Genomic DNA, 114152 nt, shown 5'->3' on the forward strand with positions numbered 1-114152 from the left:
CCAGTGCACCGGACGAAATCAACGCGTCGCCTGCCGAACCGCCGGTCGACGCCCGCAAGGCCGCGGTAGAAGCCGCCATCGCCCGCGCTAAAGCGAAGAAAGCGGCGCAGACCAGCGCCAGCGCACCGGACGAAATCAACGCGTCGCCTGCCGAACCGCCGGTCGACGCGCGCAAAGCCGCAGTGGAAGCTGCCATCGCCCGCGCCAAAGCGAAGAAAGCGGCGCAGGCCAGCGCCAGTGCACCAGCCGAATCCGATACATCGCCTGCCGAACCGCCGGTCGACGCCCGCAAGGCCGCAGTGGAAGCTGCCATCGCCCGCGCTAAAGCGAAGAAAGCGGCGCAGGCCAGCGGCAGTGCACCCGACGAATCCGATACGTCGCCTGCCGAACCGCCGGTCGACGCCCGCAAGGCCGCAGTCGAAGCCGCCATCGCCCGCGCCAAAGCGAAGAAAGCCGCGCAGCGCCGGGAAACCGACGATGATAATGACGAAGCGCCCGCCGCTTCAGACGATGCACGTAAAGCAGCGGTGGCCGCGGCCATTGCGCGCGTAAAAGCGCGTCAATCGCAGCAGCCTTCAGCTCAAGAGGATTAAATGGCTTTTCGTATTGCAAGTTCACCCTACACGCACAACCGCCGCAGTACCGGCACCATTATGCTGCTGGTACTCCTCGCTGCCGTGCCCGGCATGGCTGCTCAGTGGTACTATTTCGGCTGGGGCAACCTGATTCAGGTGCTGATTGCCGCCGTGGCCGCCGTGGGTGCGGAGGCCGCTATCCTGCGGCTGCGTAAGCTACCGCTGGCTGAAACACTGAAGGACAACTCGGCGTTGCTGACCGCCCTGCTGCTGGGCATCAGCATTCCCTCCCTGGCCCCGTGGTGGTTGGTGGTGATCGGCACGCTGTTTGCGGTGATTATTTCAAAACACCTTTACGGCGGCCTGGGGCAGAATCCGTTTAACCCGGCGATGGTCGGGTATGTGGTCCTGCTGATCTCCTTCCCGGTGCAGATGACCAGCTGGCTGCCGCCAGACAGCTTGCAGGGCATCACGCCCGGCTTCGGCGACACTCTGAGCATGATCTTCCATTTCCATACGCTGGACGGTCACACCATGCAGCAGCTGCAGGTAGGCATTGACGGCATCAGCCAGGCGACGCCGCTGGATACCTTCAAAACCGGCCTGCGTGCCGGACACAGCGCAGAGCAACTGCTGGCCCAGCCTATTTACAGCGGCGTGCTGGCCGGGCTCGGCTGGCAGTGGGTCAACGTGGGTTTTCTGCTGGGCGGGGCCTTCCTGCTAATGACGCGCAGTATCCGCTGGCATATTCCGGTCAGCATGCTTGTTTCCCTGGCATTCTGCGCCACGCTGGGCTGGCTGATTTCGCCCCAGAGTTTAGTATCGCCGGTGATCCACCTGCTTTCCGGGGCAACGATGCTGGGCGCATTCTTTATTGCCACCGATCCGGTGACCGCATCCACCACTAATAAAGGTCGCCTGCTCTACGGTGCACTGATTGGCCTGCTGGTCTGGCTGATCCGCAGCTTTGGCGGCTACCCGGATGGCGTGGCGTTTGCCGTGCTGCTGGCTAACATCTGCGTGCCGTTGATTGACTACTACACGCAGCCGCGCGTCTACGGCCACCGGAAGGATAAATAATGCTGGATGCCATTCGTAAAAACGGTGTCACGCTGGCCGTTTTCGCCGCCATCACTACCGGCCTGACGGCCGTAGTGAATACCGTCACCAAACCGACGATTGCTCATCAGACCGCGCTTCAGCAAAAAGTCCTGCTGGACCAGGTGGTGCCGCCGGAGCTGTACGATAACGCCATTCAGCAGGAGTGCTACCTGGTCAGCAACCCCGCGCTGGGTAACGGCAGTCCTCACCGCCTCTACCTGGCACGTAAAGGGGATAAGCCGGTGGCTGTGGCGATGGAAACGACGGCCCCTGACGGCTATTCGGGAAATATCCAGATGATCGTGGGCGCCAGTTTTACCGGTACGGTATACGGCACCCGGGTGGTGGAACACCACGAGACACCCGGCCTGGGCGATAAAATTGATCTGCGTGTTTCTGACTGGATCAACAGCTTCAACGGCAAACGGGTCAAAGGCCCTGACGACAGTCAGTTTGCCGTGAAGAAAGACGGCGGCGAGTTTGATCAGTTTACCGGGGCCACCATTACTCCGCGAGCGGTGGTGAATGCGGTAAAGCGCACAACGCTGTATATTGAAACCTTACCGGGGCAGCTGTCCTCGCTGCCAACCTGTGGAGATGACAATGAGTGAAGCAAAAACCCTGCTGGTCGGCGGGCTGTGGAAGAATAACTCTGCGCTGGTGCAACTGCTGGGGCTCTGCCCGCTGCTGGCGGTGACGTCTACCGCCACCAATGCCCTGGGTCTGGGTCTGGCGACCACGCTGGTGCTGACCTGTACTAACAGCGCCATCTCTCTGTCGCGCCGCTGGGTACCGTCTGAAATCCGCATTCCTATTTATGTGATGATTATTGCCGCGGTGGTGAGCTGTGTGCAGATGCTGATCAATGCCTATGCCTACGGCCTGTATCAGTCACTCGGCATCTTTATTCCACTGATTGTGACCAACTGTATCGTGGTGGGCCGCGCAGAGGCGGTGGCATCGAAAAGCAGCGTACCGCTTTCGGCGCTGGACGGCATGGCCATCGGTCTGGGTGCCACCAGCGTGATGGTGGTGCTGGGGTCGATTCGCGAAATTATTGGCAACGGCACGATATTTAACGGCGCCGATCTGCTGCTTGGCCCCTGGGCGAAAGCCATGCGTATTGAAGTGGTTCACTTTGACTCGCCGATGCTGCTGGCCATGCTGCCGCCCGGGGCCTTTATCGGGCTGGGGATGCTGCTGGCGGCCAAATATCTGATTGATAATAAAATGAAACAACGTGCCGCCCTGAAAGCCGAAAGAGAGGCGCAGGCGCTACCGGATGGGAAAACAGGTGTACTGTGAATAAGGATAAGCGTCAGGAGATTTTAACCCGGTTGCGGGACAATAACCCGCATCCCACGACAGAGCTGATGTTCACCTCGCCGTTCGAGCTGTTAATTTCTGTTCTGCTCTCCGCACAGGCCACAGACGTCAGCGTCAATAAGGCCACGGCAAAGCTTTATCCCGTGGCCAATACCCCTGCGGCCCTTCTTGCGCTGGGTGTGGATGGGCTGAAAACCTATATCAAGACCATCGGCCTGTTTAACAGCAAGGCGGAGAACGTGATTAAGACCTGCCGGATTCTGCTGGAGCAGCACGGCGGCGAAGTGCCGGAAAACCGTGAGGCGCTGGAAGCCCTGCCCGGCGTGGGGCGGAAAACCGCTAACGTGGTGCTGAATACCGCCTTTGGCTGGCCGACTATCGCCGTTGACACGCATATTTTTCGCGTCTGCAACCGTACCCGTTTTGCCCCGGGTAAGAACGTGGAGCAGGTGGAGGAAAAACTGCTTAAAGTGGTGCCAAAAGAGTTCAAAGTTGACTGTCACCACTGGTTTATCCTGCACGGGCGCTACACCTGTATTGCACGTAAACCGCGCTGTGGCTCCTGCCTGATTGAAGATTTATGCGAATATGATGCTAAAGTAGAGGAGTAGGCGCTAAGACATACCTGCACAAGCCCTTAAAAAAATACTTTTATCCTCTTTATGACGGCACGTCGCGGTCATTATTCAGAATAGAGAGTTTGCTATGCAACATATTATTGAAGGTTTTCTTAACTTCCAGAAAGACATTTTCCCACACCAGAAAGAGTTATTCCGCAGCCTTGCGTCAAGTCAGAATCCTAAAGCGTTGTTCATCTCCTGCTCCGACAGCCGTCTGGTGCCAGAACTGGTGACCCAGCAGGATCCGGGACAGCTCTTCGTGATCCGTAATGCCGGTAACATCGTTCCTTCCTTTGGCCCTGAGCCTGGCGGCGTTTCCGCCACCATCGAATACGCCGTGGTAGCACTGGGTGTGACGGATATTGTGATTTGCGGCCACTCTAACTGTGGCGCGATGAAGGCGATTGCCACCTGCCAGTGCCTCGATCCCATGCCTGCCGTGGCTCACTGGCTGCACTATGCCGATGCCGCAAAAGCCGTGGTCGATAAAAAGACCTACAGCAGCGAAGAGGAAAAAGTGAATGCGATGGTGCAGGAGAATGTCATTGCGCAGTTGAACAACATCAAGACCCACCCTTCCGTCGCCGTGGGCCTGCGTAACAATGCGCTGCGGCTTCATGGCTGGGTGTACGACATTGAAAGCGGGGCTATCCGGGCGCTGGATAAAGACAGTAAAGAGTTTGTGCTGTTGTCAGAAAATCCAAACGTCTGCTTCGAATAATTCTGCCATTACGGGGCGACCAAAAAAACCGGTCGCCCCGACGTAACAGGAAATGGCACGGGCTGACCTGACGTTCCGGTCAGCCCGCCTGTCATTAACGAGGTAACTGATAATACGCTGCTTCTGACAGTGGCAGCGGGGCTTTGCCACGGATCGCGTCAGAAATTTTCTCGGCAATCATCACCGTCGGAGCATTCAGGTTACCGGTGGTGATCTGCGGCATAATGGACGCATCCACCACGCGAAGATGGTGCATCCCATGGACACGCCCTTCTGCATCAACAACGGCCATCTCATCCGTCCCCATGGCACAGCTGCCGCACGGGTGATAGGCAGTTTCCGCATGTTCACGGATAAACGCATCAATCTCTTCATCGCTCTGCACGTTAATACCCGGCTGTAGCTCCTCACCGCAGTATTCTGCCAGCGCAGGCTGACGCATAATTTCACGTGTCAGACGCACCGCATTACGGAACTCTACCCAGTCGCGCTCTTCAGACATATAGTTGAAGAAGATTGACGGCGCCGCGTACGGGTGTTTAGAGGTCAGCTTGATGCGGCCCCGGCTCATCGAGCGCATGGGCCCCACGTGTGCCTGGAAACCGTGCTGTTTCACCGGGCTGCTGCCGTTGTAGTTGATTGCTACAGGCAGGAAGTGATATTGCAAATCCGGCCAGTCGGGCTGGTCATCGCTACGGATAAATCCGCCCGCTTCAAACTGATTGCTGGCACCCACGCCGGTTCCGTTAAACAGCCACTCGGCACCGATCGCCGGCTGGTTCCACCACTGCAGGGCCGGATACAGACTGACCGGCTTCTTACAACCGTACTGCATATACACTTCCAGATGATCCTGCAGGTTACGGCCGACGCCCGGCAGCGCGTGAACGACATCAATATCCAGCTCGCGCAGCCACTCTTCCGGGCCCACGCCGGAGCGTTGCAGGATCTGCGGAGAGTTGATGGCACCGGCGCACAGCAGCACTTCCCGGCGCGCCTGAGCCTCTTCCTGCCGGCCGTTGCGCAGCCAGGTGACCCCGGTGGCGGTTTTACCCTCAAACAGGATGCGGTCGGTCTGTGCGTGGGTGACGATAGTCAGGTTCTGACGCTGCTTCGCCACATCCAGATAGCCGCGTGCGGTGCTGGAACGGCGGCCTTTCGCCGTCACCGTCCGATCCATCGGGCCAAAACCGTCCTGGCGGTAGCCGTTCAGGTCGTCGGTTTCATGGTGTCCGGCCTGCTTCGCCGCATCAATGAACGCCCGATACAGCGGATTATTTCCCGCTTTCGGGGTGGTCACGCTGAGATAGCCTTCTCCCCCGTGCCAGTCGTTTTCGCCAATGTCCCGTTTTTCCGCACGACGGAAATACGGCAGGCAGTTCAGATAGGACCAGTTTTCCAGACCCGGCTTACTGGCCCAGTTATCGTAGTCCATCGCATTACCGCGAATGTAGCACATGCCGTTGATCAGCGAAGAACCGCCCAGCCCTTTACCGCGACCACACTCCATGCGGCGGTTGTCCATGTGCGGTTCAGGATCGGTTTCAAATGCCCAGTTATAGCGTTTACCCTGGAGTGGATAAGCCAAAGCGGCTGGCATTTGGGTACGGAAGTCCCAGCGGTGATCTTTACCGCCTGCTTCCAGTAACAGTACCGATACGTCAGCATCCTCAGTCAGTCGGGTTGCCAGCACGTTGCCTGCGGAACCCGCCCCAATAATGATATAGTCAAATTTCTGCATTAAACCTCCGGAAAACGGCCGCGACGCAAACGCCGCGGCGAAAAATCAGAATGCGGATGGATAGTCGCCCATCTCAATCAGAACAGATTTTGTTCGGGTATAGTGATGCAGTGTTTCCAGGCCATTTTCCCGACCGACACCGGACTGCTTATAGCCACCAACCGGCATCGGTGCCGGTGATTCACCCCAGCTGTTGACCCAGCAGATCCCGGCTTCGAGTTGATGGATCACCCGATGTGCGCGGTTCAGTGAGGTCGTGAATACGCCGGCAGCCAGGCCATACTCGGTATCATTGGCGCGACGGATCACTTCCTCTTCATCGTCGAATGCCAGGATACTCATCACCGGACCAAAAATCTCTTCCCGCACGATACGCATGTCGTCGGTGCAGTCGGTGAACACCGTTGGCTCAACGTAGCAACCTTTCGCCAGTGGGCCTTCGGTGATGCGTGAACCGCCAGCCAGCAGGCGCGCGCCTTCCTGCTTACCCACTTCCAGGTAAGAGACGACTTTCTGGCAATGCTCTTCACTGACCAGCGGGCCAAAGTTCACCGCCGGGTCAGTCGGATCGCCACAGTGAATGCCCGCCATTTTTTCCTGCAGGCGCTGTTCAAAGGCCGGCAGTAGCGAACGCTGCACAAAAACGCGCGTACCGTTGGTACACACCTGGCCGCTGCTGTAGAAGTTCGCCATCATCGCACCATCGACCGCGCGTTCCAGCTCGGCATCGTCAAACACCACCAGCGGGGACTTACCCCCCAGTTCCATGGTCACAGACTTCAGGTTCGCCAGGGCCGCATCGGCCATCACGCGCTTACCGGTGTTCACTTCCCCGGTGAAGGAGACTTTAGCAATGCCGCTGTGCTGGCTCAGGCCCTGACCGACGGCCCCTGCGCCCTGCACCACGTTAAATACGCCATCCGGCAGGCCTGCCTCAGTAAAGATTTTAGCCAGTTCCAGCACGCTCAACGGCGTCACTTCACTCGGCTTAAAGATCATCGCGTTACCTGTCGCCAGCGCCGGAGCACTTTTCCACATCGCAATCTGGATCGGATAGTTCCAGGCGCCGATGCCCGCGCAGACGCCCAGCGGTTCGCGACGGGTGTAAACCAGCGCGGTATCACGCAGTGGAATTGACTCCCCTTCAACGGCGACGGCCAGACCGGCGTAATACTCCAGCACGTCGGCCCCGGTGACGATATCGACCACAGAGGTTTCACTGATGGGTTTACCCGTGTCCGCCGTTTCCAGCTCTGCCAGCGCCTGGTTGCGCTCACGCAGCAGGGCAACCGCTTTCAGTAATACGCGGCTGCGCTCTACCGGCGTATAGCTGCGCCAGATGCGCTGGCCGGCCTGGGCAGAGGCGACGGCGTCATCAATATCCTGTGGGCTGGCAGCGGTGATTTCAGCCAGCACGTCGCCGTTGGCAGGATTGACGGTGGTGAACAGTTCGCCATTACCCGGCACTTCGCGTCCGTTGATGTATAAACCGTGGCGTTTCATATCGGCCATGTCTCCTCCTTTCAGGGGGTGGGTGCGCTGTTCAGCCACAGCGCAAGATTTTGATAACAAAGCGTGCGGGCCTGCTCCAGGCCCTGTTCCATCGGCTGCGGGGCCAGCGTCATACGCAGCCACACGCCATCGATCACTGCCGCAAGGCTTGCGCCGGCGGCACGGGCCTGATGCTCAGGCAGAACACGACGGAAATGCACCGTCAGATTGGAATAAAGGCGGCGGTCATTCATCCGCTGCAGGCGGTGCAGATTAGGCTGATGCAGGCTGTTAGCCCAGAATACCAGCCAGGTTTTCAACACCGGTGCGGCTATCTGCGTGACATCAAAATTCGCATCGATGATAGCCCGGATTTGTGCAGCCGGATCAGGCGTCGCTTTATGCCGGTGATGCTCTAATGCTACATAGAGATCGGACATAATCTGGCGCATACAGGCATCAAGCAGACCGTGTTTATCACCAAAATAGTGACTGACGATCCCGGTGGAGACGCCGGCCTCTTTCGCTATCACGGCCAGACTGGCCTCTGCCAGCCCAACCCGGTCAATCACGGTCAGCGTTGCGTTAATCAGCTGCGCCTGACGAATTGCCTTCATTCCTATTTTTGGCATCGCTTCATTGGTTTTAACTATTGAATGAGACCTAGTGTAGTGTTTTTATATTGAACGTTCAATCAATAAAAAAAATAAGACGCTAAAATGGTTCATTTACAACGAGAATTATCATTCTTTATGTGATTTTAATCACATAAAGCGCTTTTATCTGCATTCACTGCGTCTGCGCCCGGGTAATAACCTGATAAATCACTCTATTTTTTTATAAAAGCAGCCCATGCAACTAACAATTCACCAAAAAGCAGAATTTATAATCGCACCGCAATGAGTCAGGACGATCCTCCTCATTCCGTGCAAATTCACCACAATGTTAAATATATTCATCTGCTAAAAAAGCAAAAAATAGCATCTATCACTATAAGTTTAGCAAAACCCTGCTATTAAGGCTGTTATTTTCACCGACAGCGATATTGAAAAAATGCTTGCCTCAGCGCCAACAATCAGCTAAATTATTCGGCGTTTTTCCCTTTCTTATAACTATAAGGTGAGCGCACGTCCCGCGTTACACCGACTTATTTCCTGTCTCGAAACAGGTCCTGAATTCAGAGGTACTAGTGTCAACTGCAAACAAAAAACCTGAGGCTGCAAGCCTCAACGCGTTTAAGCAACCGCGGTCGTTTTATCTGATCTTCTCCATTGAGTTATGGGAGCGTTTCGGTTACTACGGTCTGCAGGGAATTATGGCCGTCTACCTGGTGAAAATGCTGGGGATGTCCGAAGCGCAGTCGATCACCCTGTTCGCCTCGTTCAGCGCACTGGTCTATGGTCTGGTGGCCGTCGGGGGCTGGCTGGGTGATAAGGTGCTGGGCACGAAGCGCGTTATCGTACTGGGTACCCTGGTGCTGGCGCTGGGTTATGCCCTGGTGGCCTGGTCGGGTCATGATGTCAGTCTGGTCTACATCGGTATGGCCACGATTGCGGTCGGTAACGGCCTGTTCAAGGCGAACCCGTCTTCTCTGCTGTCGACCTGTTACGATAAAGATGACCCTCGCCTTGATGGTGCATTTACCATGTACTATATGGCGATCAATATCGGTTCCTTCTTCTCGATGCTGGCCACGCCATGGCTGGCGGCAGAGTTTGGCTGGAGCACCGCTTTTGCGCTGTCGTTCGTCGGGATGCTGATCACCCTGGTGAACTTTATGTTCTTCCGCAAATGGGTTAAAAATCACGGTTCTAAAGCGGACTTTGCCCCGCTGAATATTGGCAAGCTGCTGGCAACGCTGGCCGGGATTGTGGTGATGATTACCCTGGCGACCTGGCTGCTGCACAATCAGGACATTGCCCGTCTGGTGCTGGCGGTGATCGCTATCGGTATCGTGCTGGTGTTTGCCAAAGAAACGTTTGCCCTGCACGGCCACGCACGCCGTAAGATGATTGTGGCCTTTGTGCTGATGGTGCAGGCGATTGTATTCTTCGTGCTGTATATGCAAATGCCTACGTCGCTGAACTTCTTCGCCATCCGTAACGTTGAGCACACTATTCTGGGTATTACCTTCCAGCCCGAGCAGTTCCAGGCCCTTAACCCATTCTGGATTATGATTTTCAGCCCGCTGCTGGCGGCGCTGTATAACAAAATGGGTGACCGCATGCCAATGCCACATAAATTTGCGCTGGGCATGCTGCTGTGCTCTGGTGCCTTCCTCGTGTTGCCGTTGGGGGCGTCACTGGCTAATCAGATGGGTATCGTGTCGGTCAGCTGGCTGATCCTCAGCTACGCGCTGCAGAGCGTGGGAGAGCTGATGATTTCCGGGCTTGGCCTGGCCATGGTGGCCCAGCTGGTTCCTCAGCGTCTGATGGGCTTTATTATGGGCTCATGGTTCCTCACCACTGCAGGTGCTGCGATGGTGGCCGGTAAGGTGGCGAACCTGATGGCCGTTCCGGAAAACATTACCGATCCGCTGCAGTCCCTGCACGTTTATGGTGACGTCTTCCTGAAAATTGGTATTGTCACCGGCGTGATCGCCGTGCTGATGATGCTGACCGCACCGATGCTGAACCGGATGACGCAGGGCGAAGCCGCTGCGCCAGAGAAAGCCAGCGTCTGACCACTGCGGGCAGAATGAAAAAAGGGCGACAGTGATGTCGCCCTTTTTTTATCATGAGGAAACAGAACGCGCGTTATCGGCGTATTCTACGGCGGTCCCGGCGGCAGGAAGCAACTGCCGCAGTCGCAGGATACGCTGCGGTGTCACCGTCCAGTAACGCTCAGTCCGCCCTTGGCCGGCCGGCTGCCAGACGATTTCGGCCTGTCCCTGGATATGCAGTGCTGCCCCCTGATGAAAGTCCATAATCAGCAGTGCACAGCGGGGCTCCAGCAGCAGGTTCCCCAGGGTATTCATGTAGCGATTTCCTGCAAAATCCGGGATGAACAGTGTTCCCTCCCGGAGCGCAATAGACCCCGGCATACCTCCCCGGTGTGAGATGTCTGCCCCACCCGTCTCCTGCTGGCGGGGCGCATAGCTGGCTACAAAGAAGGTATCGGCTGCGGCGATCAGATAGCGGGCATCTGCATCCAGCACCGCCAACGGCTCCACCAGTACCTCCCGGCGGCATGACTCTGACGGCAGTAAGCGCCGCTGAATATACTGTGGGCAGTTGCCAAAACTCTCCTGCACGCGCAGCACCACCCGGTCGTCACTGAGGGTGTCCACCACCCCGTTGACCCGGTTACGGCGGCGGCTGGCCAGGTCGATTCCCAACCCCCCTACGGCCATGCCCGGCCGGAGTACAGGTAGCCAGGGCAGCGCCCCGACAGCCTCACGTTGCAGGCAGAGGTCATGTGCATTCGGGGTGGTTAACAGCCCCGGCCCGCCGTGGATCACGCCGGCAACCGGGTAGCCGCTGTCATCCAGCACGCTAAGATAAAAGGTCTCCAGTCCCTGAAAAAACAGGCGGTGCTGTGCCGGCATCTGCGGGTATACCGCGGCGCTGACTCCCGCGTAGCCAGCCTGCTGCTGCGCCAGCCTTTCCCCCGGATGAAACATATTATCCCTCCGCAGGCAGTGGCAGCGGCGGTAAGCCAACAAACCCCGGCAGAGCCTCAACCTGCCGCAGCCAGGCCCGGATCGCCGGCCAGTTCTGCAGGCTTATCCCCCCCTCCGGCGCACAGGCAACGTAGGCATAGCAGGCTACGTCGGCAAGCGTTGCCCGCTGCCCCACCAGCCACTGACGATCGCTGAGGTGCGACGCCAGCTGGGGCAAAAACTTCATTGCCACATCGTGGGCGCTGGCATAGTTTTCCGCTGTGCTGAACTGCCTGATCAGGCGCGCAGACGCCACGCCATAGCGGATTTCTCCCGCCGCTTTAGCCAGCCACTGATGAACCTGAACCTCTTCTGCCAGATCCTGCGGCAGCCAGCCGCTGTCCGGCGCATAGCGTTTCACCAGCCAGAGCAGAATCGCGTTGCTGTCGCTAATGACCGTACCGTTATCCACCAGCACCGGCACCTGTCCGAGCGGATTCAGCGCCAGAAAATCCGGGCTTTTTCTCACCCTGGCATCGGCCTCAACCCAGTCGGCTTTCAGCCCCAGCAGACTGAGCAACAGCCGCACCCGGTGGACGTGCCCGGACAGTCCGGTGCCATACAATGTTAATGAATGCATTATTACCTCCTGTTTTTAGTCAGCATACTCTTGCTGAAAACGAGGTAAACAGGCAAAAATAGCAATTCATAATTTCAATTCCTGGAAGAATCATGGACAGGCTGGATGAGATGGCGGTTTTTGTGGCGATTGTGCAACAGGGGAGCCTGGCCGCCGCCGCGCGAGTGCTGCGGCGCTCTCCCCCCGCCATCACTCGCGCGCTGACCGCGCTGGAACACCGCCTCGGCGTTATGCTGGTCGAACGAACGACCCGCCGGCTTTCGCCGACCGCCGCCGGGCTGGCACTCTTTGAGAGCGCAAAGAGCCTGCTGGAGGATTATCAGCAGGTCATGCTGACCACCACGCGCAATACGCTCAGTGGTAAAGTGTGCCTGACCGCGCCGGTACAGTTTGGCCGCCAGCATATCGCCCCGCTGGTCATGACGTTTCTCGAGCGGTACCCGGATATTGAGATTGAGCTGCTACTCAGCGACAGCTACCAGGATCTGATTGAACAGGGGCTGGATATGGCGGTACGTATCGGGCAACTGCGTGATTCATCGCTTGTCGCCACCGAGGTGGGACAGGTTTACCGCATGCTGGTCGCCAGCCCGGCCTACCTGATGCGGCACGGCCACCCGCAGCGCCCCGCCATGCTGACTCAGCATCACCTTATTGCCGGAAACACCCCCTCTGTGCAGAGAGAGTGGCGCTTCGGTTCTGATTCACAACAGGAAAGGGTACGCATTACACCAAGACTGAGCGTGAATGAAGTGGAAACACAGTTGATGACCGCCCGTGCGGGTCAGGGCATTGCGCGACTGCTCTCGTACCAGGTCTATGAAGACCTGCGGCGTGGAACGCTGTGCGAAGTGCTGACGGATTATCGCCCTCCTCCGGTACCGGTACAGCTGGTGGCGCAGAATGTGAAGTATATGCCGGCAAAAGTGCGGGCGTTCTGGGATCTCGCCCGTGCCACCCTACCTGAGCTGGAAAGCCTGCGGGAACAGACTTTGCGCCCGGTTAAATAATCAGCAAAAAACCTGTTCCGGATGGCGCAGTTGCGCTGACTTTTCGCGCCCGGGGCAGTAAGCTAAAGACACTGTCAGTCCATGTAAGGAGCAAGCCATGAAGCTGTTCTGTAAACCGGGTGCCTGTTCACTGTCACCCCATATTGTCCTGCGCGAATCCGGTTTTGATTTCACCCTGGTGACGGTTGATACCCAATCGAAGAAAACAGAACAGGATGAAGACTACCTGCTGATTAACCCCAAAGGACAGGTGCCTGCACTGCAGTTGGATGATGGCTCAGTGCTGACCGAAGGGGTGGCGATTGTTCAGTACCTTGCCGATCTGAAACCCGATCGCCAGCTGCTGGCCCCTTCCGGTAGCCTGACACGTTACCATACTCTGGAGTGGCTGAACTTTATTGCCACGGAACTGCACAAAGGGTTCAGCCCGCTGTTTCGCCCCACGACGCCGGAGGAATATAAGGCTATAGCCCGGGAGCAACTCGAGCAGAAATTCCACTACGTGAATACCGAATTAAAAGAGAAGCAGTGGCTGATGGGGTTGCGATTTACGGTGGCGGATGCCTATCTCTTTACCGTTACGCGCTGGGCACACACGCTCAGGCTGAACCTGAGTGAACTGGAGGCATTAAACGCATGGTTTGAGCGGGTTGCCGCGCGTCCCGCCGTTGCGGCTGCACTGAGTGCCGAAGGGCTGAACTGAGGGGTAACGGGCAGGCCTGAAACACACCTGCCCGTGGTCAGAGCGGCTGATTTACAGTTTTTCTGCGGCAAAAAACTGTTGCGGTTCGGCAATGGCCTGCTGTGCCGCCACCAGCTGCAGTTCGTATTCGCCCATCTGGTGAGTCTTCAACATCACTTCATACACGGCGGCGGTCACGTGCTCCAGTGCCTGCTGCAGAGACAGCCCGTGCAACAGATCCACCAGCAGCAGGCCGCTGGTCAGGTCACCCACGCCCACCGGTTGACGCACGCCAAAGTCAATCAGCGGACGGGCAATATGCCAGGCCTCATCCGCCGTCACCAGCAGCATCTCAAAGCGGTCGCTGCGATAGCCCGCACGTGCCAGATGTTTCACCAGCACCACTTTCGGCCCTCTGGCAATCAGCTCACGCGCGGCGGCTACCGCCTGCGCCACGTCGCCCACCTGGCGACCACTGAGCATTTCCAGCTCCAGCAGATTTGGCGCAATAATGTCACTGGCCGGTAAGGAAGCGTGGGCATGAAACTCTGCCACGCCGGGCGCCACGATACAGCCCTTTTCAGGGTGACCCATTACCGGGTCGCAGAAGTACCAGGCATCCGGGTTAGCGGCTTTAACCATACGCACGATCTCAAGGATCGCCTCTCCCTGTTCGGCCGACCCCAGATAACCACTTAATACCGCATCACAGGTCTTCAGGCGGTCAATATCACCAATGCCTCGCGCAATCTCTGTGAGATGGCTGGCCGGCATCACCGCACCTGCCCACTGGCCGTACTGCGTATGGTTGGAGAACTGTACAGTGTTCAGCGGCCAGACGTTTGCGCCCAGCCGACGCATCGGAAATTCTGCCGCGCTGTTTCCGGCATGGCCAAATACCGTATGCGACTGGATGGAGAGAATGTTTTTCATCGTGCTAACCGACCTTCCTTGCCATTAAAAAAGCCGGCGTTAACCGGCTCCGGGACGGGGCTTAACCTCGCCCACTCATTTTTATTTCCAGCTGATTAAGCTGTAGTTCTTTTTACCACGGCGCAGCAATGTGTATTTGCCGTAGAGGCGATCGCCGTCACTGAACGCATATTCTGCATTGGTTTGCAGACTACCGTTAATGCTGACCGATTTGGCGTCGATCAACTTACGTGCCTGGCCGCGGGAGGGTGCAAGTTCAGAGTCTACCAGCGCCTGCTGAAGATCCTGACCGCTTTCCAGCTCAACGCCTGGCATACCGTCCTGCGCCAGTTGTGCCAGGTCCTGTTCAGTCAGGTCACTCAGAGCCCCCGAGAACAGGCTCTGGGTGATGCGCTGTGCCGCCACCAGACCGTCATCGCCGTGGACCAGTCGCGTGACCATTTCGGCCAGTACATACTGTGCGCGTGGGGCTTTGCCACTGTTTTTGTCTTCCTCTTCCAGCGCATTGATCTCGTCCAGGCTCAGGAAGGTGAAAAACTTCAGGAAGCGGTAAACATCCGCATCGGCGGTATTGATCCAGAACTGGTAGAACTTGTAAGGACTGGTTTTTTTCGCGTCCAGCCAGACGGCGCCGCCTTCGGTTTTACCAAACTTGGTGCCGTCAGACTTGGTGATCAGCGGCACTGTCAGGCCAAATACCTGGTTCTGATGCATACGGCGCGTCAGGTCAATACCGGAGGTAATGTTACCCCACTGGTCAGAACCGCCAATCTGCAGAACGACGTCATGACGCTCATTCAGGCAGGCGAAATCATAACCCTGCAGCAGATTATAAGAAAACTCAGTGAAGGAGATCCCCTGATCGTCACGATTCAGACGCTGCTTCACCGCTTCTTTATTGATCATCTGGTTGACCGAGAAGTGCTTACCAATATCACGCAGGAAGGTGAGCACGTTCATGCTGCCAAACCAGTCGTAGTTATTGGCGGCAATGGCACTGTTGCTGCCACAGTCAAAATCGAGGAAGGGAGCCACCTGATGGCGAATTTTTTCCACCCATTCATTCACGGTGTCGCTGGTATTCAGCTTACGTTCGGCCGCTTTAAAGCTCGGGTCACCAATGAGTCCGGTCGCGCCACCCACCAAAGCCACTGGCTTGTGTCCGGCATCCTGAAAACGTTTCAGGCAGAGTAACGGCACCAGATGCCCCAAGTGCAAGCTGTCGGCAGTCGGATCGAAGCCACAATAGAGAGCGATTGGGCCCTGTGCCAGCCGTTCTGCTAACGCCTCTTCATCCGTTACCTGGGCGACAAGGCCCCGCTCTTGCAATTGTTTGATCAGGTTACTGCTGGCCATCTAAGACTCCATGTGAAAAGTCTGCACCTATGCTGGTACACAGCTTTCCGCTGAAACGCGGAGAAAAAATAAGGGGTATAGAATAAAGGGCCGGACGGCTCCGATCCAGCCATTCAGGGCATTATTTCCTTTATCAGGGTGCCAGACGATCAATTTTCCACGCGTCACCTTCGCGCTGGTAGAAAAAACGATCGTGCAGGCGGTGCGCCCCACCCTGCCAGAACTCCATGGAGTCCACTTTTATCCGGAAGCCGCCCCAGAAACTCGGCAGTGGGATTTCACCCTGCTGGAACTTCTGCTTAAGCTCGAGGAATTTGCCTTCAAGAATACCGCGTGCAGAGATGCGGCTGGACTGTTTTGACACCCAGGCACCCAGTTGACTGTCACGTGGGCGGCTGTGGAAGTATTTCAGTACCTCCAGCGTAGAGAGACGCTCAACACTGCCCAGCACCATGACCTGGCGCTCCAGCATATGCCACGGGAACAACAGGCTGATTCGGGGATTTTTTTCCAGCTGCTGTGCCTTACGGCTGCCGAGATTGGTGTAAAACACCAGGCCCTGGGAGTCGAAGTGTTTCAACAGCACAATACGCTGATACGGTTGCCCCTGCTCATCCACCGTTGCCACGCTCATGGCCGTCGGGTCAGGTAACTGTGCTTCAACCGCCTGGTTGAGCCAGTGTTCAAATAGTGTCAGCGGGTCAGCGGGAAGATCCTTACGGCGCAGGCCGCCCCGGGTATATTCACGCCGCAGGTGGGCAATTTGTTGCAGATGGTCGCTGTCTGTCATCGCTCTGGCTTCTGATGGGTGGGGATAAGGCATTGTGCGCCGTACCCCACAATTGTTCAATGGGTTAACTCGCTGGCTGCTGGAGCTGGCAGTCGTTGATAATGACCTTGTCATTGCGTTCAATAAAGGCGCTGTCACCTTTCGACCAGAACACGTAATGACCATCCCCATAACGCGCGCCGGACGCCGCTGGCAATTGCTTCAGCACCAGCGGCTGCCCATCGAGGATCAGTTTCACTTCACTTTTGCTGTTATCCAACTGAACCGTTAATGGCAGCGTGCCACAGGTATAGTGCAGCGTGCTGACCTGCTCCTCTGACCCTGTTTGAAAATGGCTGCACCCTGACAATGCCACCATCACTCCTGCGATATACCACTTTTTCATTGTTCATTCCTTGTAAGTTACGTCGGTCTGCCAAGGTTAAAACGTCACTTCAGGGGATGCAATCAGCGCAGGGGACGATTTGCCGGGAATATTGCCCCGATGACACTGGCTTCACGCGCGCCTGTCACCGACGGGAGATTGCCCGGCAGACCGCACAGTGTGCACCAGGCGAGCCAGGCAAAAGCCAGCGCTTCCATATCGTCTCCGCTGATACCCGCTTTGTCGGTGCTCATCACTTCTGTTCCTGCCAGCAACGCGGCCAGACGCGCCATCAGCTGAGGATGGTGAGCCCCTCCGCCACACACCATGAGCCGATCGCAGCCGCCACTGAGTTGTACCTGTTGTGCAATGGTAGTGGCCGTCAGCTCGACCAGCGTAGCCTGAACATCCTGCGCAGGCAGGCCAGGCCAGGCTGACAGCTGTTGTTCCAGCCAGCTCAGATTGAAATATTCCCGTCCGGTGCTTTTTGGTGCACTCAGTGCAAAGTAGGGATCGCTCAACATTTGCTGGAGCAGTGGCAGGATGACTCGCCCCCCGGCACCCCATGCGCCGTCTTTATCATAGGGTTTGCCCTGCTGACGCCAGACCCACGCATCCAGCAGCATATTGCCGGGCCCGGTGTCAAAACCGCGCAGGCTCTGTCCGGGTAACAGCAGGGACAGGTTAGCAATGCCACCGATATTTAACACCATGCGCCGTTCTGTTGGATGCATCAGCACCGCGTGATGAAAAGCAGGTACCAGTGGGGCACCCTGGCCACCCAGCGCCATATCGCGACGGCGAAAGTCACCCACGACGGTGATACCGGTAGCCGCCGCAATCTGGTTGTTATCCCCAATTTGCAGCGTATTCGGCGCCTCTCCCTGCGGTTCGTGCCAGACAGTCTGACCGTGACAACCTATCGCGGTGATGTCTTCACCGGTTAACCCCTGCTTTTTCAGCAGCCCCTGCACCGCTTCAGCAAACAGCCGTCCGAGACGGGTGTCCAGTTGCCCCAGCTCTGACAGCGTTAGTGACTGTCCCTGACAGATGGCCAGAATCTGCTGACGTAATCCCGGTGGGATCGGATGACTGTAACTGGCCTGCTGCGCCACAATCTGTTTATCAATCACTGCCAGCACCACGTCAATGCCATCGAGGCTGGTGCCGGACATTACGCCAATAAAACGCCCTGATTTCATGCCTGTGCCTTATCCCCGCTGCGGGGCGTCAATGTCATTTTGCCAGCCTGGCAAAATTACCCCGGCAATTCTATGATTTAGTGATCTTTTATTCATCCGAATAACGATCCGGCACTTTTTGTTTGTGATTGAATCGATGTTTAAGTGGCATGGACTATCTTTCTGCGGTGGTTTTTCAAACTAATAGTGAGAAACGCAGGTCTTGTACCTTATAATAGCGTTATCGACCGCTGCCCGATGCGCAGCAGCACCTGCTACACATAGGAGTTTTAATAATGATGATGCGTTTATTAGTCGTGGCGCTTGCCGGGATAACGCTGGCTGGTTGTGTGAATGACAATACACTGTCAGGTGATGTTTATAGCGCCTCTGAAGCCAAGCAAATTCAGACCGTGACTTACGGTACGCTGGTGTCTGTTCGTCCGGTGCAGATTCAGGGCGGTGATGACAGTAATGTCATTGGTGCGATTGGCGGTGCCGTACTGGGTGGCTTCCTCGGTAATACCGTCGGCGGTGGCGCCGGGCGCAGCCTGGCCACGGCGGCAGGTGCTGTAGCCGGTGGCGTGGCAGGCCAGGGTGTTCAGGGCTCGCTGAATAAAAGCCAGGGCGTAGAGCTGGAAATCCGTAAAGATGATGGCAACACCATCATGGTGGTACAGAAACAGGCCTCAAGCCGTTACGCCGTTGGCCAGCGCGTCGCTATGGCGTCAAACGGCAGTCAGATCACCGTTTCACCGCGTTAAAAAGCAAAACTACCTGTAAAAAACCGGCTTCTGATGCCGGTTTTTTTATTCATCTCTTCCCTGAAGCTCCAGAATATTTTTTTCCAGCCTGGCGATAAGCGTGACCATTTTGTCGATTTCGGGCTGGGAAATACCGGCCAGAATATCGTCACGCGTGGCATCAATCACGTGCTCGACCTGATTGATAATAGGTTCCGCCTGTGCAGTGAGGCCAATACGCTTGGCTCGGCGATCGTTAGCACAGGTGCTGCGCGTAATCAGCCCTTTCTCTTCCAACTGATCGAGGGTACGCACCAGTGACGGTTGTTCAATCCCAATCGCCTTCGCCAACTGGATCTGTGACTGCTCGGGAGGTAACTGGTGGATGTTATGCAGCGTCACCCAGTGGGTCTGCGTCAGTTCCAGCGGTTTTAATCTCTGATCAATTAATGCGCGCCAGATCCGCACAAGCCTTGCCAGGTCCGTTCCCAAAGGCGTATCCAATTTCCACTCCTTATAATTAGCTTGCTAGCTATCAAGCATGATTTTAGACTATTCTGCGAGTTTACAGGACAAAATACAAATTCATCATCTGTGATGGACGTATTCCGTTTGCCCTCGCTTGCGAAGCGCTGACCATAAGGATTGAGTGTGTAATAACGTCGATATTGCCTGCTACCAGCCCCATTACCGAACTGGTTTTCGGGGATTCTCTTTTTTTTCCACCGCTGTTCAAATCCGTTCTCCTTGGTTTTTTCTTCTGGCTGTTGATTCACCCGCTGCTGCGCGACTGGATGTATTCAGGTGAGATTTGGCATCCCACTTTATTAGACCTCTCCGTGTTCATTCTTTGCATCGCCGCCTCGCTTGGGCTGCTCATCATCGGGTAACTACATGAAACTTAGCTCATTAAAATATTTTTCTACGCTGATTTTCTTCACGGCAGCCCTCCTGGCAGGCTGGTGGCTGTGGAATTTCTACATGCAATCTCCGTGGACGCGTGACGGGAAGGTCCGCGCCGAACTGGTGAATATCACCCCTCAGGTTTCGGGGCGTATCACCCAACTGCTGGTGGAGGATAACCAGTTTGTCACGAAAGGAACGCGCCTTTTTACCCTGGACGATGAGCCCTATCGTATCGCCATACTGAATGCAGAAGCCCAGCTGGCAAAGGCACATTCAGACTTAATCAAAGCGCAGCATGAGGCGCAACGACGTCAGAATCTGCCTCGCAATGTGATTTCAGCCGAGGATCTGGATGTTGCCGTGCTAACGGTCAGGACGATGGAAGCCACAGAGAAGGCAGCAAAAGCAGAGCTGGATCGCGCGCGCTGGAACCTTTCTCAGACAGAAGTCTTTGCGCCTACGGACGGCTGGATAAACAATCTTGAAACTCGTGTCGGCAACTACGCCAGCACCGGCGCGCCCCTCTTTGCACTGGTGGACAGCCACTCCTTTTACATCATGGGCTATTTTGAAGAGACAAAGCTGCGCCACATCCAGGCAGGCGCCCGCGCAGACATTAAGCTTTACAGTACGGATGAACAGTTGACTGGCACAGTGCAAAGCATTGGCCGCGCCATTTATGATCAAAGCGTGGAATCCGACAGCGGTCTGGTGCCGGATATCAAACCCAACGTCCCCTGGGTCCGGCTGGCACAGCGTGTGCCGGTACGCATTCGTCTGGATCCCATTCCGGGAAATATGACCCTGGTCGCCGGAACAACCTGCACAATTTCTGTCCGCCAGTGAGGAATCAATGAATCTGAGCTGGCTGGAATGGCAGCATCTGCCGTGGGTGAAAGCAACCGGTGCACAGTGGCGCTATGCCCTGCGTAATACCATTGCCATGTGCCTTGCGCTTAGCATTGCTTATGGCCTGCAACTGGATGAACCCTACTGGGCAATGACCTCTGCCGCAGTGGTCAGTTTCCCCACGGTTGGGGGGGTGATCAGTAAAAGTCTGGGACGCATTGTCGGCAGTATGCTCGGGGCCACCGCCGCCTTAATTATCGCCGGCCATACGCTGGACGAACCCTGGCTGTTTGTCGTGTCAATCGCGGCCTGGCTGGCAATGTGTACATGGGTGTCAAACCACTATCAGAACAACGTTGCGTATGCCTTCTCGCTGGCCGGTTACACCGCCGCGATTATTGCCTTTACCAGCGTAAACCAGGTGGAAATTGACAGTATCTGGACCATTGCGCAGGCGCGCGTCTGTGAGGTGATATCCGGTATCCTGTGCGGTGCCCTGATGATGATGATCCTGCCCAGTACTTCCGATGGCGATGCATTAATTCATTCACTGAAAGAGATGCACACCAAACTCCTGCACCATGCCATGTTGCTGGTCAACCGTGAAGACACCACGACCATTCGCCACGCACATGAAAATGTGATTGGTGAGATCCTCACCATGAACCTGCTGCGTATACAGGCCTTCTGGAGTCACTACCGGTTCCGCCGTCAGAACAACGTGCTGAACTACATTCTGCATCAGCAACTACGCCTGACCAGTGTTATCTCCAGCCTGCGGCGTATGTTGCTCAACTGGGAGAATCCGCCCGATCATCTGTTCAGTGTGATGCAGGATCTGCTCACGGCCATCGAACGCGGCGAGACGGACAAGTATTATCTGGCGCGCATCCTTTACCGGGCGGTGCCTGACGATCGGGCCGATTACCGGCACCGCGCCTTCTGGGAACGGCTACGCTATTTTTGCTGGCTCTATCTGAATATTGCCCGCTGGATACGGCAATTTGAGCGTGCAGACAGCCAGACCTTTCTCGTGCCCCCCACGGTCCCGGCGCTGGCACGCCAGTCAGACGGTGCTGAATCAGGCTGGAATGCGCTGCGAACGTTTAGCGTGATCTTTATCGGGTCAGCCTTCTGGGTCTCCACCCAGTGGGATTCCGGAGACTCGGCGCTGACGCTGGCGGCGATCAGCTGCGTGCTGTATTCATCCGCCCCCTCTCCGGTTAGCAGTGTCTCATTGCTGCTGAAAACTCTGGGGCTGCTTTCTCTTTTCAGCTTTGTGATGAAATTTGCTTTGATGGTGCAGGTCACCGTGCTGTGGCAGTTTCTTATTGTGCTTTTCCCTCTTCTCATCACTATGCAGCTCTTTAAGTTACAACAAAAGAAACGCGCTGCATTGTGGGGGCAATTGATTGTTTTTATGGGTTCATTTTTGTCTGTCACCAATCCCCCTACCTACGACTATCAGGGATTTATCAATGATAATCTCGCCAAGGTGTGCGGGGTGATGTTTGTCTGGCTGGCATTTATGATTTTGCGTCCCAGCTCGGATAAGCGTCGCAGCCGACGGCATATTATCGCTTTGCGCCGCGAGTTTATCGATCAGTTAGGAAGACATCCCCGCCACAGTAAGAATGTCTTTGAGTCGATGGTCTATCATCGTATCAACCAGCTTAAAAACAGCCGTGACGAACAGGCCCAGCTGTGGTTAATGCGCTGGGGAGTGGTATTGCTCAACTGTTCACACATTGCCTGGACATTGCGCGACTGGAAAACCCACTCGGCCGCTCTGGCCGCGATGCGCGATGCAGTCTTACGTGATTTGCAGAGCATTATCAGCGATCGCGGCATTCATCATGTTTCTCTGAACGATACGCTGAAAACGCTGCAACAACGAATTGACTTACTCAGTGAAGCGAAAAAGGATCAGGAAATCGAACTGGCGGGCATTATCTGGCGGCTGTTCTGCTCTTTGTCGCAATTAAAAGTGGCATCGACTTAACTCAGCCATGACCTTCGCCACGGGCATTTCAGCCCTGCTGGCGAAGGTATTTCAGGCAATTTCACGCGCTTAAGGCACATCAAAACCCAGTGCGGCCTTGCGAATACGGAACCACTGCTGACGCGTAAGCGTCATATTGACGGCCTTTGCTGCCGCCCTGACCCGTCCGATTTTACCGCTACCGATAATGGGCAGCGGCTTTGAGGGCAGCTGCATTATCCAGGCATAGATCAGCTGTTCAATACTTTCAGCGCAGGTCTCCTGTTGGATCAACAGCAGTTCATCACGCAAAGGCTGATATTCCGGGGCGGTCATCATTACCCCGCCCGCCAGACAAGACCATGCCATCGGTCTGATGCGCATCTGCTGGCACTGATCCAGGGTACCGTCCAGTAGCAACGGCTGATGTACAGGCGAAATCTCCACCTGATTGGTGGACAGCGTGAAAGGTAAACGCGACTGCAGTAGCGAAAACTGTGAGGGTGTGAAGTTAGACACGCCAAAATGCCTCACTTTCCCACTCTGATGAAGCTGCAGAAAAGCGCTGGCAACTTCATCGGCATCCATTAAGGGATCGGGGCGGTGGATCAGGAGCAGGTCAAGATAGTCGGTGTGGAAATAGCGCAGCGAATTTTCAGCGCTGTGGATAATGTGCGCCGCATCCGTGTTGTAATGCCCCAGCACGTGGCGGGGATCGGCCGTTGTCGCAATACCGCATTTTGTCACCAGCTCAAGGCGCTGACGCAGAGAAGGTTGCAGACGCAACGCCTGACCAAAAGCCGCTTCACACTGATAGCTACCATAGATATCCGCATGATCCACCGTGCTGATACCGCACTCGAGGTGCTGCTCAATAAATTCAACCAGCTGCTGCGGGGTCATTCCCCACTCCATGAGCCGCCAGTATCCCATCACCAGAGGAGAGAATAAGGGTCCCTGAGGCGCAATCTGTGCACGTTGTAGCATCGTATAACTCCCGTTGGCGTAATCACTGACCGCATAATACGCCATCAGCCCAGCGCAATAACAGGACAGGGTCAAATTCCCGTTTAAAACAGCGTGGGCTGCTCGGGATCATCCGGCGCATCTGAAGGGTTGCCCCGCTGCTGACGCTGAATACGCTGTCGGCACAAACGCAACACCTCACGCTTCTGTGCATCGCTGTAGCTCATCCAGTTGAAACGTTCCTCACGGCTACGCAAACAGCCACGGCAATAGCCGCGCTCGTTGACCTGACAGATCCCCCGACAGGGGCTGGGTACCGGGAAAAACTCTAATTGTTCCGCCACTACGACTCCAGGTTAATTCGCCCTTTCTTCATTGAAGACGCCTCCCCCCATGTCTGCAAGCCTGACCCGGTGATTTTTACTAAAATAGTCACGTAAAGCACGCAATGCCTGCTGACTTTTCTCTGGCAGGACGCGTTCAAGAGTAAGCGCCGTCAGTTTGAGCGGACTGGCGCGCCATTCGGGCAGTAAGACCATCAACTGCCCGCTACGCAGCTCTTCCTGAATCTCCTGCAAGGGTTGCAGAGAGAGCCCCATGCCGGCGATGGTGAAGGCGCGCATCACGTTCATGCTGTCGCTGACGACCTGTCCTTCTGCCAGACGCAGGGTCAGCGCACCGTCTTGCGGATGATGAAAATCAATATGCCTGTGGGTACTGTGCCCATGTATCCAGCGGTGGCCAGAGAGCGCCTGCGGCGTTTCCGGTACGCCGTAACGGCTCAGATAAGCAGGCGCCGCACAGATCACCATCGGCCACTCCGCCAGCGGATGCGCGATCATTGCCGTGTCGCTTAGCTGGCGGCTGAAGCGCAGCGCGATATCAATACGGTGTTCAATCATATCAAGGACATTATCGGTGGCGATGATCCGCAGTTTCAGCCCCGGGTGCTGCTGTAACAGCGGCGACAATGCACTGCACAAAGGCTGCCCTCCGATGCCCACGGTCGCACTGATACGCAGTTCACCGCTGAGGGTATCGCGCATTTCAGCCAGACGCCTTTCCGCCTCCAGCGCATGGGTGAGCATCGCTTCACACCCCGGATAAAAGGCGGCCCCGGCTTCGGACAGTGTCAGCTTACGAGTGGAACGGTGGAGTAACGGGACACCCACCGCCTGTTCAAGGGCGCGCAGATGCTGACTGACCGCCGACGGTGACATCCCCAGCCGTCGGGCAGCTGCTGCCAGCGAGCCTTCGCTGACGACCGTGGCGAACACGGCCATGCGATTGAGTTTTTCCATCGTTCGTAAGCCTTACTTCATTATGAAAGCGAAAATATGCCACTTATCAGCGCAACTGTTAAGCAGTAAAGTTTAATCCACACTTTACAGAGGAATGAACGCATGAAAATCACCATCATTGGTGCAACCGGTTTTGTGGGTCCTGACGTGGTAAAAGAAGCACTGGCGCGGGGCCACGAAGTGACGGCTGTTTCCCGCTCAGGTAAAACACTGCCTGCCGACGCCCGTCTGAGCGTGGCAAAAGGCGACATACATGACAGTGTCTGGCTGGCAGGGGTGCTCAAAGGTCAGGATGCAGTGATCAGCGCCTATAATCCGGGCTGGGAAGAGCGCGATCTGTTCGAAAAATTCACCCGTGGCAGTCAGAAAATCCTTGAGGCGGTTAAAAACAGCGGCGTGAAGCGCCTGTTAGTGGTGGGCGGCGCGGGCAGTCTGGAAGTGGCACCCGGCGTGGAACTGGTTGATACCGAAGCCTTCCCTGCCAATATCAAACCGGGTGCGCTGGGCGCACGGGCGCTGCGTAACCAGCTCCAGGCTGAAGAACAGGCGCTGGACTGGACTTACCTTTCTCCTGCTGCCCTGCTGCAGCCAGGCCCACGCACCGCACAGTTCCGTCTGGGCACCACGTCGCTGCTGATGGAAGGTGATAAACCAGGCTCCATCAGCGTCGCTGATCTTGCCGTAGCCATTATGGATGAAATCGAGCAGCCTCAGCATATTCGTCAGCAGTTTACCGTTGCCTATTAAGTTGCGTGGCCCGTCCCTGACGGGCCGTCATTTCGTTAAACTAAGTTAAGGTTTATTTAATGTTTCAAGGCTACTATTGAATAAGATTATTCTGATGCCGGACAACCATGAAAGCCCTGAAAAAGTTACGTTGTAACGAAATTATCTTCAATATTTATGCTGCTCTGTTTTTTACCCTGATCCTTAATGGTCTTTTTATCGCACGGGCGTGGAAACTTATTCCTTATCAGGGTCTGCACGATTACCTGTATGCGGCCACCCTTCCCGTCGTCCTGTTCTGCGCCTTTCTACTGATTTTCAATGTTGTTGCACTTCCCTGGATACGTAAACCTCTGTTGCTGATCCTGATCATCGCCAGCGCCGCCGCTAATTACTTTATGTACAGCTTCGGCACGGTGATTGATACCAATATGATCCAGAACGTGTTCGAAACCGACCTGCAGGAAGCCACCGCCCTGTTCAGCATAAAGTACATGCTGTGGATGCTGTTGCTGGGCTTACTGCCGGCTGCGCTTATGGTACTGACGCGGATTGAAAATAACCGTCCCTGGTGGATGTCGATCACCTGGCGACTGGTGACGTCTCTGGCTGCCATTCTCCTGGTGCTGCTGATCGCGGCGCTGTTCTATAAAGACTATGCCTCAATGATCCGCAATAATAAGGGCCTGGTGAAGATGATAACCCCGCCTAACGTGGTCAGCAGCATCGGGCACTACGCGGACAACCGCTGGTTTGCCGGCAGCCAGGCGTTAGTCAGAATTGGTCTGGATGCACGCAAAGGTCCGGTGTTAGCCGGCGAGAAAAAGAAAACGCTGGTGATTTTTGTCCTGGGTGAGACGGCACGGGCAGAAAACTTCTCCCTGGGAGGCTATGCCCGCGAGACTAATCCGAAGCTGAAGCGTGACAATGTCATCTATTACCGCAACGCTACCTCCTGCGGCACCGAAACAGCGATCTCCGTTCCCTGCATGTTTTCCAATATGACGCGTCAGCAATATAACGCCAACCTGGCGCACCATCAGGAAGGGTTGCTGGATGTGATGGCCCACGCTGGCGTCAATGTGCTGTGGCGAGAAAATGACGGGGGCTGTAAAGGGGCCTGCGACCGCGTACCTCATACGGATATGACCCAATGGCGGGTGAGCGAATTATGTAAAACGGATTATTGTCTTGATGACGTTTTGCTGCACCGCCTGAACAATTATATTGGCAGCGTGAAAGATGACACGGTCATTGTTCTGCATCAGATGGGCAGTCATGGCCCGGCTTATTACCTGCGTTATCCTGCGGAAATGCGACAGTTTACGCCAACCTGTGACAGTAATCAGATTCAGGACTGCGACCCTCAGGCACTGGTTAACACTTACGACAACTCCATTCTCTATACGGATTCGATGCTGGACAGCACCATCAGTCTGCTGAAATCCTGGGGTGATAAGTACAACGTGGCGCTGATTTATCTGTCCGACCACGGTGAGTCACTGGGTGAGCACGGTATGTATCTACATGGTACGCCTTATCTCTTCGCCCCGAGTCAGCAGACTCATATTCCCTTTCTGCTCTGGATGTCAGCGGATTACGCGACTGCGTTTGGCATTGATCAACAGTGCCTGCAGAAGCAGGCGCAGGGGGATGAGGTGTCTCAGGACAATATTTTTCATACCCTGCTGGGCATGATGAATGTGCAAACCCGGGAATATCAACCGGGGCTGGATATGATCCGATCGTGTCGTCAAAACCATTAAGGGTTGAAACCGACCGTTCGGTCTAGTACTCTGCTGCGATGAATAAAACGACCCGCTTTGACACACGTGAACATCTGCTTGATACCGGTGAACGGCTCTGCCTTCGGTCCGGTTTTAACGGCATGGGGCTCATCGCTCTGCTGAAAGAAGCAGAGGTGCCAAAAGGGTCGTTCTACCATTACTTTCCGTCAAAAGAAGTGTTTGGCGTGGCAATGCTGGAACGCTACTTTGCGCGCTATCACCTGCGCCTGCAGGCGTATCTTGACGACCATCAGGGTAACTCCCGTCAGCGCGTGCTGGACTATTATTCCCAGTCGCTTTCTCACTGCCAGGAGAGTCAGTTTGCCGGCTGTCTGTCGGTCAAGTTATCTGCTGAAGTCTGCGATCTGTCTGAAGCGATGCGGAGTGCACTTCATGCCGGTTCTGCGCCGCTGATTGCCACACTGAAAAATGCTCTGGATAAGGCCCAACTGCAGGGAACCCTGTCACGCAAGATCGATTGTGCTGCCTGTGCACAGATACTGTATATGCTGTGGCTGGGAGCCAGTCTGCAAAGTAAAATCTGCCGTGACAATGCGCCGCTGCAGAATGCATGGCAGGAAATGACACGAATTCTTCGTGAAGATTAAAAAAAACACCTTAACTAGTCGACCGGTCTACCAGGAGTAAGTTATGAAACTGAACACGCTGTTTACCCCGCTGAAAACCGGTGCCATTACCGTGCCTAACCGCATCTTTATGGCACCACTGACGCGTTTGCGTAGCATTGAACCCGGCGATATCCCCACCCCGCTGATGGGTGAATATTATCGTCAGCGCGCGACCGCCGGGCTGATCATTACTGAAGCCACCCAGATCAGCTTCCAGGCAAAAGGGTATGCCGGAGCACCCGGTCTTCATTCTGCTGAACAAATCGGCGCCTGGAAAGCCATCAACGAGGGGATTCATCAGGAAGGCGGACACAGTGCTGTCCAGCTGTGGCACACCGGCCGTATTTCTCACAACAGCGTACAGCCTGACGGCAAAGCCCCGGTTTCCGCTTCGGCAATCAACGCGGAAACCCGCACTTCTCTGCGAGATGCAGAGGGCAAGGCCATTCGTGAAGCCACATCAACACCGCGTGCGCTGACCACAGAAGAAGTGGCAGGTATCGTTAATGACTTCCGTCAGGCCGTCATCAATGCCCGCGAAGCCGATTTCGATCTGGCGGAGCTTCATTCGGCTCACGGCTACCTGATCCATCAGTTCCTTTCCCCGGCATCCAATCAGCGTGATGACCAGTATGGCGGCAGCATCGAAAATCGCACCCGCTTTGCGCTGGAAGTGGTTGATGCCGCCATTGATGGCTGGAGCGCGGATCGTATTGGCATTCGCATCTCTCCGCTGGGGCCGTTCAACGGTCTGGATAATGGTGAAGATCAGGAAGAAGCGGCACTGTACTTTATTGCTGAACTGGCAAAACGTCAGCTGGCTTATCTGCATATTTCTGAGCCAGACTGGGCAGGCGGTAAACCTTATACTCACGAATTCCGTCAGGCGATCCGCGCTGTGTATCCGGGCGTGATTGTCGGTGCCGGCGGCTACACGGCTGAAAAAGCGGAAGACCTGATTGAGCAGGGTCTGATTGATGCGGTAGCGTTTGGCCGGAGCTATATTGCTAACCCGGATTTAGTCGCCCGCCTGAAAACAGACGCGCCGCTGAACGAACCGAAGCCAGAAAGCTTCTACGGCGGTGGGGCGGAAGGTTACACTGACTATCCTTTCCTCGGTTAATTGCCCCAAAGGTACGCAGCGGCAGGCATTGCCGCTATACTGCATTTTTCCGTCATCGTCTGATGACGCCGGTAAAAGAGGATGTTATGCGTTTACTTCACACCATGCTGCGCGTTGGCGATCTGCAACGCTCCGTTGATTTTTATACCAAAGTGCTGGGCATGCGCCTGCTTCGCACCAGTGAAAACACTGAATATAAATACACCCTCGCCTTTGTCGGCTATACCGAAGAGAGTGAAGGAGCAGTGATTGAACTGACCTACAACTGGGGCGTGGATAGCTACGACCTGGGTGACGCTTACGGACATATTGCACTGGGTGTCGATGATGTCGCCGCGACCTGCGATCGTATCCGTAACGACGGCGGTAACGTCACGCGTGAAGCCGGCCCGGTTAAAGGCGGCACCACGGTCATTGCGTTTGTTGAAGATCCCGATGGCTACAAAATTGAGCTTATCGAAAACAAACACGCCGGTAACGGTATCGGCCAGTAATTATTTCGGGTGCCTTTTGCGCACCCGACTTCCCTCCCTGCTGCATCCCCCGACAAAATTTGCCATAATGCGCGCTGCCTTTTTTCCCCAGTGAGAAGCTGATGTCTGAATCGAATGACCTGAATACCCTTAGCAGCCGTTTTCGCGGTTTTTATCCAGTCGTTATTGATGTTGAAACTGCCGGTTTCGATGCCAACACTAACGCGTTACTGGAAATCGCAGCGGTGACGCTAAAGATGGATGACAACGGCTGGCTGGAAAAGGATGAGACACTCCATTTTCACGTCGAGCCTTTTGTCGGTTCAGTTCTGCAACCTGAGGCGCTGGCATTTAACGGTATCGACCCTGACAACCCGCTTCGCGGGGCGGTCAGTGAATATGAAGCGCTGCACGCTATTTTCAAACTGGTGCGTAAAGGCATCAAAGAGAGCGGTTGTAGCCGGGCCATTATGGTGGCACACAACGCTACATTCGACCTGAACTTCGTCAATGCTGCTGCCGAACGCGCCAGCCTGAAACGTAACCCCTTCCATCCCTTCGTGACTTTTGACACGGCGGCCCTGAGCGGGCTGGTGCTGGGGCAAACGGTTCTGGCGAAAGCCTGCACCGCAGCGGGAATGCCGTTTGATAATGCTCAGGCACACTCTGCTCTGTACGACACCCTGCAGACCGCTGATCTGTTCTGTGAGCTGGTGAACCGCTGGAAACGGCTTGGCGGCTGGCCGCTGCCCGTCGAGCCGGCAGGCGACGACAGCGCGGGGTAACCCCCCTTAGCGATAAAAAAAACCGGGCCCTTTCAGGGCCCGGTTTTTTTATGCTGTCATGCTGTCTGACTTACTCAGCGGCATCGGACGGATATTTCTGCGCCGTCTCTTTGATGAGCTGCTGCAGTTCGCCGCGCTGATACATTTCAATGATGATATCGCAGCCACCGACCAGCTCACCATCGACCCACAGCTGTGGGAAGGTTGGCCAGTTAGCATATTTTGGCATCTCTGCGCGGATGTCAGGGTTCTGCAGAATATCAACGAACGCGAAGCGCTCACCGCAGGCAGACAGTGCCTGAACGGCCTGAGCAGAAAAACCGCAGCTTGGCAGTTTCGGAGAACCTTTCATGTACAACAGAATAGGGTTTTCAGCGATCTGGCGTTGAATTTTTTCAACAGTACTCATAAATGTCTTCCTCAATACGATACTTCATGTGTAGGCTAGGCGCAGCCTGCTTATTGTAGCGATTCTGTTCGGGTAGTGAAAACGACATTTTTACAGGGCGAAAGGGTAAAAATGTGACCTGAGAACAAAACAGGGATACAAAATAACATTTTCTTATCATCGTTGCTGTACGTGTTATGGCCTGATTTGTTTTCATTGCTGCGATAAGCAACTGATACCGTTTAATTTATCGCCATTTACTTGATCTGTATTATTGAAACAAAAAAGACCTTACCCTTTGTTAAGAAGTTAGATTAGAATTGCCCTAACCTTCTGCCTGACCGCAGAAATGCCTTTTCTGACTCCGTTGCGACCTTTTGCAGCGCACAAACTGTTAATGGGAACGATGCGTTTACTCATCACGCTCTTCATACTGGCTTTCACCCAGTTATTTTTCAATATGGCGCACGCATCGCCACATGCCCCTATAAATGCGAATCAGCAAAAAGCCGATCGCACCACCGCGCGTGAAGACGACCGCCGTAAGCGCCGCCCGGTCAAGTCCGCCTCCACGAAAAAAGTAAAAGAACCGGTCAGTAAAAAAACAAAAGAAACCGCTAAGAAAACCTCCGCTAAAACAGCTCGTCTGGCTCCGGCAAAAAAAATCAAAGAAAAAGCAAAGAGCAAGGTGGCGGCAAAACCGTTGCGCACGGCTAACGTGACGAAAAAACCTTTAAGCCGAAAAATCGCTGCCAGTAAAAAAGCCGATAAAAAGCATTATGGTCGCGATCGCGCCGGGCGCAAAGTGGCGAAACGCAACGAAGCGCAGCTTTCTGCCCCACTCAAACTGAGTAAAGCCCACCGCGCCCGCTATCAAAAAGCGCGCGAGACGGCGATGACAAAATTGATGGGCCAACTGGGTAAACCTTATCAGTGGGGGGGAACCTCACCGAAAACCGGATTCGACTGTAGCGGGCTGGTCTGGTACGCCTATAAAGATCTGGTGAAGTTTAAGATCCCCCGGACAGCAAATGAAATGTACCACCTGCGTGATGCGGCCTCCATTAAGCGTGACGAGCTGGAAAAAGGCGATCTGGTCTTCTTCCGCATCAATGGACGCGGTACGGCTGACCATGTCGGGGTCTATCTGGGTGGAGGCAAATTTATTCAGTCGCCACGTACCGGTAAAGATATCCAGGTGAGCGCATTAAGTGAAGATTACTGGCAGGAGCATTATATTGGTGCACGCCGCGTGATGACGCCTAAAACCATTCGCTAGCCGGACGGTATGGGAGGAGACGCCTCCTCCCGATAAACTCAGTGCATGACAGCAGTAAAGCTAAACGCAATAATCATCAGCAGTGACCCAACAACCGCCAGAGCCGTCATCTTCATATCAGTGTTCATTTGTTCTCCTTAATAACCCTGCTATTAGTAAGCCAACAGATTTTCCCATACTTGCCCGTAAAAATCTCGTTTTCTGCGCGCAGCCTTGTTAGAATTATTTCTTTCCGTTGCGCAACACGCCCGGAAACGTTTCAAGTCAGCGCTGCATGTCACTCTACGGATGATTTTACCCCTTCCTACCCCTTTTGAGACGGCACCCCAGTTCATTCTCGTCGGCAGGAATGGCGGCGCGCAGGCAAACGTTTAACCCATTTGTTATCAGTACGTTAGTGATAGCCCCAGGAGTACGATTTTAATGGCAACAATTAAGGATGTGGCAAAGCGCGCCGGTGTTTCCACCACCACAGTGTCCCATGTCATCAACAAAACGCGCTTTGTAGCCGAAGAGACGCGCGAAGCGGTATGGGCGGCAATTAAAGAATTACATTACTCGCCCAGTGCCGTTGCCCGCAGTCTTAAGGTAAACCACACCAAAACCATTGGGCTTCTGGCCACGTCCAGTGAGGCCCCCTATTTTGCCGAAATCATTGAAGCGATTGAAAATCGCTGCTTTGCCAAAGGCTATACGCTGATCCTGGGCAACGCGCACAACGATCTGCAAAAGCAACAGGCCTATCTGTCGATGATGGCACAGAAGCGTGTCGACGGCCTGCTGGTCATGTGCTCAGAATATCCTGACACCCTGATTGCTATGCTGGAAGACAACCGTAACATTCCCATGGTGGTCATGGACTGGGGCGAGTCGCGCGGAGACTTTACCGATACCGTGCTTGATAACGCCTTTGAAGGCGGCTATCTGGCGGGGCGTTACCTCATCGAACGCGGCCATCGTGATATCGGCGCAATCCCGGGACAGCTGGAACGCAATACCGGTGGCGGCCGCCATGCGGGCTTCCTGAAAGCGCTGGCTGAAGCCGGGATTACCCTGCGGGATGAATGGCTGGTGCAGGGGGACTTTGAACCGGAATCAGGCTATCGCGCCATGCAGCAGATCCTGTCACAGAAACAGCGTCCAACAGCGATTTTCTGTGGTGGGGATATTATGGCGATGGGGGCGATTTGCGCAGCAGATGAGATGGGTTTGCGCGTCCCGCAGGATATTTCGGTGATCGGTTATGACAATGTGCGCAACGCCCGTTACTTCACCCCGGCGCTGACGACCGTACACCAGCCAAAAGAGCGTCTGGGGGAAACAGCCTTTGATATGCTGCTTGACCGCATCACCAGCAAACGTGAAGAGCAGCAGACCATTGAAGTGCATCCTTCACTGATCGAACGCCGCTCCGTTGCCGACGGCCCCTTCCGGGACTATCGCCGTTAATGTCCGCGCATCAGCTCCCGGGCTGCTCACTCAGCCATTCTGCATTCAGCGTTTCGGTATTGCCAAGATAGGCAAGCAGCCAGTTCAGCGCCGGTGAGGCGCTGTGTTCAGACCAGCTGAGGTAGCAGGGACTGTCGGGAAACGGCGAGGCCAGCGTCAGCTCACCCAGCACCTGCTGTTGCAGCCAGGGCTGGGCGAAGTGCCCCGGCACCATCCCGACGCACAGTCCGGCACGCAGGCAGTCGAACGCACTTTCCCAGTCCGGCACCACCAGCCGCCGCTGATTGTCCAGCGTCCAGGTTGTCCGCTTCGGTAGTGCCCGCGAGGTATCCTCCAGCACCAGCGAGGGCCACTCGCGGATCAGGGCTTCACTCAGCGCGCCCTCGTAACGATGCAGCGGATGCCGGGACTGTACTACGCAGCGCCAGTTCAGACTGCCCATATCGCGAAAGGCAAAACGCCCCCGAACGGGAATGGCCTGAGTTGCGCCTATTGCCACGTCCACGCGACCGTCAGCCAGCGCATCCCAGACGCCGTTAAACACCTCCGGCATGATATGCAACTCCATGTCCGGAAAATGGCGGTAGAAATCCACCACCAGCTGCCGCGTGCGCGCCGGGCGTACAATGCGGTCCACCGCAATGTTAATCTGCCCGCGCCAGCCGTTTGCCACCTGCTGACAGCGGGTGCGAGTGGCAAGCATTTTTTTGATAACAGCCCGCCCCTCTTCACTGAATACGCGACCCGCTTCGGTCAATACCACATCGCGATGCCGGCGTTCGAACAGACTGACGGCCAGCCACTCTTCGAGTTGTCGAACGGTATAACTGACCGCAGATGGCACGCGATGAAGCTCTGCTGCAGCGGCGGTAAAGCTGCCCGTTCTGGCGACGGCGTCAACCACTTCAAGAGAATATTCAGACCACATAAGTTGCCTTCAAATTATTTCACTGCAAGAGACGAATAATAGCGTTTCACAGCTCATCAGGCACGGGATTACACTGCGCACGTAAAAAAATTGTCTAATAAGAGTTAAAAAATCATGCGTTCCAAAGGATTTATGTTTTATCTGGCCATACTGAGTATGTTGGGTTTTCTTGCCACGGATATGTACCTCCCCGCTTTTGGCGTGATGCAACAGGATCTGGGCACTGAAGCGGGCGCCATCAGCGCCAGCCTGAGTATCTTCCTTGCCGGTTTTGCCTGTGCGCAGCTGGTCTGGGGGCCGCTCTCTGACCGCATCGGTCGTAAGCCCGTGCTGGTCATGGGGCTCAGCCTGTTTGCCGTTGGTTGCGCCGCCATGCTCTGGGTGGAATCAGCGCCCTGGCTGCTGGCTATGCGTTTTGTGCAGGCTGTCGGCGTGTGTGCGGCGGCCGTCAGCTGGCAGGCGCTGGTCGTGGACCGCTACAGCGGTGCGCAGGCCAATCGCGTTTTTGCCACCATTATGCCGCTGGTGGCACTGTCTCCGGCGCTGGCCCCTTTGCTGGGCGCCTGGCTGTTACAGCACTTTTCCTGGCGCGCTATTTTCGTCGCGCTGCTGGTGATAAGCGTTATGCTGCTGATCCCGACGCTCCGCCTGCCATCCCCTTCACGCGTTGAAAAAGAGACGGTGAAAACGCCCGCTCCGGGTTTTTTAACCCTGCTGAAATCCCCCCTCTACAGTGGGAATGTGGCGATTTATGCCGCCTGCTCCGCCAGCTTCTTTGCCTGGCTCACCGGGTCGCCCTTTATTCTGGGTAAATTAGGCCTCTCCCCCGGTGATATCGGTCTGAGCTACGTGCCTCAAACGGTGGCGTTTTTGATTGGAGGTTTCAGCTGCCGCGCTCTGCTTAATCGCTTTGCCGGACGTCAGTTACTGCCCTGGCTGCTGGCGTTTTACAGCCTGAGCATTGCGGCTATTTATCTGGTGGCGTTACAGCCTGAGCCTTCGCTGTTTGCCCTGCTGCTGCCCTTCTGCGGAATGGCAATGGCGAATGGCGCTATCTATCCTATTGTGGTGTCCAGTGCCCTGCTGCCTTTCCCTCATGCAACAGGTAAAGCGGCAGCACTGCAAAACATGCTCCAGTTGGGTCTCTGCTTCCTGGCCAGCCTGATTGTATCGACGTGGATTGGGTCCGCTCTGTATACCACCACGCTGGTCATGGCAGGCACGATTTTCCTGGCCATCGCAGGTTATCTTGTCCAGCGAAGCGCAGAGCAAAAACAGGCCTGGCAGACGGCGGAAGAACCCCACTAAACCTCAGATAACATTTAGTTAGCACCCTAACAATAATGCGTTGAATATTCCCCGGCCTGCGCCTATAATTTACGGCGCATTATAAAACAACAAATACACAACATTTTCGAAGCAGGCGATGACCTCTGGTCATCGCCTGCTGTTGGATACTGACAGGGTCGTCAACGTGTTCTTCCGCGTGACATTTTTACGACCTCTGCTAATTTCAAATCAAGCCTCTTTTAACGTCGGATATCAGACTGTGGCATTAGCCACACGTGCTCTCACAAACCTGCAGGAAAGAGGATTCTTTTTTTCAGGTTTCAATCACACAGGGTGATGGGGAAGCTATGAGTTCATCGTGCATAGAAGAAGTGAACCTGGAAGATAATCAGTGGTATCGCATCGTCCAGGAAATGTTGAGTAAGGCAGATATCGAAATTAACGGAACCCGCTCATGGGATATCCGTATCGCTACCCCCGACTTTTTTAAACGTGTCTTGCAGGAAGGTTCGCTGGGGTTAGGTGAGAGCTACATGGACGGCTGGTGGGAATGTGACCGGCTGGATATTTTCTTCCAGCGCGTTTTGTCCGCAAAACTCGATCAACAACTCCCCCACCATTTTCGCGACACCCTTCGCGTCGCGGCTGCCCGCCTGACGAATCTGCAATCACGCAAACGCGCGTGGATTGTCGGTAAAGAGCATTACGATTTGGGTAACGATCTGTTTACCCGCATGCTCGACCCCTATATGCAGTACTCCTGCGGCTACTGGAAGCAGGCCAGCACGCTGGAAGAAGCCCAGCAGGCGAAGCTGCAGATGATTTGCGAAAAGCTTCAACTTGAACCGGGTATGTTGCTGCTGGATATCGGCTGCGGCTGGGGCGGGCTGGCGGAGTATGCTGCCCGTCACTTTAACGTCAGCGTGGTCGGGGTGACCATTTCAGCCGAACAGCAAAAACTGGCTCAGGCGCGCTGCGAAGGTCTGGATGTGACGATTCAACTGCAGGATTATCGCGATCTCAACCAGCAGTTTGATCGTATTGTCTCGGTCGGCATGTTTGAGCACGTCGGTCCAAAGAATTACGCCACCTATTTTGATGTCGTCAACCGCAATCTTAAACCTGACGGTATTTTCCTGCTGCATACCATCGGGGCGAATAAAACGGACAATAATGTTGACCCGTGGATTGATAAATATATTTTCCCTAACGGTTGTCTGCCTTCGGTTCGCCATATTGCGGATGCAAGTGAACCGTTTTTTGTGATGGAAGACTGGCACAATATTGGCGCTGATTATGATCTGACGCTGATGCAGTGGTATCAGCGTTTTCTGGATGCGTGGCCAGAACTGTCAGATAAATATGGCGAACGTTTTAAACGTATGTTTACTTACTATCTGAATGCCTGTGCCGGTGCGTTTCGCGCCCGTGATATTCAGCTCTGGCAGGTGGTCTTTACCCACGGTAAACAGGGCGGATTACGGGTAGCTCGTTAAACCGGCCTGTGAAGACAGGGCGACGTTTGTCGCCCTGTTACTTTGCTAATCCTGTTGATTCTCATCCCGCAGCTCGCTGGCGGCGGCCGCCAGTAATGAAGCCTCACGCTGTGCCAGCACCCGCTCAACGGTTTCCACAATCGCCTGGGTGTGGGGATCGATTTCAATATTGACACGATGTCCCAGTCGCTTGCTACCCAGGGTGGTACGCATCAGTGTTTCAGGGATCAGGTGCACACAGAATTTTGTCCGCGTCACTTCTCCGACCGTCAGGCTGATGCCATCAATGCCGATAAACCCTTTATGCAGAATGTATTTCATCTGGCTGGCATCCAGCGGCTTAAACCAGATCTCACGGTTGTTTTCAGACGTCAGTATTTTACTGATTTCGGCGGTCGTCATGATATGACCTGACATCAGGTGCCCACCGATCTCATCGCTGAATTTCGCTGCACGCTCGACATTCACCGTATCCCCCACCTGAAGATCGCCCAGATTGGTAATACGCAGCGTTTCTTTTACCAGGTCAAAACTGACGCGATCGCCCTCCACTTCTGTCACGGTCAGACAGCAGCCGTTATGTGAAACAGACGCGCCCAGTTCCAGCCCGGGCAATAACGCTTCCGGCATTTTAATCACATGGGTACGAAAATTAGGTTTCTCGTCAATTGCCAGCACCTCTGCGGTGCCCTGCACAATACCGGTAAACATAGCTGTTGCCTCAATCAATGTATTTTTCTGCCCTTAGTTTGCCCTGGCATCGTAGCAAAGCCAAATAAAGCACCGCATAATTGCGTGATACAAAGAGCTATTCTTTTGTCAGAACATTGGCTATTTACTCTGCTATCACTAAACTGGGGCGCCTGCCCTGCTGATATCATCGCTAAAAGCCATTTTTCTTAAGCAGAGTCATGAATAAAACCATTACCGTCCTGACGTTACGCCGTCACTCGCCTGCGTGAACAGGGACGGAAAAAATTAAAAAGGTGTATGTGTGCAGAAGTACCTCTCAGAGGCGCGTCAGTTATTAGCCCTGGCTATTCCGGTCATCCTTGCGCAGGTTGCGCAAACGTCCATGGGTTTTGTCGATACAGTAATGGCCGGTGCCGTTAGCGCCACGGATATGGCCGCTGTTGCAGTGGGAACCTCTATCTGGTTACCCTCCATTCTTTTTGGGCACGGTTTGATCCTTGCCCTGACGCCGGTCGTCGCCCAGCTTAACGGCTCTGGCCGTCGTGAACGGATTGCCCACCAGGTCCGTCAGGCTTACTGGCTGGCGGGTATGGTGTCCGTACTGATTATGGTGGTGCTGTATAACGCAGGATACCTGATTGGCGCCATGCATAATGTTGACCCGGCGCTGTCGGCGAAGGCTATTGGCTATCTTCACGCTCTGCTGTGGGGCGCGCCGGGCTATCTGTTCTTCCAGGTAGCACGTAACCAGTGTGAAGGTTTGTCCAAAACCAAGCCCGGGATGGTCATGGGGTTCCTTGGTCTGCTGGTCAACATTCCGGTCAACTATATCTTTATTTATGGTCATTTCGGCATGCCTGCTCTGGGTGGGGTTGGCTGCGGCGTGGCAACGGCATCAGTTTACTGGGTGATGTTTATTGCCATGAAGGCTTGGGTTAATCGCGCCAAATCCATGCGCGATATTCACCTGCCGGTGCGTTACAGCCCGCCGGACTGGAAAGCGCTGCGCCGCCTGGCCGGACTGGGTCTGCCAGTTGCCCTGGCGCTGTTCTTTGAAGTGACCCTGTTTGCTGTGGTGGCTCTGCTGGTGTCCCCGATGGGGATTGTGAAAGTGGCCGGGCATCAGATCGCCCTGAACTTCAGCTCCCTGATGTTTGTTCTGCCGCTGTCTCTCGGCGTGGCCACGACCATCCGCGTCGGTTTCCGTCTGGGTCAGGGGTCGGTTGAGGGTGCCCGGGTAGCGGCATGGACCGCTCAGGCGGTGGGTATTGGCATGGCCTGCCTAACCGCTCTGTTCACCGTCACCTTCCGCAAGGAGATCGCCCTGCTGTATACGGATAACCCGGAGGTGATCACGCTGGCCGCGCAACTGATGTTCCTGGCGGCGATTTATCAGTTCTCGGACTCGATTCAGGTGATTGGCAGCGGTATCTTGCGTGGCTATAAAGACACGCGGTCGATCTTCTTCATCACCTTTGTTGCCTACTGGGTGCTTGGCTTACCCAGTGGCTATGTGCTGGCAATGACGGACTGGGTGGTACCGGCTATGGGGCCCGCCGGATTCTGGACAGGCTTTATTATCGGTCTGACCTCTTCCGCCATCATGATGATATGGCGTATGCGCCGCCTGCAACGCCAGTCCGCAGACGTTATTATGGCCCGCGCAGCACGTTAATTTTTGGTGTTTTTATCGCTAAGCTGATTAAAATTGCTGCGCTTCGCACAGATGCGCAGCAATCAGAGGGAAAAATCATTTTTTCTCCTTGCCAGCCGCGCACGGTGTCGTTAATATTCGTCCCCGCTGTCACCCAGACAGCACAGTGCGTCTGTAGCTCAGTTGGTTAGAGCACCACCTTGACATGGTGGGGGTCGATGGTTCGAGTCCATTCAGACGCACCAATACGTTGCTGAAGCAGCCAACAGGCTGGCAGCGTAAAAGATCAAGAAACGCGTTCTTAGCTCAGTTGGTTAGAGCACCACCTTGACATGGTGGGGGTCGGAGGTTCGAGTCCTCTAGAACGCACCACTCTCCCTGGCAGCGACTTCCCCCCCGGCTTTAAGATTAACCTTACCCCCCCGGCAGTTTGCGCAACGAACTTGATGCGTATCATTCCTGCGTGCTATTTCGCGCTTTTTAATTGGTTTTCGAACACTTAGCGACTATAATACGGGACGTTGTTTCACTTGAATGGTTTCAGCGTATGGTTGCCCCTCATTTTAAAACGAGTACCTGTTGCGCAACACTTTATTGCGCCTGCGCCGAAACCGCGTCTTCACTTACCCTGCACGCTTTAATTCTGTCACCTATCCTTACTCTGTATCACCATTCTCAACACACCAATTTTCTCCTCCGGTGGATCCACCGCCGGGATACATCTTTAATCATCCATCACAACTTAATAGATAAATCGTCATGAAAAAGACTAAAATCGTTTGTACTATCGGTCCAAAAACCGAATCTGAAGAGATGCTGACCAACCTGCTTGATGCCGGCATGAATGTGATGCGTCTGAACTTCTCCCACGGGAATTATGAAGAACACGGCCAGCGCATTACCAATCTGCGCTCAGTGATGAGCAAAAGCGGCCATCAGGCGGCAATCCTGCTCGATACTAAGGGCCCTGAGATCCGCACCATGAAACTGGAAGGCGGTAACGATGCCTCCCTGAAAGCGGGCCAGACCTTTACCTTCACCACCGACCAGACCATCATCGGTAATGCCGATACGGTGGCGGTAACCTACCCGGGCTTTGCTGCTGACCTTAAAATCGGTAATACCGTACTGGTTGACGATGGTCTCATCGGCATGGAAGTGATCAACGTGACTGAAAGCACCGTGGTATGTAAGGTGCTGAATAACGGTGACCTGGGTGAGAATAAAGGCGTTAACCTGCCGGGGGTGTCAATCCAACTGCCTGCGCTGGCTGAGAAAGACAAACTGGATCTGATCTTTGGTTGTGAGCAGGGTGTCGATTTTGTCGCTGCCTCGTTCATCCGTAAGCGTTCAGACGTGCTGGAAATCCGTGAACACCTGAAAGCGCATGGCGGTGAGCATATCCAGATCATCTCTAAAATCGAAAACCAGGAAGGCCTGAACAACTTCGACGAAATCCTTGATGCCTCAGACGGTATCATGGTCGCTCGTGGTGACCTCGGCGTTGAGATCCCGGTTGAAGAAGTGATCTTCGCGCAGAAGATGATGATCAAGAAATGCAACCGTGCACGCAAAGTGGTGATCACCGCCACCCAGATGCTTGACTCCATGATCAAAAACCCGCGCCCTACCCGTGCGGAAGCCGGTGACGTTGCTAACGCCATCCTGGACGGAACCGATGCGGTGATGCTCTCGGGTGAAAGCGCTAAAGGGAAATACCCGCTGGAGTCCGTCACCATCATGGCGACCATCTGCGAGCGTACTGACCGTGTGATGAAAAGCCGTATCGACTCCCAGCATGACAACCGTAAAATGCGCATCACCGAAGCAGTCTGCCGTGGTGCGGTAGAAACGGCCGAAAAACTGGAGTCTCCACTGATTGTGGTCGCGACTGAAGGGGGCAAATCGGCGAAGTCCATTCGCAAATACTTCCCTAACGCAACCATTCTGGCGCTGACGACCAACGAACAGACGGCACGTCAGTTACTGCTCAGCAAAGGTATCATCACCACTGTAGTAAGTGAGATTGCTTCCACTGACGATTTCTACCGTCTGGGTAAAGAAGCGGCTGAAGCAAGCGGCTACGCGCTGAAAGGCGATGTGGTGGTCATGGTTTCTGGTGCGCTGGTACCAAGTGGAACCACCAATACCGCTTCAGTGCATGTTCTGTAATTAAAGATTACGCCTTGTAGTCAAAAAGCGCCCTGAGTGGCGCTTTTTTTACAACTTGCTTCACGCCTCATCACATCGCGTCCAATCGAAATTAACGATTTAATCACCCTAAAAGTGACTGACCTGCTGATTAAAATCGCCTGTTTTCGCTTCGTTTTTTGTAAAATAGCGGAAATAAGATGCTTCTTTGAGCGAACGATCAAATTTAAGCACGTTCTCATCAAAAAATTATTCTCATTAGAAAATACTTTGTGTAATACTTGTAACGCTACATGGAGATTAACTTAATCTAGAGGGTATTAATAATGAATCGTACTAAACTGGTACTGGGCGCGGTAATCCTGGCTTCAACTATGCTGGCTGGCTGCTCAAGCAACGCTAAAATCGATCAGCTGTCTACCGACGTGCAGACTCTGAACGCTAAAGTTGACCAGCTGAGCAACGACGTGAACGCAATCCGTTCTGACGTTCAGGCTGCTAAAGATGACGCAGCACGCGCTAACCAGCGTCTGGACAACCAGGCTCACTCTTACCGTAAGTAAGAGTTCTGGTTTTAAAAATGGCGCACATTGTGCGCCATTTTTTTTGCCTTTAATCCACTCAGGGGCTAACCCCCTTCCTGAACGCGCCAGAACCCTCTTCCAGCGACGCCGAACCCTGAAACAGGCTAGGAGGCAGGTTTATTCTCCACCGCCTCTGCGGACTGCTGAAGCACGCTGGCGGGCACTGCCCCATCCTGCACCACCTTTTCCCCTTCGTTAACCAGCACCGGCATTCCCGAGCGCCGTTCAATCGCCGCTTTAATCACCGCATGGTCACTCTTATCACTGCGGATAAACTTCTTCGCAGCAGCAGTCAGCGCAATCGGCAGGGTTTGTGGGTCATCCTTTTCACTGTGGGATAAGGGCTGATGAACTTCCAGATAGCGCTTGCCGTCCGGTTCGACCGCATACTTGATCGGCTGATTGATGATTTGTACGCGGGTGCCTTTGGGCACGCTGTTGAACAGCGCCTCAATATCATCCGGCCGCAGGCGTATGCAGCCCGAGCTGACGCGCATGCCGATACCGAAATCAGCGTTAGTACCGTGGATCAGATAATGCTGCTGACCGTAGGCCAGGCGCAGCGCATACAGTCCCATTGGGTTATCCGGCCCGGCAGGCACCGTTCCCGGCAGGGTTTTCCCCTCTGCGGCATAGCGCTTGCGAATATTGGGTGTGGGCGTCCAGGTGGGATTCGGGATTTTCTGGCTGATGCTGGTGACCATCGCCGGGGTGTTGGCACCAAGCTGACCAATACCGATAGGATAGACAATCACCTTGTTCTCGCCTTTCGGATAGTAATAGAGCCGCAACTCGGCCACGTTGACCACAATCCCTTCGCGCTTAGTATCAGGCAGCAGCATCTGGGTTGGGATGGTCAGTTGCGTGCCTGCCTTCGGTAGCCAGGGATCCGTGCCAGGGTTGGCTTCAAGTAGTCCCAACAGGCCCACCTGATACTTTACCGCCACAGCCTCCAGCGGGTTGCCATCATTAGGGACAACCCAGGTGGTATTTTCGCCAATCAGGCGGCTGTTATCGGGGGGAAGGGGATACTCGGTTGCACTGGCAGCCTGCATTCCGGCAAGAAAAGTAAGAACAGAAATCCCGGCTATGCGGTAAAAAAGTTTCATGCACATTTCTCGGTTTGAGTGAATAACACCCCACCTTAGCGCAGCGGGGTACTTACCGGGAAGTGTAGCAACTCACGCCTGGATGAGAATCAGCGCTTTCTTACGTATAGCACGTATCATCGCTTCCAGACCCTGCGAACGCGAGGGGGTCAGCTGTTGCGTCAGAGAGAGATCGGCAAACCAGGGACGCACGTCGAAATCAACAATCTCCTGCGGCGTCATATTTTGGTAAAGCGCAAAGACGATGGCAATCAGCCCTTTCACCAGCGCGGCATCGCTGTCGCCCTGCAGGGTGATCCGGTTCTCATCATCAGTGCCGACGACAATCCATACCTGGCTCTGACAGCCTGGAATGATGTTTTCCGGCTGCTGTAACGCGCCACCGGCATCGTCCAGGCGTGCGCCAAGCTCAATAATGTACAGATACTTCTCTTCCTGATTAGCGCAACGATTAAAGTTACGTACCAGTTTGTCTTTGTCTGGCAGAGTTGCCATTGCTTCCTCACTATGAATCTGTTTCTGAGACGACATTGCCTGAAATGTGACAAGGGCGAGGCAAGCCTCGCCCTCAGGGCTGTATTGCTTAAAACGCGGTCAGCGTCAGCCCAGCAAACGGTGAATACGGGTGAGGCCAGCCGCCAGGCGATCAACCTCTTCTTCACTATTATACAGAACAAACGAGGCCCGACACATGGCCGGCACCTGATATCGATGCATCAGCGGCATTGCGCAGTGGTGACCGGTACGAATGGCGATGCCATATTGGTCAAGGAAGCTGCCCACATCAAACGCATGGTGCTTACCCAGATTGAACGCAATAACCCCTGCGCGCTGCTGCGGCCCGTAAATCACCATATCCGGTACGGCTGCCAGCTTGTCCAGCGCATAGCGCATCAGCTGCTGCTCACGCTCTGCAATCACATCCAGACCAAGCTCGCTGATCCATTGGATAGCTGCGCCCAGCCCGACAATGGCACCGGTATTGGGTGAGCCAGCCTCAAAGCGCCACGGTGCCGCAGCATAGGTAGTACCTTCTGTAAGGCTGACGGTGGAGATCATCGCGCCGCCGCCTTCCCAGGGTGGCATGTTATCCAGTAACGCCTTGCGGCCGTAAAGGATGCCGATACCGGTGGGCCCGTAAAGCTTGTGCCCGGAGAAGACATAGAAATCACAGTCCAGGTCCTGCACATCAACGGTGTGATGCATGACAGCCTGAGCACCGTCGATCAAGGTGATGACGCCCGCAGCTTTCGCCTGTGCCACCAGCGCCTTAACCGGATTTTCCGTCCCCAGCACGTTGGAAACGTGGGTGACGGCCAGCAGACGGGTCCGGCTGTCGATCAGCGCTGGCAACTGAGCGAGATCCAGCTCACCGTCGTCGGTCAGCGGAATAAAACGCACCTCTGCCCCGGTACGCTGCGCCACCATCTGCCACGGTACGATATTGGCATGATGCTCCATCTCCGTGATGATGATGTTATCGCCCGGCTGCAGCTGACTGCCGCCCCAGCTGTTGGCGACCAGGTTTATCGCCTCAGTGGTGCCTTTGACGAAAACAATCTCTTCAGCGGAGGCGGCATTGATGAAATGGGCAGCCTGAATGCGCACATTTTCCATTTCTGTGGTGGCTTCCGCACTCAGCGTATGGATCCCACGGTGTACGGCCGCATAACCGTGCTCATAGAAACGACTTTCTGCGTCAATGACCGCCTGTGGCTTTTGCGCGCTGGCCGCACTGTCGAGGTAGGCCAGCGGTTGCCCGTTGACCTCACGCGCCAGCAGCGGGAACTCCGCCCGAACGCGGGCCAGGTCAAATGTCATTGCAGGCCTCCTGGGAAACGCTGTGCAATACGCTGCATTACGGCTTCTTTCAGCGTTTCATCGGTAATAGCTTCGGTTAACTCTGCTGCAAACGCATAAATAATCATTCGCTGCGCGGCCGCTTCGTCAATACCGCGTGAGCGCAGATAGAACATCTGCTCTTCATCGATACGACCGATGGTTGCACCGTGACCGCACTTCACGTCATCTGCGTAGATTTCCAGCTGTGGCTTCGTATCCACTTCCGCCAGACGTCCCAGCAACAGGTTGTTATTGCTCATCTGACCATCGGTCTTCAGGGCATATTTCGCGACTTTGATATGACCGTTAAACACCGCACGGGCGCGATCGCGGACAATGGTTTTATGCCGCTGACGACTCTGACAGTAACCTTTGTTGTGCTCAAGATAAGTGCGGCTGTCGCAGACTTCTTTATCCAGCGGAAGCATCAGGCTGTTAATCACCAGATCGCTGCCCTCGCCTTCCAGCACGCTGCTGGTATTGTGGCGGGTCAGACCCGCACCCAGCAGGAAGCTGTGGCTCTGAACACGCACATCCCGACCCAGCGTCAGGTCATTGTGTGAAAAGTGGTAGCTGCTCTGATCTTCAAAACAGAGATTGTAATGGGTCAGCGCGGCGTTATTCCCGACGTCCGCCGTGAAGCGTGCCCCGGTAAAGTGCGTGGCGCCATTCAGGGTGAGGTAATGCTCAATCACCGTGGCTTCCGCCGCTTCATCCAGTTGCAGATGATGACGATAGTGAGAGGTATTCATCTCGCCGGTCGCACTGCCACTGCTGATATGCAGCAGGTACAGTGGGCGCGCGGCGGCTTTGCCACGCGGCAGCTGGATGGTCGTCACTTCTTCCGCCAGACTTTCCGTCAGGTGCAGGAAAACCTCGGGCTGAATAGGGGCACTCAGTTCGCGACGTTCTGCAGCCTGCGTGACCTGAATACTGAACAGATCGTGATCGGTGTCGCTCAGTGAAGACACAAAGCGGCCATCGACGAACACCAGACGTACGGCATCAATGGCCAGTGCAAGATTGTCGATCGCGGCACGGTCAAGAACCGCAGGCTGCGGCAGGACAAACTGCTGACCCAACAGGGTATCCAGCGGCGTGTACTTCCAGTTTTCCTGCTTGCGCGTCGGCAGACCTAAGCGCAGCAGCTGCTGCCAGTGCTGTTGGGCCTGCAGCGAACGGCTGTCACCCCGTGTTTCAAACAGGTGATGCCACTGCTGCAGTGCATTATCACTCTTGGTCGGTAAGCCAGCCATAGCCTTGCTCCTCTAACTGTTTAACCAGTGAGAAATCACCTGATTTCACAATTTTGCCCTGATACAGCACGTGGACAAAGTCCGGCTTGATGTAGTCAAGAATACGCTGGTAGTGCGTGACGATGATGAATGAACGTTTGCCATCGCGCAGATTATTCACGCCGTTGGCCACAATTTTCAGGGCATCAATATCCAGACCCGAATCCGTCTCATCGAGGATACACAGATCCGGCTCCAGGGCGGCCATCTGCAGAATATCATTACGCTTTTTCTCACCGCCGGAGAAACCGACGTTGACGGAGCGGGTCAGCAGATCTTCAGGCATTTTCAGCATCTGGATTTTATCTTCGATAAAGTCCTGGAAATCAAAGCGGTCCAGCGCTTCCTGCTCACGGTATTTACGCACCGCATTCACCGACGTTTGCAGGAAAAACTGGTTGCTGACCCCTGGGATCTCAACCGGATACTGGAAAGCCATAAAGATGCCTTCACCGGCACGATCTTCCGGGGACAGTTCCAGCAGGTCTTTGCCTTTGAACTCAACGCTACCGCCGGTCACTTCATAATCTTCACGCCCTGCCAGTGTGGCAGAAAGGGTACTTTTCCCTGAACCGTTTGGCCCCATGATGGCATGCACTTCTCCGGGCTTGATCTCCAGATTCAATCCACGCAGGATAGCTTTGTCTTCAACGCTTACCTGTAAATCTTTGATGCTTAACATAATGTTTCCTTCGCAGTGCATTCCGGCACCATGTCAATTCTTTGCGTGGGTTAACCCACGCTATGTTCAAGGCTGATGGCCAGCAGTTTCTGCGCTTCCACGGCGAATTCCAGCGGCAGCTCTGAGAAGACATCCTTGCAGAAACCATTAACGATCATGGAAATGGCATCGTCTTCACTGATCCCGCGCTGCAGGCAGTAGAACAGCTGATCTTCACCAATACGCGATGTCGTCGCTTCATGCTCCAGCTGCGCAGTGTTGTTGCGCACTTCCACATACGGGAAAGTATGTGCCCCACATTCAGCGCCAATCAGCATGGAATCACACTGGGTAAAGTTACGGGCGTTGGTGGCAGTTGGCATGATTTTGACCAGACCACGATAGGTGTTCTGGCTGGTGCCGGCAGAGATCCCTTTCGAGATAATGGTCGACTTGGTGTTTTTACCAATGTGGATCATCTTGGTGCCGGTATCTGCCTGCTGACGGCCGCTGGTCAGCGCCACGGAGAAGAACTCACCAATGGAGTTATCACCGCGCAGGATGACGCTGGGGTATTTCCAGGTAATCGCTGAACCGGTTTCAGACTGGGTCCATGACATCTTGCTGTTCTCGCCTTCGCACAGCGCGCGTTTCGTCACGAAGTTGAGAATACCGCCTTCTGAATCACCGCCTGAGAACCAGTTCTGCACCGTAGAGTATTTCACTTCAGCATCTTTGTGGATGATCACTTCCACTACCGCCGCATGAAGCTGGTAGGTGTCACGCACGGGTGCGGAACAGCCTTCGATGTAGCTGACGTAGCTTCCTTCATCGGCGATCAGGATGGTACGCTCGAACTGGCCGGTCTTCGCCGCATTGATGCGGAAGTAGGTCGACAGCTCCATCGGGCAGCGCACGCCTTTTGGGATATAAACGAAGGTGCCGTCCGATGCGACGGCAGAGTTCAGCGCCGCAAAGAAGTTGTCGTTTGCCGGCACAACCGTGCCCAGATACTGTTGCACCAGCTCCGGATGTTCGTGAATAGCCTCGCCGAAGGAGCAGAAGATAATGCCCTCTTTCGCCAGCTTATCGCGGTAAGTGGTGGACACTGACACCGAGTCAAAAATGGCATCAACAGCCACTTCCTGCCCTTCGCGTACCGGTACACCCAGCTGTTTGAAGGCGTCTTCCACTTCCTGGGTCAGATAGTTCGGCGCGTCGGTGCCAGAAGCCTGCGTGGCACCCGGCTCAGAAGCGCAACTGTCATCACAGTTACCGCAGGATGGGGCGGAATAGTAGCTGTAATCCTGATAATCGAGCTTTTTGTAGTTCGCCTTCAGCCAGTGTGGTTCTTCCATTTCAAGCCACGCGGCAAATGCCTTCAGGCGGAAGTCGAGCATCCACTGAGGTTCGTTACGTTTGGCCGAAATGGCGCGCACCACATCTTCGTTGATGCCGTGCTCAAATTCTTCGGTTTGCAGTTGGGTAAAGAAGCCCTCTTTATAGTTCTGAGGGCTGCCTTCCCAAACCTGTACATCATCAGATGTGTCAGTATTACTAGGCATAAAGTTCACTCAACGCCAAAGCTCTCACCACAGCCGCAGGCGTGTTGAGCTTTAGGGTTATTAAATTTGAAAATCTGATTCAGGCCTTCGCGCACGAAATCAACTTCCGTGCCGTCGATGTAGGGCATCGCCTGGAGGGGCACGATTAATACCGCGCCGTTATGGCTGAACACCAAATCATCCGCCGCTGATTCTTTCGCCATATCCATGGTGTAACCAAAGCCGGCACAGCCGGAAGTCTTCACTCCCAGCTTCAGGCCCTTAATCTCCGGGTCACCTGCAGCCAGGCTGATGATTTGTTTTGCTGCGCTGTCAGTGAGCGTCAGCCCTTTCCAGATAAAGTCCTCTGGAGAAAAAGTGGCAGGATTTGCTGATTGCATAATTTACCTCACGATACGATAGCCCTTCGGGCTAGTGTCCCTATGTTAGTGATAACCTGAACCACTTCAACCTCTTGTTTTGCAGGGATAAAGGCTTCAGGTCCATTTTAGAGACGCTTTTCTAAGTTTAGACCCTGTAAAACAGATTGCGCGTTGGCGAAAAGCAGCCCGACATGAAAAGATAAACGGTTGAAAACAAAATGTTTATATTTTGTTATCTGCAACTAAATCATACGTTCTGTAATTTTAGCTTTTTCTCATGCCGCATTTATCGGTATCACCAATTTTTCTGAGAGGTGGCATGTATCGATAAAAATTCCCTCTCAGTGATTGAATATTAACGCAGTTATAATATGATAATGATTATCATTAGCGCGAGTGGAACCCGTCATGAATCTGTCGATGAGTGCATGGCTGCAACATAAAATTGATGAATATAAGTTTTCCGTCCGTGATATCACCGTCGATTTCTATATGGCTCAGGCCAAATTAAACCGGCCTGAATGTTCTATTGAACAACTGCGTAAGTTCAATGACACCTGCCTGGATATGGCCGAGCTCTGCCAGTTAAACGGCGACGATCAGAGTTATCTGCACGCTCTGGGTAAACTTCATCAACGTCTGATTGTTGAGTTGAGCAACACCTCCCGCGAACGGCTGTACCGGATGCAGGCCTGGCAACTGGCGCGCCATTCCCTCAGTCGCTTATGTCATCAACTGGCAATGAACGGCGAATGGGATAAAGCCACCGTGTTGCAAAGCGAATTCGTTAAGCACGCGTCGTGGATTATGTGATCCTGAGGGGATTATACCGCGTGCTACGGATACGAAAAACCCCGTAAAAAACAGGGTTATCGCTCAGATTACCGCAGTAGTGAGACGGGACGTACAGCACAGGCGGTTCTGATCATCGAAAATTTCTATTTGCCACACCTGATGCCGCCGGCCAATGTGCACCGCCCGACAGACCCCACGCACTTCTCCTTCCCGGGCGGCACGCAGATGATTAGCATTAATTTCCAGCCCGACCACCTGCTGTTCGCCTGCGGTACAGAGGTAGCCTGCCATCGAGCCCAGAGTTTCTGCCAGTACCACCGAGGCGCCGCCGTGCAGCAGGCCAAACGGCTGCTTCGTGCGCCGGTCAACCGGCATCACCGCCTCAATCCTGTCTTCCGCCAGTACGGTAAAACATATGCCGATATGCTCAACCAGGGTTTCTTTACTGCCCTGATTAAGCTGTTCAAGCGTTGCCTGACGTTGCCAGATAGACATCAGATGATCTCCAGTAGTGCCTGCAGAGGATGGCGTATCCCGCTCCCTTCAACACGCTTCACCTGACTTCGGCAGGAATAGCCTGTCGACAGACAGCGCTGACGGGGCAGTTTTTGTAATGCCTGCTGCCAGGACAGAGCATAAATTCCCAGCGAATTATCAAGATTTTTGGCTTCGTGCCCGTAGGTTCCGGCCATGCCGCAGCACCCCACGCTGATGTTTTCAAGTGTTGCACCGAAGCGGGCAAAGATAGTTTCCCACTGTTTGACCGACCCGGGCAGTGCGGTCACTTCCGTACAGTGACCAAACAGATACCAGGCCTCCCCTTCTGCCGGCGACGGCGTTCGGACGGACACAACCGTCTGCAACCACTCATGAACCAGCTGAACATGGAAATCACCACGTTTTTCGCCCAGCACCTGCTGGTATTCATCGCGATAGCACAACACCAGCGCCGGATCGACGCCCACCAGCGGAATACCCAGTCTGGCCACGCGGTTGAGGAATTCTGAGGTCTTCCGCGCCGTGCGGGCAAACTGCTGCAGGAAGCCCTTAATATGCTGTGCTTTTCCGTTGGGTGAGAACGGCAGTACCACCGCCGTATAGCCCAGCTTTTCAATCAGCCGGACAAAGTCTGCAATCAGCTGGGCTTCGTAGTAACTGGTAAAGGGATCCTGCACCACCAGCACGCACTGCGCGCGCTGTTCCGCACTCATCAGTTCCAGATCGTCCAGCGTGGTGCCCAGCGCACGGTGCCCCGCCAGCTGCTGCTTCAGCGTCGGAGACGATAGCAGCGGCAGGTCAACCATACCGATATGCCGCTGACTGAGCGATTTCACCCACGGCTGACGCAGGAAGAAGTTAAAGGTTTTCGGCGCCTTCGCCATCAGCGGTGCATAACTTTCTACTGTTGCGACAAGGTAATCGCTGGCGGGTCGCAAATAACGGGTGTGGTACAACTGCAGGAAGCGTGAGCGGAAGCCCGGAACATCAATTTTAATCGGGCACTGTGTCGAACAGGCTTTACACGCCAGACAGCCCGACATCGCCTCTTTGACCTCATGTGAAAAATCATACTGGCCGCGTTTTGCCTGCCAGCTGTTGCGGGTTCGCTGGATCATCCCACGCAGGCTGATCCCTTTCGACGGCAGTTGCTGCTCCAGCACCTGCGGATCGACGCCCTGCTCTGCCAGCAGGCGCAACCATTCACGCGTGAGCGTGGCACGTCCTTTTGGCGAGTGCATCCGGTTACTGGTGATTTTCATCGACGGACACATGGGGCTTTTCACGTCAAAGTTAAAGCACAAACCATTGCCGTTACACTCCATCGCCCCCCGCCAGTCGGTGCGAACGTTAACCGGGATCTGGCGATCCCAGGTTCCGCGTTTGTCTGCATCGACTTTCAGCATCGGGTCTTCAACCCCAAGGGGCGCACAGATTTTGCCAGGATTAAGCCGGTTAGCCGGGTCGAAAGCAGCCTTAATACGGCGAAGTTCGCCGTAAAGCGCATCGCCGAAGAACGACGGGCTGTATTCAGCACGGAAACCTTTACCATGCTCCCCCCACAGCAGGCCACCGTAGCGTGCCGTCAGTGCCACCACCTCATCGGAGATCTGCTTCATCAGCCTCTCCTGCTGCGGGTCACACATGTCCAGCGCCGGACGCACGTGCAGCACGCCGGCGTCGACGTGGCCGAACATGCCGTAGCTCAGGTTATGTCCGTCGAGTAGTGCGCGGAATTCCACAATATAGTCAGCGAGGTTCTGCGGCGGTACACAGGTGTCTTCAACAAAGGGAATCGGCTTGGCACGCCCTTTGGCGTTACCCAGCAGGCCCACCGCTTTTTTACGCATGCCATAGATACGTTCAATTCCGGCGACATCGTTACAAAGCTGGTAACCGATGACCCCACCCTCCTGCTGCACCATCAGGGCGTCCAGACGCTGGCACAGCGCATCCACCTGACTGTCGATCAGCGTTTTATCGTTCCCAGCAAACTCAACCATATTCAGGCCGAGCATCTCTTTATCAGGGATATCTGTGATCAGCTCGCTGACGGAATGCCAGACGATATCTTCCCGCGCCAGGTTCAACACCTTTGAGTCCACAGTTTCGACCGACAGGGCATTGGCTGCCACCATGAAGGGGGCATTGCGCAGCGCTGAATCAAAGGAGTCATATTTGATATTCACCAGCCGCCGTACTTTCGGTATCGGGGTGATATCCAGCGTGGCTTCAGCGATAAACGCCAGCGTCCCTTCGGCACCGCACAAAATGCGCGTCAGATCGACCTGCTGCAGATCATCGCTCAGGACATGGCGCAGATCGTAGCCGGTGAGGAAACGGTTAAGTTTGGGAAATTTTTCGATAATCAGGTCGCGCTGCAGACGGCAACGGTCCAGCACGACGCGATAAATCTGACCCTCTTTACCCGGCTGCTCTGCCCGTTTTTCTGCTTCACTGACCGGTATCGCGCAGGTATCCAGCACCTCCCCACCCAGCAGGACCGCTTTCAGCCCCAGCACATGATCAGAGGTCTTACCATAGACCAGCGACCCCTGACCGGATGCATCGGTGTTGATCATCCCCCCCAGGGTGGCACGGTTACTGGTAGACAGTTCGGGCGAGAAAAAATAGCCGAAAGGCTTGAGGTAAGCATTGAGCTGATCTTTGATCACGCCAGCTTCAACCCTCACCCAGCCCTCTTCAACATTAATCTCCAGAATCCGCTTCATATGGCGTGACATATCCACCACAATGCCCTGGTTCAGAGACTGGCCATTGGTGCCGGTGCCGCCGCCGCGCGGTGCGAAAACCAGCGAGGCGAAGCGGGTCTCCGCGGCCAGGCGCGCAATCAGCGCCACGTCAGCAGTGGAGCGGGGAAAAATGACCGCGTCCGGCAGCAGCTGATAGATGCTGTTGTCGGTGGACATGATCAGACGGTCAGCATAGCTTGTCGCCGTATCGCCAGTAAAACCATCCTGTTTTAAGGCATCCAAAAAACTCAGCACCAGCGGAACGAGACCCGGCGCCTGGGAAATCTGTGGGATCATTATCGGGTGACCAAAATGTTAGGTGAATCGTTTGCGTTGCTTATACTGCGCAGTTATCCGTTTTATCACATTTTTTTATGACCTGCCGTTATTTCAAAAAACGAAGCAAAAGAATAACCTGTTGTCTCTGTCACCAAAGCGTTTCATGCGTCATGATGAAAACGTCAGGGTCAGCCGAATCAAAGCGTCTGCGCTGCTTTTAAGCGTGAAATCGTATTTTACCTGAGGTCATTATTAGTCGATGAAGAACCCGCAAACTGGTTGGGATCTACCGCAAATCGTGTTTTTACTGCTGTTTATCAGCCTGACGATCGTGGCGTGTTTCTGGGTTGTACAACCCTTTATTCTGGGATTTGCCTGGGCCAGCATGGTGGTGATCGCCACCTGGCCCCTGATGATTAAAATTCAGGGCTGGCTCTGGGGCCGCCGCGGACTGGCGGTACTGGTGATGACCCTGCTGCTGATTCTGGTGTTTATTATCCCTGTCGCCCTGCTGGTCAACAGCCTGATAGAGAACAGTGCTCCGCTTTTTGCCTGGCTCAGTTCCGGTCACGTACAGATGCCGGAGTTACACTGGCTGAGAAGCACCCCGCTGGTAGGCAGAAAACTCTATTCGGCTTACCACAACCTGGTGGCGGGAGGGGGCTCGGCGCTGATTGCACAGATACAGCCTTATATAGGCCGCACAACCGGATTCTTCTTCGCCCAGGCCGGTCATTTTGGCCGTTTTATGATGCATATCGGCCTGATGTTGCTGTTCAGTGTGCTGCTGTACTGGCGCGGTGAACAGGTCGGTCACGGCATCCGCCACTTCGCTTTTCGTCTGGCGTCACGTCGGGGTGACGCTGCCGTGTTACTGGCGGGACAGGCGATTCGTGCTGTCGCTCTCGGAGTGGTGGTCACGGCGTTGGTTCAGGGTGTCCTGGGGGGGATTGGTCTCGCCATCTCCGGTATTCCTTATGCCGCCATCCTGACGGTACTGATGATTCTTTCCTGCCTGGTTCAGTTAGGCCCCTTGATTGTCCTGGTTCCGGCCATTATCTGGTTGTACTGGAGTGGCGACACCACCTGGGGCACCGTACTGCTGGTCTGGAGCTGCGTCGTTGGCACGCTAGACAACGTGTTGCGGCCGATGCTGATCCGTATGGGGGCAGACCTGCCGCTGATCCTGATCCTCTCTGGTGTCATCGGGGGTTTAATCGCTTTTGGCATGATTGGATTGTTTATCGGGCCGGTGGTACTGGCTGTGTCTTACCGTCTGGTTTCCGTCTGGGTGCATGAAGCGCCCGCCCCCGATGAGGATCCCCTGGCAGTCGTGGAAGAACTGGCGGAAATTGAAGCCGAATCGTACCATTCTAAGCCATAGTTTCCTGTCGTTTGCAGCCGGTTTTCCGGCTGCAAACATTAATATCTGGAATATTTCTTTTTCTGAACATCGGATTCCTATTAGTAGAATTTATCACTAAACCGCTGTTTTTAGCCTTTCAAGGCTACACTTCGCTTCATTGCTGATGTTTTGTTCGCCTTCCGTCGTTAAAAATCCCCTTCTGCGTGAAAAAGTATTATGAGTTTTAAACTAATGAGATGATTCTTAAAGACGTCAGGAACGCGGTTGCATAGTATGGCTATCAAGTTTGAAACCAGACCAACGGTTTCTGAACAAAGTATTCCCCTGAGTAAAGAATTGCTGTGTGTAGTCTTTGCCCATCCCCTGTGATGGGCTTTTTTTTGCCTGAAATTTGTCAAAAAAAAGACGCCCCCTGAGAGGACGTCTGTAAGAGAAGATCGCGTTTTCTGACAGCGTTGCAGCTTACTTTTTCAGTTCTGCCAGACTCAACCAGGTTTGCACGACGGTATCCGGGTTCAGGGACAGACTGTCAATCCCCTCCTCCATCAGCCATGCGGCAAAATCCTCGTGATCGGATGGGCCCTGCCCGCAAATACCTACGTACTTGCCCTGCTTCTTCGCGGCGCGGATCGCCATCGACAGCAGTGCTTTCACCGCATCATTACGCTCGTCGAACAGTTCTGAAACCACGCCGGAGTCGCGGTCAAGGCCCAGCGTCAGCTGAGTCATATCATTTGAGCCGATGGAGAAACCATCAAAATAGTGCAGGAACGCTTCCGCCAGCAGAGCGTTTGACGGGATTTCGCACATCATGATGATTTTCAGCCCGTTTTCACCGCGCTTGAGCCCCTGACGTTCCAGCTCTTCAACGACTGCCTTCGCCTGAGCCACGGTGCGGACAAACGGCACCATGATCTCAACGTTGGTCAGCCCCATCTCATTACGTACCCGCTTCACCGCTGCACACTCCAGCGCGAAACAGTCGCGGAAGCTGTCGGCCACATAGCGCCCGGCCCCGCGGAAGCCCAGCATCGGGTTCTCCTCTTCAGGCTCGTAGTGCTCGCCGCCCACCAGGTTAGCATATTCGTTAGTTTTGAAATCAGACAGACGCACAATCACACGCTTAGGGGCAAAAGCCGCACCCAGAGTGGCGATCCCTTCCGTCAGTCGGCCCACGTAAAATTCCACAGGGTCATCAAAACCTTTCATCAACGAACGGATCTGCTGCTGCAGTTCCGGGGTCTGCTTATCGAACTCCAGTAGTGCTTTCGGATGCACCCCGATCATACGGTTAATGATGAACTCCAGACGCGCCAGCCCCACGCCCTCATTGGGCAAACAGGCAAAGTCAAAAGCACGGTCAGGGTTGCCGACGTTCATCATGATCTTCAGCGGCAACGACGGCATTTCGTCTACCTGCGAACTTTTGACCTCAAAGTCGAGCATTTCATTGTAAACGTAACCGGTGTCCCCTTCGGCACAGGAAACCGTCACCTGATGCCCGTCTTTCAGGATATCGGTAGCATTCCCACAGCCTACCACCGCCGGAATACCCAGCTCGCGCGCGATAATGGCAGCATGGCAGGTACGTCCCCCACGATTGGTGACAATGGCAGAAGCCTTTTTCATGATCGGTTCCCAGTCCGGATCGGTCATGTCGGTGACCAGCACATCCCCTTTTTCAATGCGGTTCATTTCGCTGATATCGTGAATAACTTTCACCTCACCGGCACCGATACGATGGCCAATAGCGCGTCCTTCGACCACTACACTGCCTTTACCCTGCAGCGTGTAACGCTCCATCACCGACCCGTTAGAACGGACCGTCTCCGGGCGCGCCTGCACGATAAACAGTTTTCCGGTATGCCCGTCTTTAGCCCACTCAATATCCATCGGCCGCTGATAGTGTTTTTCAATCTGCACCGCCTGTGCCGCCAGCGCTTCTACTTCGCTGTCAGTCAGGGAGAATCTGTCACGATCGGCTTCAGGCACATCTTCAATTCTGACCTGCTCACCATGTTCCCTGGAATCGGCGTAAACCATGCGGATTTTTTTCGATCCCATGTTACGACGCACGATCGCCGGACGGCCTGCGGCCAGAGTCGGCTTATGCACATAAAATTCATCCGGGTTTACAGCCCCCTGCACCACCATTTCTCCTAACCCCAGCGCAGAGGTGATAAAGACCACCTGGTCGAACCCTGACTCGGTATCAATGGTGAACATCACGCCAGAGGAGGCGAGGTCAGAACGCACCATCCGCTGAACCCCGGCGGAGAGCGCTACGCCGCGATGGTCATAGCCCTGATGGACGCGATAAGAGATGGCACGATCGTTAAATAACGAGGCATAGACATGCTTCACCGCCACCAGCACTGCATCATACCCCTGAACATTCAGGAAGGTCTCCTGCTGTCCGGCGAAGGAAGCATCGGGCATATCTTCGGCCGTGGCAGAAGAGCGAACCGCGAACGACGCCTCGGCATCATCAGCAGAGAGCTGGTTATAGGCTTCGTGAATCGCTTTTTCCAGCTCAGGCGTGAATGGCGTTTCGACTATCCACTGACGGATCTGTTTACCCGCTTTTGCCAGTTCATCAACATCATCAATATTGGTCTTATCCAGCAGCGCATAGATACGCTGGTTGACGCCGCTTTGATCGAGAAACAGGTTGAACGCTTCTGAGGTTGTCGCAAAGCCGTTAGGCACGGAAACGCCCAGTGACGACAAGTTAGTAATCATTTCACCCAGAGAGGCATTTTTCCCCCCCACCCGATCTACATCGTTCATGCCAAGCTGGTTATACCAGAGCACAAGCGGCAATTCGCCTTTATTGGACATTGAAGCAATCCTTGTAAGATTTAATTAAGAATATTAGGGACACAGCATTGCTTTCTGAGACTCGCACATATAGGCAGGATTGATAAAGTGTTGAATCGTTCAAGCAACGGCTAAATTTATTTTTTAAGAATACTCCGCCTTAAAAACCGCGTTGCGCAACATAGAAGATGATTAACCACCCTTAATTTTCAAGTAGATACGATAAAATCATTATCGTCGGGTTAATATAACTTGCGCAACAAAAAAGGATTCCCTGCGCGAATGTTTTAAAATGAAAGGGCGGTAAAGATGAATAGTAAACAGAAACGTGATTTCATTTTAAGTCACAATCTGCGATTCGTCTTATTTTATAAAAATAAAAAGTTCATATCATTAGTTAATGGTTTTTTTGTTTTATTTTGCAGGCGAAATCACGATTTGCTTTATTGATGCAGATTAATTTAGTCTGCTATGCCCCCTCGTAAGCGGAGAGAAAATGGACGTGAACGCTGAACGCAGTGTTTTTTATATTTCCGACGGCACGGCGATTACGGCCGAGGTGCTGGGCCATGCCGTACTGTCTCAGTTTCCTGTTGCTACCCAGAGCGTCACCCTGCCTTTTGTCGAAAATGTGCAGCGTGCTCAGGCCGTGAAAGCACAAATCAATGCGCTGTATCAGCAGAGTGGCGTGCGGCCACTGGTATTTATTTCGATTGTCACGCCAGAAATCCGCGACATCATCTTAGAGAGCGATGGCTTCTGCCAGGATATTGTTCAGTCTCTGGTGGCCCCACTCCAGCAGGAACTCGGGGTTGAACCGGATCCTATCGCTAACCGTACGCACGGACTGACGGCCGGAAATCTCGGCAAGTACGATGCCCGTATTGCCGCCATTGACTATACCCTGGCGCACGACGACGGGATCTCGTTACGCGGGCTGGAAGCGGCTCAGGTGATCCTGTTAGGCGTATCGCGCTGTGGCAAAACTCCGACCAGCCTCTACCTGGCAATGCAGTTCGGCATCCGCGCGGCGAATTATCCCTTTATCGCTGACGATATGGATAACCTGAAGCTTCCCCCGGCGCTTAAGCCCTTCCAGAATAAACTGTTCGGACTGACCATTGATCCGGAACGCCTTGCGGCTATTCGCCAGGAAAGGGCAGAAAACACCCGGTATGCATCAATGCGCCAGTGCCGGCTTGAGGTGGGGGAAGTGGAAGCCCTGTTCCGCACCCATCAGATCCGTTACCTTAACAGTACCAATTATTCGGTTGAGGAGATCGCCACTAAAATCCTCGATATCATGGGTCTTACAAGACGTATGTACTGATTTTCCCACCTCCGGCGCGGCTCACTGGCGCCGGAAATGCGATAACCCTGCTGTTTTGCGGTTGAAATCATCGCGGTTTGGTTTAAGGTGAACGCCATTACTTCCCGGTATTCCTGCCGTTGCGAAGACAAATTTTAGAGACCGCCATGAACAAAACAGATGAACTGCGGACCGCGCGCATCGACAGCCTGGTGACGCCTGCTGAACTGCAGGATCGCCTGCCGATCACGCCAGCCATCGTCGAGAACGTCACCACATCACGTCAAAAGATCTCCCGCATCCTGAACGGTGAAGATAAGCGCCTGCTGGTGGTGGTTGGCCCCTGCTCGCTTCACGATCCTGCCGCCGCACTGGAGTATGCAGAGCGTCTTAATGCCCTGCGGGATAAGTATCATTCCCGTCTGGAAATCGTTATGCGTGCCTATTTCGAAAAACCGCGCACGGTGGTGGGCTGGAAGGGATTGATTTCCGACCCTGACCTGGACGGCAGCTTCAGGCTCAATCACGGGCTGGCAGTGGCGAGAAAGCTACTGCTGGATATTAATGCGCTGGGCATGCCCACTGCCACCGAGTTTCTGGATATGGTGATCGGGCAGTTTATTGCCGATCTGATTAGCTGGGGAGCCATTGGTGCCCGCACCACGGAAAGCCAGATCCATCGCGAAATGGCCTCCGCCCTCTCCTGTCCGGTCGGTTTTAAAAACGGTACCGATGGCAATACACGCATTGCCGTCGATGCTATCCGGGCAGCGCGCGTCAGCCATATGTTTCTGTCGCCGGATAAGCACGGTCAGATGACCATTTATCAGACCAGCGGGAATCCGTCCGGGCATATCATCATGCGTGGTGGTAAAACCCCCAATTACCATGCGCAGGATATTGCGGATGCCGTCGCCCATCTGCGTGAATTTCACCTGCCTGAGCAACTGGTGGTCGATTTCAGCCACGGCAACTGTCTTAAACAGCACCGCCTGCAAAAAGCAGTATCCGACAGCATCGCACAGCAGATCCGCAGCGGATCGACGGCCATTGCCGGTGTGATGATCGAAAGTTTTCTGCAGGAAGGGACGCAGAAAGTGATCCGCGACACTCCGCTGGTCTATGGCCAGTCGATTACCGACCCCTGTCTGGGCTGGGACGACACGGCCAGTGTCCTGCAGCAGTTGGCAGACGCTGTCGACAGCCGCTTCTGATTGCCTGAGCCGGCCCCTTGCGGGTCGGCTTTTTCCGCTTCATCCCCCCTTTTGCGCAAACTGTTTCCTCAACGTTAATTTTTGCTTGCACACCGCCGCCTTTCATTGATAATGATTATCATTATGATAATGAATCCCTTTTCCTTTTAGCAACTTCCTTGAGGACACAGCATTGACGGCACACTACCCGCACTACTGCGAATTAAAACAACAGCACCCGGAAAAATACGCCCGCGACCTGGCCGCAATGATGGGGATCAGTGAGGCGGAACTGACATTCGCCCGTATCGGACATCAGGCCCGGATGCTGCGCCCTGCTATGCGTGAGTTGCTGCATGCGCTGGAAGCGGTGGGAGAAACCAAATGCATCACCCGCAACGACTATGCTGTGCACGAGCACCTCGGCGTATTCAGCAATATTCATCTTAACGACCACGCAGGTATCGTGCTGAATCCGCGTGCGCTGGATCTGCGGGTATTTGTTAATCAGTGGGCCAGCGTTTTCCATCTGCAGGAGATGACCGGCCACGGCGAACGTCAGAGTATTCAGTTTTTTGACCTGCACGGTGATGCAGTGCTGAAAGTGTATACCACCGAAAATACCCACATGGATGCCTGGCAGCAGCTGATTGCCGGCTACCGGTCAGAATCGCCAGCGTCTTTCAGCGTGACCACCGCCATCCCCCCCACCTTTGCCGGTGAGATTGACGCGGCACGAATTGAGTCTGAATGGCGGGCGATGACGGATGTGCACCAGTTTTTCCGCCTGCTGAAAAAGCATGATGTCTCACGGCAGCAGGCCTTCCGTGCCGTCAGCGACGATCTGGCCTGGCAGGTCAGCAATCCGTCGCTGGCCAGGTTACTGGACCAGGTCTGTCAGGATGGCAATGAGATCATGATATTTGTCGGAAACCGTGCCTGCGTACAGATCTTTACCGGTACGATTGAAAAAGTCATGCCGATGCGTAACTGGCTGAACATCTTTAATCCGGCCTTCACCCTGCATCTTCAGGAGGAGCAGATTGCTGAAAGCTGGATCACCCGCAAGCCGACTGCCGATGGGATGGTCACCAGCCTGGAGCTGTTTGCCGCCGACGGGACACAGATTGCCCAGATCTACGGTCAGCGCAGCGAAGGCCAGCCGGAACAACCGCGCTGGCGTGAGCAGCTGGCGGCTCTCAGCGTGAAAGGAGATAATCTGTGAAAGCCGCCCTGTTCGCCCTGTTCGCCCTGCCGCTGGCGTTCACCGCCGCCGCGACAGAGCGCATTGTCAGTATCGGTGGCGATGTCACTCAAATCATCTATGCCCTTGATGCCCAGCAGGCACTGGTCGCACGCGACAGTACCAGTCTGCATCCGGCCGTGGTCAAAAAACTGCCTGACGTCGGCTATATGCGCCAGTTAAATGCTGAAGGTATTCTGGCGCTGAAACCCACGCTGGTGATCGCCAGCGAACTGGCCAAACCGACACTGGCCCTGCAGCAGGTCGCGCAAAATGGTGTGAAAGTGGTGGATGTCACGGGAAGAGCCGATATCGCCGCCATCAGTGAAAAGATTGCGACAGTTGCCGCCACCCTGCATCGTGAAGAGGCCGGAAGCGCTTTACAGGCCCGGGTAAAAAAACAGCTGGCCAGCATCCCGGCTAAACCGCTGCCGGTCAAGGTGCTGTTTATCCTCGCTCACCAGGGAATGGGCACCATGGCAGCCGGCAGCGAGACCTCCGCCGATGCGGCGATCAAGGCTGCCGGTTTGCAGAATGCGATGGCCAGTATCCGTCGCTATCAGCCGCTGTCGCAGGAGGGCGTGATCGCCAGCGCCCCGCAGTTAATTGTGGCAACGCGCGACGGTATTAAAACATTGGGCGGTGAAGCGAATCTCTGGAAACTGCCGGGTATCGCACTGACGCCGGCAGGCCAGCATCAGCAGTTGCTGGTGGTGGATGATATGGCGCTGCTCGGCTTCGGTATCGATACCCCGGGCGCGATCCTGAAACTGCGTCAGGCGGCGGAAGCCCTGCCGTGATGCCGGTAAGAACGCTGCGCTGGCTGGGCGTCCTCTTTATGCTGTTAGTTGTCCTGGCCTTCAGTGCGGCTAACACCGGGGCGATGTCGCTGACCCTCCCCGCACTATGGCGGTCCGGGTTTGATGGCAGTCTCTGGCAAATCTGGTTTACCATCCGTCTGCCCCGGGTTTTGCTGGCGGTGATTGTAGGCGGCGCGCTGGCCCTGTCCGGATGTGTCATGCAGGGGCTGTTTCGCAACCCCCTGGCCGATCCCGGTCTGCTCGGCATCAGCAGCGGCGCAGCACTGGCCGTCGCGATTTCTATCGTCCTTTCGCTGTCATTACCCGGCGTGCTGATGCTTTACCTGCCCTTACTGGCGGCCTTTCTCGGCAGTCTGGCCGTTACGCTGGTGATCTTTCTGCTGAGTCGACAGGGTCTGACCGGTCTGAGCCGTCTGCTGCTGGTGGGCATTGCCATTAACGCGCTTTGCGGCGCGGCGGTGGGGGTACTTTCCTGGCTGAGTACCGACCAGCAGCTGCGACAGTTGTCACTGTGGGGGATGGGCAGCCTGGGTCAGGCGCAGTGGCCTACCGTTCTGGTGTGCGCCTCGGTCGTCGTGCCCTGCATGGTGCTGGTTCAGCGCCTGGCAATCCGTCTCAATCTGCTCCAGCTGGGCGAAGAAGAGGCGCACTATCTGGGGGTGGACGTGGCGCGCACCCAGCGCTATTTGCTGGTATTGAGCGCCTTTCTGGTGGCCTCTGCCGTTGCCGTCAGCGGCGTGATCGGTTTTATTGGCCTGGTCGTGCCGCATCTGATGCGTTTCTGGCTGGGCGGCGATCACCGCTGGCTGCTGCCTTCATCACTGATGAGCGGTGCGATCCTGCTGCTTCTGGCCGATACTCTGGCGCGTACCCTCGTCGCCCCGGCGGAAATGCCGGTGGGTCTGCTGACCAGCCTGATCGGCGGCCCCTGGTTCCTGTGGCTAATCCTGCGCCGCCGTGGAGGTCTTAATGGCTGATGAACTGCGTGCCAGCGGGCTGAGTTACCAGCGGGACCAGCGCTGGCTGATTGACGATGTATCCCTCACCCTTAAACCCGGTGAGCTGGTTTCACTGATTGGCCCAAACGGTGCGGGGAAGTCAACGCTGTTACGCCTGCTGACCGGGTTTATCCCCCCTCACCGGGGTCAGTGTCTGTTAAACGGCGAGCCGCTGGCGCAGTGGTCGGCAGCACGACTTTCACGGCAGCGCGCGGTTATGCGCCAGCAAAGCAGCATGGCTTTTCCACTCAGTGTGTTTGATGTGGTGGCAATGGGCCGCGCGCCCTGGCATGGCCCGGTGCAGCCGGTCGTGGAAGCGGTGATGGCATTAACCGGCTGCGACGGGCTGGCCCGACGCGACTATCTGCAACTTTCCGGCGGAGAACAGCAGCGGGTGCAGCTTGCCAGGGCGCTGGCCCAGCTATGGCGGCAGGATGGGCCTTATGGCTGGCTGTTCCTGGATGAACCGACATCAGCACTGGATCTTTATCATCAGCAGCACCTGTTGCGTTTGCTGTCGCAGCTGACGCAGCGATATGCACTCAACGTCTGCTGTGTTCTGCACGATCTGAACCTCGCTTCGCTATGGTCCGACCGGGTGATGCTGCTGGCTGAGAGCCGGCTGGTGGCGCAGGGCCGGCCAGAGGAGGTGCTGAATGAAGCCACACTGAAGCGCTGGTATCACGCTGATGTGCTGGTGCACCCCCATCTGACCGAGGGGGTACCCCAAATCGCGCTGCGTCGCTAGCTGGAGCAGCTCACTTCCAGCTTTTTACCCCATTCCGGCGGGCGACGCGTCAGATCAGCAAACTCTGGCAGGTCATCAAACGGACGCAACAGCGCCTGATGCAGTCGGGTCAGTGCGCTGATATCCTCCTGTTCTGCCTGTTCTATCGCCTGCTGCGCCAGGTAATTGCGCAGAACCAGCGCCGGATTGGCCAGCCTCATCGCCTGCTGCCGTTCATCGTCGCTGCGCTCCTCCTGTAACAGGCGCTGACGGTAGACATTGTACCAGTCGTCAAACGCCTCCCGATCGATAAACTCATCGCGCAGCGGCGAGCGGGACGCCTGCTGTTCCGTCTGGCTCAACTGCCGGAACGTGCGGGTATAGTCACTGCCCTCTTTCGTCATCAGCGACAACAGGCCTGTCAGAATATGATTATCGTCTTTACCGGCCGTCAGCAGGCCCAGCTTCGCGCGCATTTTTTCACCCCAGCAGCGCATCAGCTCTGTTTCGTATCCTGAAAGCGCCTGTTTTAACTGTTCGGTGCTCATCAGGCCCGACAGCGCGTGTGCCAGACGATTAAGGTTCCACAGACCGATCATCGGCTGATTTTCAAAGCTGTAACGCCCCTGGTGATCGGAGTGGTTACAGATAAAGCCCGGCTGATAGTCATCCAGGAAGCCATAAGGACCATAGTCCAGGGTCAGACCCAGAATCGACATGTTGTCAGTGTTCATGACGCCGTGCGCAAATCCCACGCTCTGCCAGCCCGCAATCAAACGGGCGGTGCGTTTCACCACGTCGCTAAACCACAGCAGATACTTATCCGGTTCCTGCTGCCACTGCGGCCAGTGGTGACGGATAACGTAGTCGGCCAGTCGGGTAACATTGTCCTGCTGGCCGAGATAATAGAAGTGTTCAAAGTGGCCGAAACGCACGTGGCTCTCTGCCACGCGCAGCAGCATGGCACCAGGTTCGGCCGTTTCGCGGTAAACCGGCTCATCGCTGGTGACCACCGTTAGCGCACGCGAAGTGGCAATGCCCAGCGCATGCATCGCTTCAGAGGCGAGGAACTCACGCAGCGTGGAGCGCAGTACAGCCCGACCATCCCCCATTCGCGAATAGGGGGTCAGTCCGGCTCCTTTCAGGTGCCAGTCAACTTTACGGCCATCAGAGAGCTGTTGCTCCCCCAGTAACAGGCCACGACCGTCACCCAGCTGCCCCGCCCAAACGCCAAACTGATGCCCACTGTAAACCTGGGCCAGCGGTTGCATACCCGCCAGACGCGTCTCACCGCTCCACAGGCCGACATGCTCCGCGCTGAACAGGCTGTCATCAAGGCCCAGCTCCTGCGCCAGCGGCGCACTGTGATACAGCAGTCGGGGATTTTTTAACGGCGTTGGCTCTACAGCGGTGTAAAAACCACTCAGCTCCTGATACCAGGTGTTATTGAATTGCATGGCGCCTCCATCAGTGCCATTGGGAACATCCCCGCTGACGCATACAGTGTAGTGCGCGGCGAGGCTGGCAAACACAGAGATTTTTCAGGGTTATTGCAACACGCGTTCCCAAAGTGGCTCGGGAGGGGCCGTCAGGAGAATCAACTCGTCTTCACAGACGGAGGGGAAGAGTGCACTTTGAATACCATCAAAAGCATAGTCACGGATCGTTTGCAGTCCGTTTAAGTCATCCACCCCCTGCACCACAACTTCCTGGCAGTGGGGTTTGATATGATCGAGGATAGCGCTGATAAAGGGATGGAAAGATAACCGTTTAATATTATGCTGGATAAAGACCCTATCCAGTTTAATACGATAAAAGAGATCGTCAAAAACCGCCTTTGACGTCGACTTTCCCGCACCATAATTACTCAGACTTAAGCTAAATTTCTCACTCAGTGCCTGCAGAGTATTATTATCTCTGCCTGCATTTAAACCAGGAAAGCTTTCGCTGATTTCCAGCTCAATGCAATCAATCTGGCACATCCTTTTCAGAAGAAACTCACTGCCGAGGATAGTCTCGGCAAGTGGCATATCAATATTAATAGCCACTTTAATGCCATGGTTACTGAAAAATTCGTAATGTTTTTCCAGCACATTAATTTGTTGCTGCAACAACAGGACACGCTGCCGGTCATTTAATAATACCGTCAGGATCTCCTGTGGCATGGCAACATTAGCGCTTGCATGGGTAAAGTGAGTTAACATTTCAACAGACGATAATCGCCCGCCAGGAGTGTATACCGGGCAGAATGCTGTGTAAGTTTGACAATCTGCTTCCAGAAAGATGTTCATCTTATTTCGCCATTATTAAGCGGCACTCACCGCATCCTATATCAACAAAATAGGACAAGCAACAGTGTAAAGAGACCGTCACTTTGCGGAAATTCAATTGCAGTGTGCTTTTGCTTCTAATCCAGAACGTTAAGCTAACACAAAACTGACATAAACGTTGCTTTTCGCTATCACTCATCTGGCAGGAGAAATAAATTCTGTGGTTTCTTTTTAGCTCTTTTTTACTAAAAAGTGGTCAGATGTCACCTGAAAAGCGACTTAAGGACAATTATCAGTAAAGATGTATTTTAAATCCATTTCATGATTTTAAAGCTTCCTTCCACTATTTACAGGCAAAAAAACGTTGTCTCCGGGGCTGATTAAATACGCCTTGCCTGCCAGAATACTTTTCGCCAGTAAACATTATCCAGTGACGAACGCGTCACGCCCTGACTGGTGGAAGCATGGATAAACTGATTGTCTGTGTCGTAAATTCCCACGTGCAGACCATTTTCTCCACTGCCCGTTTTGAAGAAAACCAGATCGCCAGGTAATAACTGTGATTTGTCGATGCGGGTCCCGATATCGGTCTGCGCAGAAGTGGTGCGGGGTAGCTGCATATTAAAACGATCGCGAAAGGTCAGATAAACAAAACCTGAGCAGTCAACACCACCGCGACTCATGCCGCCATAACGATACGGGGCACCGCGCCACTGCCCCAGCTGATCGTTAAGCTGCGCTATAACGGTGATTGAATCAGAAAGCCGGCCATCCGGCGCCGGAGCACGGCTACTACAACCTGCCAGCATGATCACTAACAGCAGAAACCAGTAACGCATAACACATCCCTCAGTAGCAACATCAGTAACCTGACGGCAGTCTTCAGATAAGGCTGTTCAGCACAGCGTGGTCAACAACGACTGGCCTTCACTCTTCAGCAAACGAAACGACACGCCATACAGCGCGCTGAGATGTTCAGGCGTCAGTACCTGGCCCGGATGCCCCTGTAATGCACTCTGCCCAGGCCGCATCAGCCAGATGCTGTCGGCATAGCGCAGGGAGTGATTGATATCGTGACTGCTCATAATGACACTCACACCTTTTGCCGTTATCGCCGGAAGAAGAGTGTCGAAGGCCACCTGCTGGGCTATATCCAGCCCGGTTAACGGCTCATCGAGCAGCAACAGTTTACCTTCCGGTTGGCTAATCTGTAAAAAGACAGCGGCCAGCCGTACGCGCTGCCATTCACCCCCGGAGAGTTGAGTGAGTGGCCGGGCAAGTTTATCGTCCAGCAGTAACGCCTTAGCCAGTGACTGCAGCATCTGTTGCGATTCAATACCCTGTTGCTGCACATGCATCATAAGGTAATGCCAGACCGGCATCTGCCCCGGAGGCTGCTGCTGTTGTGGCAGATAAGCGCGCTGGCGAGCCAGATGCCGTCCAGGCCATGCCCCCACCGGGAGCCCCGCCAACGTCACGTTCCCCTCACAGGGGAGCAGTCCGGCTATAGCGGTCAGGAGTGAGCTTTTGCCCGCGCCATTAGGCCCCACCAGATGAATAACCTGCCCGGCTCCGACGCGAGCGCTGAAAGGAAACAAGCGCCCTTCCAGCGCAACGCCTGTTAATTCCAGCAGCATACGTTATGCCAGCGCCTTGTGGATAAGCGCGACCAGTTGCGGGTCGTTGGGTGCGGTATCTGGCGAGAAACGCTGCAGCACCGTACCATCACGCCCAATAATAAACTTTTCAAAATTCCACAGGATATCTCCTGGCTGCTTCGGCGCACGTCCTTTACTGCTCATACGCGCCAGGAAGCCACTCCCCTCGGGCGCTGTCGCCTGAGGCTGTGCCGCCACCAGCTTTTCATAAAGCGGATGACGCTGCGGGCCGTTAACTTCTGTCTTGCTGAACATGGGGAAAGTGACACCATAAGTAGTGCTGCAGAAAGTTTTAATTTCAGCCTCACTGCCGGGCTCTTGTTCCAGAAACGCATTACATGGGAACCCCAGCACCGTCAGCCCCTGTCCATGCAACTCTTTTTGCAATTTTTCCAGTTCTTCATACTGGGGTGTCAGTCCACACTTTGAAGCCACATTGACGACCAGCAACACATCGCCCTGCCACTGAGCAAGGGTTGTTTTTTCACCATCCAGCGTCACCAGTTCTGTATCGAAAATACTCATCGTTTTTTCCTGTTTTAACGTAGGGATATAAACAGCCTCAAGGCTGTCAGCGGTTGCTCAATAATAACCAGATAAAGACCGGCGCGCCCAGCGTTGCCGTGACCACCCCGACAGGCAGTTCTGCAGAAGTTAATGTGACACGGGCTATAATGTCAGCGGCCAGCAGTACACCGGCTCCCGCCAGCGCACAACCGGGAAGCAGGATACGATGGTCGCTCAGCCCCTTCAGACGCAGAAGATGCGGCACGACCAGCCCCACAAATCCTATTGCGCCCGCCAGCGCAACACTGACACCCACCAGCCAGCCGATAGCGATCACCAGAAGATTACGCCACAGTACCAGTGGCAGGCCCAGCTGTTGCGCGGAGATCTCCCCCAACGCCAGCAGATTAAGCACCCTGGACTGGCAACTCAACCAGAGCAGAACCGGGATCAACGCCAGCATCAGCCAGCTATAGCGCCAGTCGAGTCCACTAAACCCCCCCATCATCCAGTACATGAGCTGACGCAAGTCCATACTGCTGCTGAAGTAGACAGCCCACGTCATCCCGGCACTACAAATAATGCCCAGCGCCACACCCGCCAGCAGCAAGCGGCTGCTGGACAGATGCTGGCGCGCAAAGCGCAGTAGGATCAGCGTCACCAGTAGCGCCCCGAGAATAGCACTCAGGCTCATCAGCCAGGGATTACTGGTACCCGCGAAAATACACAGCACCAGCCCTACGCCCGCGCCTCCAGATACACCCAGGAGCCCGGGTTCAGCCAGGGGATTGCTGAACAATGCCTGCATAGCTGCTCCTGCAACCGCCAGTGACGCGCCCACCAACATGACGGCCAGGCTACGGGGCAGACGCAGCTGCCAGACAAAGAGTTGAGCATCGGGAGTGAACCACTCGGTCGGAGATAGCCAACGATCGCCCGCGCAAAGACTCACCAGCAACAGTGACAGGCAAAAGATCAACAGCCCACAAAGCCAGAAGCCCGATCGCCGTTGAACAGAAGAAATCTGTTGGGAGAGCACAGTCATCACAAGTGTTTTTCAGAGAAAACAGAGGGTTAATTGTAGAGGGAAATTAGCAAAAAGAAAGTGCCAGCCACACCGCTGCTGTAAGCAATCGTGATATTGCCCGCTCGCTGCCACGATATTTGAATACGCTCGGGTCATTAAACACTGCAGAGATAAGGTTTTTTTTAAACAGAGACATTGACGATGGACATGAAAAAGGCCGCTTGCGCGGCCTTTTTGATTGGCTGAAATCAGTCTTCTTTTGGTGAAGCGTTCTCAACCCGGCTTTTCAGTTTCTGGCCCGGTCGAAACGTCACAACCCGGCGAGCCGTGATGGGAATGTCTTCACCCGTTTTAGGGTTACGTCCCGGACGTTGATTCTTGTCGCGAAGGTCGAAGTTGCCAAATCCTGACAGTTTAACCTGCTCACCATTTTCCAAAGCACGACGCACTTCTTCAAAAAACAGTTCAACCAGCTCTTTGGCATCCCGTTTGCTAAGACCAAGCTTCTCAAACAGGTATTCAGACATTTCAGCTTTTGTAAGCGCCATAGGTTCAATCCCTCAAGGATGCTTGGAATCGCTCTTTCAGTGCCTCTACGCATTTCGCAACGGTAGCGGCAATCTCCTCTTCTTCGAGTGTCCGGCTGGTATCTTGCAAAATCAGGCTGATAGCGAGGCTCTTAAAACCATCATTTACGCCCTTACCACGGTACACGTCAAACAAGTTTACGCCAACTACCTGATTTACGCCAACTTTCTTACACTCAGTGATAACATCTGCTGCTGGCACGTTTTCAGCAACCACAACAGCGATATCACGACGGTTTGCCGGGAAGCGTGAAATGCCGCTGGCATCAGGCAGGACGCGGTCTGCAACCTTGTCCCACAGCAGTTCAAACACCACGGTGCGGCCGTTAAGATCCAGTTTACGTTCAAGTTCCGGATGGACCACACCCATAAATCCGATAGGTTCACCGCGTAAATAAATCGCCGCGCTCTGGCCCGGATGGAGTGCAGGATGGGACTCTGCCACAAACTGAATGTCATCGAGTTTGCCGGTTAACTCCAGCAGGGACTCTAAATCACCTTTTAAATCATAGAAGTCTACCGGACTGCGCGCCAGATCCCAGTGCTCTTCATGACGATGGCCACTGATCACACCAGCCAGCATAACGTCCTGACGGATCCCCAGGTTTGCCTGTGTATCAGGCACAAAGCGCAGACCGCTTTCGAACAGGCGCACGCGAGACTGCTGACGATTCTGGTTGTACACTACCGCGCCCAGCAGGCCACTCCACAGCGACAGACGCATCGCGGACATTTCAACGGAGATCGGGCTGGGTAAGACCAGATTTTCTTCACCCGGATGGAGCAGGGCCTGAATTTTCGGGTCAACGAAGCTGTAGGTGATGGCTTCCTGGTATCCTTTGTCGACCAGTAGCGCTTTCACGCGCTTCAGCGACAGAGTGGCTTCCCGGTGCTTCGTCATCACCAGACCGGCCTGTACCGGCACATTTGGAATGTTGTCGTAGCCGTAGACGCGAGCCACTTCTTCCACCAGATCTTCTTCAATCGCGATGTCAAAACGCCACGACGGTGCGACCGCCTGCCATTCGCCCTGACCTTCCGTCACGTCACAGCCCAGACGGCGCAGAATGTCGCTCACCTCAGCATCCGCAATCACGTGGCCGATCAGACGGTCCAGCTTTTCACGGCGCAGGGTGATAGTGGCACGGACAGGCAGCATGGCTTCATCAGTGACATCAATAACCGGCCCGGCTTCGCCGCCACAGATATCCAGCAGCAGACGTGTCGCACGCTCCATTGCCTTATGCTGCAATGCCGGGTCAACACCACGCTCGTAACGGTGTGAAGCATCGGTATGCAGGCCATGACGGCGTGCACGGCCGGTAATGGATAGCGGGCTGAAGAAAGCGCATTCGAACAACACGTTTTGGGTTTCTTCGTTTACACCAGAGTGCTCACCACCGAAGATCCCGCCCATGGCCAGCGCTTTTTTCTGGTCCGCGATCACCAGCGTATCACTGTTCAGCCTGGCTTCGTTGCCATCCAGCAGCGTCAGGGTTTCGCCCTCTTCCGCCATACGCACCACAATTCCCCCGTCGAGGCGATCGAGGTCAAAGGCGTGCATCGGCTGGCCCAGCTCCAGTAGAACATAGTTGGTGACATCAACAACCGGATCAATTGAGCGGATCCCGCAGCGACGCAGTTTTTCTTTCATCCACAGCGGCGTAGCGGCTTTGACATTGATGCCTTTAACAACACGTCCAAGATAACGTGGGCAGGCCGCGGTGGCCTCGACGCGAATCGGGAAGCTGTCCTGCACGGTTGCGATAACCGGTGCGATCTCAGGCGCGGTCAGCGGCAGCTTGTTCAGTACGGCAACATCACGTGCCACACCGATAATACCCAGACAGTCGGCACGGTTTGGCGTGACACTAATCTCAATGGTGCTGTCATCCAGCTTCAGATAATCACGGATATCTGCCCCGATGGTGGCATCCAGCGGCAGTTCAATAATACCGTTGTGGTCGTCGGAAATACCCAGTTCAGAAAAGGAGCACAGCATCCCTTCCGACGGCTCGCCACGCAGTTTAGCCGCTTTGATTTTAAAATCACCCGGCAGTACCGCACCCACAGTCGCGACAGCCACTTTCAGCCCCTGACGGCAATTCGGTGCGCCACAGACGATATCCAGCAGACGGTCGCCACCGACGTTGATTTTCGTCACGCGCAGTTTATCGGCGTTCGGGTGCTGGCCGCACTCAACCACTTCACCGACGACGACGCCATGAAAAGCACCGGCTACCGCTTCCACACCGTCTACTTCCAGACCGGCCATGGTGATTTGATCGGACAGGGCTGCACTGTCAATGGCCGGGTTGACCCATTCACGTAACCAGAGTTCACTGAATTTCATTGGTTTTACCCGCCCTTATTTAAACTGTTTGAGGAAACGTAAATCATTTTCGAAGAAGGCACGCAGGTCGGTCACGCCGTAACGCAGCATGGTCAGGCGTTCCATTCCCATACCAAAGGCGAAGCCCGAGTAAACTTCCGGGTCGATGCCGACGTTACGCAGTACGTTCGGGTGAACCATGCCGCAGCCGAGCACTTCCAGCCATTTACCGTTTTTACCCATCACATCCACTTCTGCAGAAGGCTCGGTGAACGGGAAGTAAGACGGACGGAAACGCACCTGCAAATCTGCCTCAAAAAAGTTGTTGAGGAAGTCGTGCAGTGTGCCCTTCAGATTGGTAAAACTGATGTTTTTATCGACGATCAGCCCTTCCATCTGGTGGAACATGGGGGTGTGAGTCTGATCGTAGTCATTACGATACACCCGCCCCGGGGCAATAATGCGGATTGGCGGCTGCTGTTCTTTCATTGTGCGGATCTGAACGCCAGAAGTCTGTGTACGTAACAGACGGGTCGCATCAAACCAGAAGGTGTCGTGATCGGCACGGGCCGGGTGATGGCCGGGAATATTCAGGGCATCAAAGTTATGATAATCATCTTCGATTTCCGGGCCGGTCTCTACAGAGAAGCCGAGCTCACCGAAGAAGGTTTCGATACGATCGATAGTGCGGGTCACCGGGTGCAAACCGCCGTTTTCGATGCGACGCCCCGGCAGGGAAACATCAATGGTTTCCTGTGCAAGGCGTGCGTTCATAACCGCAGACTCCAGCGCATGCTTCTGCGCGTTCAGCGCTTCCTGTACCTGCTGTTTGGCTTCATTGATCACCGCACCGGCTGCCGGGCGCTCTTCCGCAGGCAGTTCACGCAAGGAGGTCATCTGGAGCGTAAGATGCCCTTTTTTACCCAGGTATTCGACGCGAACGTTATCTAACGCGGCGACATCCTGAGCATCATTGATGGCGGCTTTCGCGCTCGCCACCAGGTCTGCGAGATGTGACATGCTTTCCTCTTCTTCCAGCCACGCAGGCTGGTCTGTTTTTTCAGGACGAATGGCCGCCCGGTCGTTATTTTTAAGGTACTGAAACGAAAAAAGCCTCCACGAGGGAGGCTTTCAGCGCGATTTTTCGTTTCTTTTCTTTGCGCTAAAGCCCCCGATGATCAGGCGCTAAAGTAAAAAAAGAAACGAAAAATAGCAGTATTCATGATTAGCTGACCTTGATGCAGTTTCTGACCGCTCTATTGAAAGGCCGGAGGAAAAAATTGTCAATCTTTTCAGGCAATAAAAAAGAGGGAGACCAGCTCCCTCTTCAATCTGGCTTACGCCAGAGCTGATTTCGCTTTTTCTACCAGAGCAGCAAATACTGCTTTGTCGAATACTGCGATGTCAGCCAGAATCTTACGGTCGATTTCAATCGAAGCCTTTTTCAGACCATTGATGAAACGGCTGTAAGACATGCCGTTAGTGCGGGCTGCAGCGTTGATACGCGCAATCCACAGCTGACGGAACTGGCGCTTCCGCTGACGACGGTCACGGTAAGCATACTGACCAGCTTTGATAACAGCCTGGAAAGCAACACGGTATACACGTGAACGTGCACCGTAGTAGCCTTTAGCTTGTTTTAAGATTTTCTTGTGACGTGCGCGAGCAACTACACCACGTTTTACACGAGCCATTTAGCTCTCCTATGTATATTCTGAATGAATTAAAAAATTACTTATGCGTACGGCAGGCAGGCAATAACCAGACCCAGATCGCCTTTAGACACCATACCTTTAGGACGCAGGTGGCGTTTACGCTTAGTAGATTTTTTAGTCAGAATATGACGCAGGTTAGCGTGTTTACGCTTGAAGCCGCCACCGGCGGTCTTCTTGAAGCGCTTGGCCGCGCCACGTACAGTTTTAATCTTTGGCATTTAAAAACATCCACTTCGCATTGTTAATAAAATGAACCAGACAGGCGAATTTCGCCGCGCACCGAAGTACGCGGCAGAATTACTTTAGGGCCTACTGTTTCTTCTTGGGTGCGAGCACCATAATCATCTGACGACCTTCAATCCTTGTAGGGAATGATTCGACCACTGCCAGATCAATATCTTCACACAGATCTTTACGGACGCGGTTAAGCACTTCCATACCGATCTGCTGGTGCGCCATTTCACGACCGCGAAAACGCAGCGTGATCTTGGCTTTATCGCCATCTTCCAGAAAGCGAATCAGGTTGCGTAGTTTTACCTGATAGTCGCCATCATCGGTACCAGGACGGAACTTAATTTCCTTAACCTGGATGATCTTTTGCTTCTTCTTCTGTTCTTTAGAAGATTTGCTTTTTTCGTAAAGGAACTTGCCGTAATCCATTATACGACAAACGGGCGGCTCGGCGTTGGGGCTGATCTCTACCAGATCCACGCCCGCTTCTTCAGCTTTTTCCAAAGCTTCATTCAGACTGACAATACCAATCTGTTCGCCATCGACGCCAGTCAGACGAACCTCAGTAGCGCGAATTTCTCTATTTATGCGATTAGGACGCGCCGGTTGAACTCGTTTTCCGCCTTTAATACTTTATTCCTCCAATTGATGAAGATTGCGACTGCGGATTTCACCCTGCAGTTTCGCGATCACTTCGTTTACATCCATGCTTCCCAGGTCTTTACCGCGGCGGGTGCGAACGGCCACTTTGCCAGCTTCCACCTCTTTATCACCACAGACCAACATATACGGGACACGACGTAAAGTATGTTCACGGATTTTAAAGCCAATCTTCTCGTTTCTCAAGTCCGCTTTTGCACGAATGCCCGCATTTTGCAGTTTTCGGGTCAATTCTGCAACATATTCGGACTGACCATCGGTGATATTCATCACCACAACTTGTACTGGAGCTAACCATGTTGGGAAGAAACCGGCATATTCTTCGGTTAAAATCCCGATAAAGCGCTCCATGGACCCCAGGATTGCCCGGTGAATCATCACTGGCACCTGACGTTCATTACTTTCGCCGATATAAGAAGCACTCAGGCGGCTCGGCAGTGAGAAGTCGAGCTGAACGGTGCCACACTGCCATGCACGGTCGAGACAGTCATGTAGCGTAAATTCAATTTTAGGGCCGTAGAAGGCACCCTCACCCGGCTGATAATCAAACGGGATATTGTTCTCTTTCAGTGCAGCGGCCAGATCAGCCTCTGAACGGTCCCACAGGTCATCACTACCGATACGTTTTTCAGGACGGGTAGAGAGTTTCACCACGATTTTTTCAAAGCCAAAAGTGCTGTACATATCGTACACCATCTTAATACAGCCATTGACCTCATCACGGACCTGATCTTCAGTACAGAAGATATGGGCATCATCCTGGGTAAAACCGCGCACGCGCATCAGGCCATGCAAGGCACCTGACGGCTCGTTGCGATGGCAGCTGCCAAACTCTGCCATACGTAACGGCAGGTCGCGGTATGATTTTAGCCCCTGATTGAAAATTTGCACGTGGCCAGGGCAATTCATTGGCTTAATGCAGTACTCACGGTTTTCTGAAGAGGTGGTAAACATCGCCTCTTTGTAGTTTTCCCAGTGCCCGGTTTTTTCCCACAGCACGCGGTCCATCATAAACGGACCTTTCACTTCCTGGTACTCATACTCTTTCAGTTTGGTGCGGACAAACACTTCCAGCTCGCGGAAAATCGTCCAGCCATCGTTATGCCAGAACACCATGCCAGGCGCTTCTTCCTGCATGTGATAGAGGTCAAGCTGCTTACCGATTTTACGGTGGTCTCGCTTCGCCGCCTCTTCCAGACGCTGCAGATAGGCAGCGAGCTGTTTTTTATCGCCCCAGGCCGTACCGTAGATACGCTGCAACATTTTATTGTTGCTGTCGCCACGCCAGTAAGCGCCAGAAATTTTCTGCAGCTTGAAGTGGTGGCAAAAGCGCATGTTAGGCACGTGAGGGCCACGGCACATATCCACGTATTCTTCATGATGGTACAGGCCAGGACGGTCATCATGACTGATATTTTCATCAAGGATGGTGGTTTTGTAGGTCTCACCCCGTTCAGCAAAGGCGTCACGCGCTTCCTGCCAGCTGACTTTCTTCTTGATAACGTCGTAATTCGTCTCAGCTAACTGGTGCATACGCTTTTCCAGCAGCTCAATATCTTCCTGGGTCAGCGTGCGGTCAAGATCGACGTCGTAGTAAAAACCGTTGTCGATAACAGGACCGATAGCCATTTTGGTATCTGGCCACAGTTGTTTGATCGCGTGCCCTAACAGGTGGGCGCAGGAGTGACGAATAATTTCCAGACCCGCTTCGTCTTTGGCGGTGATGATTGCTACGCTGGCGTCTTCGGTGATCGGATCAACCGCATCCACCAGTTCGCCGTTCACACGGCCGGCAATACAGGCTTTCGCCAGGCCAGGACCGATGTCCAGAGCAATATCCATCACGCTAACGGCGTGGTCGAACGAACGCTGACTTCCATCAGGAAGAGTAATAACAGGCATGAAACGTCCTTAATTGCAGTGGTAACCCACACGTAAGATTACATGCAAATTTAAATTTTTCTTTATACAACAAGCACTTTGCACTTGAAACCGACTCACATTTGCCGGTTTGGTACACTGCCTGGTACACATTATCGAAAGTGTTTGTTTTACCAGTCACTTACGAAGGAGAGTCATCTTACACGCCATCAGTCGAAATTGCACGGATAGCCGGGTTAAACGGCGTGAGCCGCGATGCTCGCGGGGTCAGCTTCCCTCCTCCAGCCCGGCGTGAAGAAAATCGGCCCTACGGCAGAAAAAAACCGCCCGAAGGCGGTTAATGTGAGTCAGGTTTATCGCCGGACTCGGGGGCAGAAGTGGGATCGTCCTTCCCTTTTTTCTGGGGTTTTTGTTCAGGCTTTCCATTGCCATGATGGGGTTCATAGTCGGGATGATCACCCTCCACGGGACGGTCTGACATAACTCCTCCTGTATGAATGACATTCATTACAGAGTGTAGTCACCGCTGTTGCCTTAAGCCTAACGGAGCCTGTGTGGTTCGACTGCGGACTCTTATCCTGGGGTCGATCCACTAATGAGGCGATCGGTGCATCTGAGCCGTTGAGAGGGAATGGGCTGTCTGGCAAGGGAAAACGAGCCGCAGGGTGCGGCTCGTGCAAAAGATTACATCGCGTAGGAAAGCGTAATCGTCGTTTTGGTATCGGTATGATCCGGCGCCGATTCCGGTGGATTCTGGTTCCACGTGACGTTATAAGCCATTTTCAGCGCGAAGTGATCGTTGATAGCCACCTGCAGGCCCGTTTCGGAGTTGACGGTGGTATCGTCGCTACCCAGTACGGAAACGCCCTGAACGAATTTGGTGGTGTCGGTCAACTGCCACTGATAGCTCAGGGCACCGTAGGCCAGCGCCTGCGTTTCATGACCGCCTTCGTGGTAGTCGTCATAACGCACACCGGGACCGGCTTCAATACGCAGCGAGTGCACCGGGCCATTCAACAGCTGGCGACCATAACCGGCAGCGAGAATAGAACGGCCGTCATAACCGTTGAAGCGGTCACTCAACCAGCTTGCCTGACCAAACAGATAATCAGCAGTGTTCATGTTGTAACGCGTACGGCCACCGACCTGATAGGTCTCTGATGAGCGCTCATCATTGGAAGATGTATTGCTGGCGTTGCCCCACAGGCTGTAGGCGAAGCTGGGCGTATACCAGGTCAGGTTGGTATTTGCGGTCGCTGAAGAACTGGTGGTGTTGCCAGACTGCGCCAGATAACCGGCGGCGGCATTACCTTCAAAATCTTTTTTCGCCGTAGAAGGATCATCCATAACCGTGAAGACGTTATTATCCGCCAGGGCTTGATGACAGAATGCTCCCCCGGAGAGCAACAGAACTACAGACAGCTTATTAAGCGCTTTCATTTAAATGTGACCCGTACGACAGTTTTTAAAAGAGTGAGTCTGAAGCGTTTTGAAGGACGATCAACGCATTTTACGCTTATAATCGTAACAATTTGTTAATTCGCTCTTTTTCCAAAGCATCATGACAAAAAGAGACCGTGAATGAGAAATTTCCCATTAACGCGGCGCATTATAGAGGGTATTGAGTCAGAAAACACCTGGATGAAAATAACAATTATCGTTAACCACAGCGGTATTGTGGCTGAAAAATGTCAGCAATGTGACCGAATGTAAATGACAACCGATCGCTCCCCTGCCTTCCTCTCTGCTCTTTCAGGGTCTGAAGAGCCAGCGCGCACAATTGCGTTAATCATATCTTCCGCTCTCCGATATTCTGATTTCGCTGATCCCCAGACCGGGATGGGCTACGCTAAAGAAATGTTTATTAACGCTGTTTTTCTAACCACGAGGTGAAGAATGAGTAATCACGGGATCGGTCAGTATGTGGTGACGTTTCATTATAACGAGAAGGGATTATCTGACCTGCTGGAGTTGAGTAGTGCACTGGTCAGCGGCGGATTTTCTACCACGCTCAAAGATGAAGAAGGTCAGCCCCATGAGTTAGGGACGAACAGCTTCGGCATCATTACCACACTATCGGAAGAGGAGATCCGCCAGCAGGCGGTGGGAATTGGCGAACTGATCCTGGGTGTAGCGCCGGACATTGATGTTCAGCCCTGGGACACATACCGGAAAAAAAGCGACCAGATTTTGTAAAGACAAAGCCTTAACGTGCGCAAACGCAAATATTGGTTATTCTTTAAGCGTTACCATAGTGAAATCACAGCGAAAAGAGGAGTGTCCTATGTGGTCAGCCATCAGTCGTCTGTTGAGTGAACAGTGGGGACCCGCAGAGATAACCGGGCGTACCGAATTGCCCGGTGGGGATGTCCACCCTGCCTGGCATCTGCGCTACGGAGAGCACGACGTCTTCGTCAAATGCAATCAGCGTGACATGCTGGATCTGTTTACGTGGGAGGCTGACCAGTTGCAGCTCCTGGCACGCAGCCAGACGGTACGCGTGCCAGCTGTCTACGGCGTGGGCAGCGACCGGGAAACCAGCTTTCTGCTGCTGGAGTATATCCCGGTCAGGCCGCTGGATGCGCACGGCGCTTTTCAGCTTGGACAACAGCTGGCACGCCTGCATCAGTGGAGTGAGCAGCCACAGTTCGGGCTGGACTTCGATAACAATATTACCACCTCCCTGCAGCCAAACAGCTGGCTCAAGCGCTGGTCGGTCTTCTTCTCAGAGCAGCGTATCGGCTGGCAGCTCCAGCTTGCCTCAGAAAAAGGGATTCTGTACGGTGATATCGATCTGATTGTGCGCTGCGCTCAGAAGATGCTGGAGTCACATCATCCCGAGCCCTCCTTACTGCATGGCGATCTCTGGCCAGCCAATTGCGCAGGCAGCGACAGCGGGCCCTGGATTTTTGATCCTGCCTGTTACTGGGGCGATCGTGAATGCGATCTGGCGATGCTCTCCTGGCATCCGGACATTCCGGCACAGGTGTATGATGGCTACCAGTCAGTGTGGCCACTCCCCGGTGATTTCCTGCAGCGGCAACCGATCTATCAGCTTTATTATCTGCTGAACCGGGCAAATGTCTTCGGCGGGCACTGGCTGGCAGAAGCGCAGCGGGCAGTGGGAACATTACTGGATGGCGATGAACTGGGAAAACGTCACGCGCGCCCGGCCTGACGCCATGCGCACGCGACCTGACGCGAGTTTAATAGATAAACCCGGCCAGTTTCAGGACAAAATAGCCCGCGACAATGATGATAACCGGCAGGATATACAGCGGGAAGATTTGCAGAAAAATGGTGTGGCGCGGCACCACTATCTTCGCTTCCAGCTGTTCCCGGCTGTGTCCTTCTGTTCCGCGCGCACGCTCAAGGATCATCTGATCTTCAATGCTCTCACGCAGAAAGCGCGTCTGCCGCCACATCCTTGCACCGGAAGCCTGAAGAGCAAGCCCGATGAAAATCAGCGCATAGATCACCCAGAAAAGAATATTCGTGCCGTGATTAAAGTCCGGAACGGGCGAATGCGTCCAGAAACCGGAGAGAAAACCGGTGTTAAAGCGCACCATATCAATCATGACATGGGCGAAATCCTGCATCACCGCATTGATACCGTCACGTTGCTCACGGCTCTTTTCGAGAAAACCAAGCAGTGAGATAAGCGTTGATAACAACGCGGGAATAAATATAACCCAGCCCAGAATGCGTTTAATAATCGCAACCCTGCCAGCCTGTTGATACGTCATGCGTTCTCCTGTCCTTCCGATGTCTGCCAGTCAGTTTACCTGCAGTGATACAAAAGCGCCTGTAAAATACAGACTTAATCACCGCTTTGCACAAAGCGGCCCGTCGGATGATACCTTTTCCCTCACCGCTTCGTGGTAAACTGCCACAAACTGTCAAAAGGAGCCGTAGCATGTCTTATCACCGCCCCGTACTTGCCGCCATTTTTGATATGGACGGCCTGCTGATCGATTCAGAGCCGTTATGGCAACAAGCCGAGCTGGATATTTTTACTTCTCTTGACGTTGACCTGAGCCGCCGCGGTGAAATGCCAGATACGCTGGGACTGCGCATCGACCAGGTGGTGCGCATGTGGTATGAAACCCTGCCGTGGAAAGGGCCTTCCCAGGCGGAAGTCACCCAGCAGATCATCAACCGGGCGTTAAGCCTGGTAGATGAGAACCGACCGCTGCTGCCCGGCGTTAAGCAGGCGCTTGAACTCTGCCGGTCAGAAGGGCTGAAAATTGGCCTCGCCTCCGCCTCTCCGCTGTTTATGCTGGAAAGCGTGCTGGAGATGTTCAGCCTGCGCGACTACTTTGAGGTACTGGCCTCAGCGGAATCCCTGCCTTACAGCAAGCCGCACCCGCAGGTTTATCTGGATGCCGCTGCCCGCCTGGGCGTGGATCCGCTGAACTGTGTCACGCTGGAAGACTCCTTTAACGGCATGATCGCGACGAAAGCAGGACGGATGCGATCCATTGTGGTTCCCGATGCCAGCCATGCCGCCGATCTGCGCTGGTCACTGGCAGATGTCAAACTCAGCAGCCTTGAGGAACTGACCGCACAGCACCTGCACGGGCGCTGAGTGAATGCCGGGCGCTGCAGAAAGCCGCCCGGCGCTTTACCCCGGCGTCACCTGTCCGCGATATTTTACCGCAGCCACAAAGGCGGCAAAGGCCGGAGAGATGTTTCTTCTGTTGGGGTAGTAGAGGTGAAAACCCTGAAAATAGGGGCTCCAGTCAGCCAGTACCTCGGTCAGGCGCCCGTCCTCAATATGAGGCCTGGCCATAAAATCAGGCACGTACGCCAGCCCGACCCCATCCAGTGCCGCGTTCAGGACAGGAAGAGTGCTGTTGGACATCAGTTGCCCTTCTACCCTGACATTCATCTTCTGCCCCGCTTTCTCAAATTCCCACGCGTAGATGCTGCCCCCCACGCTATGGCGGAGGTTAATGCAGCGATGATCGGTCAGATCCCTGGGATGCGTCGGGATCGGGTGCTGTTTAAAATAGCCGGGTGACCCGACGACCGACAGTCGCCAGTCGGGCCCCAGGCGGACGGCGATCATATCCTGACTGATCGACTCCCCGAGGCGTATCCCGGCATCAAAGCGTTCACTGACAATATTGGTGAAGCCGTAATCAATACAGATTTCGACATTCACGTCAGGATACTGGCGGAAAAAAGCCGGCAATACCGGGCGCAGTAGCTGTTCAGCAGCGTCATCAGAGCAGGTCAGCCGGAGGCTTCCCGCCGGTTTTTCCCGCAGCTCCCCCATGCGTTCAATTTCAGCATTGATCTGCTCGAACAGCGGGCCGACAGACTGCATCAGTCGCTCTCCGGCATCGGTGGGGGCAACGTGGCGCGTTGTCCGCGCAAGCAGCCTGACCCCCAGTCTCTCTTCCAGTTTTTTCACGGTATGGCTGAGTGCAGAAGGGCTGACGCCCAGCGTGAGTGAGGCTTTAGTGAAGCTTTGCTCGCGGGCGACGGCCAGAAAAGCCAGGATATCATTCATACGGCGCTCGTCTGATTGATGAATTTTATTCAAAAGTACATCAAAATTACCCCACCTTATCAGCGTACTCAAAGCGTTTTATTCTCTTTCACTGATATGAAAGGGAACAGCATCATGAATACCATTATGAATAAATCCACGAACCGCGCTTATCAGCATGCCCCGTCAGCATGGGGGGCCGTATTTTCGATGGCCCTTGGCGTCGTTGTGCTGATCGCCTCAGAATTTATGCCCGTCAGCCTGCTGACGCCGATTGCGCAGGATCTCGGCATCAGCCAGGGCAGTGCAGGACAGGCCATCTCGGTATCCGGTATGTTTGCCGTGGTGACCAGCCTGCTCAATACCCCCCTCACCGGCCACTGGGACCGGAAAAAAGTGCTGATGAGCTTCACCTTCCTGCTGATTGCCTCCGGTGTGATCGTTACGCTGGCAGCCGACGGTATCACCTTTATGGTGGGCCGCGCGCTGCTGGGGATGGCTATCGGCGGCTTCTGGTCAATGTCGACCGCCACGGTGATGCGCCTGCTTCCCGCCCATTCGCTGGCAAAAGGCCTGGCGTTAATCAACGGCGGCAATGCGCTGGCAGCGACGGTCGCCGCGCCGCTGGGCAGTTTTCTCGGGCAGTATACGGGCTGGCGTGGCGCCTTCGTTATCGTGGTACCGCTGGCGGTGCTGGCGTTTGTCTGGCAGTGGCGCAGCCTTCCGCTGATGCCAGCGGATCGTCCGCGCAAACCTGTCACCAATCCTTTTTCCCTGCTGCGTCACCCTCAGGTGGCGCTGGGCATGGCGGGGATACTGTTTCTGTTTATGGGGCAGTTTGCCCTTTTCACCTACCTGCGCCCGCTGCTGGAGGAGGTCACGCGGGTATCGGTCACGCAGCTTTCGCTGATGCTGTTCGCCCTGGGGGGATTCGGTCTCGTCGGTACGTGGCTGATGGGCCCCTTGCTTAAGCACGGGCTCTACGCCTGGCTGGCGGGCATTCCGCTTGCCATGGCCCTGATCGCCCTGTTGCTGATTGTGCTGGCTGACGCGATGGTTCCCGTCAGTGTGCTTCTCGCCCTCTGGGGCCTGATCGCCACACCGGCCCCAATCGTCTGGGGTGTCTGGCTCAGCAAAGCGCTGGCAGAGAATGCCGAAACCGGCGGTGGGCTGATGGTGGCCACCATCCAGTTGGCCATTACCGCCGGCGCCGGACTGGGCGGCATCCTGTTTGATGCCTCAGGCTGGTGGAGCCCTGTCGTGCTGGGCGCAGGTTTACTGCTTGCATCAGCCGGCTTCGCCCTGGCAGCACAAAAGAACAGGGACGCCGTCTGAGCGCGAAGGCGAAGTGCTGCCCTCGCCTTCTGACGATTTTCGACGGGCCATGTTAAAAATAATAAAACATCGTTTCATTTTTGTTGTAATCCTTTCTCCATCTGCTTATGCTTCCTGAACCGGCCCGCGCGATCACGTTCTGCTGTTTTCACTGCGCGCGCCCACTTACCTATAAGGAAGCCAGGATGATCCTCAACGCATTTAATCTTGAAGGCAAAGTGGCCATGATCACCGGCTGCAATACCGGTCTCGGCCAGGGAATGGCGCTGGGTCTGGCCCAGGCAGGGTGCGATATTATTGGCGTCAATCGCTCCACTGCCAGCGAAACGGCAGAGAAAGTCGCCGCGACCGGACGACGTTTCGTCAGTATTACGGCCGATCTGTCCGACAGCCGCTGTATTGACGGGGTGATGGCGCAGGCGCTGGCCGCTTTCCCCAGGCTGGATATTCTGGTCAACAATGCCGGGATCATTCGCCGGGCAGACGCGATCGACTTCAGTGAGACTGACTGGGATGAGGTGATGAATCTTAACAGTAAGACACTGTTTTTTCTGTCGCAGCGGGTCGCCCGTCGTTTTATCCAGCAGGGACATGGCGGTAAAATCATCAATATCGCCTCCATGCTGTCATATCAGGGCGGTATTCGCGTCCCTTCCTATACTGCATCGAAAACCGCCGTACTCGGGCTGACGCGCCTGATGGCCAATGAATGGGCAGCGCACGGGATTAACGTTAACGCCATTGCTCCTGGCTATATGGCCACCAATAACACTGAACAGCTGCGCGATGATGAAGAACGCAACCAGCAGATCCTGGCGCGCATACCTGCCGGGCGCTGGGGCCAGGGCAGTGATATGATGGGGCCTGTGGTGTTTCTCGCCTCTTCCGCCTCGGACTACGTCAATGGCTTCACTCTGGCAGTAGATGGCGGCTGGCTGGCGCGTTGAGCGCTCTGTCTGTACGGGAGGGAAAAAGCCCCTCTCCGTACCGCTTACGATCAATAACACTTTATTTATCTTTCGTTACAGCGTCACATATTTATTCTACTGTATATATTCCCTATACTGGATGCATTGACAGTTATGTAGCCAGGTATCCCCATGACGGCCGAAGGCCATCTTATTTTTGCCATTGCCAGCGCTATTTTCGCCAAGCGTGCTGAACTGACGCCGGTGCTGGCCAGCGCCGACTGGTGGCATATTATTCCGGCCACGCTGCTCACCTGCCTGCTACCGGATATCGACCACCCCAAATCCTTTCTCGGGCAGCGGCTTAAATGGCTGTCGCACCCGATTGCGCGGGCATTTGGTCACCGGGGCTTTACGCATAGTTTGCTGGCCGTTGTCGGTGGCGTTGCCCTGCTGCAGTTAAAACTTCCTGCCAGTTGGCTGATCCCGGCCGATGCCTTCCAGGGAATGGTGCTGGGTTATCTCAGCCACATTGTTGCCGATATGCTCACACCTGCCGGGGTGCCACTGCTCTGGCCCTGCCGCTGGCGCTTTCGCCTGCCCCTGCTCAGAAGCCAGAAAGGAAATCAGCTGGAACGCACCCTGTGCCTGGCGCTGGTCGGTTATGCCATCTGGTTCCCCCCCGGCGCGCTGCCTTTTGGTGCATCAGACTGGACCAGTCAGGTGGTTAACTCAGCGCAACATCACATCGAACGGTTTATTAACAAACAATAGGGTGAATTATTAAACAAATATGAGCAAAAAATTATAAATAATTCCGTTTGGATATAAGGTCGCACCAACAGTAACTGATACCATTCCGTCACTGGTTTACTTACTGCGCAACAGAAATTAACTGCCGCAGGCATGACTACGACGTAGTCCGTATTTTTTTGGAGATATTGGGAATGAATTTTCCACTGATTATTAACCTGGTGGTGTTTGTTGCACTGCTGCTGCTGGTGGCCAAAGCCAGCCGTACGGGCTGGAGTCTGTCGAAAAAGGTGCTTGTTGGCCTGGTGGTCGGGGTCCTTTTCGGTCTGGCGCTGCATATCATCTATGGTGAAAACAGCCCGGTGATTAAAGAGTCGGTAAGCTGGTTTAACCTCGTGGGTAATGGTTATGTTCAGCTGTTGCAGATGATTGTGATGCCGCTGGTCTTTGCCTCGATTCTCAGCGCCGTTGCCCGCCTGCACAATGCCTCATCGCTGGGCAAAATCAGCCTGCTCACCATTGGCGTACTGCTGTTCACCACGGCCATTGCGGCGGCGGTCGGGGTGTTCGTCACCTGGCTGTTCGGTCTCAATGCCAGCGGCCTGGTGCAGGGTGCGCAGGAAACCGCGCGTCTGGCTGCCATTCAGAGCAATTATGTCGGCAAAGTGGCCGACCTTAGTGCGCCGCAGCTGCTGCTGTCGTTTGTGCCAAAAAATCCGTTTGCCGATCTGACCGGAGCCAGTCCGACGTCAATCATCAGCGTGGTGATCTTTGCCGCGTTCCTCGGTGTCGCCGCCCTGCAGCTGCTGAAGGATGATGTTGAGAAAGGTCAGCGCGTGCTGAAAGCCATCGATACCCTGCAGGCCTGGGTGATGAAGCTGGTTCGTCTGATTATGAAACTGACCCCTTACGGCGTGCTGGCACTGATGACCAAAGTCGTTGCCACCTCCAACCTCAGTGACATTATTAAGCTGGGGAGCTTTGTGCTGGCCTCCTACCTCGGTCTGGCCATCATGTTTGCCGTCCACGCTCTGCTGCTGTCGGTCAACGGCGTGAACCCGCTGCGCTTCTTCCGCAAAGTGTGGCCGGTGATTACCTTTGCCTTTACCAGCCGTTCCAGCGCTGCCACCATCCCGCTGAGCGTGGAAGCACAGACCCGTCGTCTGGGCATCCCTGAGTCGATTGCCAGCTTCGCCGCCTCCTTTGGAGCCACTATCGGTCAGAATGGCTGTGCCGGCCTGTACCCGACGATGCTGGCGGTGATGGTCGCCCCCACCGTGGGCATCAACCCGTTCGATCCTATGTGGATTGCGACGCTGATCGGTATTGTCACCCTCAGCTCTGCCGGTGTGGCCGGCGTCGGCGGCGGTGCCACCTTCGCTGCGCTGATTGTGCTGCCGGCGATGGGCCTGCCGGTCACGCTGGTCGCGCTGCTGATCTCCATCGAACCGCTGATTGATATGGGCCGTACCGCGCTCAACGTTAACGGTTCGATGACGGCCGGTACGCTCACCAGCCAGTGGCTGAAGCAAACCGACCGCCAGATCATGAACACCGATGCGGATAACGAAGCCGAACTGGCCCACCGTTAATCCGTTGCTGACGGGCCGTCATCCTGACGGCCCGTTTCTTTTTCTCTCCCTGATTCGCCCATATCCCTTCATTTCTCAGGCGTATACTGCTCACTGTTCTATAGTTACTGGTGTCTTAATGCGGTCACCGGAGCAATCAGCATGTCAAAAAATACGCAACACCCCGATCAGCCACAGCCTTCCTGCCCTGTGAATAGCAAAGTAGAGGCCCTCGAACCCTTCCGTAAAGGCGGTAAAAACCAGCCGCTGACCACCAATCAGGGAACGCGAATTGCAGACGATCAGAACTCGCTGCGCGCAGGCACCCGGGGTCCGACGCTGCTGGAAGACTTCATCATGCGTGAAAAAATCACGCACTTTGACCATGAGCGCATCCCGGAGCGCATCGTACATGCGCGGGGTTCGGCGGCACACGGTTACTTCCAGCCCTATCGTGATATGAGCCAGGTCACCAAAGCGGGTTTTCTGGCCTCACCTGACACCATCACCCCGGTTTTTGTGCGCTTTTCTACGGTGCAGGGCGGAGCCGGATCGGCAGATACCGTGCGCGATATCCGCGGTTTTGCCACAAAATTTTATACTGAGGAAGGCGTGTTCGATTTAGTCGGGAACAACACGCCGGTGTTCTTTATTCAGGATGCCCATAAATTTCCGGATTTCGTCCATGCGGTTAAACCTGAGCCCCACAACGAAATGCCTCAGGGCGGGAGCGCCCATGACACCTTCTGGGATTACGTTTCCCTGCAGCCGGAAACATTGCATAACGTCATCTGGGCTATGTCCGATCGCGGTATCCCCCGGAGCTATCGCACCATGGAAGGCTTTGGCATCCATACCTTCCGCTTTATCAATGCCGAAGGCCGTGCCACCTTTGTCCGTTTTCACTGGAAGCCCGTGGCGGGTAAAGCCTCACTGCTCTGGGACGAAGCACAGAAGCTGAGCGGGCGCGATGCGGATTTCCACCGTCGCGACCTGTGGGAATCAATCGAGGCCGGTGACTTCCCTGAATACGAGCTCGGTGTACAGCTCATTGAGGAAAGCGACGAATTTGCCTTCGACTTTGATCTGCTGGACGCGACCAAACTGATCCCTGAAGAACTGGTGCCGGTGGAGCTGATTGGCAAAATGGTGCTCAACCGTAACCCGGATAATTTCTTCGCGGAAACAGAACAGGTCGCCTTCCATCCGGGTCATATCGTACCGGGGCTGGACTTTACCAACGATCCCCTGCTGCAGGGGCGACTGTTCTCCTATACCGATACCCAGATCAGCCGGCTTGGCGGGCCTAACTTCCATGAGATCCCGATTAACCGTCCCGTGTGCCCGTACCACAATTTCCAGCGCCAGGGGATGCATCGTATGGATATCGATACCAACCCGGCGAACTACGAGCCAAACTCGATCAATGATAACTGGCCGAGAGAAACGCCTCCTGCCGCCCGCCACGGCGGGTTTGAGAGCTATCAGGAGCGGATTGAGGGGCATAAAGTCCGTGAGCGCAGCCCCTCGTTTGACGAACATTACTCGCAGCCGCGCCTCTTCTGGCTGAGCCAGACCCAGGTGGAGCAGCAGCATATTATTGATGCTTTCTCCTTTGAACTGAGCAAGGTGGGTCGCAGCTATATCCGTGACCGGGTGGTCGATCAGCTGACGCATATCGATATTTCCCTCGCGCACAGCGTGGCAGAAAACCTGGGTATTACGCTGACGGAAGCGCAGATGCAGACGGCACCGCCGAAGGATGTCAACGGACTGAAGAAGGATGCCAGCCTCAGCCTGTATGCGGTCCCCAGCGGTAACATTAAAGGGCGGCAGGTCGCGTTGCTGATCAGCGACGGCGTTGATGCTGCTGATACGCTGGCCATCTTACAGGCGCTGAAAACCCAGGGCGTCCATGCGAAGCTGCTCGCCCCCCACATGGGCCAGGTGCGAGCCAGTGACGGCTCACAGCTGACGGTTGATGCCACCTTTACCGCGCTGCCCTCTCTTGCCTTTGACGCCGTCATTGTACCGGAGGGGAATATTGATGCCCTGCTGTTACGCGGTGACGCCTGTTACTTCCTGCTGGAAGCCTACAAGCATCTGAAGGTCATTGGTCTGAGCGGTGGCGCACGCCGTTTTGCCGCGCAGTTTGGTCTGGCGGATGACGAGCAGGAGGAAGGCGTGATTATCGACAGTAAGGCGGAAGGCGTGCTGATGAGCGAGTTCCTGGCCGCCATGACCGCTCACCGCATCTGGTCACGCAGTCAGAAAGCGCTAAGCGTTCCGGCATAATTCACCCGACAGCACAGACACCCACCGGTCAGCGCCGGTGGGTCTTCAGCGCGGCAGGAAAAGCATGCAAAAAAAACGGCCACTGACGTGGCCGTTTTAATTTCGAAACAGGTATCAGTTACTGATTAACCTGCGGGTCGGTGTCGTAATCTTTACAGCTCTGGAAGCCGTAGTTCATCACGCGACCGGTATCAGAGTAGCTGACAAAGTAGGTCTGCTGCTTACCGTCACGCTCACCAATGACATAAGTCTGGCAGGTACCACGAGCATGAACCATGGTAATTTCTGTTGACGGTGGCCCGGCGATGTCACGAACCTGCTGGCGGGTCATTCCTTTTTTCACATCCTGTACCACGGGCTTAGTCGCATAACTTTCAGCGCGATCGTATGCCGTACATCCTGATAACACAGCCAGTGCCACTGCAGCACCCATTAATCCCGTTAATTTACGCATTTATTCTTCCTCGTGTCATTTCCGTCAAAGCATAAGCCTGGAATAGAAATGCAGATTTTTCAACTTTATGCCGTCAAATTATTATCAGTTTATCACCGTGATGCCTATAATTCGGGACTGAGAATGAACATTCGCATTGCAGGCCGCATCAGGATGAAGCTGCGAACGCGTCACGACAGCGAATAGCGGAGCGACAATGAGCCAACAGACAGAAGCCCGCGATGCCCGCCATCGCCTGCGTCAGGATGAAATTATTACTGCCGCCCGTCGCTGTTTTCGTCAGCACGGCTTCCACGCGGCCAGCATGGCGCAACTTGCCAGCGAAGCACACCTGAGTGTCGGCCAGATTTATCGCTATTTCAGCAGTAAAGACGCGATTATTCAGGAAATCGTCAGGCGGATTATTGATTCCCGCCTGCAGGAGATGCTCAGTACCAGCAGTAATGTCCACCTGCCCGAGCTGCTGGCCTGGCGCGAGGTGAATAATGAAGAAGACGAGGCGCTGATGATGGAGGTGGCGGCAGAAGCCACCCGCAGCCCCCGTGTGGCAAAAATGATGGTTGAAGCGGATGAACGTATGTTCAGCCACGCCTGCCAGAAAGTCGCCCGTATGTACCCCGGTTTCAGCGAGGAGCGTATCCGTGCCAGTGTCGAGATCCTCGCCGTGATGGTTGAAGGTACTGCCTGCCGGCGCATTACGCCTCAGAAAGCCTCGCCAGAACGTCTGCATATCCTGTATCAACACATTAGCGACCTTCTATTTAAATCAGAGGAATCATGACACCTGTTCACTCCCGCCGTCTTGGCTATGCCATCACGCTCGGCCTGCTGGCGGCCCTCGGGCCGCTGTGCATCGATCTGTATCTGCCCGCCCTGCCGGAGCTGGCCCGCGACCTGAACACGCCCACCGCCACCGCACAGCTCAGTCTGACCGCCGGGCTGCTGGGACTGGGACTGGGTCAGCTGTTTTTTGGCCCGTTAAGCGATAAGTATGGGCGTATCCGCCCGCTGCTCCTGTCACTGGTGTTGCTATTGATTGCCTCTGTCGGCTGCGCGCTGGCCCAGGATATTCACCAACTGCTGCTGGCCCGCCTGTTTGAAGGGCTGTCCGGCGCGGGGGGCGCCGTGCTGTCACGCGCTATTGCCCGTGATATGTACAGCGGCCATGAACTGACCCGCTTCTTCGCTCTCTTAATGCTGGTGAACGGGCTGGCACCGATTGCGGCCCCGGTGATGGGGGGCGCACTGATGGCGTTCCTTGACTGGCGCGGCCTGTTTATGGTCATCGCCCTGATCGCCCTGATGCTGTTTATTCTGGCCCGCGTCAAACTGCACGAAACCTTGCCGGTAGCGCGACGGAGTCAGGGCAGTATTTTTTCCGCCTGGGCCGCGCTGGGCCAGGTCATTATGCACCGTCCGTTTATGGGCTTCTGCCTGACGCAGGGGTTTATGATGTCAGGGATGTTTGCCTACATTGGCGCGTCCCCCTTTGTACTCCAGCAAATTTATCAGCTCTCCCCGCAGGCGTTCAGCTTCTGCTTTGCCGCCAACGGCGTGGGTCTGATTATTGCTTCGCAGGTCAGTGCGCGTCTCTGCCCGCTATGGGGCGAGTATCGCGTACTGAAAGGCGGTCTGACGCTGGCGTTGATTTCATCGTCGAGCCTGCTGCTGGCCGGATTAACCGCCGCGCCGCTGCCGCTGGTGCTGGTTGCCCTGTTTTTCACCGTCGCCAGCAACGGCGTTATTTCGGTGACCGCCTCCTCACTGGCGATGCAGAGCCAGGGCCATCGCGCGGGCAGCGCGTCAGCCGTGATTGGCGTCACCATGTTTACGCTGGGCGGTATCAGCGTGCCGGTGACCGGCATCGGTGGCACCTCGGTGCTGACCATGACCGCCACCATTTTCGGCTGCTATATGCTGGCCATTCTGATGTTTACCGTGCTGGCGCAAAAACCCAAAAAAGAGTGAGCCTTTAACGCGTGGCGCGGAGAATAACGGATTGAATGTTGTTGTTTCGCGCCAGGCGCGTTAGCTTTAAGAGATATACATCGCGTGTCGCCGTTTGCCGGCGCTGAATCTGAGGAGAGGTCAATGGCTTTGCAACAGGAAATTATCGCGGCGCTGGGCGTCAAACCCACAATTGATGCCCGTGAAGAAGTTCGCACCAGCGTCGAGTTTCTGAAGTCGTATCTGAAAACCTATCCGTTTCTGAAATCACTGGTGCTGGGGATCAGCGGCGGTCAGGACTCCACTCTGGCCGGCAAACTGTGCCAAACCGCCATCAATGAACTGCGTGAGGAAACGGGCGATCGGGGCTATCAGTTTATTGCCGTACGTCTGCCGCACGGTGTGCAGGCGGATGAACAGGATTGCCAGGATGCGATTGCGTTTATTCAGCCGGATCGCGTCTTGACGGTGAATATCAAAGCGGCCGTGCAGGCCAGCGAGCAGGCGCTGCGTGACGCCGGGATCGCCCTTTCTGATTTTATTCGCGGCAATGAAAAAGCGCGTGAGCGCATGAAAGTCCAGTACAGTATTGCCGGTATGACCTCAGGCGTGGTGGTCGGCACCGATCATGCGGCCGAAGCAGTGACCGGGTTCTTCACCAAGTATGGCGACGGCGGCACGGACATCAATCCCCTTTTCCGCCTCAATAAAGGCCAGGGCAAGCAGTTGCTGAAGGCGTTGGGCTGTCCGGAGCATCTGTATCTCAAGCACCCCACGGCCGATCTGGAAGACGATCGTCCCGGCCTGCAGGACGAAGTGGCTCTGGGGGTGACCTATGAGATGATTGACCGCTATCTGCAGGGGGAAACTATCGATCCTGCAGCGGCCGCCACCATCGAGAACTGGTACCTGAAAACCGAGCATAAGCGTCGTCCCCCGATCACTGTTTTTGACGATTTCTGGAAAAAATAACCTGCCGGGGCGAACTGAATTCCCGGTTCGCCCCGCAAAATTCCTCTGCTATACTGTATATCTGACCAGTTAGCGGAGTTGTGAGTGACAAGAAAAGCAGCCAGCCATCGCCTCGAATTCGAGGCTGAAGCCATCTATCAGTATCCCGAACAGCTACGTCCGTGGATCGCTGACCTGCCCAACCTGCCCGGTGTGTACATCTTTCACGGTGAGAGCGAAAGCCTGCCACTGTATATTGGCAAAAGCGTCAATATTCGCACCCGTGTCATGTCGCATCTGCGCACCCCGGCAGAGGCGCGGATGCTGTATCAGGCCCGCCGTATCAGCTTTATTCCCACCGCCGGAGAAATGGGTGCCCTGCTGCTGGAAGCACAGATGATCAAGTTGCAGCAGCCGCTGTTCAATAAGCGCCTGCGTAAAAACCGTCAGCTTTGTTCTCTGCTGCTCCGGCACGACCGTCCGGAGGTGGTGTACGCCAAAGAGGTCGACTTTTCCCATACGCCGAACCTCTTTGGCCTCTACGCTCACCGTCGGGCGGCGCTGGCCACCCTGCAGAAAATTGCCGATGAGCAGCAGCTCTGCTTCGGCCTGCTGGGGCTGGAGCCGTTAAGCAAGGGGCGGCCGTGCTTCCGCTTCAGCCTGCGCCGCTGCGCCGGTGCCTGCTGCGGGAAAGAACCGACGGAGGCACATTATCAGCGTCTGCTGGCCGCGCTGGAGGCCGTTCGGCTTCAGTGCTGGCCGTGGCCGGGAGCCATCGCGGTGGTGGAAGAAGGCGTGATGCAGAAGCAGATCCACGTGATCAATAACTGGCTCTATCTGGGATCCGTCAGCGAACTCGCTGATGCGGCCGCGCTGTGTAGCACTCCGCCAGGCTTCGACAGTGACGGTTATAAAATACTCTGCCGCCCCCTGCTGTCAGGGAAACTGCCGGTGATCCCCCTGCCCGTTCCTGCAGCATAAAAAAACCGCCGACGCTGACCACCGCCATTCTGGCAAGGTGGGCAACGTCGGCGGTCTCTGGTTAATCAGCGACTTTTAGTCTTCTGCAGGAGGCATTTTACCTTCATGCTGCGGTTTTTCTGTCAGACGTTTCTCAAAGTTCTGATTAAACTGTTTTTTCTGCTCAGGCGTCAGGACGTTGTACAGCTTGTTCTGCGTTTCCAGCATCGACAGCGCGCGGGCTTTGCCGTTGGCCGACATTTCAGTCGCCTGAGCCTCTGCCTTACTGCGGTCAAAGGTGTCCGCCGCAATAATGCTGTGTACGGCCCGGCGCTCTTCCAGAGAAGGACGCTTCATCTCTTTGTGTGATGCCTTCATGATGGTGCGCATCTGCTCTTTCTGCGCATCGGTCAGATTCAGCCCTTTGAACATTTCGTGCATCCCACCGTGACGCGGCGGCTTGTGCATCATAGGTTTGTCAGCGCCCGCTGGCGGCGGTGTTAAAGTGTCCGCTGCGGCATGAACAATACCCGCAGTGCCAAGCGCCAGTGTAGCGGCAACAACAAAAGAGGTTAATTTACGCATAATATTGTCCTTGTGGTTCAGTCTGTTGCAATTCAGTTGTCGTGATGTCGAAATCAAGTCTACGACGCTGAATGTCAAGTACCCAGAGCCTGGGTAAAGCCCTGAAAGCATAAAAGACAATTTGACGCCAATCATGGAGAGAATGCGAAGGATTGTGTGAGGAATTGAAAAAAAATATGAATTTACAGAGGTTTGTGCAGAAACTGTGGAGGAGTGTAATACGCGCGCAAGGAGAGCGAAAGAGAAAAGTGAAGGTTTCGATCGGGGAAAAAGGAAAATGCGGCCGTCCACCGGCCACAGCGTAAATTCAGGGATTCGTGTTACAGCGTCGACCCCAGCGCTTCGTTATGCGCAGTATCTTCCACCAGCATCAGACCGGCACGCAGGCCGCTGGCTACGTGCGGATTCGGGAACAGCACGAACTCGTGTGCCTGCTGCACATAGTAGCGTTTGTCGCCATCTTCAGCGAGCAGAGCGCCCTGCGGGAAGACGGTAAAGTTCAGCGTGTCATCGCTCATGTGCAGCACAAACCGATCGGTATGCCGGGTGATCTGCTGTGATACCCGATACCGCCGGGGCGCTTCGGCCACTTCAGGCAGCGTCCCCCCGCTGATCAGTGCGTCCAGCGCCCGCACTGCCGCACTGAACTGGCTCAGGTCGTTATCCCCAAACGGCAGCGCCTTGCCCAGCTCCAGCGTGCAGCTGGCCGCCTGAAAATGCTGGCTGCTGTAATGGGTAAAGGTGCCACCCGGTGAGCGGTGAAACACCAGCGCTTCCAGCCCGGCAGCGGCCAGCCAGTCCATAAATGTTTCCGGCCACGGCGTATCGCGCTGCGGCATAACGCCAAAGCGGGTATGGTACGAGCCGCGAATGGCGGTGTGCATATCGATATGCCAGCGCACCTCTTCATACTCTCCGGCCTGCCAGAAGTTTTCCATTGCCTGCTCAAGGCGCCAGGCGCGGCGGGCTTCCGGGCAGTCTTCATACTGCTGCCAGCGGCCGCCAAACATCCGGTTCATATCACCATGCAGATAACGTTTGTTCTGCCGCAGCGCAGCCGGGTTGCCGTAGATCACCAGCAGGCGGGTTAACAGCGGTCGCTCGCCGCGCAGCAGCGAGTCCACCATCTGCTCGAGGATCTCGACCGGTGCCGTCTCATTGCCGTGTACGCCCGCCGAAACCACCAGCGCCATAGAAACGGTCTCTGGTGGGGTAATTTCAAGAATGCCCACGTCAATCCAGCGCCAGCTCAGATGCTCATTGCGTCCTTCTGGCTGCGCAGGGATCTGCCCGTTGAGGGTTAAGGTGAGGAAATCCTGCATTGCTACTCCTTACATCAATCGCCGTTCAGCCCTGACAGGCCGGAGAACGTCTCCGGCCCTGCGATCATCGCGTTACTGCTGAAAACGGTAAACATTGCCTAAGTTTAGCAGCTTAGTGAGCTCATCGAGAGCTTCACGTCCTTCCCGCAGCAAATGAGGGTCAGCGAGGTCGGCCTGCGACAGGCGATCGCGGTAGTGCCGCTCCACCCAGCCGTTAAGGGTGGCAAACAGCGTATCATTCATCATCACGGCCGGATTAACGGCCGCCTGCTGTGCGGCGTTCAGCACCACGCGCAGGCGCAGACAGGCCGGGCCGCCGCCGTTACACATACTTTCACGCAGGTCGAAGACCTTCAGTTCATCGATGGGGCCGCCGCTGGCCGCCAGCTCGCTCAGATAAGACCAGACGCCCGGGTGACGGCGCGCCTCATCGGGCAGAACCAGCAGCATTTTCCCGTCGGGCTTGCTTAACAGCTGGCTGTTAAACAGATAGGTCGCCACCGCATCGGCGACGCTGACGCGATCGTCAGGCACCACGATGGGCGTAAAGCCAGGAACCTTCTCCGCCAGTCCGGCCAGCAGCGCCGGCTGGTTTAAAAAGGCCTGCTGATGACAGAACAGCACCTGCTGATTGCTGACTGCAATCACATCATTATGGAAAACCCCCTGGTCAATCACCGCAGGATTTTGCTGGGCAAAAACGGTCCGCGCGGCATCAAGCTGATGCAGGCGGCTGACGGCTTCGCTGGCTTCGCGGGTCTGCCGTGCCGGGTAGCGAGACGGTGCCACGCTGCCGTCCAGTTCGCTGCGACCATAAACAAACAGCTGTATCCCCGCCTCCCCGTAGTGCTGGCCGAAACGGTTATGGTTAGCCGCCCCTTCATCACCAAACATGGCCACCTGCGGCAGTGCATCATGCACGCTGAAGTGCTGAGGATCGCGGAATATCGCCCGCAGCAGTGCCCCGGTGGTCGGCGCCTCCATCGCGCGGTGGAATTTATTATTCAGGTTGGCGACGGTCAGGTGCACCCGGCCATCGGCACTGTCAGCAGAGGGCGACACGGTCGCGGCATTGGCCACCCACATAGCCGAGGCGGAACTCACGGCAGAGAGCAGTGCCGGATTCTGTTTCGCTGCCTGTGCCAGCACCTGCTCGTCGCTACCGCTGAAGCCGATTTGCCGCAGCGCATCAATGTTAGGGCGCTCGTGTGGTGGGATCACTCCCTGCAGAAACCCCCTGTCCGCCAGGGCTTTCATTTTCATCAGTCCCTGAAGCGCCGCCAGCTTAGGATTAGACACCTGGTGCTGATAGCGTGTTGAAGCCTCATTACCAAAGGAGAGGCCCGCATAATGGTGAGTCAGGCCGGGCAGTCCGTCGAAATTCACTTCAAGGGCTTTCATGGCGTCTCTCCCTGCGCGCTAAAATCCAGACCCGGGGAGAGCGTGGCGGGCAGCGACAGGTCAGCCGACTCCAGCGACGCCATCGGCCAGGCGCAATAATCGGCGGCATACCAGGCGCTGGCGCGGTGGTTGCCTGACGCGCCCACGCCGCCAAACGGTGCGGTACTGGCCGCCCCGGTCAGCGGTTTATTCCAGTTGACGATACCAGCACGCGCCTCAATCAGCAGGCGCTCAAACTTCTCCCGCTGCGGTGAAATCAGTCCGCAGGCCAGGCCGTAGCGGGTGTCGTTGGCGATGCGGATCGCACTGTCAAAATCGTCATAACGGATCACCGACAGCAGCGGGCCAAAGACTTCTTCATCCGGGAGCGTCTGCAGACCGGTCACATCAATGATGCCTGGCGTCAGGATCGCGCTGCTGCGCTGCGGCCATTGCATGGCCAGCAGCACCTGGCCGCCGGCATCCACGCGCGCCTGCCATTCACTGAAGATTTTTTCAGCCGCCTGCACGGAAATCACGCTGCCCATAAAAGGCTGCGGTTCAGCATCCCAGCGGCCGGTACGAATGCGGGCGGCCACCTCTACCAGCCGCCTCAGAAAGGCATCCCCCGCGGCACCGCGCCTGACCAGCATGCGCCGGGCACAGGTGCAGCGCTGTCCGGCGCTGATAAAGGCAGACTGGATGGCAATATGGACGGCCCCTTCGATATCATCGGGATCTTCCACAATCAGCGGGTTATTTCCCCCCATTTCCAGCGCCAGCATTTTTTCCGGCTGCCCGGCAAGCTGACGGTGCAACTGATAGCCGGTGGCGGCACTGCCGGTAAACAGTACGCCATCGACCTGGGACGCCTGCGCCAGCGCCTGACCGGTGTCCCGTCCGCCCTGCACCAGGTTGAGCACGCCATCCGGCAGTCCGGCACGCTGCCACAGCCGCACGGTCAGTTCGGCAGTCATCGGCGTCAGTTCACTGGGTTTAAACACCACGCCGTTACCGGCCAGCAGCGCCGGAACAATATGGCCGTTCGGCAGATGTCCCGGGAAATTGTAGGGCCCAAACACGGCCATCACCCCGTGCGGACGGTGGCGCAGAGAGCTGTCACCTGTACTCTGCTCCCCGGTACGGGCATGCCATGCGCGCACGGAAATCCCGACCTTATTAATCATTGCCTGCACTTCAGTCTGGGTTTCCCAGCGGGGTTTTCCCGTTTCGCGCGCGATAGTTTCGCTCAGTTCCACTTTATTTTTTTCCAGCAGCGCGGCAAACGCTTCTGCGATGGCCTGGCGTTCAGCGAACGGACGGCGGGCCCAGGCGGGGAACGCTGCACGCGCCGCTTCGCAGGCGGCAGTCACCTGCGCGGCAGTGGCGGTGTTACCCTGCCATAACGGCTCCCCGTCCAGCGGGCTGGTTTTACTCAGGATCTCACCGCCACCGGTCAGCCACTGACCATTAATACAGTGCGTCATGCTTTTTTCTCCTCGCGACAAAGTGTCACTACCCGCAGGTTGTCCCCCGGCTGGCAGCCTAAAATTTCGGCCTGCGCCGCCGTAACCGCGACGGTGTCGCGCTGCGGATCGGCAGGCAGCAGCATCACCCGGAAGTGATGATAGTTTTCATTGGAAACCAGGCACAGCGGCAGCGCATCATCCTGATGCTCACTCAGAGAGACGCCCATCAGGCGGCTTTTACGGATAGCGCGAACCCGGTCAATATCACACTCGAGCGTCGGGCCACCGTCAAAAATATCGACATAATTCTGGAAGTGAAACCCTTCTGCTTCCAGCACGGCACGCGCCGGGGCGGTATGCGGATGCACCTGACCTATGACCGCCTTCGCCTCTTCCGACAGATAATCGATATACAGCGGATGCTTTGGCATCAGCTCAGCGATAAACGCCTTTTGCCCGGTGCCACACAGATAATCGGCATCGGAAAATGACATAGAGAAAAAACGACTTCCGACGCTGTCCCAGAAGGGTGAGCTCCCCTGCTCATCAATCACACCGCGCATTTCAGCGACCACTTTCTGCATAAAGTGCTGGCGAAAACCGGCCATAAACAGAAAGCGCGACTTTGACAGCAGATAGCCGTTTTTACCGTTGCGGTAGTCGGGATCGAGGAACAGCGTACAGAGCTCACTGCTGCCGGTATGGTCATTACTGAGCGACAGCGTGGGCAGCATGTTGTAGACGTTCAGCTCTTTGGAGGCATGAACCTGGGTGCCTACGCGAAAGTTGTACCACGGGTCCTGCAGACCCACGGCCACTTCAATGGCACAAATGCCCACCGCTTTTTTGCTTTCACTGTCTGCCAGCACAAAAACGTATCCCTGTTCCGCATCCGGCAGTTTGCCCTGCCAGGTTAACAGCGAACGATCGATACGTGCTGACAGCGTGTCGCTGTCGGCAGGCAGCGAGGTCAGGCCCCCGCCGGTTTTCCCGGCGAGGTGCAGTAACTGCGCGAGATCGTCTCGTTCAACGGGACGAATGTACATCATACGCGGGCTCCTTCAGTGACGGCGCGGCAGGCGCGTTCGAAGCGTGCCAGCCCCTCTTCCACTTCCTGGCGGGTGATAATCAGGGAAGGCGCGAAGCGCACGACACTGGCCCCGGCGATCAGCACCATCAGGCCCTCAGCGGCGGCGGCCTGGTTGATCAGTTTGGCTTTACCCTGGTAATCCTGATTCAGCACGCAGCCGATCAGCAGGCCCAGACCACGAATTTCGCTGAACAGCTGCAGACGCTGGTTGATCGCCGTCAGACCGTCAACAAACCACTGATGGCGTTCAGCGACCCCGGCCAGCACCTCCGGTCGGTTAATTAACTCCATCACTTTACCGCCGACCGCACCGGCCAGCGGGTTGCCGCCGTAGGTGGTGCCGTGGCTGCCCACATTCAGATGGGCGGCCAGGGTTTCGGTGGTCAGCATCGCCCCGATCGGGAAGCCGCCGCCCAGCGCTTTCGCTGTGGTCAGCACGTCCGGCGTCACACCGTAGTGCATATACGCGTAAAGCGAACCGGTGCGGCCGACGCCGCTCTGCACTTCGTCAAAGATCAGCAGTGCACCGTGACTGTCACACAGCTCGCGCAGGCCGCGCAGAAAGCCAGGTTCCGCCGGCACCACACCGCCTTCCCCCTGAATAGGTTCGACAATCACCGCACAGGTCTGGTCGTTAATCAGCGCAGCCGCTGAGGCCAGATCGTTATAGACCGCATGCTGAATACCCTGCGGTAAGGGGGCAAAATCTTTCGAATATGCCGGCTGCCCCCCGGCAGAAACGGTGAACAGCGTGCGACCGTGAAAGGCATTTTTGAACGCCACAATACCGTTTTTCTGCGGTTGCTCGTTATCCATCGCCACTTTACGCGCCAGTTTCAGCGCGGCTTCGTTGGCTTCTGCCCCGGAGTTACAGAAAAATGCCCGGTCAGCAAAGGTGGCATCGACCAGCTGTTTCGCCAGGCGCAGGATCGGTTCATTGGTATAGCCATTGCCGGTGTGCCACAGCAGAGCAGCCTGCTGCTGTAAGGCGCGTTGCAGCTCGGGATGCGCGTGCCCGAGCGCATTGACCGCAATACCCCCGGCAAAGTCGATGTACGACTTCCCTTCCTGATCCCACAGTGTCGAACCCTCTGCCTTCACCGGCACAAAGCTGGCCGGGGCATAGGTGGGAACAATCCATTGATCAAAATTTTCACGGGTAACTGACGGTTGCATGGCGGCCTCGTTATTCACATTCCCCTGCGCAGGCAGGGTGAATTAAAAGTTTAATTAATGTTAATGAAATGATTCATTGCAGCTCTACTGTAGATTGCACGCCGCGTGCCAGCCAGAGAAAAAAATGCATAAACCCGGGTCAGATACCGTATATCAATGAGTTACGCCCGACTGCTATTCATCGTTAATGCATAGAAAGTGAATAACAATCTGAACAACGGGGCTTTACAGCAGAATAAAAAGCAGAATTATGCAGTGGCAAAATAAAATATCGAATGTGTGATCGAAGCCGGAATTTGGTTTTAAAAAGAGGCAGTTAACGCCCTGAAAAAGGTCAGGCGCACCAGGGTGGTGCACCCGAACCGTGCCAGTGGCGGTAATGAGGAAGGCGTGAGTGGGGGCAGATAACCGGGCAATCGCCCGTGCGTCAGGTCAGCCGGTAACGACTGTCCGGGCGTGGGGTGTCCGGCAGATCCTCGTCCAGATTCATTTCACGCAGGTTGATCTCAATATTGGTACACATGGCATCCAGCGGCAGGTGGTTTGTGGCCAGGCCGAACGGCATTTCCAGCTCCTCTGCCAGCGTATCCAGCGACAGGAAGGTATAGGCGATAAACACCGAAACCAGCGGCGTCATATAATGCAGATCCGGGACCAGGGCAAAAGGCAGCAGCGTACAGAACAGATAGACGGTTCTGTGTAACAGCAGCCCGTAAGCGAACGGCACCGGCATGCTGGCCAGCCTTTCACACCCGCCCAGCACCTGGGAGAGCTGATTGATATTGCTGTCCATGTGCATATACAGGATATCGGAAAGATTCCCGCGACGGCGCTGATCGGCCAGCCACTGGGAGAGCTGCAGCTCAATAAAGTTAGTCGGCGAACGCCGTTTCAGCACCTCATCCGCCTCCTCCCCCAGATAGCGGCGGAGATCTTCGCGCGCGTCGCTGTGGCGCAGCTGGTGTTTCAGACTGTAGGAAAAGGCCAGCAGCAGGGAGGTGACGCGCGGCGCATCGGCGGGAGAAATGGCCAGCGCAAGGCGCTGTAGCGTGCGGCAGGCGATAAGCAGGTTACCCCAGAACATACGGGCTTCGATAAAACGACCGAAGCAGACGCTGTTACGGAACCCGAGGAACACCGCGATGGAGACCCCCAGCAGGCTGAACGGCGCCAGCGTCAGCTTAATGCCCAGCGTTTCGTACCAGTCGAGACAAAAAATGGCGATCAGGGACATCAGTAAATTCAGCGACAGACGGAACCAGATGCCCGGCAATACCGAACCGTGCCAGGCGAACAGGCGGATAAACCAGTGACTCTCAGGGCGGATAATCATGATGTGCAGTTGAGTGGGATTTTCCGCCGATTGTGCAGAAAATCCCCGTGCCTGAGAAGCGGTATTTTGTGACTTTGATCACCTTTATTTCAGGGCGGCATATTGACAAAACCCGCCCGATCGGCGGTCAGCACAATCCGCTGAATTCAGGGTGCCATCAGGTCGAAACTCCCGTCGTCAGCGGGCTGTAGCGTGACCGGCGGGGCCAGCTTCAGGGTGATCCAGTTTGACGTTACCCGCTGCTGCCGGCTGTCCTCCAGCGTCACCGACAGATGATACTCATTGCTGGCCCCTTCACTGCTGTCCCAGGCCGGAATAATAATGCTCCAGCCCTTAACGCTGGCATTCTCGGCCGGCGGCGTCAGGCTCAGGGCCTGGGTATCGCCCTGCCAGCTGACCGCCCTGATCGGGTTGCTGTTGCGCACCTGTAGCTTCAGCGCCAGGGTTTCACCCGGCTGTACCTGCCACGGCGGGGTGGCGAGGAACACTGACAGCGTTTTCCGCTGGCGGAACTCCATCACCGGGGAGTTATTACGATTGACTTCATCATAACGGCTGCCGCTGAGGGACTTCGCTGCCGCGACATTGCTGGCCGAAAGCTGCTGCCTGAGGGAGACGCCGATGCGGTAATTCATTTTTAAGGCAAACTGATCCTGCGACTCACCGCTATCCCCCTCTTTATGGCTGGCCGACAGGGTGAACAGGGGGACAGGCGTATAATTGACTCCCAGCGACACGGCGGTGGGATTTGACATGGCGTTGCCGCTGTTAAACAGATCGACCCGATTGCCCAGGTACTGTTCATAGCTCAGGCTGACCCCCAGCTGGCGGTAAAACGGTAAATACCCCTGGGTGGTGATGTCATACCCCCGCGCCATGCGCATCTGTGAGGTACTGTTGCGATTTTGCCAGCCGGTCAGGGGATGGTAGTAATTGGCCGAAAACCGCAGGTATTCCCCCCAGGCTTCCGCGCCCAGTGAGCCACGCTGCTGATGAGATTCGAACAGATCATCGACAAACGCGTTGTAGCCGACCCGCCAGCTCCCGGCGATCCAGCGCTGCCCCACGCCGGCATTGCCCACCGTGCCGTAGTCGGTCTGCTGGACGCCGAGCTGGCTGAAGGTCAGATACTGATAGTTATCCTGCCATGGCGTAAAAAGCTGGGCTGAGGTGCCATTGAAACTGCCTTCGTCATCCACCGCCAGCGACACGCTGGCACGGCCATAGGGGGAGAGCAACTGCTCCCCCTCGCTGGCAGCACGCTGGGTGGCCGCATCACGAAACTGATTAAACGCCCACTGGCCGGCCTCCTGACGCAGCGATTTATCGCTGTCGTTGTTCATACTCGCTTCACCGATGCTTTTCGCTGCCTGGGCGATTTTAGCCGCCAGCCCGCTGTCGGTATCGGTGATCCCCATTCCCGGCAGTTGCTGCTGCATCTGACGGAAACGGGCGGGATCGTCAAACGGCGTATCCGGGACGCGCGTTGCCTCATCTAAGGCCAGCGCAGGGGCCAGCGGCAGGCCACAGAGGGCCAGAGAAACCAGCAGGGATGACGAAGGAGAAAACCAGTGGCTGAATCTGTTCATAACCTCAAAAGCAATTTTTTTATCTGTGTAAGTGTGAGTTGCTTCACAAAATCATACCGCTAACCTTAGCACAGAAAAAGCCACGGAGGCGACAGGCCGGCCACCTGCCTCAGCGCAGCCGACGCGGCACTTTTACAGTGACCGCCAGATGGCCACCGCGATACCGCCAAACAGCAGCCATTTGATCGCGTAATAGATCGGCTTGTTCCACGCCTTCAGGCGTTTGCCCACCTTACGCACTGCATAGAGGTATCTGAATACCCGGTTGATGCTGCCGACCCGGTCACTGTCGCCGTTCGGTGCCGCAGCGGCCCCAACCAGATGTCGGCCAAACCAGTGATTCACTGCCTGTGCCCATCGCCCGAGCATGGGCCGCTCAATATCACAAAACAGGATCAGGCGGGGCTGCCCGCTGGTATTTTCAGCATAGTGGATATAAGTTTCATCAAAAATCACCTCCTCGCCGTCGCGCCAGCTGTAGCGCACACCATCGACCTCAATAAAACAGCGGTCATCATTGGGCGTGATCAGCCCCAGGTGGTAACGCAGCGACCCGGCATAGGGATCGCGATGGCGCGGCAGGCGACTGCCGTCCGGCAGCAAGGCGAACATGGCGGCTTTGACCGAGGGAAGGCCACGCAGCAAGGCGGTAGTGTGGGGACAAAGTGTGGCCGCTGAAGGGTGCGCCTCGTCGTACCATTTCAGATAAAAGCGCGTCCAGCCGGTTTTGAAGAAAGAGTTAAAACCTGCGTCGTTACAGCGATCTGACGCTTTGATCTGCTGCAGCGCCAGCAGCGCCTGCCCCTCATCGCGAATAGTCAGCCAGTGTTCTCGTAGCGTCTTCAGCTCGGGGAACTGCGTCGGAGGAAGAAAAGGCGTGGTGGGAATGCGGGAAAAGAGATACATAAAAACGTTGAGAGGAGCGACAAAGGACGAATGGTCGGCCAGCTGTCGCCAGAATCCGTAGCGAACTCTCCCTCTCAGATGCACATACAATACGGTTAAGATCCAGATAATTAGCACGAAATATTTCATTATTTTGCCCGTCAGTTGACCGGGATCGTCCAGATGATCCCGCCGGTAAATGTCAGCCTGCGTTATGCGGATGAAAAGAACCTTTCACCGAAAAATCCATAACTGGAGCGAGTATAAAGACTTTTCAGCCGGGCAAAATGGCTGGGGCACGAAAGGCACCGTGAACCGCATCAGGACATAATCAATCCGCCGTCCACATTGATCGTCTGTCCGGTAATATAGCGGGCATCGTCGGAGGCGAGGAACGCCACCAGCCCGGCGACATCCTCCGGCAGTCCGGCCCGTTTAAGCGGGATCCCCTGCACCCACTCGGCCATCAGCTCCCCTTTACCGTATTTTTTTGCCCCGGTGCTGAGGATCTCTCCCCACACGCGGTCGTTGTAGTCCCACATTTCGCTGTCGATAATCCCGGGACAGAAAGCGTTAACGGTAATATTCCAGGGGGCCAGCTCCTGCGACAGGCTCTGGGTAATGCCGATCACCCCCATCTTGCTGGCGGCATAATGCGGGGTATAGATAAACCCCTGCCTGCCCTGCCCCGACGATGTGTTGATCAGGCTCCCGGACTGCTGCTTTACCATGTATTTTGCCGCTTCACGACAGCACAGCCAGACGCCGGTGGTGTTCACCGCCAGGATTTTATCAAAGTCGGCCTTCGGCATTTTGTCGAAGGTATCAATGGTGATCACCCCGGCGTTCTGGATCGAAACATCGATACGACCAAAACGCGCCGCCGCCTCACGGTACATCGCCTGTACCTGAGCTTCATCGGTGACATCAACCTGTAAGGCAAGGACCTCACTGCCCCACGTTGCCTTTATCCGGTCTGCGGTGGCCAGTACACGTTCGTCATTCGACACCATCACCAGGTTCGCGCCGTCGCGGGCAAAACGTTCGGCAATACCGGCACCGATACCGCGACAGGCACCTGTAATCACCACGGTCTTACCACTAAAATCACGATTCATCTGCTGCTCCTTAAGATTGAATGGGGGTGGCAGGCTGCCAGAGAGTGCGTTGTACCGCCTCCTGCCAGCCCTGCCAGCTCTGATGACAGGCCTCATGCCGCTGCGGATCTGGCTGCCACAGATCGTGCTCGGGCATCAGCGCCAGTAACTGCCGATCGTTCAACTGACCCAGGGTGCGACGGGCCAGCAGCCCGGCCCCTATTGCCGACAGCTCCGGGGTGCTGCTGCGTGCCACCGGGCAGCCCAGCAGGTCTGCCTGGAACTGCATCAGCCAGGGGTTTTGCGTCGGGCCACCGTCCACCATCAGCGTTTCCAGACGGAAGCCCGGATGCTGGCGCATGGCCTCAATCACGTCGGCAATCTGGTAGGCGATCGCCTCCAGCGCGGCGCGGATCAGGTGCGCGGGCGTCACCCCACGGCTCAGACCACAGATCACACCGCGCGCCTGGTCGTCCCACCAGGGGGCACCGGTGCCGGTCAGCGCAGGGACAAAATAGACCCCCAAAGTCGAGTCAATGCTGGCGGGCAGCTCGTGCAGCGCCCGGCTGAGAACCTGCCCCTTCCCGTCCGTCAGACCGGTGGCCTGCGCCATCCACGCTACGCCATCCCCGGTATGGGGAATATTGCCTTCCAGACCGTAAACCAGCCGCTCACCGTCGTGCCAGGCCACCGTGGTTGCCAGCGAAGTGATGCTGGTGTCGGGTGTATCCAGCGGGGCCATCACCGACGAGCCCGTTCCGTAGGTGGCTTTAACCCCCCCCGGTGCCCCCAGCCCATGGCCGTAAAGCGCGGCGTGGGAATCACCCACCATCGCCATCACCGGCAGGCCATCCGCGATCCCCGCCAGACCGCGGGTAACCCCAAACAGGCTGCCGGAGGGGCAAATCTCAGGCAGGGCCGCACGCGGAATGCCAAACAGGGCCAGCATCGACGCATCCCAGTCACCGCTTCGCAGGTTCAGGAGCTGGGTGCGTGCGGCATTGGAGGTATCGCAGCGGAACTGCTGGCCGCCGGTAAGGTTCCACAGCAGCCATGCGTCAATCGTCCCCAGGCAGAGTTCACCGCTCGCTGCCCGCTGGTGGCCATCCGGGGTGTTATCCAGCAGCCAGCGCATTTTCGAGGCAGAGAACAGCGGTGCCACCGGCAGCCCGGTGACGGAACGGATAAGGGTCTCCTGATGGTCGCGCTTGAGCTGCTCGCAGAAGGCCCCCGAGCGGGAGCATTGCCAGGTGAGCGCCGGGCCTGCAGGACGCCCGCTCTGGCGTTCCCAGCCGATGGCCGTCTCACGCTGATTGCTGATCGCCAGCGCCGCCACGCGGTGTTCACCCACCGTGTTCAGCACCTCCCGCAGTACCGTCATTGATGCATTTAACAGAGTCAGCCCATCCTGTTCGACCCAGCCTGGCTGCGGCGTGGCCACGGTCAGCGGCCGTGAGGCTTTCGCCACCAGCTGACCGCGTGCATCCAGCGCCACCGCTTTGACATTGCTGGTGCCTTCATCCAGGGCAACAATCAGATCTCTAGCCATGGCTGACCTCAGAGAGCGGCGCGGCCGCCTGCTTTTTTTCATGGCGACGCATCAGCACCACTTTGCTTTGCAGCTTTTGCTGGAACTGGTCGATGACCACGGCGGTGACGATCACCAGGCCCTTAATCACCATCTGCCAGAAGTCGCTGACGCCCATCATCACCATGCCATCAGCCAGGAAGACGATGACAAAAGCACCGATTATCGAGCCGGAAACGCGGCCACGGCCACCCGCCAGCGCGGTGCCGCCGAGTACCGTGGCACCGATGGCGTCCATCTCAAACATATTGCCGGTCATCGGATGTGCGGTTTGCAGCTGGGACGCCACAACCAGCCCGACCAGGGCGGCACAGAGTCCTGAGAAGGCGTAAACAAAGACTTTTACTTTAATAATCGGCACCCCGGCCAGGCGGGCGGCAGACTCATTTCCCCCCGCCGCATAGATATAGCGGCCCAGGGGCGTTTTACGGGTGATATACAGTCCCGTCAGCAGGAAGCCCACCATCAGCCAGATCGGGAAATAGATCCCCAGGAAGCTGCCGGAGCCAAGCAGGGAAAATCCGGTGTTGCCCAACTGAGGCACGCCGACCAGGTTGGCGTAGGTGCTGCCGTCGTTAAACAGCAGCGCGGCACCGCGGGCGATATACATCATGCCGAGGGTACAAATGAACGGTGCGACGCCCAGACGGGTGATCACCATGCCGTTGATGAAGCCGAGCAGGATGCCAAATACCGCCACCGCGAGGATCACTTCCGGCACGTTGAGGAACAGCACCTGCCCGCCCCAGATCGGTACGCCGCTGGTCAGCAGCGCTCCCGCGACCATACCGCAGATCCCCGCAACCGCCCCCACTGACAGATCAATGCCACCGGTGAGGATCACCAGCGTCATCCCAATCGCCAGCAGGCCGGTGATCGCCACGTGCTGGGTCATAATCAGCAGGTTCGACAGGGTGAGAAAGTTCGGCACCATTACGCTGAAAAAGCCTACCACAATCAGCAGCGCGATAAAGGTTCTGGCCTTCAGCAGGTACATATAGAGCAGATATTTTTGATTCATTTTGTCTTCCTCAGGCCCGCTTATTCATGCGGTGTTGACGCAGTGATTAACGTTTCGCGCGTGACATCGGCGCGCAGGAGATCGGCAGTGATACGCCCGTCGGCCATCACCAGAATGCGGTCGGCCAGGGCCATCACCTCATCCAGTTCTGACGATGAAAACATCACGGCCAGTCCTTCCTGGGCCATTTTGCCGATCAGCTGATACACGTCGGTTTTTGCCCCCACATCAATACCGCGCGTCGGTTCATCCAGCAGTACCACTTCCGGCCCGGTCATCAGCGCCTTACCCAGCACCACTTTTTGCTGATTACCGCCGCTCAGAGAGGTGATCGGCAGGTCGGTATCGCTGACTTTGATCGCCAGACGCTGCACCATCTCGTTCACCTTTTCCGTCTCTTTCTGCGGGCGCAGCAGGCCCAGCGCCCGGCGGAATCCACGCAGGCTGAGATCGCTTAATGTCATATTGGTTTTCACCGACATCATGCCAATCATCCCCTCGCCTTTACGATCTTCCGGTACGAGGGCAATGCCTTTTTTCAGCCGGTACTGGAAATCCCGTTTATCGAGGCATTCGCCGTTCAGCGAAACCGTGCCGTGCTCGCAGCCCATCAGGCCGATCAGGGCTTTGAACAGCTCGGTGCGCCCGGCACCCAGCAGGCCATAGATGCCGACCACTTCGCCTTTACGCAGGCTGAAGCCGACGTCATTCAGCTTGTAGCCGCCATCCTGACGCAGCGCCGTCAGCCCGCTGACCTCCAGCACGACGTCCCCCTGGCGGGCCGGGGCATAGTCAAACTGTTTTTTCTTGTCGCCAACCATCTGGGCGATGATCCACGGCACACTGGCGTCACGCACCTCACGCTCACTGATAAACTTCCCGTCGCGGAAAATGGTGATGTGGTCGCCAATTTCCATCAGTTCTTCCAGACGGTGCGAAATGTAAATGATGGTGACGCCGCGCCGTTTTAGCGCGGCAATCACGTTGAACAGCACTTTGACCTCGGACTGACTGAGTGCCGAGGTCGGTTCGTCCATAATCAGTACCCGGGTGTCTTTTGACAGCGCACGCGCAATTTCCACCAGCTGCTGGTGGCCAATGCCCAGTTCCCCGAGCGGCGCGTAAGGATCGACATCCAGCTCCAGCCGTTCCAGCAGGGCTTTCGCCAGCTGGTACTGATATTTCTCATTAATCCGGCCGCGCTGGAAAAACTCATTACCGATAAAAATGTTGTCCATCACGTTCATATTCGGGAACAGGTTCAGTTCCTGAAAAATGATGCTGATGCCGTGCTTTTCTGCCTGCTGTGTGGAGTGCAGCGAGACGGCTTCCCCCTCAAGGAAAATCTGCCCGGAAGACGGCACTTCCACCCCGGCCAGCATTTTCATCATGGTCGATTTACCGGCCCCGTTCTCCCCGATCAGCACGTTGACCTTGTTGCGATAGACGCGATAGTTCACCTGGTCGAGCGCTGTGACCCCGGGATAGATACGTGAGACATTGCGCGCTTCAATCACCACCTCTGACTGCTGTTGACGTTGCGGCAGTGGGTCGATTTGATACTCAGCCATCATGCCCCCTCTATTTGCGTACCACGTGGGCCGGCGTAACATCCGGCGGCGTTTGCGGCACATCCCAACTGCTGAAGACGCCGTCAACCTCGACGTTATCGCCCACTTTCGGCTGCAACTTTTGCACCTCAGCCGAGGCCAGGTTATTGATGGCGCGCCCGTAGTCGCCAAACAGCACCTGATCGTTGAAATCCTGATAGCTCGCGCCCTGATAGGCATCCCGTAGCGCGGTGCCGCGAATAATCGGGCCAATCTGCACCACCACCTCCTGGCCGCTGACGTCTTTCACCGTCATTTTCCCGCTGCGTGAGGTGGTATTCACCGCTGTCACCGCCCCCTGAATTTTCACACTGAACACGCACGGGTTTTCATCCTGACTGCGATATCCCGAAGCCTTGCAGGCGGCGTCAAAATCTTTTGCCGCCGCCAGCGATGCCATCATCTCGCCCAGGGGTTTTGCCGTGCTCACTATCTGCGGCACAATCTTTTGCTGCCAGGTAGCGGTGACGTTTGCCATCGCCGGGTTGGGCGGATTTTTTAAATCGGCCAGCTCCTGCTGCGACACAATGCGGCAGCCTCCGAGGGCTAAAGTGGCCATGGTCAGCCAGACTCGCCTGGACATAATTCTCTCCTTTGCGCCCCCGCAGGGGCGCAGCAACATTATGTAAAAACGTTAACTCAGGATTTGAAATTAAAGTCCTGCACTTTGTCTGCGTTGCCCTGGTTGATCAGGATGCCGCGGAACATAACGCGCTGTTTTTCTGGCTTGATACCTTTCTGCAGGAAGTTGTCGATATCCGTCACGCCCTGGGCGGCGATGGCCTGCGCCTGTAACATCACGGTGGCTTTCAGCGTCCCGGCTTTGACCGCATCGCGTTCGTCATTACTGCCGTCAATGCCAACCACGATCACGTCGTCACGTCCGGCAGCCTTCAGCGCGGCGATCGCTCCCAGCGCGACCGGCCCGTTACCACAGATCACGCCTTTGACATCCGGGTGTGCCTGCAGAATGCTGTCCATGATGCGCTTACCATCGATCAGGGTGCCTTTGGCATCCTGTCGGGCGATGCTTTTCATTTCCGGGTACTGATCCAGCACCTGGTGGAAGGATTTAGAGCGGGTGACGCAGTTATTGTCGGCGAGATTACAGGTCAGTTCGGCATAGCTTCCTTTCTCGCCCATCTTTTCGACGAAGACGTTGGCGACATCGGAACCTGCCTGGAAGTTGTTATGGGTGATCTGCTCCAGGGCGACGTCATCCACCGGTATTTCACGGTTAATCAGTACCACCGGAATACCCGCGTCTTTGGCTTTTTTAATGGCGGCGACGCTGGCGGTAGAGTCGGCGTTATCGAGGATAATGCCCTGCACCTTTTTGCCGATGGCGGCATCTATCAGTTCGCTTTGCTTCTTCACATCTTCACCGTGGGACAGGACGGTGGTTTTATAGCCCAGCGCCTGAGCCTTCACATTAGCGCCTTTCGCTTCAGAGGCGTAATACGGGTTATCCAGGGAGTTCACCAGGATCATAATGGTGCCTTTCTCTGCCGCAAACGCGGCGTGGGAGAAGGTACAGGCGGTCGCAACGGCTAACAGCGTTAAACGCATTTTCATATTGATGTTCTCGCAATTTGTTATGTTGTTATGTGTAGGTACAGCGTTTGATTCTCAGCGTCTCTGGTCTGGGCGAAGCCGGTCTGAAGTCTTACCAAATAGTGAAACCACCATCGATCATCAGATCGGCTCCGGTGATCATGTCGCTGCCGTTGCCGGCAAAAAACAGCACGGCGGCGGCAATTTCGTCCGTGTAGGCAAAGCGTCCCATCGGGATCAGCTGCTTCATCGCCTCCCCTTTTTCACCACGCCAGGCTTTCTCGCCCATCGGTGTCAGCACCACGGTCGGCGACAGGGTGTTTACATTGATTTTGTGCGGCGCAAACTCTTTCGCCATCACTTTGGTCATGCCCAGCAGTCCCGCTTTGGCCGAGGTGTAAGCCACATGGTTATCAATGGCAATAGAGGCCGCCTGCGAGGCGATATTGATGATCTTTCCGCCTTTACCTGCTTTCACCATACGTTTTGCCACCGCCTGCGAACAGAGGAACGGCCCGGTCAGATTGACAGCGACCTGCTTCTGCCATTCGCTAAAGTCAGTTTCCAGCACCGGCTGTAACATCACGTAGCCCGCGCAGTTCACCAGAATGTCGATCTGTCCGTAGTGTGCTTCAACCTGTGCAATTGCCTGCTCGACAGCGTCCGGGTCGGTCACATCACACTGGACAAACTGCACGCGATCGGCGGCAAATTGCCCGGCTACCTCTGCCACTTTGCTCTGTTCAAATGCCGGGTACAGCAGCGCCAGCTTCGCCCCTTTTTCCAACAGCATCTGGTTGCTGGCCATGGCGATCCCACCGAGCCCACCGGTCACAACGGCGACCTTACCGCTCAAATCGCCGTTAATGTCTACGCCGTAGCGCAGGTTGACGTCATATTCGTGACTCATTTTTCACACTCTCCTTACGCGGCAACCAGGTTTTCTAACGTAGCTCGCAGACCGTCGGCATCGATGCGAAACTGGCGACGCAGGGCGGCACGGCTGCTGCTGTGGGTAAATTCATAAGGGGGAATACCCAGCGGAACAAAGCGCTGGCGCAGGCTGTGCTGAAGCAGCAGCTCGCCGATAATGCTGCTCAGTCCACCACTCAGGACATGCTCCTCCATGGTGATGACCTGACGGTGGGCGGCGATCAGGGCCACGACGGCCGCTTCGTCCAGCGGCCACAGGGAAGGCAGCGAGACGATAGTGATGCTGTCGTCCTTCGCTGCCAGCGCTTCATGAGCCAGCGTGCCCAGGCAGAACACCACGGTGTCGGTTCCCTGCTGCAACACTTCCGGTTTTCCGGGAACAAACTGATAGTCCGCGTCGTGCAGCAGCGGCACTTTGTCGCTGTCCATGCGGATATAGACCGGCCCCTGATGGCTGATGGCGTGGCGGGCGATGGCGCTGGCCTGGATTGCATCCGCTGGCGCGAAAATCTGCAGATTGCCCATCGAGCGGGCGATGGCGATATCATTAGTACAGTGGTGGGTTGCCCCCAGTGGGCCGTAAGCAAAACCGGCATTCAGGCCGAGCATTTTGACGTTGGTTTCGGAGTAGCAGACGTCATTTTTCAGCTGCTCGTTTGATCGGGCAAACAGGAACGGGGCCGCGTTAGCGGTAAAGACGGTGCGGCCGCTCAGTGCCATACCCGCCGCCATTCCTACCATATTCTGTTCGGCAATGCCGACGTTGATCACCCGATCAGGAAAGGCTTTCTCGAACGGGGCAATTTTTGACGTAGAGGTGGAATCAGCCACCATTACACTGAGGTCGGCCCCCCCGGTCTGGGCTTGCACCAGCGTGGCAATCACGGCGTCGCGTAAGTCTTGCATGTTTAATCCTCCAGCTCGGCCAGCCCAAGGGCCAGCTGTTCATCGTCAGGTACGGCGTGATGCCAGGCCGGGACGTTGGCCATAAAGGAGATACCGTGCCCTTTTTCGGTATTGGCTAAAATAACGCGCGGTTTACCGATGCCCGGCTGGTTCACGGCGGCGGCTATCGCTTCGGGATCGTGGCCGTTGCATTCGAGCACTTCAAAACCAAAGGCCAGCCATTTATCGGCCAGTGGCTCCAGCGGCATAATGTCCTCTGTTTTACCGGCCAGTTGCAGGCGGTTGCGATCGACAATGGCGACCAGATTTTCCAGCCTGAACTTACTGGCCGACATGGCGGCTTCCCAGTTCGACCCCTCCGCCAGTTCGCCGTCGCCCAGCAGGACAAAGGCCCTGCGATCAGCACGACCAGAAAGTTTGTTCCCCAGCGCCAGGCCGACACCGATCGACAGGCCGTGGCCTAATCCTCCGGAGTTAATTTCCACCAGCTCAGGCAGCTTCTGGTGGATGGGATGCCCCGCCAGCAGCGTATCGTCGCCCATAAACTGGTCAAGGATCGCCGGGTCTATCAGCCCCATCGCCGCCGCGCTGCAGTAAAGTCCGCCAGCGCCGTGGCCTTTTGACAGGATGAAACGATCCTGATCCGGACGCGGACGGCTGCGATCCATCACCGCCATAAACAGGGTGCAGATGATATCCACCTCTGAGAGGTCGGCACCGGTGTGCCCTTTGCCTGCCCGATGATTCATTTGCAGTACGTAGCGCCGGGCCTGGCGCGCCGTCTGTTTGATTGCCTGAAAATCCATCATTACCTCTTCATCTGTGACGCCGCGGGCGGGATAGCGTGCTGATATGACAGTCTGCTGCGGCAATTTAGTTTTCGAATAAAAATATAAGCTATCGTTTGTTATCATATTGTGGGGTTGATCATATTTCAAACAAAAGCACAAAAATAACACAACATCATAATAATCAATAAATTAAGCATTAAAGATGACAATTCAATCCAGTTTCTTAACGTTAAAAGCCAGTTAAATCAACAAAATGACCATTTTTGACTTTCATTCGAAAATGAAAAGTCCCCTTCGCTATCCTCGCAATTGCTCCGGTCGGGGGTTACTATTTA

The 114152-nt window shown here is 55.4% G+C and carries 109 protein-coding genes, 2 tRNA genes, 1 other RNA gene, 2 pseudogenes and 1 other annotated feature; of the genes and pseudogenes, 49 read left to right on the forward strand and 65 right to left on the reverse strand.

Features of this window, described 5'->3' with window-relative positions:
• The 6 genes and pseudogenes from EPE01S_RS23590 to EPE01S_RS04635 all read left to right on the forward strand — a co-directional run.
• Positions 1-593 (forward strand): annotated as a pseudogene (locus tag EPE01S_RS23590) (electron transport complex subunit RsxC); the annotation flags it as partial.
• Positions 594-1655, forward strand: a complete 1062-nt coding sequence (gene rsxD, locus EPE01S_RS04615; RefSeq protein ID WP_062743435.1) for an electron transport complex subunit RsxD — start codon at positions 594-596, stop codon at positions 1653-1655.
• On the forward strand, positions 1655-2287 hold the full coding sequence (gene rsxG, locus EPE01S_RS04620; RefSeq protein WP_062743436.1) for an electron transport complex subunit RsxG: 633 nt from the start codon (positions 1655-1657) through the stop codon (positions 2285-2287). Before rsxD ends, rsxG begins: the two co-directional genes overlap by 1 nt.
• Positions 2280-2981: an electron transport complex subunit E gene (locus EPE01S_RS04625; RefSeq protein ID WP_062743437.1), complete on the forward strand. Its 702-nt coding sequence runs from the start codon at positions 2280-2282 to the stop codon at positions 2979-2981. The genes rsxG and EPE01S_RS04625 overlap by 8 nt, the downstream gene beginning before the upstream one ends.
• Complete coding sequence (gene nth / locus EPE01S_RS04630) at positions 2978-3613, forward strand: endonuclease III (RefSeq protein ID WP_062743438.1); 636 nt, start codon at positions 2978-2980, stop codon at positions 3611-3613. The genes EPE01S_RS04625 and nth overlap by 4 nt, the downstream gene beginning before the upstream one ends.
• A 94-nt stretch (positions 3614-3707) precedes the next feature.
• Positions 3708-4343, forward strand: coding sequence for a carbonic anhydrase (locus tag EPE01S_RS04635; RefSeq protein ID WP_062743439.1), 636 nt, complete (start codon positions 3708-3710; stop codon positions 4341-4343).
• Positions 4344-4437: 94 nt separating this feature from the next.
• Here the strand turns inward: EPE01S_RS04635 and betA are convergent, their stop codons facing one another.
• From betA to betI, 3 genes are read right to left on the reverse strand one after another with little or no spacing between them, the layout of a single operon-like run.
• A complete protein-coding gene (betA, locus tag EPE01S_RS04640) occupies positions 4438-6084 on the reverse strand; it encodes a choline dehydrogenase (RefSeq protein WP_062743440.1) in 1647 nt (548 codons plus the stop codon).
• Between the two features lie 45 nt (positions 6085-6129).
• A complete protein-coding gene (betB, locus tag EPE01S_RS04645; protein ID WP_062743646.1) occupies positions 6130-7587 on the reverse strand; it encodes a betaine-aldehyde dehydrogenase in 1458 nt (485 codons plus the stop codon).
• 20 nt (positions 7588-7607) lie between these two features.
• Complete coding sequence (gene betI, locus EPE01S_RS04650; RefSeq protein WP_062743441.1) at positions 7608-8207, reverse strand: transcriptional regulator BetI; 600 nt, start codon at positions 8205-8207, stop codon at positions 7608-7610.
• 557 nt (positions 8208-8764) lie between these two features.
• Between betI and dtpA the strand changes: the two genes are divergently transcribed.
• Positions 8765-10258 carry a dipeptide/tripeptide permease DtpA gene (gene dtpA / locus EPE01S_RS04655; RefSeq protein ID WP_062743442.1) on the forward strand — a complete coding sequence of 498 codons (1494 nt, stop codon included), beginning with the start codon at positions 8765-8767 and terminating at the stop codon, positions 10256-10258.
• A gap of 51 nt (positions 10259-10309) precedes the next feature.
• Here the strand turns inward: dtpA and EPE01S_RS04660 are convergent, their stop codons facing one another.
• Positions 10310-11197 carry a pyridoxamine 5'-phosphate oxidase family protein gene (locus tag EPE01S_RS04660; RefSeq protein WP_062743443.1) on the reverse strand — a complete coding sequence of 296 codons (888 nt, stop codon included), beginning with the start codon at positions 11195-11197 and terminating at the stop codon, positions 10310-10312.
• Between the two features lies 1 nt (position 11198).
• A complete protein-coding gene (locus EPE01S_RS04665; protein ID WP_062743444.1) occupies positions 11199-11816 on the reverse strand; it encodes a glutathione S-transferase in 618 nt (205 codons plus the stop codon).
• A 92-nt stretch (positions 11817-11908) separates the two neighbouring features.
• Between EPE01S_RS04665 and EPE01S_RS04670 the strand changes: the two genes are divergently transcribed.
• Positions 11909-12826 (forward strand): LysR family transcriptional regulator, encoded by a 918-nt coding sequence (locus tag EPE01S_RS04670; protein ID WP_062743445.1) that lies wholly within the window; start codon positions 11909-11911, stop codon positions 12824-12826.
• A gap of 97 nt (positions 12827-12923) precedes the next feature.
• The gene (gene gstA, locus EPE01S_RS04675; protein WP_062743446.1) at positions 12924-13529 is read left to right on the forward strand and encodes a glutathione transferase GstA; all 606 of its coding nucleotides are present in this window, start codon (positions 12924-12926) and stop codon (positions 13527-13529) included.
• Between the two features lie 51 nt (positions 13530-13580).
• Here gstA and pdxY read toward each other — a convergent pair whose 3' ends face one another.
• The 5 genes from pdxY to anmK all read right to left on the reverse strand — a co-directional run bounded on the left by pdxY (position 13581) and on the right by anmK (position 18153).
• Entirely contained in the window at positions 13581-14441 is an 861-nt protein-coding gene (gene pdxY, locus EPE01S_RS04680) for a pyridoxal kinase PdxY (protein WP_062743447.1), read from the reverse strand.
• Positions 14442-14522: 81 nt separating this feature from the next.
• Entirely contained in the window at positions 14523-15797 is a 1275-nt protein-coding gene (gene tyrS / locus EPE01S_RS04685) for a tyrosine--tRNA ligase (RefSeq protein ID WP_062743448.1), read from the reverse strand.
• 133 nt (positions 15798-15930) lie between these two features.
• On the reverse strand, positions 15931-16587 hold the full coding sequence (pdxH, locus tag EPE01S_RS04690) for a pyridoxamine 5'-phosphate oxidase (protein ID WP_062743449.1): 657 nt from the start codon (positions 16585-16587) through the stop codon (positions 15931-15933).
• A gap of 64 nt (positions 16588-16651) precedes the next feature.
• Entirely contained in the window at positions 16652-16972 is a 321-nt protein-coding gene (locus EPE01S_RS04695; RefSeq protein WP_062743450.1) for an MliC family protein, read from the reverse strand.
• Between the two features lie 62 nt (positions 16973-17034).
• Positions 17035-18153, reverse strand: a complete 1119-nt coding sequence (gene anmK, locus EPE01S_RS04700) for an anhydro-N-acetylmuramic acid kinase (protein ID WP_062743451.1) — start codon at positions 18151-18153, stop codon at positions 17035-17037.
• A gap of 275 nt (positions 18154-18428) precedes the next feature.
• On the opposite strand from anmK, the gene slyB reads away from it, so the two are divergent.
• On the forward strand, positions 18429-18896 hold the full coding sequence (gene slyB / locus EPE01S_RS04705) for an outer membrane lipoprotein SlyB (RefSeq protein WP_062743452.1): 468 nt from the start codon (positions 18429-18431) through the stop codon (positions 18894-18896).
• Positions 18897-18941: 45 nt separating this feature from the next.
• Here slyB and slyA read toward each other — a convergent pair whose 3' ends face one another.
• Entirely contained in the window at positions 18942-19379 is a 438-nt protein-coding gene (slyA, locus tag EPE01S_RS04710) for a transcriptional regulator SlyA (RefSeq protein WP_062743453.1), read from the reverse strand.
• 164 nt (positions 19380-19543) lie between these two features.
• Here slyA and EPE01S_RS04715 point away from each other — a divergent pair, with 164 nt between their 5' ends.
• Genes EPE01S_RS04715 through EPE01S_RS04725 form a run of 3 tightly spaced genes read left to right on the forward strand, consistent with a single transcriptional unit; the run spans position 19544 to position 22632 of the window.
• Entirely contained in the window at positions 19544-19765 is a 222-nt protein-coding gene (locus tag EPE01S_RS04715; RefSeq protein WP_244634629.1) for a DUF1656 domain-containing protein, read from the forward strand.
• Positions 19766-19769: 4 nt separating this feature from the next.
• Positions 19770-20627: an efflux RND transporter periplasmic adaptor subunit gene (locus tag EPE01S_RS04720; RefSeq protein WP_062743455.1), complete on the forward strand. Its 858-nt coding sequence runs from the start codon at positions 19770-19772 to the stop codon at positions 20625-20627.
• 7 nt (positions 20628-20634) lie between these two features.
• Positions 20635-22632 carry an FUSC family protein gene (locus EPE01S_RS04725; RefSeq protein ID WP_062743456.1) on the forward strand — a complete coding sequence of 666 codons (1998 nt, stop codon included), beginning with the start codon at positions 20635-20637 and terminating at the stop codon, positions 22630-22632.
• A gap of 69 nt (positions 22633-22701) precedes the next feature.
• Here EPE01S_RS04725 and EPE01S_RS04730 read toward each other — a convergent pair whose 3' ends face one another.
• From EPE01S_RS04730 to EPE01S_RS04740, 3 genes are all read right to left on the reverse strand, one after another.
• On the reverse strand, positions 22702-23598 hold the full coding sequence (locus EPE01S_RS04730) for an aldo/keto reductase (RefSeq protein WP_062743647.1): 897 nt from the start codon (positions 23596-23598) through the stop codon (positions 22702-22704).
• Positions 23599-23681: 83 nt separating this feature from the next.
• Positions 23682-23921 (reverse strand): DUF1289 domain-containing protein, encoded by a 240-nt coding sequence (locus tag EPE01S_RS04735; protein WP_062743457.1) that lies wholly within the window; start codon positions 23919-23921, stop codon positions 23682-23684.
• A gap of 12 nt (positions 23922-23933) precedes the next feature.
• Positions 23934-24878: a LysR substrate-binding domain-containing protein gene (locus EPE01S_RS04740; RefSeq protein ID WP_062743458.1), complete on the reverse strand. Its 945-nt coding sequence runs from the start codon at positions 24876-24878 to the stop codon at positions 23934-23936.
• A 102-nt stretch (positions 24879-24980) separates the two neighbouring features.
• On the opposite strand from EPE01S_RS04740, the gene EPE01S_RS04745 reads away from it, so the two are divergent.
• The 6 genes from EPE01S_RS04745 to rnt all read left to right on the forward strand — a co-directional run bounded on the left by EPE01S_RS04745 (position 24981) and on the right by rnt (position 30401).
• Entirely contained in the window at positions 24981-25625 is a 645-nt protein-coding gene (locus tag EPE01S_RS04745) for an NAD(P)-dependent oxidoreductase (protein WP_062743459.1), read from the forward strand.
• Positions 25626-25732: 107 nt separating this feature from the next.
• Positions 25733-27370 (forward strand): phosphoethanolamine transferase EptA, encoded by a 1638-nt coding sequence (gene eptA / locus EPE01S_RS04750; protein ID WP_062743460.1) that lies wholly within the window; start codon positions 25733-25735, stop codon positions 27368-27370.
• Between the two features lie 38 nt (positions 27371-27408).
• On the forward strand, positions 27409-27999 hold the full coding sequence (locus tag EPE01S_RS04755; protein WP_062743461.1) for a TetR/AcrR family transcriptional regulator: 591 nt from the start codon (positions 27409-27411) through the stop codon (positions 27997-27999).
• Between the two features lie 43 nt (positions 28000-28042).
• Complete coding sequence (locus EPE01S_RS04760; RefSeq protein ID WP_062743462.1) at positions 28043-29143, forward strand: alkene reductase; 1101 nt, start codon at positions 28043-28045, stop codon at positions 29141-29143.
• Positions 29144-29229: 86 nt separating this feature from the next.
• A complete protein-coding gene (gene gloA / locus EPE01S_RS04765) occupies positions 29230-29637 on the forward strand; it encodes a lactoylglutathione lyase (protein ID WP_062743648.1) in 408 nt (135 codons plus the stop codon).
• Between the two features lie 101 nt (positions 29638-29738).
• Entirely contained in the window at positions 29739-30401 is a 663-nt protein-coding gene (rnt, locus tag EPE01S_RS04770) for a ribonuclease T (protein ID WP_062743463.1), read from the forward strand.
• A gap of 70 nt (positions 30402-30471) precedes the next feature.
• Here the strand turns inward: rnt and EPE01S_RS04775 are convergent, their stop codons facing one another.
• Entirely contained in the window at positions 30472-30810 is a 339-nt protein-coding gene (locus EPE01S_RS04775; RefSeq protein WP_062743464.1) for a Grx4 family monothiol glutaredoxin, read from the reverse strand.
• A gap of 385 nt (positions 30811-31195) precedes the next feature.
• Here EPE01S_RS04775 and EPE01S_RS04780 point away from each other — a divergent pair, with 385 nt between their 5' ends.
• The gene (locus EPE01S_RS04780; RefSeq protein WP_062743465.1) at positions 31196-32068 is read left to right on the forward strand and encodes a C40 family peptidase; all 873 of its coding nucleotides are present in this window, start codon (positions 31196-31198) and stop codon (positions 32066-32068) included.
• Positions 32069-32106: 38 nt separating this feature from the next.
• Here EPE01S_RS04780 and cydH read toward each other — a convergent pair whose 3' ends face one another.
• On the reverse strand, positions 32107-32196 hold the full coding sequence (gene cydH / locus EPE01S_RS23375; protein ID WP_118664219.1) for a cytochrome bd-I oxidase subunit CydH: 90 nt from the start codon (positions 32194-32196) through the stop codon (positions 32107-32109).
• Between the two features lie 295 nt (positions 32197-32491).
• Here cydH and purR point away from each other — a divergent pair, with 295 nt between their 5' ends.
• Entirely contained in the window at positions 32492-33517 is a 1026-nt protein-coding gene (purR, locus tag EPE01S_RS04785; RefSeq protein WP_062743466.1) for an HTH-type transcriptional repressor PurR, read from the forward strand.
• Positions 33518-33527: 10 nt separating this feature from the next.
• On the opposite strand, the gene punR is transcribed toward purR, so the two are convergent.
• Positions 33528-34445 (reverse strand): DNA-binding transcriptional activator PunR, encoded by a 918-nt coding sequence (gene punR, locus EPE01S_RS04790; protein WP_062743467.1) that lies wholly within the window; start codon positions 34443-34445, stop codon positions 33528-33530.
• A 114-nt stretch (positions 34446-34559) separates the two neighbouring features.
• Here punR and punC point away from each other — a divergent pair, with 114 nt between their 5' ends.
• Positions 34560-35753, forward strand: coding sequence for a purine nucleoside transporter PunC (gene punC / locus EPE01S_RS04795; RefSeq protein ID WP_062743468.1), 1194 nt, complete (start codon positions 34560-34562; stop codon positions 35751-35753).
• A 329-nt stretch (positions 35754-36082) separates the two neighbouring features.
• Positions 36083-37231, forward strand: a complete 1149-nt coding sequence (cfa, locus tag EPE01S_RS04800) for a cyclopropane fatty acyl phospholipid synthase (RefSeq protein ID WP_062743469.1) — start codon at positions 36083-36085, stop codon at positions 37229-37231.
• 45 nt (positions 37232-37276) lie between these two features.
• Here cfa and EPE01S_RS04805 read toward each other — a convergent pair whose 3' ends face one another.
• Positions 37277-37942, reverse strand: a complete 666-nt coding sequence (locus EPE01S_RS04805; RefSeq protein ID WP_062743470.1) for a riboflavin synthase — start codon at positions 37940-37942, stop codon at positions 37277-37279.
• Positions 37943-38225: 283 nt separating this feature from the next.
• On the opposite strand from EPE01S_RS04805, the gene EPE01S_RS04810 reads away from it, so the two are divergent.
• The 5 genes from EPE01S_RS04810 (at position 38226) to EPE01S_RS04830 (ending at position 42292) form a co-directional block, all read left to right on the forward strand.
• Positions 38226-39599: an MATE family efflux transporter gene (locus EPE01S_RS04810; RefSeq protein WP_062743471.1), complete on the forward strand. Its 1374-nt coding sequence runs from the start codon at positions 38226-38228 to the stop codon at positions 39597-39599.
• A 147-nt stretch (positions 39600-39746) separates the two neighbouring features.
• Positions 39747-39823, forward strand: a tRNA-Val gene (locus tag EPE01S_RS04815).
• Positions 39824-39873: 50 nt separating this feature from the next.
• Positions 39874-39950 (forward strand) — tRNA-Val (locus EPE01S_RS04820).
• 387 nt (positions 39951-40337) lie between these two features.
• Positions 40338-41750 carry a pyruvate kinase PykF gene (pykF, locus tag EPE01S_RS04825; RefSeq protein ID WP_062743472.1) on the forward strand — a complete coding sequence of 471 codons (1413 nt, stop codon included), beginning with the start codon at positions 40338-40340 and terminating at the stop codon, positions 41748-41750.
• 305 nt (positions 41751-42055) lie between these two features.
• Positions 42056-42292: a major outer membrane lipoprotein gene (locus EPE01S_RS04830; protein ID WP_034895178.1), complete on the forward strand. Its 237-nt coding sequence runs from the start codon at positions 42056-42058 to the stop codon at positions 42290-42292.
• A 125-nt stretch (positions 42293-42417) separates the two neighbouring features.
• Here EPE01S_RS04830 and EPE01S_RS04835 read toward each other — a convergent pair whose 3' ends face one another.
• From EPE01S_RS04835 to sufA, 7 genes are all read right to left on the reverse strand, one after another.
• Positions 42418-43422 (reverse strand): L,D-transpeptidase family protein, encoded by a 1005-nt coding sequence (locus tag EPE01S_RS04835; RefSeq protein WP_062743473.1) that lies wholly within the window; start codon positions 43420-43422, stop codon positions 42418-42420.
• 72 nt (positions 43423-43494) lie between these two features.
• Positions 43495-43917: a cysteine desulfuration protein SufE gene (gene sufE, locus EPE01S_RS04840; RefSeq protein WP_062743474.1), complete on the reverse strand. Its 423-nt coding sequence runs from the start codon at positions 43915-43917 to the stop codon at positions 43495-43497.
• A 105-nt stretch (positions 43918-44022) separates the two neighbouring features.
• On the reverse strand, positions 44023-45243 hold the full coding sequence (gene sufS / locus EPE01S_RS04845) for a cysteine desulfurase SufS (protein ID WP_062743475.1): 1221 nt from the start codon (positions 45241-45243) through the stop codon (positions 44023-44025).
• Positions 45240-46520 carry a Fe-S cluster assembly protein SufD gene (gene sufD, locus EPE01S_RS04850; RefSeq protein ID WP_062743476.1) on the reverse strand — a complete coding sequence of 427 codons (1281 nt, stop codon included), beginning with the start codon at positions 46518-46520 and terminating at the stop codon, positions 45240-45242. Before sufD ends, sufS begins: the two co-directional genes overlap by 4 nt.
• Positions 46495-47241: a Fe-S cluster assembly ATPase SufC gene (gene sufC, locus EPE01S_RS04855; RefSeq protein WP_062743477.1), complete on the reverse strand. Its 747-nt coding sequence runs from the start codon at positions 47239-47241 to the stop codon at positions 46495-46497. Before sufC ends, sufD begins: the two co-directional genes overlap by 26 nt.
• 50 nt (positions 47242-47291) lie before the next feature.
• Positions 47292-48785 (reverse strand): Fe-S cluster assembly protein SufB, encoded by a 1494-nt coding sequence (sufB, locus tag EPE01S_RS04860; RefSeq protein WP_062743478.1) that lies wholly within the window; start codon positions 48783-48785, stop codon positions 47292-47294.
• A 5-nt stretch (positions 48786-48790) separates the two neighbouring features.
• A complete protein-coding gene (gene sufA, locus EPE01S_RS04865) occupies positions 48791-49165 on the reverse strand; it encodes a Fe-S cluster assembly scaffold SufA (protein ID WP_062743479.1) in 375 nt (124 codons plus the stop codon).
• A 390-nt stretch (positions 49166-49555) separates the two neighbouring features.
• Here sufA and EPE01S_RS04870 point away from each other — a divergent pair, with 390 nt between their 5' ends.
• Complete coding sequence (locus tag EPE01S_RS04870) at positions 49556-49960, forward strand: hypothetical protein (protein WP_062743480.1); 405 nt, start codon at positions 49556-49558, stop codon at positions 49958-49960.
• Between the two features lie 63 nt (positions 49961-50023).
• Here EPE01S_RS04870 and EPE01S_RS04875 read toward each other — a convergent pair whose 3' ends face one another.
• Positions 50024-50437, reverse strand: coding sequence for a hotdog fold thioesterase (locus EPE01S_RS04875; RefSeq protein ID WP_062743481.1), 414 nt, complete (start codon positions 50435-50437; stop codon positions 50024-50026).
• Positions 50437-53490 carry a D-2-hydroxyglutarate dehydrogenase YdiJ gene (gene ydiJ, locus EPE01S_RS04880; RefSeq protein ID WP_062743482.1) on the reverse strand — a complete coding sequence of 1018 codons (3054 nt, stop codon included), beginning with the start codon at positions 53488-53490 and terminating at the stop codon, positions 50437-50439. The genes EPE01S_RS04875 and ydiJ overlap by 1 nt, the downstream gene beginning before the upstream one ends.
• Positions 53491-53731: 241 nt before the next feature.
• On the opposite strand from ydiJ, the gene ydiK reads away from it, so the two are divergent.
• Together ydiK and rprA are read left to right on the forward strand one after the other, a co-directional pair.
• On the forward strand, positions 53732-54856 hold the full coding sequence (ydiK, locus tag EPE01S_RS04885; protein WP_062743483.1) for an AI-2E family transporter YdiK: 1125 nt from the start codon (positions 53732-53734) through the stop codon (positions 54854-54856).
• Between the two features lie 264 nt (positions 54857-55120).
• An RNA gene (rprA, locus tag EPE01S_RS04890) (antisense sRNA RprA) lies at positions 55121-55222 on the forward strand.
• Positions 55223-55300: 78 nt separating this feature from the next.
• Here rprA and ppsA read toward each other — a convergent pair.
• Positions 55301-57679 carry a phosphoenolpyruvate synthase gene (gene ppsA, locus EPE01S_RS04895; protein ID WP_062743484.1) on the reverse strand — a complete coding sequence of 793 codons (2379 nt, stop codon included), beginning with the start codon at positions 57677-57679 and terminating at the stop codon, positions 55301-55303.
• Between the two features lie 475 nt (positions 57680-58154).
• Here ppsA and ppsR point away from each other — a divergent pair, with 475 nt between their 5' ends.
• The 6 genes from ppsR to EPE01S_RS04925 all read left to right on the forward strand — a co-directional run bounded on the left by ppsR (position 58155) and on the right by EPE01S_RS04925 (position 63970).
• Positions 58155-58988, forward strand: coding sequence for a posphoenolpyruvate synthetase regulatory kinase/phosphorylase PpsR (gene ppsR / locus EPE01S_RS04900; protein WP_062743485.1), 834 nt, complete (start codon positions 58155-58157; stop codon positions 58986-58988).
• A 146-nt stretch (positions 58989-59134) separates the two neighbouring features.
• The gene (locus tag EPE01S_RS04905) at positions 59135-60181 is read left to right on the forward strand and encodes a 3-deoxy-7-phosphoheptulonate synthase (protein WP_062743486.1); all 1047 of its coding nucleotides are present in this window, start codon (positions 59135-59137) and stop codon (positions 60179-60181) included.
• A 172-nt stretch (positions 60182-60353) separates the two neighbouring features.
• Positions 60354-61385, forward strand: coding sequence for a hemin-degrading factor (locus tag EPE01S_RS04910; protein ID WP_062743487.1), 1032 nt, complete (start codon positions 60354-60356; stop codon positions 61383-61385).
• A complete protein-coding gene (locus tag EPE01S_RS04915; RefSeq protein ID WP_062743488.1) occupies positions 61382-62203 on the forward strand; it encodes a heme/hemin ABC transporter substrate-binding protein in 822 nt (273 codons plus the stop codon). The genes EPE01S_RS04910 and EPE01S_RS04915 overlap by 4 nt, the downstream gene beginning before the upstream one ends.
• Positions 62203-63201, forward strand: a complete 999-nt coding sequence (locus EPE01S_RS04920) for a FecCD family ABC transporter permease (protein WP_062743489.1) — start codon at positions 62203-62205, stop codon at positions 63199-63201. Before EPE01S_RS04915 ends, EPE01S_RS04920 begins: the two co-directional genes overlap by 1 nt.
• On the forward strand, positions 63194-63970 hold the full coding sequence (locus tag EPE01S_RS04925) for a heme ABC transporter ATP-binding protein (protein WP_062743490.1): 777 nt from the start codon (positions 63194-63196) through the stop codon (positions 63968-63970). The genes EPE01S_RS04920 and EPE01S_RS04925 overlap by 8 nt, the downstream gene beginning before the upstream one ends.
• Here EPE01S_RS04925 and EPE01S_RS04930 read toward each other — a convergent pair.
• From EPE01S_RS04930 to EPE01S_RS05000, 16 genes are all read right to left on the reverse strand, one after another.
• The gene (locus EPE01S_RS04930; protein WP_062743491.1) at positions 63967-65406 is read right to left on the reverse strand and encodes a protein adenylyltransferase SelO; all 1440 of its coding nucleotides are present in this window, start codon (positions 65404-65406) and stop codon (positions 63967-63969) included. The two genes, EPE01S_RS04925 and EPE01S_RS04930, sit on opposite strands and share 4 nt — an antisense overlap.
• Before the next feature lie 90 nt (positions 65407-65496).
• Positions 65497-66240 (reverse strand): EAL domain-containing protein, encoded by a 744-nt coding sequence (locus EPE01S_RS04935; protein WP_062743492.1) that lies wholly within the window; start codon positions 66238-66240, stop codon positions 65497-65499.
• Positions 66241-66599: 359 nt separating this feature from the next.
• Complete coding sequence (locus tag EPE01S_RS04940) at positions 66600-67058, reverse strand: NlpC/P60 family protein (RefSeq protein WP_062743493.1); 459 nt, start codon at positions 67056-67058, stop codon at positions 66600-66602.
• A gap of 57 nt (positions 67059-67115) precedes the next feature.
• Entirely contained in the window at positions 67116-67856 is a 741-nt protein-coding gene (btuD, locus tag EPE01S_RS04945) for a vitamin B12 ABC transporter ATP-binding protein BtuD (RefSeq protein ID WP_062743494.1), read from the reverse strand.
• Between the two features lie 3 nt (positions 67857-67859).
• Positions 67860-68402 (reverse strand): glutathione peroxidase, encoded by a 543-nt coding sequence (locus EPE01S_RS04950; RefSeq protein ID WP_062743495.1) that lies wholly within the window; start codon positions 68400-68402, stop codon positions 67860-67862.
• 46 nt (positions 68403-68448) lie between these two features.
• Positions 68449-69432 (reverse strand): vitamin B12 ABC transporter permease BtuC, encoded by a 984-nt coding sequence (gene btuC, locus EPE01S_RS04955; protein ID WP_062743496.1) that lies wholly within the window; start codon positions 69430-69432, stop codon positions 68449-68451.
• Positions 69433-69659: 227 nt separating this feature from the next.
• Positions 69660-69959 carry an integration host factor subunit alpha gene (ihfA, locus tag EPE01S_RS04960; protein WP_017802142.1) on the reverse strand — a complete coding sequence of 100 codons (300 nt, stop codon included), beginning with the start codon at positions 69957-69959 and terminating at the stop codon, positions 69660-69662.
• Between the two features lie 4 nt (positions 69960-69963).
• The gene (pheT, locus tag EPE01S_RS04965; RefSeq protein WP_062743497.1) at positions 69964-72351 is read right to left on the reverse strand and encodes a phenylalanine--tRNA ligase subunit beta; all 2388 of its coding nucleotides are present in this window, start codon (positions 72349-72351) and stop codon (positions 69964-69966) included.
• Between the two features lie 15 nt (positions 72352-72366).
• Positions 72367-73350 (reverse strand): phenylalanine--tRNA ligase subunit alpha, encoded by a 984-nt coding sequence (gene pheS / locus EPE01S_RS04970; RefSeq protein ID WP_062743498.1) that lies wholly within the window; start codon positions 73348-73350, stop codon positions 72367-72369.
• Between the two features lie 83 nt (positions 73351-73433).
• Positions 73434-73557 (reverse strand) — a sequence feature (Phe leader region).
• A complete protein-coding gene (gene pheM, locus EPE01S_RS23380) occupies positions 73509-73553 on the reverse strand; it encodes a pheST operon leader peptide PheM (protein WP_133845469.1) in 45 nt (14 codons plus the stop codon). It overlaps the preceding feature by 45 nt.
• 110 nt (positions 73558-73667) lie before the next feature.
• On the reverse strand, positions 73668-74024 hold the full coding sequence (gene rplT, locus EPE01S_RS04975; RefSeq protein WP_062743499.1) for a 50S ribosomal protein L20: 357 nt from the start codon (positions 74022-74024) through the stop codon (positions 73668-73670).
• Between the two features lie 41 nt (positions 74025-74065).
• A complete protein-coding gene (rpmI, locus tag EPE01S_RS04980; protein ID WP_005968897.1) occupies positions 74066-74263 on the reverse strand; it encodes a 50S ribosomal protein L35 in 198 nt (65 codons plus the stop codon).
• Positions 74264-74354: 91 nt separating this feature from the next.
• Positions 74355-74906, reverse strand: coding sequence for a translation initiation factor IF-3 (gene infC / locus EPE01S_RS04985; RefSeq protein ID WP_072277407.1), 552 nt, complete (start codon positions 74904-74906; stop codon positions 74355-74357).
• A gap of 3 nt (positions 74907-74909) precedes the next feature.
• Positions 74910-76838 (reverse strand): threonine--tRNA ligase, encoded by a 1929-nt coding sequence (gene thrS, locus EPE01S_RS04990; RefSeq protein WP_062743501.1) that lies wholly within the window; start codon positions 76836-76838, stop codon positions 74910-74912.
• Positions 76839-77154: 316 nt separating this feature from the next.
• The gene (locus tag EPE01S_RS23595) at positions 77155-77298 is read right to left on the reverse strand and encodes a hypothetical protein (protein ID WP_167550581.1); all 144 of its coding nucleotides are present in this window, start codon (positions 77296-77298) and stop codon (positions 77155-77157) included.
• A 203-nt stretch (positions 77299-77501) separates the two neighbouring features.
• A complete protein-coding gene (locus tag EPE01S_RS05000) occupies positions 77502-78257 on the reverse strand; it encodes a DUF481 domain-containing protein (protein WP_062743503.1) in 756 nt (251 codons plus the stop codon).
• A gap of 456 nt (positions 78258-78713) precedes the next feature.
• Here EPE01S_RS05000 and ghoS point away from each other — a divergent pair, with 456 nt between their 5' ends.
• Both ghoS and EPE01S_RS05010 read left to right on the forward strand, forming a co-directional pair.
• Complete coding sequence (ghoS, locus tag EPE01S_RS05005) at positions 78714-79013, forward strand: type V toxin-antitoxin system endoribonuclease antitoxin GhoS (protein WP_062743504.1); 300 nt, start codon at positions 78714-78716, stop codon at positions 79011-79013.
• Positions 79014-79101: 88 nt separating this feature from the next.
• Positions 79102-79995: a fructosamine kinase family protein gene (locus EPE01S_RS05010; protein ID WP_062743505.1), complete on the forward strand. Its 894-nt coding sequence runs from the start codon at positions 79102-79104 to the stop codon at positions 79993-79995.
• A 28-nt stretch (positions 79996-80023) separates the two neighbouring features.
• Here EPE01S_RS05010 and EPE01S_RS05015 read toward each other — a convergent pair whose 3' ends face one another.
• Entirely contained in the window at positions 80024-80563 is a 540-nt protein-coding gene (locus tag EPE01S_RS05015; protein WP_062743506.1) for a YniB family protein, read from the reverse strand.
• 170 nt (positions 80564-80733) lie between these two features.
• Here EPE01S_RS05015 and hxpB point away from each other — a divergent pair, with 170 nt between their 5' ends.
• Positions 80734-81405 carry a hexitol phosphatase HxpB gene (hxpB, locus tag EPE01S_RS05020; protein WP_062743507.1) on the forward strand — a complete coding sequence of 224 codons (672 nt, stop codon included), beginning with the start codon at positions 80734-80736 and terminating at the stop codon, positions 81403-81405.
• 36 nt (positions 81406-81441) lie between these two features.
• On the opposite strand, the gene EPE01S_RS05025 is transcribed toward hxpB, so the two are convergent.
• The gene (locus tag EPE01S_RS05025; RefSeq protein ID WP_062743508.1) at positions 81442-82335 is read right to left on the reverse strand and encodes a LysR family transcriptional regulator; all 894 of its coding nucleotides are present in this window, start codon (positions 82333-82335) and stop codon (positions 81442-81444) included.
• A 114-nt stretch (positions 82336-82449) separates the two neighbouring features.
• Here EPE01S_RS05025 and EPE01S_RS05030 point away from each other — a divergent pair, with 114 nt between their 5' ends.
• The 5 genes and pseudogenes from EPE01S_RS05030 to katE form a co-directional block, all read left to right on the forward strand.
• On the forward strand, positions 82450-83649 hold the full coding sequence (locus EPE01S_RS05030; RefSeq protein ID WP_062743649.1) for an MFS transporter: 1200 nt from the start codon (positions 82450-82452) through the stop codon (positions 83647-83649).
• 185 nt (positions 83650-83834) lie between these two features.
• Positions 83835-84596, forward strand: a complete 762-nt coding sequence (kduD, locus tag EPE01S_RS05035; RefSeq protein ID WP_062743509.1) for a 2-dehydro-3-deoxy-D-gluconate 5-dehydrogenase KduD — start codon at positions 83835-83837, stop codon at positions 84594-84596.
• A gap of 153 nt (positions 84597-84749) precedes the next feature.
• The gene (locus EPE01S_RS05040; protein ID WP_062743510.1) at positions 84750-85331 is read left to right on the forward strand and encodes a metal-dependent hydrolase; all 582 of its coding nucleotides are present in this window, start codon (positions 84750-84752) and stop codon (positions 85329-85331) included.
• Positions 85332-85504: 173 nt separating this feature from the next.
• On the forward strand, positions 85505-86902 hold the full coding sequence (locus EPE01S_RS05045) for an L-cystine transporter (RefSeq protein ID WP_062743511.1): 1398 nt from the start codon (positions 85505-85507) through the stop codon (positions 86900-86902).
• Positions 86903-87100: 198 nt separating this feature from the next.
• Positions 87101-89176, forward strand: a pseudogene (gene katE, locus EPE01S_RS05050) (catalase HPII); the annotation flags it as partial.
• A gap of 118 nt (positions 89177-89294) precedes the next feature.
• Here katE and osmE read toward each other — a convergent pair.
• Positions 89295-89630 (reverse strand): osmotically-inducible lipoprotein OsmE, encoded by a 336-nt coding sequence (gene osmE / locus EPE01S_RS05055; RefSeq protein WP_062743513.1) that lies wholly within the window; start codon positions 89628-89630, stop codon positions 89295-89297.
• 196 nt (positions 89631-89826) lie between these two features.
• Between osmE and EPE01S_RS05060 the strand changes: the two genes are divergently transcribed.
• The 4 genes from EPE01S_RS05060 (at position 89827) to cho (ending at position 93509) form a co-directional block, all read left to right on the forward strand.
• Complete coding sequence (locus tag EPE01S_RS05060) at positions 89827-90411, forward strand: TetR/AcrR family transcriptional regulator (protein ID WP_062743514.1); 585 nt, start codon at positions 89827-89829, stop codon at positions 90409-90411.
• The gene (locus tag EPE01S_RS05065) at positions 90408-91598 is read left to right on the forward strand and encodes a multidrug effflux MFS transporter (protein WP_062743515.1); all 1191 of its coding nucleotides are present in this window, start codon (positions 90408-90410) and stop codon (positions 91596-91598) included. Before EPE01S_RS05060 ends, EPE01S_RS05065 begins: the two co-directional genes overlap by 4 nt.
• A gap of 123 nt (positions 91599-91721) precedes the next feature.
• Positions 91722-92549 (forward strand): NAD(+) synthase, encoded by an 828-nt coding sequence (nadE, locus tag EPE01S_RS05070; RefSeq protein ID WP_062743516.1) that lies wholly within the window; start codon positions 91722-91724, stop codon positions 92547-92549.
• An 84-nt stretch (positions 92550-92633) separates the two neighbouring features.
• Entirely contained in the window at positions 92634-93509 is an 876-nt protein-coding gene (cho, locus tag EPE01S_RS05075; protein ID WP_062743517.1) for an excinuclease Cho, read from the forward strand.
• Between the two features lie 75 nt (positions 93510-93584).
• Here the strand turns inward: cho and spy are convergent, their stop codons facing one another.
• The 18 genes from spy to EPE01S_RS05165 form a co-directional block, all read right to left on the reverse strand.
• The gene (spy, locus tag EPE01S_RS05080; RefSeq protein ID WP_062743518.1) at positions 93585-94073 is read right to left on the reverse strand and encodes an ATP-independent periplasmic protein-refolding chaperone Spy; all 489 of its coding nucleotides are present in this window, start codon (positions 94071-94073) and stop codon (positions 93585-93587) included.
• A 320-nt stretch (positions 94074-94393) separates the two neighbouring features.
• Positions 94394-95395 carry a succinylglutamate desuccinylase gene (astE, locus tag EPE01S_RS05085; RefSeq protein WP_062743519.1) on the reverse strand — a complete coding sequence of 334 codons (1002 nt, stop codon included), beginning with the start codon at positions 95393-95395 and terminating at the stop codon, positions 94394-94396.
• A gap of 72 nt (positions 95396-95467) precedes the next feature.
• A complete protein-coding gene (gene astB, locus EPE01S_RS05090; protein WP_062743520.1) occupies positions 95468-96796 on the reverse strand; it encodes an N-succinylarginine dihydrolase in 1329 nt (442 codons plus the stop codon).
• Positions 96793-98262, reverse strand: a complete 1470-nt coding sequence (astD, locus tag EPE01S_RS05095; RefSeq protein ID WP_062743521.1) for a succinylglutamate-semialdehyde dehydrogenase — start codon at positions 98260-98262, stop codon at positions 96793-96795. The genes astB and astD overlap by 4 nt, the downstream gene beginning before the upstream one ends.
• Positions 98259-99293 (reverse strand): arginine N-succinyltransferase, encoded by a 1035-nt coding sequence (gene astA, locus EPE01S_RS05100; RefSeq protein ID WP_062743522.1) that lies wholly within the window; start codon positions 99291-99293, stop codon positions 98259-98261. Before astA ends, astD begins: the two co-directional genes overlap by 4 nt.
• Positions 99290-100510: an aspartate aminotransferase family protein gene (locus tag EPE01S_RS05105; protein ID WP_062743650.1), complete on the reverse strand. Its 1221-nt coding sequence runs from the start codon at positions 100508-100510 to the stop codon at positions 99290-99292. The genes astA and EPE01S_RS05105 overlap by 4 nt, the downstream gene beginning before the upstream one ends.
• A gap of 427 nt (positions 100511-100937) precedes the next feature.
• Positions 100938-101843: a bestrophin family protein gene (locus EPE01S_RS05110; RefSeq protein ID WP_062743523.1), complete on the reverse strand. Its 906-nt coding sequence runs from the start codon at positions 101841-101843 to the stop codon at positions 100938-100940.
• Positions 101844-101989: 146 nt separating this feature from the next.
• Complete coding sequence (locus EPE01S_RS05115; RefSeq protein WP_062743524.1) at positions 101990-103432, reverse strand: YchO/YchP family invasin; 1443 nt, start codon at positions 103430-103432, stop codon at positions 101990-101992.
• A gap of 132 nt (positions 103433-103564) precedes the next feature.
• Positions 103565-104467, reverse strand: coding sequence for a lipid A hydroxylase LpxO (lpxO, locus tag EPE01S_RS05120; protein WP_062743525.1), 903 nt, complete (start codon positions 104465-104467; stop codon positions 103565-103567).
• A 170-nt stretch (positions 104468-104637) separates the two neighbouring features.
• Positions 104638-105435: a glucose 1-dehydrogenase gene (locus EPE01S_RS05125; protein WP_062743526.1), complete on the reverse strand. Its 798-nt coding sequence runs from the start codon at positions 105433-105435 to the stop codon at positions 104638-104640.
• 10 nt (positions 105436-105445) lie between these two features.
• A complete protein-coding gene (locus EPE01S_RS05130) occupies positions 105446-106963 on the reverse strand; it encodes an FGGY family carbohydrate kinase (RefSeq protein ID WP_062743527.1) in 1518 nt (505 codons plus the stop codon).
• Positions 106956-108023, reverse strand: coding sequence for an ABC transporter permease (locus EPE01S_RS05135; RefSeq protein WP_062743528.1), 1068 nt, complete (start codon positions 108021-108023; stop codon positions 106956-106958). The genes EPE01S_RS05130 and EPE01S_RS05135 overlap by 8 nt, the downstream gene beginning before the upstream one ends.
• A gap of 20 nt (positions 108024-108043) precedes the next feature.
• The gene (locus tag EPE01S_RS05140; protein WP_157075994.1) at positions 108044-109594 is read right to left on the reverse strand and encodes a sugar ABC transporter ATP-binding protein; all 1551 of its coding nucleotides are present in this window, start codon (positions 109592-109594) and stop codon (positions 108044-108046) included.
• Between the two features lie 10 nt (positions 109595-109604).
• On the reverse strand, positions 109605-110216 hold the full coding sequence (locus tag EPE01S_RS05145) for a DUF2291 family protein (RefSeq protein WP_062743530.1): 612 nt from the start codon (positions 110214-110216) through the stop codon (positions 109605-109607).
• Positions 110217-110272: 56 nt separating this feature from the next.
• The gene (locus EPE01S_RS05150; RefSeq protein ID WP_062743531.1) at positions 110273-111208 is read right to left on the reverse strand and encodes a D-ribose ABC transporter substrate-binding protein; all 936 of its coding nucleotides are present in this window, start codon (positions 111206-111208) and stop codon (positions 110273-110275) included.
• 91 nt (positions 111209-111299) lie between these two features.
• The gene (locus tag EPE01S_RS05155; RefSeq protein WP_062743532.1) at positions 111300-112097 is read right to left on the reverse strand and encodes a GolD/DthD family dehydrogenase; all 798 of its coding nucleotides are present in this window, start codon (positions 112095-112097) and stop codon (positions 111300-111302) included.
• Between the two features lie 14 nt (positions 112098-112111).
• A complete protein-coding gene (locus EPE01S_RS05160; RefSeq protein WP_062743533.1) occupies positions 112112-113026 on the reverse strand; it encodes a transketolase family protein in 915 nt (304 codons plus the stop codon).
• Between the two features lie 2 nt (positions 113027-113028).
• On the reverse strand, positions 113029-113832 hold the full coding sequence (locus EPE01S_RS05165) for a transketolase (RefSeq protein ID WP_062743651.1): 804 nt from the start codon (positions 113830-113832) through the stop codon (positions 113029-113031).
• Between the last annotated feature and the right edge of the window lie 320 nt (positions 113833-114152).

The organism is Erwinia persicina NBRC 102418, from assembly GCF_001571305.1.
Taxonomy (GTDB): domain Bacteria; phylum Pseudomonadota; class Gammaproteobacteria; order Enterobacterales; family Enterobacteriaceae; genus Erwinia; species Erwinia persicina.

What these genes read in the sequence shown, in the direction of transcription:
- rsxG (WP_062743436.1), top strand. Translation starts at nt 1,655, where the DNA reads ATGCTGGATGCCATTCGTAAAAACGGTGTCACGCTGGCCGTTTTCGCC.
- EPE01S_RS04695 (WP_062743450.1), bottom strand. Translation starts at nt 16,972, where the DNA reads ATGAAAAAGTGGTATATCGCAGGAGTGATGGTGGCATTGTCAGGGTGC.
- EPE01S_RS04745 (WP_062743459.1), top strand. Translation starts at nt 24,981, where the DNA reads ATGAAAATCACCATCATTGGTGCAACCGGTTTTGTGGGTCCTGACGTG.
- ghoS (WP_062743504.1), top strand. Translation starts at nt 78,714, where the DNA reads ATGAGTAATCACGGGATCGGTCAGTATGTGGTGACGTTTCATTATAAC.
- EPE01S_RS05025 (WP_062743508.1), bottom strand. Translation starts at nt 82,335, where the DNA reads ATGAATGATATCCTGGCTTTTCTGGCCGTCGCCCGCGAGCAAAGCTTC.
- astD (WP_062743521.1), bottom strand. Translation starts at nt 98,262, where the DNA reads ATGACGCACTGTATTAATGGTCAGTGGCTGACCGGTGGCGGTGAGATC.
- EPE01S_RS04935 (WP_062743492.1), bottom strand. Translation starts at nt 66,240, where the DNA reads ATGAACATCTTTCTGGAAGCAGATTGTCAAACTTACACAGCATTCTGC.
- EPE01S_RS05110 (WP_062743523.1), bottom strand. Translation starts at nt 101,843, where the DNA reads ATGATTATCCGCCCTGAGAGTCACTGGTTTATCCGCCTGTTCGCCTGG.
- lpxO (WP_062743525.1), bottom strand. Translation starts at nt 104,467, where the DNA reads ATGAAATATTTCGTGCTAATTATCTGGATCTTAACCGTATTGTATGTG.
- eptA (WP_062743460.1), top strand. Translation starts at nt 25,733, where the DNA reads ATGAAAGCCCTGAAAAAGTTACGTTGTAACGAAATTATCTTCAATATT.
- gloA (WP_062743648.1), top strand. Translation starts at nt 29,230, where the DNA reads ATGCGTTTACTTCACACCATGCTGCGCGTTGGCGATCTGCAACGCTCC.
- EPE01S_RS04925 (WP_062743490.1), top strand. Translation starts at nt 63,194, where the DNA reads ATGGCTGATGAACTGCGTGCCAGCGGGCTGAGTTACCAGCGGGACCAG.
- sufA (WP_062743479.1), bottom strand. Translation starts at nt 49,165, where the DNA reads ATGCAATCAGCAAATCCTGCCACTTTTTCTCCAGAGGACTTTATCTGG.
- EPE01S_RS05160 (WP_062743533.1), bottom strand. Translation starts at nt 113,026, where the DNA reads ATGCAAGACTTACGCGACGCCGTGATTGCCACGCTGGTGCAAGCCCAG.
- cfa (WP_062743469.1), top strand. Translation starts at nt 36,083, where the DNA reads ATGAGTTCATCGTGCATAGAAGAAGTGAACCTGGAAGATAATCAGTGG.
- EPE01S_RS04665 (WP_062743444.1), bottom strand. Translation starts at nt 11,816, where the DNA reads ATGCATTCATTAACATTGTATGGCACCGGACTGTCCGGGCACGTCCAC.
- ppsA (WP_062743484.1), bottom strand. Translation starts at nt 57,679, where the DNA reads ATGTCCAATAAAGGCGAATTGCCGCTTGTGCTCTGGTATAACCAGCTT.
- EPE01S_RS04775 (WP_062743464.1), bottom strand. Translation starts at nt 30,810, where the DNA reads ATGAGTACTGTTGAAAAAATTCAACGCCAGATCGCTGAAAACCCTATT.
- btuD (WP_062743494.1), bottom strand. Translation starts at nt 67,856, where the DNA reads ATGCTGCTGGAATTAACAGGCGTTGCGCTGGAAGGGCGCTTGTTTCCT.
- ihfA (WP_017802142.1), bottom strand. Translation starts at nt 69,959, where the DNA reads ATGGCGCTTACAAAAGCTGAAATGTCTGAATACCTGTTTGAGAAGCTT.
- EPE01S_RS05140 (WP_157075994.1), bottom strand. Translation starts at nt 109,594, where the DNA reads ATGGCTGAGTATCAAATCGACCCACTGCCGCAACGTCAACAGCAGTCA.
- ppsR (WP_062743485.1), top strand. Translation starts at nt 58,155, where the DNA reads ATGGACGTGAACGCTGAACGCAGTGTTTTTTATATTTCCGACGGCACG.
- EPE01S_RS04930 (WP_062743491.1), bottom strand. Translation starts at nt 65,406, where the DNA reads ATGCAATTCAATAACACCTGGTATCAGGAGCTGAGTGGTTTTTACACC.
- kduD (WP_062743509.1), top strand. Translation starts at nt 83,835, where the DNA reads ATGATCCTCAACGCATTTAATCTTGAAGGCAAAGTGGCCATGATCACC.
- EPE01S_RS05010 (WP_062743505.1), top strand. Translation starts at nt 79,102, where the DNA reads ATGTGGTCAGCCATCAGTCGTCTGTTGAGTGAACAGTGGGGACCCGCA.
- EPE01S_RS04875 (WP_062743481.1), bottom strand. Translation starts at nt 50,437, where the DNA reads ATGTCTATCTGGCAACGTCAGGCAACGCTTGAACAGCTTAATCAGGGC.
- astA (WP_062743522.1), bottom strand. Translation starts at nt 99,293, where the DNA reads ATGATGTACATTCGTCCCGTTGAACGAGACGATCTCGCGCAGTTACTG.
- EPE01S_RS04940 (WP_062743493.1), bottom strand. Translation starts at nt 67,058, where the DNA reads ATGCGTTACTGGTTTCTGCTGTTAGTGATCATGCTGGCAGGTTGTAGT.
- EPE01S_RS04920 (WP_062743489.1), top strand. Translation starts at nt 62,203, where the DNA reads ATGCCGGTAAGAACGCTGCGCTGGCTGGGCGTCCTCTTTATGCTGTTA.
- hxpB (WP_062743507.1), top strand. Translation starts at nt 80,734, where the DNA reads ATGTCTTATCACCGCCCCGTACTTGCCGCCATTTTTGATATGGACGGC.
- EPE01S_RS05015 (WP_062743506.1), bottom strand. Translation starts at nt 80,563, where the DNA reads ATGACGTATCAACAGGCTGGCAGGGTTGCGATTATTAAACGCATTCTG.
- sufB (WP_062743478.1), bottom strand. Translation starts at nt 48,785, where the DNA reads ATGCCTAGTAATACTGACACATCTGATGATGTACAGGTTTGGGAAGGC.
- EPE01S_RS05135 (WP_062743528.1), bottom strand. Translation starts at nt 108,023, where the DNA reads ATGAATCAAAAATATCTGCTCTATATGTACCTGCTGAAGGCCAGAACC.
- EPE01S_RS04755 (WP_062743461.1), top strand. Translation starts at nt 27,409, where the DNA reads ATGAATAAAACGACCCGCTTTGACACACGTGAACATCTGCTTGATACC.
- EPE01S_RS05045 (WP_062743511.1), top strand. Translation starts at nt 85,505, where the DNA reads ATGAATTTTCCACTGATTATTAACCTGGTGGTGTTTGTTGCACTGCTG.
- pdxH (WP_062743449.1), bottom strand. Translation starts at nt 16,587, where the DNA reads ATGACAGACAGCGACCATCTGCAACAAATTGCCCACCTGCGGCGTGAA.
- spy (WP_062743518.1), bottom strand. Translation starts at nt 94,073, where the DNA reads ATGCGTAAATTAACCTCTTTTGTTGTTGCCGCTACACTGGCGCTTGGC.
- pheS (WP_062743498.1), bottom strand. Translation starts at nt 73,350, where the DNA reads ATGTCACATCTCGCAGACCTGGTGGCGAGCGCGAAAGCCGCCATCAAT.
- cydH (WP_118664219.1), bottom strand. Translation starts at nt 32,196, where the DNA reads ATGAACACTGATATGAAGATGACGGCTCTGGCGGTTGTTGGGTCACTG.
- anmK (WP_062743451.1), bottom strand. Translation starts at nt 18,153, where the DNA reads ATGAAATCAGGGCGTTTTATTGGCGTAATGTCCGGCACCAGCCTCGAT.
- ydiK (WP_062743483.1), top strand. Translation starts at nt 53,732, where the DNA reads ATGAAGAACCCGCAAACTGGTTGGGATCTACCGCAAATCGTGTTTTTA.
- pheT (WP_062743497.1), bottom strand. Translation starts at nt 72,351, where the DNA reads ATGAAATTCAGTGAACTCTGGTTACGTGAATGGGTCAACCCGGCCATT.
- EPE01S_RS05040 (WP_062743510.1), top strand. Translation starts at nt 84,750, where the DNA reads ATGACGGCCGAAGGCCATCTTATTTTTGCCATTGCCAGCGCTATTTTC.
- EPE01S_RS04635 (WP_062743439.1), top strand. Translation starts at nt 3,708, where the DNA reads ATGCAACATATTATTGAAGGTTTTCTTAACTTCCAGAAAGACATTTTC.
- EPE01S_RS05165 (WP_062743651.1), bottom strand. Translation starts at nt 113,832, where the DNA reads ATGGATTTTCAGGCAATCAAACAGACGGCGCGCCAGGCCCGGCGCTAC.
- EPE01S_RS04835 (WP_062743473.1), bottom strand. Translation starts at nt 43,422, where the DNA reads ATGAAACTTTTTTACCGCATAGCCGGGATTTCTGTTCTTACTTTTCTT.
- EPE01S_RS04805 (WP_062743470.1), bottom strand. Translation starts at nt 37,942, where the DNA reads ATGTTTACCGGTATTGTGCAGGGCACCGCAGAGGTGCTGGCAATTGAC.
- EPE01S_RS05150 (WP_062743531.1), bottom strand. Translation starts at nt 111,208, where the DNA reads ATGAAAATGCGTTTAACGCTGTTAGCCGTTGCGACCGCCTGTACCTTC.
- EPE01S_RS04660 (WP_062743443.1), bottom strand. Translation starts at nt 11,197, where the DNA reads ATGTTTCATCCGGGGGAAAGGCTGGCGCAGCAGCAGGCTGGCTACGCG.
- astB (WP_062743520.1), bottom strand. Translation starts at nt 96,796, where the DNA reads ATGAAAGCCCTTGAAGTGAATTTCGACGGACTGCCCGGCCTGACTCAC.
- EPE01S_RS04870 (WP_062743480.1), top strand. Translation starts at nt 49,556, where the DNA reads ATGAATCTGTCGATGAGTGCATGGCTGCAACATAAAATTGATGAATAT.
- rsxD (WP_062743435.1), top strand. Translation starts at nt 594, where the DNA reads ATGGCTTTTCGTATTGCAAGTTCACCCTACACGCACAACCGCCGCAGT.
- sufE (WP_062743474.1), bottom strand. Translation starts at nt 43,917, where the DNA reads ATGGCAACTCTGCCAGACAAAGACAAACTGGTACGTAACTTTAATCGT.
- sufD (WP_062743476.1), bottom strand. Translation starts at nt 46,520, where the DNA reads ATGGCTGGCTTACCGACCAAGAGTGATAATGCACTGCAGCAGTGGCAT.
- EPE01S_RS04725 (WP_062743456.1), top strand. Translation starts at nt 20,635, where the DNA reads ATGAATCTGAGCTGGCTGGAATGGCAGCATCTGCCGTGGGTGAAAGCA.
- rplT (WP_062743499.1), bottom strand. Translation starts at nt 74,024, where the DNA reads ATGGCTCGTGTAAAACGTGGTGTAGTTGCTCGCGCACGTCACAAGAAA.
- punR (WP_062743467.1), bottom strand. Translation starts at nt 34,445, where the DNA reads ATGTGGTCTGAATATTCTCTTGAAGTGGTTGACGCCGTCGCCAGAACG.
- EPE01S_RS05030 (WP_062743649.1), top strand. Translation starts at nt 82,450, where the DNA reads ATGAATACCATTATGAATAAATCCACGAACCGCGCTTATCAGCATGCC.
- EPE01S_RS04670 (WP_062743445.1), top strand. Translation starts at nt 11,909, where the DNA reads ATGGACAGGCTGGATGAGATGGCGGTTTTTGTGGCGATTGTGCAACAG.
- rpmI (WP_005968897.1), bottom strand. Translation starts at nt 74,263, where the DNA reads ATGCCAAAGATTAAAACTGTACGTGGCGCGGCCAAGCGCTTCAAGAAG.
- EPE01S_RS05115 (WP_062743524.1), bottom strand. Translation starts at nt 103,432, where the DNA reads ATGAACAGATTCAGCCACTGGTTTTCTCCTTCGTCATCCCTGCTGGTT.
- slyB (WP_062743452.1), top strand. Translation starts at nt 18,429, where the DNA reads ATGATGATGCGTTTATTAGTCGTGGCGCTTGCCGGGATAACGCTGGCT.
- EPE01S_RS04830 (WP_034895178.1), top strand. Translation starts at nt 42,056, where the DNA reads ATGAATCGTACTAAACTGGTACTGGGCGCGGTAATCCTGGCTTCAACT.
- EPE01S_RS04780 (WP_062743465.1), top strand. Translation starts at nt 31,196, where the DNA reads ATGCGTTTACTCATCACGCTCTTCATACTGGCTTTCACCCAGTTATTT.
- purR (WP_062743466.1), top strand. Translation starts at nt 32,492, where the DNA reads ATGGCAACAATTAAGGATGTGGCAAAGCGCGCCGGTGTTTCCACCACC.
- EPE01S_RS05125 (WP_062743526.1), bottom strand. Translation starts at nt 105,435, where the DNA reads ATGAATCGTGATTTTAGTGGTAAGACCGTGGTGATTACAGGTGCCTGT.
- EPE01S_RS05130 (WP_062743527.1), bottom strand. Translation starts at nt 106,963, where the DNA reads ATGGCTAGAGATCTGATTGTTGCCCTGGATGAAGGCACCAGCAATGTC.
- sufC (WP_062743477.1), bottom strand. Translation starts at nt 47,241, where the DNA reads ATGTTAAGCATCAAAGATTTACAGGTAAGCGTTGAAGACAAAGCTATC.
- EPE01S_RS04720 (WP_062743455.1), top strand. Translation starts at nt 19,770, where the DNA reads ATGAAACTTAGCTCATTAAAATATTTTTCTACGCTGATTTTCTTCACG.
- rnt (WP_062743463.1), top strand. Translation starts at nt 29,739, where the DNA reads ATGTCTGAATCGAATGACCTGAATACCCTTAGCAGCCGTTTTCGCGGT.
- EPE01S_RS05105 (WP_062743650.1), bottom strand. Translation starts at nt 100,510, where the DNA reads ATGCAACCGTCAGTTACCCGTGAAAATTTTGATCAATGGATTGTTCCC.
- nadE (WP_062743516.1), top strand. Translation starts at nt 91,722, where the DNA reads ATGGCTTTGCAACAGGAAATTATCGCGGCGCTGGGCGTCAAACCCACA.
- EPE01S_RS23595 (WP_167550581.1), bottom strand. Translation starts at nt 77,298, where the DNA reads ATGTCAGACCGTCCCGTGGAGGGTGATCATCCCGACTATGAACCCCAT.
- EPE01S_RS05145 (WP_062743530.1), bottom strand. Translation starts at nt 110,216, where the DNA reads ATGTCCAGGCGAGTCTGGCTGACCATGGCCACTTTAGCCCTCGGAGGC.
- astE (WP_062743519.1), bottom strand. Translation starts at nt 95,395, where the DNA reads ATGCAGGATTTCCTCACCTTAACCCTCAACGGGCAGATCCCTGCGCAG.
- thrS (WP_062743501.1), bottom strand. Translation starts at nt 76,838, where the DNA reads ATGCCTGTTATTACTCTTCCTGATGGAAGTCAGCGTTCGTTCGACCAC.
- EPE01S_RS05155 (WP_062743532.1), bottom strand. Translation starts at nt 112,097, where the DNA reads ATGAGTCACGAATATGACGTCAACCTGCGCTACGGCGTAGACATTAAC.
- pdxY (WP_062743447.1), bottom strand. Translation starts at nt 14,441, where the DNA reads ATGAAAAACATTCTCTCCATCCAGTCGCATACGGTATTTGGCCATGCC.
- punC (WP_062743468.1), top strand. Translation starts at nt 34,560, where the DNA reads ATGCGTTCCAAAGGATTTATGTTTTATCTGGCCATACTGAGTATGTTG.
- ydiJ (WP_062743482.1), bottom strand. Translation starts at nt 53,490, where the DNA reads ATGATCCCACAGATTTCCCAGGCGCCGGGTCTCGTTCCGCTGGTGCTG.
- EPE01S_RS04760 (WP_062743462.1), top strand. Translation starts at nt 28,043, where the DNA reads ATGAAACTGAACACGCTGTTTACCCCGCTGAAAACCGGTGCCATTACC.
- sufS (WP_062743475.1), bottom strand. Translation starts at nt 45,243, where the DNA reads ATGACATTTGACCTGGCCCGCGTTCGGGCGGAGTTCCCGCTGCTGGCG.
- osmE (WP_062743513.1), bottom strand. Translation starts at nt 89,630, where the DNA reads ATGCGTAAATTAACGGGATTAATGGGTGCTGCAGTGGCACTGGCTGTG.
- betA (WP_062743440.1), bottom strand. Translation starts at nt 6,084, where the DNA reads ATGCAGAAATTTGACTATATCATTATTGGGGCGGGTTCCGCAGGCAAC.
- EPE01S_RS04625 (WP_062743437.1), top strand. Translation starts at nt 2,280, where the DNA reads ATGAGTGAAGCAAAAACCCTGCTGGTCGGCGGGCTGTGGAAGAATAAC.
- EPE01S_RS04740 (WP_062743458.1), bottom strand. Translation starts at nt 24,878, where the DNA reads ATGGAAAAACTCAATCGCATGGCCGTGTTCGCCACGGTCGTCAGCGAA.
- tyrS (WP_062743448.1), bottom strand. Translation starts at nt 15,797, where the DNA reads ATGGCCAGCAGTAACCTGATCAAACAATTGCAAGAGCGGGGCCTTGTC.
- betI (WP_062743441.1), bottom strand. Translation starts at nt 8,207, where the DNA reads ATGCCAAAAATAGGAATGAAGGCAATTCGTCAGGCGCAGCTGATTAAC.
- gstA (WP_062743446.1), top strand. Translation starts at nt 12,924, where the DNA reads ATGAAGCTGTTCTGTAAACCGGGTGCCTGTTCACTGTCACCCCATATT.
- EPE01S_RS04730 (WP_062743647.1), bottom strand. Translation starts at nt 23,598, where the DNA reads ATGCTACAACGTGCACAGATTGCGCCTCAGGGACCCTTATTCTCTCCT.
- EPE01S_RS05000 (WP_062743503.1), bottom strand. Translation starts at nt 78,257, where the DNA reads ATGAAAGCGCTTAATAAGCTGTCTGTAGTTCTGTTGCTCTCCGGGGGA.
- betB (WP_062743646.1), bottom strand. Translation starts at nt 7,587, where the DNA reads ATGAAACGCCACGGTTTATACATCAACGGACGCGAAGTGCCGGGTAAT.
- EPE01S_RS05065 (WP_062743515.1), top strand. Translation starts at nt 90,408, where the DNA reads ATGACACCTGTTCACTCCCGCCGTCTTGGCTATGCCATCACGCTCGGC.
- EPE01S_RS04905 (WP_062743486.1), top strand. Translation starts at nt 59,135, where the DNA reads ATGAACAAAACAGATGAACTGCGGACCGCGCGCATCGACAGCCTGGTG.
- EPE01S_RS05060 (WP_062743514.1), top strand. Translation starts at nt 89,827, where the DNA reads ATGAGCCAACAGACAGAAGCCCGCGATGCCCGCCATCGCCTGCGTCAG.
- EPE01S_RS04950 (WP_062743495.1), bottom strand. Translation starts at nt 68,402, where the DNA reads ATGAGTATTTTCGATACAGAACTGGTGACGCTGGATGGTGAAAAAACA.
- pykF (WP_062743472.1), top strand. Translation starts at nt 40,338, where the DNA reads ATGAAAAAGACTAAAATCGTTTGTACTATCGGTCCAAAAACCGAATCT.